This is a genomic window from Mycobacterium sp. NGS54 (genome assembly GCF_059812465.1).
On sequence record NZ_JCALCS010000006.1, the window covers coordinates 1 to 113,150 of the forward strand.

Annotated in this window: 101 protein-coding genes, 2 tRNA genes and 9 pseudogenes (1 of these 112 running past the window's edge); 52 read left to right on the forward strand and 60 right to left on the reverse strand. The window is 67.6% G+C overall.

The window, feature by feature from the left end; all coding sequences use genetic code 11:
* The 3 genes and pseudogenes from AC5Y5E_RS19160 to AC5Y5E_RS19170 form a co-directional block, all read right to left on the reverse strand.
* On the reverse strand, positions 1 to 1,163 hold a 1,163-nt coding region (locus AC5Y5E_RS19160; RefSeq protein ID WP_499904993.1), incomplete at its 3' end, for an acyl carrier protein.
* 120 nt (positions 1,164 to 1,283) lie between these two features.
* A pseudogene (locus AC5Y5E_RS19165) lies at positions 1,284 to 3,014 on the reverse strand (AMP-binding protein); the annotation flags it as partial.
* 107 nt (positions 3,015 to 3,121) lie between these two features.
* Positions 3,122 to 3,682 (reverse strand): TetR/AcrR family transcriptional regulator, encoded by a 561-nt coding sequence (locus tag AC5Y5E_RS19170; RefSeq protein WP_499904283.1) that lies wholly within the window; start codon positions 3,680 to 3,682, stop codon positions 3,122 to 3,124.
* A gap of 61 nt (positions 3,683 to 3,743) precedes the next feature.
* On the opposite strand from AC5Y5E_RS19170, the gene AC5Y5E_RS19175 reads away from it, so the two are divergent.
* Entirely contained in the window at positions 3,744 to 4,172 is a 429-nt protein-coding gene (locus tag AC5Y5E_RS19175; protein WP_499904284.1) for a nitroreductase family deazaflavin-dependent oxidoreductase, read from the forward strand.
* Here AC5Y5E_RS19175 and AC5Y5E_RS19180 read toward each other — a convergent pair whose 3' ends face one another.
* Positions 4,173 to 4,424 (reverse strand): hypothetical protein, encoded by a 252-nt coding sequence (locus AC5Y5E_RS19180; protein WP_499904285.1) that lies wholly within the window; start codon positions 4,422 to 4,424, stop codon positions 4,173 to 4,175.
* A 128-nt stretch (positions 4,425 to 4,552) separates the two neighbouring features.
* Here AC5Y5E_RS19180 and AC5Y5E_RS19185 point away from each other — a divergent pair, with 128 nt between their 5' ends.
* Complete coding sequence (locus tag AC5Y5E_RS19185; RefSeq protein ID WP_499904286.1) at positions 4,553 to 5,323, forward strand: enoyl-CoA hydratase; 771 nt, start codon at positions 4,553 to 4,555, stop codon at positions 5,321 to 5,323.
* An 81-nt stretch (positions 5,324 to 5,404) separates the two neighbouring features.
* Here AC5Y5E_RS19185 and AC5Y5E_RS19190 read toward each other — a convergent pair whose 3' ends face one another.
* From AC5Y5E_RS19190 to pdhA, 4 genes are all read right to left on the reverse strand, one after another.
* Positions 5,405 to 5,782: a DUF4189 domain-containing protein gene (locus AC5Y5E_RS19190; RefSeq protein WP_499904287.1), complete on the reverse strand. Its 378-nt coding sequence runs from the start codon at positions 5,780 to 5,782 to the stop codon at positions 5,405 to 5,407.
* A 177-nt stretch (positions 5,783 to 5,959) separates the two neighbouring features.
* The gene (locus AC5Y5E_RS19195) at positions 5,960 to 7,120 is read right to left on the reverse strand and encodes a dihydrolipoamide acetyltransferase family protein (protein ID WP_499904288.1); all 1,161 of its coding nucleotides are present in this window, start codon (positions 7,118 to 7,120) and stop codon (positions 5,960 to 5,962) included.
* Positions 7,117 to 8,151: a 3-methyl-2-oxobutanoate dehydrogenase subunit beta gene (bkdB, locus tag AC5Y5E_RS19200; protein ID WP_499904289.1), complete on the reverse strand. Its 1,035-nt coding sequence runs from the start codon at positions 8,149 to 8,151 to the stop codon at positions 7,117 to 7,119. The genes AC5Y5E_RS19195 and bkdB overlap by 4 nt, the downstream gene beginning before the upstream one ends.
* Entirely contained in the window at positions 8,148 to 9,239 is a 1,092-nt protein-coding gene (pdhA, locus tag AC5Y5E_RS19205) for a pyruvate dehydrogenase (acetyl-transferring) E1 component subunit alpha (protein WP_499904290.1), read from the reverse strand. Before pdhA ends, bkdB begins: the two co-directional genes overlap by 4 nt.
* A gap of 349 nt (positions 9,240 to 9,588) precedes the next feature.
* Between pdhA and AC5Y5E_RS19210 the strand changes: the two genes are divergently transcribed.
* The 3 genes and pseudogenes from AC5Y5E_RS19210 (at position 9,589) to AC5Y5E_RS19220 (ending at position 10,859) form a co-directional block, all read left to right on the forward strand.
* Positions 9,589 to 10,107: a DUF7711 family protein gene (locus AC5Y5E_RS19210; RefSeq protein ID WP_499904291.1), complete on the forward strand. Its 519-nt coding sequence runs from the start codon at positions 9,589 to 9,591 to the stop codon at positions 10,105 to 10,107.
* A gap of 168 nt (positions 10,108 to 10,275) precedes the next feature.
* Positions 10,276 to 10,533 (forward strand): annotated as a pseudogene (locus tag AC5Y5E_RS19215) (type II toxin-antitoxin system antitoxin MazE5); the annotation flags it as partial.
* Positions 10,530 to 10,859, forward strand: coding sequence for a type II toxin-antitoxin system PemK/MazF family toxin (locus AC5Y5E_RS19220; protein ID WP_499904292.1), 330 nt, complete (start codon positions 10,530 to 10,532; stop codon positions 10,857 to 10,859). The pseudogene AC5Y5E_RS19215 and the gene AC5Y5E_RS19220, both read left to right, overlap by 4 nt.
* 123 nt (positions 10,860 to 10,982) lie before the next feature.
* Here AC5Y5E_RS19220 and AC5Y5E_RS19225 read toward each other — a convergent pair whose 3' ends face one another.
* From AC5Y5E_RS19225 to AC5Y5E_RS19260, 8 genes are all read right to left on the reverse strand, one after another.
* The gene (locus AC5Y5E_RS19225; protein WP_499904293.1) at positions 10,983 to 11,804 is read right to left on the reverse strand and encodes an HpcH/HpaI aldolase/citrate lyase family protein; all 822 of its coding nucleotides are present in this window, start codon (positions 11,802 to 11,804) and stop codon (positions 10,983 to 10,985) included.
* Entirely contained in the window at positions 11,804 to 12,313 is a 510-nt protein-coding gene (locus tag AC5Y5E_RS19230; protein ID WP_499904994.1) for a MaoC family dehydratase, read from the reverse strand. The genes AC5Y5E_RS19225 and AC5Y5E_RS19230 overlap by 1 nt, the downstream gene beginning before the upstream one ends.
* Positions 12,295 to 13,461 (reverse strand): acyl-CoA dehydrogenase family protein, encoded by a 1,167-nt coding sequence (locus tag AC5Y5E_RS19235; RefSeq protein ID WP_499904294.1) that lies wholly within the window; start codon positions 13,459 to 13,461, stop codon positions 12,295 to 12,297. Before AC5Y5E_RS19235 ends, AC5Y5E_RS19230 begins: the two co-directional genes overlap by 19 nt.
* Complete coding sequence (locus tag AC5Y5E_RS19240) at positions 13,458 to 15,428, reverse strand: acetyl/propionyl/methylcrotonyl-CoA carboxylase subunit alpha (protein ID WP_499904295.1); 1,971 nt, start codon at positions 15,426 to 15,428, stop codon at positions 13,458 to 13,460. The genes AC5Y5E_RS19235 and AC5Y5E_RS19240 overlap by 4 nt, the downstream gene beginning before the upstream one ends.
* A 2-nt stretch (positions 15,429 to 15,430) precedes the next feature.
* Positions 15,431 to 17,017, reverse strand: a complete 1,587-nt coding sequence (locus AC5Y5E_RS19245; protein ID WP_499904296.1) for a carboxyl transferase domain-containing protein — start codon at positions 17,015 to 17,017, stop codon at positions 15,431 to 15,433.
* Complete coding sequence (locus tag AC5Y5E_RS19250; protein WP_499904297.1) at positions 17,014 to 17,664, reverse strand: CoA transferase subunit B; 651 nt, start codon at positions 17,662 to 17,664, stop codon at positions 17,014 to 17,016. Before AC5Y5E_RS19250 ends, AC5Y5E_RS19245 begins: the two co-directional genes overlap by 4 nt.
* A complete protein-coding gene (locus AC5Y5E_RS19255; protein WP_499904298.1) occupies positions 17,661 to 18,404 on the reverse strand; it encodes a CoA transferase subunit A in 744 nt (247 codons plus the stop codon). The genes AC5Y5E_RS19250 and AC5Y5E_RS19255 overlap by 4 nt, the downstream gene beginning before the upstream one ends.
* A 90-nt stretch (positions 18,405 to 18,494) precedes the next feature.
* Entirely contained in the window at positions 18,495 to 20,114 is a 1,620-nt protein-coding gene (locus AC5Y5E_RS19260) for an AMP-binding protein (RefSeq protein WP_499904299.1), read from the reverse strand.
* A 351-nt stretch (positions 20,115 to 20,465) separates the two neighbouring features.
* Here AC5Y5E_RS19260 and AC5Y5E_RS19265 point away from each other — a divergent pair, with 351 nt between their 5' ends.
* Both AC5Y5E_RS19265 and AC5Y5E_RS19270 read left to right on the forward strand, forming a co-directional pair.
* Positions 20,466 to 20,711 carry a hypothetical protein gene (locus AC5Y5E_RS19265; protein ID WP_499904300.1) on the forward strand — a complete coding sequence of 82 codons (246 nt, stop codon included), beginning with the start codon at positions 20,466 to 20,468 and terminating at the stop codon, positions 20,709 to 20,711.
* A 22-nt stretch (positions 20,712 to 20,733) separates the two neighbouring features.
* Positions 20,734 to 21,108, forward strand: a complete 375-nt coding sequence (locus AC5Y5E_RS19270; RefSeq protein WP_499904301.1) for a type II toxin-antitoxin system VapC family toxin — start codon at positions 20,734 to 20,736, stop codon at positions 21,106 to 21,108.
* Between the two features lie 91 nt (positions 21,109 to 21,199).
* On the opposite strand, the gene AC5Y5E_RS19275 is transcribed toward AC5Y5E_RS19270, so the two are convergent.
* Complete coding sequence (locus AC5Y5E_RS19275; RefSeq protein ID WP_499904302.1) at positions 21,200 to 21,397, reverse strand: hypothetical protein; 198 nt, start codon at positions 21,395 to 21,397, stop codon at positions 21,200 to 21,202.
* A gap of 390 nt (positions 21,398 to 21,787) precedes the next feature.
* Here AC5Y5E_RS19275 and AC5Y5E_RS19280 point away from each other — a divergent pair, with 390 nt between their 5' ends.
* From AC5Y5E_RS19280 to AC5Y5E_RS19290, 3 genes are all read left to right on the forward strand, one after another.
* Positions 21,788 to 23,047: a PE family protein gene (locus AC5Y5E_RS19280; RefSeq protein ID WP_499904303.1), complete on the forward strand. Its 1,260-nt coding sequence runs from the start codon at positions 21,788 to 21,790 to the stop codon at positions 23,045 to 23,047.
* 178 nt (positions 23,048 to 23,225) lie between these two features.
* Positions 23,226 to 23,879, forward strand: a complete 654-nt coding sequence (locus AC5Y5E_RS19285) for an SACE_7040 family transcriptional regulator (protein ID WP_499904304.1) — start codon at positions 23,226 to 23,228, stop codon at positions 23,877 to 23,879.
* A 69-nt stretch (positions 23,880 to 23,948) separates the two neighbouring features.
* Positions 23,949 to 24,734: an MmpS family transport accessory protein gene (locus tag AC5Y5E_RS19290; protein ID WP_499904305.1), complete on the forward strand. Its 786-nt coding sequence runs from the start codon at positions 23,949 to 23,951 to the stop codon at positions 24,732 to 24,734.
* A 150-nt stretch (positions 24,735 to 24,884) separates the two neighbouring features.
* On the opposite strand, the gene AC5Y5E_RS19295 is transcribed toward AC5Y5E_RS19290, so the two are convergent.
* Complete coding sequence (locus AC5Y5E_RS19295; protein ID WP_499904306.1) at positions 24,885 to 26,201, reverse strand: MFS transporter; 1,317 nt, start codon at positions 26,199 to 26,201, stop codon at positions 24,885 to 24,887.
* A 43-nt stretch (positions 26,202 to 26,244) separates the two neighbouring features.
* Here AC5Y5E_RS19295 and cmrA point away from each other — a divergent pair, with 43 nt between their 5' ends.
* A complete protein-coding gene (gene cmrA / locus AC5Y5E_RS19300) occupies positions 26,245 to 27,051 on the forward strand; it encodes a mycolate reductase (protein WP_499904307.1) in 807 nt (268 codons plus the stop codon).
* 3 nt (positions 27,052 to 27,054) lie between these two features.
* Here cmrA and AC5Y5E_RS19305 read toward each other — a convergent pair whose 3' ends face one another.
* Positions 27,055 to 28,614, reverse strand: coding sequence for a helicase HerA-like domain-containing protein (locus AC5Y5E_RS19305; protein WP_499904308.1), 1,560 nt, complete (start codon positions 28,612 to 28,614; stop codon positions 27,055 to 27,057).
* A gap of 100 nt (positions 28,615 to 28,714) precedes the next feature.
* Here AC5Y5E_RS19305 and orn point away from each other — a divergent pair, with 100 nt between their 5' ends.
* Both orn and AC5Y5E_RS19315 read left to right on the forward strand, forming a co-directional pair.
* The gene (gene orn / locus AC5Y5E_RS19310; protein ID WP_499904309.1) at positions 28,715 to 29,362 is read left to right on the forward strand and encodes an oligoribonuclease; all 648 of its coding nucleotides are present in this window, start codon (positions 28,715 to 28,717) and stop codon (positions 29,360 to 29,362) included.
* A 53-nt stretch (positions 29,363 to 29,415) separates the two neighbouring features.
* A tRNA-His gene (locus tag AC5Y5E_RS19315) sits at positions 29,416 to 29,491 on the forward strand.
* A 49-nt stretch (positions 29,492 to 29,540) separates the two neighbouring features.
* Here AC5Y5E_RS19315 and AC5Y5E_RS19320 read toward each other — a convergent pair.
* The 3 genes from AC5Y5E_RS19320 to AC5Y5E_RS19330 all read right to left on the reverse strand — a co-directional run bounded on the left by AC5Y5E_RS19320 (position 29,541) and on the right by AC5Y5E_RS19330 (position 32,130).
* On the reverse strand, positions 29,541 to 29,837 hold the full coding sequence (locus AC5Y5E_RS19320) for a hypothetical protein (RefSeq protein WP_499904310.1): 297 nt from the start codon (positions 29,835 to 29,837) through the stop codon (positions 29,541 to 29,543).
* An 87-nt stretch (positions 29,838 to 29,924) separates the two neighbouring features.
* A complete protein-coding gene (locus tag AC5Y5E_RS19325; RefSeq protein ID WP_499904311.1) occupies positions 29,925 to 31,148 on the reverse strand; it encodes a L,D-transpeptidase in 1,224 nt (407 codons plus the stop codon).
* An 88-nt stretch (positions 31,149 to 31,236) separates the two neighbouring features.
* A complete protein-coding gene (locus AC5Y5E_RS19330) occupies positions 31,237 to 32,130 on the reverse strand; it encodes a DMT family transporter (protein WP_499904312.1) in 894 nt (297 codons plus the stop codon).
* A gap of 261 nt (positions 32,131 to 32,391) precedes the next feature.
* On the opposite strand from AC5Y5E_RS19330, the gene AC5Y5E_RS19335 reads away from it, so the two are divergent.
* The gene (locus tag AC5Y5E_RS19335; RefSeq protein WP_499904313.1) at positions 32,392 to 33,639 is read left to right on the forward strand and encodes a GNAT family N-acetyltransferase; all 1,248 of its coding nucleotides are present in this window, start codon (positions 32,392 to 32,394) and stop codon (positions 33,637 to 33,639) included.
* Positions 33,640 to 33,786: 147 nt separating this feature from the next.
* Positions 33,787 to 33,859: transfer RNA gene (locus tag AC5Y5E_RS19340), tRNA-Lys, on the forward strand.
* Positions 33,860 to 33,886: 27 nt separating this feature from the next.
* Here AC5Y5E_RS19340 and AC5Y5E_RS19345 read toward each other — a convergent pair.
* On the reverse strand, positions 33,887 to 36,841 hold the full coding sequence (locus AC5Y5E_RS19345) for an MMPL/RND family transporter (RefSeq protein ID WP_499904314.1): 2,955 nt from the start codon (positions 36,839 to 36,841) through the stop codon (positions 33,887 to 33,889).
* Complete coding sequence (locus AC5Y5E_RS19350; protein WP_499904315.1) at positions 36,838 to 37,260, reverse strand: MmpS family transport accessory protein; 423 nt, start codon at positions 37,258 to 37,260, stop codon at positions 36,838 to 36,840. The genes AC5Y5E_RS19345 and AC5Y5E_RS19350 overlap by 4 nt, the downstream gene beginning before the upstream one ends.
* Before the next feature lie 281 nt (positions 37,261 to 37,541).
* Here AC5Y5E_RS19350 and AC5Y5E_RS19355 point away from each other — a divergent pair, with 281 nt between their 5' ends.
* Together AC5Y5E_RS19355 and AC5Y5E_RS19360 are read left to right on the forward strand one after the other, a co-directional pair.
* The gene (locus tag AC5Y5E_RS19355) at positions 37,542 to 37,748 is read left to right on the forward strand and encodes a ferric uptake regulation protein (protein WP_499904316.1); all 207 of its coding nucleotides are present in this window, start codon (positions 37,542 to 37,544) and stop codon (positions 37,746 to 37,748) included.
* Positions 37,749 to 37,870: 122 nt separating this feature from the next.
* On the forward strand, positions 37,871 to 39,628 hold the full coding sequence (locus tag AC5Y5E_RS19360) for a DUF3556 domain-containing protein (protein WP_499904317.1): 1,758 nt from the start codon (positions 37,871 to 37,873) through the stop codon (positions 39,626 to 39,628).
* Here AC5Y5E_RS19360 and AC5Y5E_RS19365 read toward each other — a convergent pair.
* On the reverse strand, positions 39,615 to 39,842 hold the full coding sequence (locus AC5Y5E_RS19365; RefSeq protein WP_066928475.1) for a DUF3618 domain-containing protein: 228 nt from the start codon (positions 39,840 to 39,842) through the stop codon (positions 39,615 to 39,617). The two genes, AC5Y5E_RS19360 and AC5Y5E_RS19365, sit on opposite strands and share 14 nt — an antisense overlap.
* 95 nt (positions 39,843 to 39,937) lie before the next feature.
* Between AC5Y5E_RS19365 and bcp the strand changes: the two genes are divergently transcribed.
* A complete protein-coding gene (bcp, locus tag AC5Y5E_RS19370) occupies positions 39,938 to 40,414 on the forward strand; it encodes a thioredoxin-dependent thiol peroxidase (RefSeq protein WP_499904318.1) in 477 nt (158 codons plus the stop codon).
* A gap of 74 nt (positions 40,415 to 40,488) precedes the next feature.
* Positions 40,489 to 41,040 (forward strand): DUF3060 domain-containing protein, encoded by a 552-nt coding sequence (locus tag AC5Y5E_RS19375; protein ID WP_499904319.1) that lies wholly within the window; start codon positions 40,489 to 40,491, stop codon positions 41,038 to 41,040.
* A 4-nt stretch (positions 41,041 to 41,044) separates the two neighbouring features.
* Here the strand turns inward: AC5Y5E_RS19375 and AC5Y5E_RS19380 are convergent, their stop codons facing one another.
* From AC5Y5E_RS19380 to AC5Y5E_RS19400, 5 genes are all read right to left on the reverse strand, one after another.
* Positions 41,045 to 42,439 carry a dipeptidase gene (locus AC5Y5E_RS19380; RefSeq protein ID WP_499904320.1) on the reverse strand — a complete coding sequence of 465 codons (1,395 nt, stop codon included), beginning with the start codon at positions 42,437 to 42,439 and terminating at the stop codon, positions 41,045 to 41,047.
* A complete protein-coding gene (gene acpS / locus AC5Y5E_RS19385; protein WP_066928483.1) occupies positions 42,436 to 42,828 on the reverse strand; it encodes a holo-ACP synthase AcpS in 393 nt (130 codons plus the stop codon). The genes AC5Y5E_RS19380 and acpS overlap by 4 nt, the downstream gene beginning before the upstream one ends.
* Before the next feature lie 28 nt (positions 42,829 to 42,856).
* On the reverse strand, positions 42,857 to 52,096 hold the full coding sequence (locus AC5Y5E_RS19390; RefSeq protein ID WP_499904321.1) for a fatty acid synthase subunit beta domain-containing protein: 9,240 nt from the start codon (positions 52,094 to 52,096) through the stop codon (positions 42,857 to 42,859).
* Positions 52,097 to 52,598: 502 nt separating this feature from the next.
* On the reverse strand, positions 52,599 to 53,318 hold the full coding sequence (locus tag AC5Y5E_RS19395; protein WP_499904322.1) for a DUF1906 domain-containing protein: 720 nt from the start codon (positions 53,316 to 53,318) through the stop codon (positions 52,599 to 52,601).
* 69 nt (positions 53,319 to 53,387) lie between these two features.
* On the reverse strand, positions 53,388 to 54,263 hold the full coding sequence (locus tag AC5Y5E_RS19400; protein ID WP_499904323.1) for a MerR family transcriptional regulator: 876 nt from the start codon (positions 54,261 to 54,263) through the stop codon (positions 53,388 to 53,390).
* Between the two features lie 40 nt (positions 54,264 to 54,303).
* On the opposite strand from AC5Y5E_RS19400, the pseudogene AC5Y5E_RS19405 reads away from it, so the two are divergent.
* A pseudogene (locus AC5Y5E_RS19405) lies at positions 54,304 to 54,735 on the forward strand (aromatic ring-hydroxylating oxygenase subunit alpha); the annotation flags it as partial.
* 114 nt (positions 54,736 to 54,849) lie between these two features.
* Positions 54,850 to 55,560, forward strand: a pseudogene (locus tag AC5Y5E_RS19410) (SRPBCC family protein); the annotation flags it as partial.
* A 58-nt stretch (positions 55,561 to 55,618) separates the two neighbouring features.
* On the opposite strand, the gene AC5Y5E_RS19415 reads toward AC5Y5E_RS19410, so the two are convergent.
* A complete protein-coding gene (locus AC5Y5E_RS19415; protein ID WP_499904324.1) occupies positions 55,619 to 56,965 on the reverse strand; it encodes a lipocalin-like domain-containing protein in 1,347 nt (448 codons plus the stop codon).
* Between the two features lie 94 nt (positions 56,966 to 57,059).
* Between AC5Y5E_RS19415 and AC5Y5E_RS19420 the strand changes: the two genes are divergently transcribed.
* Complete coding sequence (locus AC5Y5E_RS19420) at positions 57,060 to 58,526, forward strand: aldehyde dehydrogenase (protein ID WP_499904325.1); 1,467 nt, start codon at positions 57,060 to 57,062, stop codon at positions 58,524 to 58,526.
* On the opposite strand, the gene AC5Y5E_RS19425 is transcribed toward AC5Y5E_RS19420, so the two are convergent.
* The 6 genes from AC5Y5E_RS19425 to AC5Y5E_RS19450 all read right to left on the reverse strand — a co-directional run bounded on the left by AC5Y5E_RS19425 (position 58,521) and on the right by AC5Y5E_RS19450 (position 63,237).
* Positions 58,521 to 59,054, reverse strand: a complete 534-nt coding sequence (locus tag AC5Y5E_RS19425) for a maleylpyruvate isomerase family mycothiol-dependent enzyme (protein WP_499904326.1) — start codon at positions 59,052 to 59,054, stop codon at positions 58,521 to 58,523. The two genes, AC5Y5E_RS19420 and AC5Y5E_RS19425, sit on opposite strands and share 6 nt — an antisense overlap.
* The gene (locus tag AC5Y5E_RS19430; RefSeq protein WP_499904327.1) at positions 59,051 to 59,494 is read right to left on the reverse strand and encodes a MaoC family dehydratase; all 444 of its coding nucleotides are present in this window, start codon (positions 59,492 to 59,494) and stop codon (positions 59,051 to 59,053) included. Before AC5Y5E_RS19430 ends, AC5Y5E_RS19425 begins: the two co-directional genes overlap by 4 nt.
* Positions 59,491 to 59,964, reverse strand: a complete 474-nt coding sequence (locus AC5Y5E_RS19435; RefSeq protein ID WP_499904996.1) for an FAS1-like dehydratase domain-containing protein — start codon at positions 59,962 to 59,964, stop codon at positions 59,491 to 59,493. The genes AC5Y5E_RS19430 and AC5Y5E_RS19435 overlap by 4 nt, the downstream gene beginning before the upstream one ends.
* Before the next feature lie 59 nt (positions 59,965 to 60,023).
* Positions 60,024 to 60,449 carry a nuclear transport factor 2 family protein gene (locus AC5Y5E_RS19440; RefSeq protein ID WP_499904328.1) on the reverse strand — a complete coding sequence of 142 codons (426 nt, stop codon included), beginning with the start codon at positions 60,447 to 60,449 and terminating at the stop codon, positions 60,024 to 60,026.
* 95 nt (positions 60,450 to 60,544) lie between these two features.
* Positions 60,545 to 62,110 carry an AMP-binding protein gene (locus AC5Y5E_RS19445; protein WP_499904329.1) on the reverse strand — a complete coding sequence of 522 codons (1,566 nt, stop codon included), beginning with the start codon at positions 62,108 to 62,110 and terminating at the stop codon, positions 60,545 to 60,547.
* Entirely contained in the window at positions 62,110 to 63,237 is a 1,128-nt protein-coding gene (locus tag AC5Y5E_RS19450; protein WP_499904330.1) for an aromatic ring-hydroxylating oxygenase subunit alpha, read from the reverse strand. Before AC5Y5E_RS19450 ends, AC5Y5E_RS19445 begins: the two co-directional genes overlap by 1 nt.
* Before the next feature lie 109 nt (positions 63,238 to 63,346).
* Between AC5Y5E_RS19450 and AC5Y5E_RS19455 the strand changes: the two genes are divergently transcribed.
* Positions 63,347 to 64,585, forward strand: a complete 1,239-nt coding sequence (locus tag AC5Y5E_RS19455) for a cytochrome P450 (RefSeq protein WP_499904331.1) — start codon at positions 63,347 to 63,349, stop codon at positions 64,583 to 64,585.
* A 1-nt stretch (position 64,586) separates the two neighbouring features.
* On the opposite strand, the gene AC5Y5E_RS19460 is transcribed toward AC5Y5E_RS19455, so the two are convergent.
* From AC5Y5E_RS19460 to AC5Y5E_RS19470, 3 genes are read right to left on the reverse strand one after another with little or no spacing between them, the layout of a single operon-like run.
* Positions 64,587 to 65,027 carry a nuclear transport factor 2 family protein gene (locus AC5Y5E_RS19460; RefSeq protein ID WP_499904332.1) on the reverse strand — a complete coding sequence of 147 codons (441 nt, stop codon included), beginning with the start codon at positions 65,025 to 65,027 and terminating at the stop codon, positions 64,587 to 64,589.
* A 17-nt stretch (positions 65,028 to 65,044) separates the two neighbouring features.
* The gene (locus AC5Y5E_RS19465; RefSeq protein WP_499904333.1) at positions 65,045 to 65,236 is read right to left on the reverse strand and encodes a ferredoxin; all 192 of its coding nucleotides are present in this window, start codon (positions 65,234 to 65,236) and stop codon (positions 65,045 to 65,047) included.
* 19 nt (positions 65,237 to 65,255) lie between these two features.
* Positions 65,256 to 67,646, reverse strand: coding sequence for a CaiB/BaiF CoA-transferase family protein (locus AC5Y5E_RS19470; protein ID WP_499904334.1), 2,391 nt, complete (start codon positions 67,644 to 67,646; stop codon positions 65,256 to 65,258).
* 61 nt (positions 67,647 to 67,707) lie between these two features.
* On the opposite strand from AC5Y5E_RS19470, the gene AC5Y5E_RS19475 reads away from it, so the two are divergent.
* Positions 67,708 to 68,529: a FadR/GntR family transcriptional regulator gene (locus AC5Y5E_RS19475; RefSeq protein WP_499904335.1), complete on the forward strand. Its 822-nt coding sequence runs from the start codon at positions 67,708 to 67,710 to the stop codon at positions 68,527 to 68,529.
* Between the two features lie 5 nt (positions 68,530 to 68,534).
* Complete coding sequence (locus tag AC5Y5E_RS19480) at positions 68,535 to 69,254, forward strand: SDR family oxidoreductase (RefSeq protein ID WP_499904336.1); 720 nt, start codon at positions 68,535 to 68,537, stop codon at positions 69,252 to 69,254.
* Here AC5Y5E_RS19480 and AC5Y5E_RS19485 read toward each other — a convergent pair.
* Positions 69,217 to 70,083: an LLM class flavin-dependent oxidoreductase gene (locus tag AC5Y5E_RS19485; protein ID WP_499904337.1), complete on the reverse strand. Its 867-nt coding sequence runs from the start codon at positions 70,081 to 70,083 to the stop codon at positions 69,217 to 69,219. The two genes, AC5Y5E_RS19480 and AC5Y5E_RS19485, sit on opposite strands and share 38 nt — an antisense overlap.
* A 70-nt stretch (positions 70,084 to 70,153) precedes the next feature.
* On the opposite strand from AC5Y5E_RS19485, the gene AC5Y5E_RS19490 reads away from it, so the two are divergent.
* The 12 genes and pseudogenes from AC5Y5E_RS19490 to AC5Y5E_RS19545 all read left to right on the forward strand — a co-directional run bounded on the left by AC5Y5E_RS19490 (position 70,154) and on the right by AC5Y5E_RS19545 (position 83,180).
* Entirely contained in the window at positions 70,154 to 71,212 is a 1,059-nt protein-coding gene (locus AC5Y5E_RS19490; protein WP_499904338.1) for an acyl-CoA dehydrogenase family protein, read from the forward strand.
* A 5-nt stretch (positions 71,213 to 71,217) separates the two neighbouring features.
* Positions 71,218 to 71,841, forward strand: a pseudogene (locus AC5Y5E_RS19495) (acyl-CoA dehydrogenase family protein); the annotation flags it as partial.
* A gap of 57 nt (positions 71,842 to 71,898) precedes the next feature.
* Positions 71,899 to 72,315: pseudogene (locus AC5Y5E_RS19500) on the forward strand (acyl-CoA dehydrogenase family protein); the annotation flags it as partial.
* Positions 72,312 to 73,469, forward strand: a complete 1,158-nt coding sequence (locus tag AC5Y5E_RS19505; RefSeq protein WP_499904339.1) for an acyl-CoA dehydrogenase family protein — start codon at positions 72,312 to 72,314, stop codon at positions 73,467 to 73,469. The pseudogene AC5Y5E_RS19500 and the gene AC5Y5E_RS19505, both read left to right, overlap by 4 nt.
* Positions 73,466 to 74,401: an acyl-CoA dehydrogenase family protein gene (locus tag AC5Y5E_RS19510; protein ID WP_499904340.1), complete on the forward strand. Its 936-nt coding sequence runs from the start codon at positions 73,466 to 73,468 to the stop codon at positions 74,399 to 74,401. The genes AC5Y5E_RS19505 and AC5Y5E_RS19510 overlap by 4 nt, the downstream gene beginning before the upstream one ends.
* On the forward strand, positions 74,398 to 75,897 hold the full coding sequence (locus tag AC5Y5E_RS19515) for a class I adenylate-forming enzyme family protein (RefSeq protein WP_499904341.1): 1,500 nt from the start codon (positions 74,398 to 74,400) through the stop codon (positions 75,895 to 75,897). Before AC5Y5E_RS19510 ends, AC5Y5E_RS19515 begins: the two co-directional genes overlap by 4 nt.
* 175 nt (positions 75,898 to 76,072) lie before the next feature.
* Positions 76,073 to 76,501 (forward strand): putative copper homeostasis (lipo)protein LpqS, encoded by a 429-nt coding sequence (gene lpqS / locus AC5Y5E_RS19520; protein WP_499904342.1) that lies wholly within the window; start codon positions 76,073 to 76,075, stop codon positions 76,499 to 76,501.
* A 150-nt stretch (positions 76,502 to 76,651) separates the two neighbouring features.
* A complete protein-coding gene (locus tag AC5Y5E_RS19525; RefSeq protein ID WP_499904343.1) occupies positions 76,652 to 77,767 on the forward strand; it encodes an FAD-dependent oxidoreductase in 1,116 nt (371 codons plus the stop codon).
* Positions 77,768 to 77,897: 130 nt separating this feature from the next.
* Positions 77,898 to 78,623 (forward strand): DUF4396 domain-containing protein, encoded by a 726-nt coding sequence (locus tag AC5Y5E_RS19530; protein ID WP_499904344.1) that lies wholly within the window; start codon positions 77,898 to 77,900, stop codon positions 78,621 to 78,623.
* A gap of 92 nt (positions 78,624 to 78,715) precedes the next feature.
* A complete protein-coding gene (locus AC5Y5E_RS19535) occupies positions 78,716 to 79,759 on the forward strand; it encodes a hotdog fold thioesterase (RefSeq protein ID WP_499904345.1) in 1,044 nt (347 codons plus the stop codon).
* 82 nt (positions 79,760 to 79,841) lie between these two features.
* On the forward strand, positions 79,842 to 81,041 hold the full coding sequence (locus AC5Y5E_RS19540; RefSeq protein WP_499904346.1) for an amidohydrolase family protein: 1,200 nt from the start codon (positions 79,842 to 79,844) through the stop codon (positions 81,039 to 81,041).
* A 183-nt stretch (positions 81,042 to 81,224) separates the two neighbouring features.
* Complete coding sequence (locus tag AC5Y5E_RS19545) at positions 81,225 to 83,180, forward strand: SpoIIE family protein phosphatase (RefSeq protein ID WP_499904347.1); 1,956 nt, start codon at positions 81,225 to 81,227, stop codon at positions 83,178 to 83,180.
* 6 nt (positions 83,181 to 83,186) lie between these two features.
* Here AC5Y5E_RS19545 and AC5Y5E_RS19550 read toward each other — a convergent pair whose 3' ends face one another.
* Both AC5Y5E_RS19550 and AC5Y5E_RS19555 read right to left on the reverse strand, forming a co-directional pair.
* Positions 83,187 to 84,425, reverse strand: a complete 1,239-nt coding sequence (locus tag AC5Y5E_RS19550; protein WP_499904348.1) for an acyl-CoA dehydrogenase family protein — start codon at positions 84,423 to 84,425, stop codon at positions 83,187 to 83,189.
* Positions 84,422 to 85,573, reverse strand: coding sequence for an acyl-CoA dehydrogenase family protein (locus tag AC5Y5E_RS19555; protein WP_499904349.1), 1,152 nt, complete (start codon positions 85,571 to 85,573; stop codon positions 84,422 to 84,424). Before AC5Y5E_RS19555 ends, AC5Y5E_RS19550 begins: the two co-directional genes overlap by 4 nt.
* 154 nt (positions 85,574 to 85,727) lie before the next feature.
* Here AC5Y5E_RS19555 and AC5Y5E_RS19560 point away from each other — a divergent pair, with 154 nt between their 5' ends.
* Positions 85,728 to 86,522, forward strand: coding sequence for an Rv1363c family protein (locus AC5Y5E_RS19560; protein ID WP_499904350.1), 795 nt, complete (start codon positions 85,728 to 85,730; stop codon positions 86,520 to 86,522).
* Positions 86,519 to 87,178: a hypothetical protein gene (locus AC5Y5E_RS19565; RefSeq protein ID WP_499904351.1), complete on the forward strand. Its 660-nt coding sequence runs from the start codon at positions 86,519 to 86,521 to the stop codon at positions 87,176 to 87,178. The genes AC5Y5E_RS19560 and AC5Y5E_RS19565 overlap by 4 nt, the downstream gene beginning before the upstream one ends.
* Before the next feature lie 9 nt (positions 87,179 to 87,187).
* Here AC5Y5E_RS19565 and AC5Y5E_RS19570 read toward each other — a convergent pair whose 3' ends face one another.
* From AC5Y5E_RS19570 to AC5Y5E_RS19585, 4 genes are read right to left on the reverse strand one after another with little or no spacing between them, the layout of a single operon-like run.
* Positions 87,188 to 88,147 carry an alpha/beta hydrolase gene (locus tag AC5Y5E_RS19570; protein ID WP_499904998.1) on the reverse strand — a complete coding sequence of 320 codons (960 nt, stop codon included), beginning with the start codon at positions 88,145 to 88,147 and terminating at the stop codon, positions 87,188 to 87,190.
* A gap of 13 nt (positions 88,148 to 88,160) precedes the next feature.
* Positions 88,161 to 89,309 (reverse strand): amidohydrolase family protein, encoded by a 1,149-nt coding sequence (locus tag AC5Y5E_RS19575; RefSeq protein ID WP_499904352.1) that lies wholly within the window; start codon positions 89,307 to 89,309, stop codon positions 88,161 to 88,163.
* Positions 89,309 to 90,346 (reverse strand): amidohydrolase family protein, encoded by a 1,038-nt coding sequence (locus AC5Y5E_RS19580; RefSeq protein WP_499904353.1) that lies wholly within the window; start codon positions 90,344 to 90,346, stop codon positions 89,309 to 89,311. Before AC5Y5E_RS19580 ends, AC5Y5E_RS19575 begins: the two co-directional genes overlap by 1 nt.
* Positions 90,343 to 90,702: a Rieske (2Fe-2S) protein gene (locus AC5Y5E_RS19585; protein ID WP_499904354.1), complete on the reverse strand. Its 360-nt coding sequence runs from the start codon at positions 90,700 to 90,702 to the stop codon at positions 90,343 to 90,345. Before AC5Y5E_RS19585 ends, AC5Y5E_RS19580 begins: the two co-directional genes overlap by 4 nt.
* A 146-nt stretch (positions 90,703 to 90,848) precedes the next feature.
* Here AC5Y5E_RS19585 and AC5Y5E_RS19590 point away from each other — a divergent pair, with 146 nt between their 5' ends.
* On the forward strand, positions 90,849 to 92,075 hold the full coding sequence (locus tag AC5Y5E_RS19590; RefSeq protein WP_499904355.1) for a cytochrome P450: 1,227 nt from the start codon (positions 90,849 to 90,851) through the stop codon (positions 92,073 to 92,075).
* Positions 92,072 to 93,229 (forward strand): Zn-dependent alcohol dehydrogenase, encoded by a 1,158-nt coding sequence (locus AC5Y5E_RS19595; protein WP_499904356.1) that lies wholly within the window; start codon positions 92,072 to 92,074, stop codon positions 93,227 to 93,229. The genes AC5Y5E_RS19590 and AC5Y5E_RS19595 overlap by 4 nt, the downstream gene beginning before the upstream one ends.
* Here the strand turns inward: AC5Y5E_RS19595 and AC5Y5E_RS19600 are convergent.
* From AC5Y5E_RS19600 to AC5Y5E_RS19630, 7 genes and pseudogenes are all read right to left on the reverse strand, one after another.
* On the reverse strand, positions 93,226 to 93,957 hold the full coding sequence (locus tag AC5Y5E_RS19600) for an SDR family NAD(P)-dependent oxidoreductase (protein WP_499904357.1): 732 nt from the start codon (positions 93,955 to 93,957) through the stop codon (positions 93,226 to 93,228). The genes AC5Y5E_RS19595 and AC5Y5E_RS19600 overlap by 4 nt on opposite strands.
* On the reverse strand, positions 93,954 to 94,403 hold the full coding sequence (locus AC5Y5E_RS19605; protein ID WP_499904358.1) for a VOC family protein: 450 nt from the start codon (positions 94,401 to 94,403) through the stop codon (positions 93,954 to 93,956). The genes AC5Y5E_RS19600 and AC5Y5E_RS19605 overlap by 4 nt, the downstream gene beginning before the upstream one ends.
* Before the next feature lie 82 nt (positions 94,404 to 94,485).
* On the reverse strand, positions 94,486 to 95,034 hold the full coding sequence (locus AC5Y5E_RS19610) for a YceI family protein (RefSeq protein WP_499904359.1): 549 nt from the start codon (positions 95,032 to 95,034) through the stop codon (positions 94,486 to 94,488).
* A gap of 101 nt (positions 95,035 to 95,135) precedes the next feature.
* On the reverse strand, positions 95,136 to 95,384 hold the full coding sequence (locus AC5Y5E_RS19615; RefSeq protein WP_499904360.1) for a dsRBD fold-containing protein: 249 nt from the start codon (positions 95,382 to 95,384) through the stop codon (positions 95,136 to 95,138).
* Between the two features lie 107 nt (positions 95,385 to 95,491).
* A pseudogene (locus AC5Y5E_RS19620) lies at positions 95,492 to 96,317 on the reverse strand (SDR family NAD(P)-dependent oxidoreductase).
* Positions 96,318 to 96,335: 18 nt separating this feature from the next.
* Positions 96,336 to 97,556, reverse strand: coding sequence for a cytochrome P450 (locus tag AC5Y5E_RS19625; protein ID WP_499905000.1), 1,221 nt, complete (start codon positions 97,554 to 97,556; stop codon positions 96,336 to 96,338).
* Positions 97,557 to 97,567: 11 nt separating this feature from the next.
* Positions 97,568 to 98,590, reverse strand: coding sequence for an LLM class F420-dependent oxidoreductase (locus tag AC5Y5E_RS19630; protein ID WP_499904361.1), 1,023 nt, complete (start codon positions 98,588 to 98,590; stop codon positions 97,568 to 97,570).
* An 85-nt stretch (positions 98,591 to 98,675) separates the two neighbouring features.
* Here AC5Y5E_RS19630 and AC5Y5E_RS19635 point away from each other — a divergent pair, with 85 nt between their 5' ends.
* Positions 98,676 to 100,172 carry an acyl-CoA carboxylase subunit beta gene (locus tag AC5Y5E_RS19635; RefSeq protein WP_499904362.1) on the forward strand — a complete coding sequence of 499 codons (1,497 nt, stop codon included), beginning with the start codon at positions 98,676 to 98,678 and terminating at the stop codon, positions 100,170 to 100,172.
* A gap of 70 nt (positions 100,173 to 100,242) precedes the next feature.
* Here the strand turns inward: AC5Y5E_RS19635 and AC5Y5E_RS19640 are convergent, their stop codons facing one another.
* From AC5Y5E_RS19640 to AC5Y5E_RS19660, 5 genes and pseudogenes are all read right to left on the reverse strand, one after another.
* Positions 100,243 to 101,283, reverse strand: coding sequence for a TIGR03857 family LLM class F420-dependent oxidoreductase (locus AC5Y5E_RS19640; RefSeq protein WP_499904363.1), 1,041 nt, complete (start codon positions 101,281 to 101,283; stop codon positions 100,243 to 100,245).
* Positions 101,280 to 101,660 carry a nuclear transport factor 2 family protein gene (locus AC5Y5E_RS19645; protein ID WP_499904364.1) on the reverse strand — a complete coding sequence of 127 codons (381 nt, stop codon included), beginning with the start codon at positions 101,658 to 101,660 and terminating at the stop codon, positions 101,280 to 101,282. Before AC5Y5E_RS19645 ends, AC5Y5E_RS19640 begins: the two co-directional genes overlap by 4 nt.
* Positions 101,660 to 102,778, reverse strand: a complete 1,119-nt coding sequence (locus AC5Y5E_RS19650; protein WP_499904365.1) for an alpha/beta hydrolase family protein — start codon at positions 102,776 to 102,778, stop codon at positions 101,660 to 101,662. Before AC5Y5E_RS19650 ends, AC5Y5E_RS19645 begins: the two co-directional genes overlap by 1 nt.
* A 19-nt stretch (positions 102,779 to 102,797) precedes the next feature.
* A pseudogene (locus tag AC5Y5E_RS19655) lies at positions 102,798 to 103,012 on the reverse strand (cyclohexanone monooxygenase); the annotation flags it as partial.
* A pseudogene (locus tag AC5Y5E_RS19660) lies at positions 102,994 to 103,071 on the reverse strand (nuclear transport factor 2 family protein); the annotation flags it as partial. The pseudogenes AC5Y5E_RS19655 and AC5Y5E_RS19660, both read right to left, overlap by 19 nt.
* Positions 103,072 to 103,154: 83 nt before the next feature.
* Between AC5Y5E_RS19660 and AC5Y5E_RS19665 the strand changes: the two are divergent.
* Genes AC5Y5E_RS19665 through AC5Y5E_RS19680 form a run of 4 tightly spaced genes read left to right on the forward strand, consistent with a single transcriptional unit; the run spans position 103,155 to position 107,033 of the window.
* Positions 103,155 to 104,147 (forward strand): Rieske 2Fe-2S domain-containing protein, encoded by a 993-nt coding sequence (locus AC5Y5E_RS19665; protein ID WP_499905002.1) that lies wholly within the window; start codon positions 103,155 to 103,157, stop codon positions 104,145 to 104,147.
* The gene (locus tag AC5Y5E_RS19670; protein WP_499904366.1) at positions 104,144 to 104,761 is read left to right on the forward strand and encodes a cysteine hydrolase family protein; all 618 of its coding nucleotides are present in this window, start codon (positions 104,144 to 104,146) and stop codon (positions 104,759 to 104,761) included. The genes AC5Y5E_RS19665 and AC5Y5E_RS19670 overlap by 4 nt, the downstream gene beginning before the upstream one ends.
* A complete protein-coding gene (locus AC5Y5E_RS19675; RefSeq protein WP_499904367.1) occupies positions 104,758 to 105,372 on the forward strand; it encodes a PaaI family thioesterase in 615 nt (204 codons plus the stop codon). The genes AC5Y5E_RS19670 and AC5Y5E_RS19675 overlap by 4 nt, the downstream gene beginning before the upstream one ends.
* An 8-nt stretch (positions 105,373 to 105,380) precedes the next feature.
* Positions 105,381 to 107,033, forward strand: a complete 1,653-nt coding sequence (locus AC5Y5E_RS19680) for an acyl-CoA synthetase (protein WP_499904368.1) — start codon at positions 105,381 to 105,383, stop codon at positions 107,031 to 107,033.
* Here the strand turns inward: AC5Y5E_RS19680 and AC5Y5E_RS19685 are convergent.
* Positions 107,030 to 107,857, reverse strand: coding sequence for an SMP-30/gluconolactonase/LRE family protein (locus AC5Y5E_RS19685; RefSeq protein ID WP_499904369.1), 828 nt, complete (start codon positions 107,855 to 107,857; stop codon positions 107,030 to 107,032). The genes AC5Y5E_RS19680 and AC5Y5E_RS19685 overlap by 4 nt on opposite strands.
* 214 nt (positions 107,858 to 108,071) lie before the next feature.
* Here AC5Y5E_RS19685 and AC5Y5E_RS19690 point away from each other — a divergent pair, with 214 nt between their 5' ends.
* The 6 genes from AC5Y5E_RS19690 to AC5Y5E_RS19715 form a co-directional block, all read left to right on the forward strand.
* Positions 108,072 to 109,280 (forward strand): cytochrome P450, encoded by a 1,209-nt coding sequence (locus AC5Y5E_RS19690; protein WP_499904370.1) that lies wholly within the window; start codon positions 108,072 to 108,074, stop codon positions 109,278 to 109,280.
* Positions 109,281 to 109,302: 22 nt separating this feature from the next.
* Positions 109,303 to 110,517, forward strand: a complete 1,215-nt coding sequence (locus AC5Y5E_RS19695; RefSeq protein ID WP_499905004.1) for a CaiB/BaiF CoA transferase family protein — start codon at positions 109,303 to 109,305, stop codon at positions 110,515 to 110,517.
* 61 nt (positions 110,518 to 110,578) lie between these two features.
* Complete coding sequence (locus AC5Y5E_RS19700; RefSeq protein ID WP_499904371.1) at positions 110,579 to 111,727, forward strand: thiolase family protein; 1,149 nt, start codon at positions 110,579 to 110,581, stop codon at positions 111,725 to 111,727.
* Between the two features lie 65 nt (positions 111,728 to 111,792).
* Complete coding sequence (locus tag AC5Y5E_RS19705; protein ID WP_499904372.1) at positions 111,793 to 112,506, forward strand: NAD(P)-dependent oxidoreductase; 714 nt, start codon at positions 111,793 to 111,795, stop codon at positions 112,504 to 112,506.
* Positions 112,507 to 112,694: 188 nt separating this feature from the next.
* On the forward strand, positions 112,695 to 113,006 hold the full coding sequence (locus AC5Y5E_RS19710; RefSeq protein WP_499905006.1) for a DUF485 domain-containing protein: 312 nt from the start codon (positions 112,695 to 112,697) through the stop codon (positions 113,004 to 113,006).
* A protein-coding gene (locus tag AC5Y5E_RS19715; protein WP_499904373.1) for a monocarboxylic acid transporter crosses the window boundary here: on the forward strand, positions 113,003 to 113,150 show its beginning. Its footprint extends 1,487 nt past the window's final position; the window shows 148 of its 1,635 coding nt (coding positions 1–148); its start codon is at positions 113,003 to 113,005; its stop codon lies beyond the right edge, outside the window. The genes AC5Y5E_RS19710 and AC5Y5E_RS19715 overlap by 4 nt, the downstream gene beginning before the upstream one ends.

Genomic DNA, 113,150 nt, shown 5'->3' on the forward strand with positions numbered 1-113,150 from the left:
ACCTGATCCAGCCCCACCCCCGCATTGGCCGCGGCCTGAGCGATCACCCGTTGCTGAGAAGGCCCATTCGGCGCCGTCAACCCGTTCGACGCACCGTCCTGGTTAATCGCCGAACCCGCGATCACCGCCAACACCGGATGGTGGTTGCGGTGGGCATCGCCGAGCCGCTCCAACACCAACACCGCCGCACCCTCACCCCAGCCGGTGCCATCGGCATTGGCGGCAAACGCTTTACAGCGCCCATCAGCGGCCAGCCCGCGCTGGCGGGCGAACTCGGTGAACACCGACGGCGTGGTCATCACCGTCACGCCCCCGGCCAGAGCAAGAGACGACTCTCCATTGCGCAGCGACTGACACGCCAAATGCGTGGCCACCAACGACGACGAACACGCCGTGTCCACGGTGATCGCCGGGCCCTGCAACCCCAACGCATACGCCACCCGCCCCGAGGCCACGCTGGGCGACAGGCCGGTCAGCGCGTAGCCCTCGGCCCCGTCGGAACCGCCCCCGCCGTAGGACTGTGACCACGCGCCGACGAACACGCCGGTCTCGGTACGCACCAACCCGGCCGGGTCAATTCGGGCTGTCTCCAACGCTTCCCAGCACACCTCCAGCAGCTGCCGCTGCTGAGGATCCATGGTTTGGGCCTCGCGTCCCGAGATCCCGAAGAATTCCGCGTCGAACTCGGCGGCGTCCGCGAGGAACCCCCCGGCGCGGGCATACGTCTTGCCCACCGCATCCGGATCGGGATCGAACAACTCCCCCAAATTCCAACCCCGGTCGCCGGGAAACGCCCCGACGGCGTCGGTGCCGCTGGCCACCAAATCCCACAATGCCTCCGGCGAATCCACCCCACCGGGGAACCGACATGCCATGCCCACCACCGCAATCGGCTCGTCCACCGCGACCTGCGATTCCACCGCCGCGGGAGCCGCCGCGACCGGCCCGATCAGCAGCTGGGCCAGGCGGGCGGCCAACTCGTCGGGGGTCGGATAGTCGAACGCCAGCGTCGCCGGCAACGGCAACTCGGTCTCGGTCCTGAGCCGATCCAACAACTCCGTGGCTTTCACCGAGTCGAGGCCCAGGTCCCGAAACGCCGACCCGGGGTCGATGTCGTCCGGGCTCGGACGCCCCAACACCGCCGCCGCCTGCGCGCACACCATCCCCACCAGCAGGTCATGTTGCTGCTGGCTTAGCGTGCGAACACGTTGGGCCAATCCCGAGTCGGCCCCGGCGTCCACGGCGGTGTCCTCGACCGCGCGCGGCTTTGACGGGCCGATGTGCGCGTCCAAACGGGTGAAGGCGCCCTGCTGATAGAGCTTTGAGCAATCCCGTCGCCTCACCTTGCCGCTTGTGGTGAGGGGAATCGAATGTGGGGGCACCAGAACGAGATCCGCGACGCTCAGTTCGTGCGTCCTCGATATCGCTGCGATGATTTCACGCCGGGTGGCGATCAACCGTTGCGCGTCTTCGTCGGAATCGCCGCCGGGCTTGAGTTCGACGATTGTGACGAGCTTCTCGGGACCGTCATCGTCCGAAACCGCGATCGCCACGCAGCGGCCGCGGGTGATCTCCTGGATCGTCGCCTCGATATCGTCTGGAGAATGGTTGCGCCCGTAGACGATCAAGAGATCCTTGATCCGGCCGACGATGAACATCTCGCCTTCGGAGTAGAAGCCCAGGTCCCCCGTCCGCAGCCAGGGCCCTTCCGGTGTGCCGTCCGTCGCGCCGACGATCGTTCTGCCGAAGACACGTTCTGTCTCTTCGGGTTTCTGCCAATAGCCCGAGCAGACGTTGTCACCGATCGTCCAGATCTCGCCGACCGTTCCCTCCGGGCACTCCATGCTCGTCTCGGGGTCGACGATCCGCACGATCGGCCACTTGGGCATGCCGTAACTGACCAGCGGGATACCGGCACCGTCCGCGCACCGCTCGCCACGGCCGGCGGTCATCTGCTCCGAATCGAAAGACACGGTCACCGGCGGGTGGCCCGCTTCGCGCGTCGCCACCACGAGCGTGGCTTCCGCGAGTCCGTAGGAGGGACGCAACGCCTCGGGGCGGAAGTTGAAGCGCGCAAACCGGTCCGCGAAGCGCCACAGCGTCGGGGGGTTCACGCGTTCGGCGCCATTCAGGATCGTGTGCACGCCCCCGAGGTCCAGCCCGGCCAGGTCGTCGTCCGACGTCTTTCGCGTGGCCAATTCGAACGCGATGTTCGGTGCGGCCGAAAAGGCGTGCGGGTTGCCGGCAAGCATTTGCATCCACCGCGCCGGGCGCTGCAGGAACGACGGCGGGCTCGTGAGCACCGTGGGGAATCCCCACAGGACCGGGAAGGCGATGCCCAGGATCAAGCCCATGTCGTGGAACAACGGCAGCCACGACACCACGGTGGTGTCCGGTGGGGCCATCCCCCCGTCCGCCTCGTAGTACATGGCCATGATCTGCTCGCAGTTGACCTGAATGTTCTTGTGCGAGACCACCACTCCCGCAGGGGTGCGGGTCGACCCGGAAGTGTATTGCAGGTGCGCGATGCTCGTCTCGCCGTCGCTGTCCGCGGCGGCGGCAAGCCGAGAGTCAAGATCCAGCCGATCGACCTCGACGACCGATGGCGCACCGGGCTCCGACTTCGCGTACTCGGCGATGATGTCCACGGCAGCGGATGTGGTCAGAATCGTCGAAGGCGACGCGTCATGCAGGACGGCGCTGACCCGCTCGTCACTGGCGCCACCCACCGGCATCGACAGCGGAACCGCGATCTGACCGGCCTGCAGCGCGCCAAGAAAGCCGACGACGTACTCGAGCCCCTGCGGCGCCAGGATCACGGCGCGGTCCCCGGTCGACCCGCACGCCTTGAGTTCCCGCGCCAGGTTCAGCGTGCGCCGATACAGCTGCGACCACGTCAGAGTTTCCGCAACGCCCTCCCAATCGTTCTCGTAATCGACATACGTGAACGCCAGGTCGTCGGGCCGCGAACTGGAACGCTCCCGCAGGACCGCGGGAATGGAATGCTCAAGCACAGCTTGACGATACCGATGAACGCGCGGGGCGTCGGCGAAACCGCCCAGCCCAGGGCGAGCCGCCGGCGTGCGGTTGAGCACGCGCGTTTTCGCCGGGGCCGCCGCCGCTAGGCGGGCAGGTGCAGCTTGATGACCTCGACCAGGTGACGCCCGACATCGTCGAGCGGAGCCGTCGACCGCGTCGCGATCGCGAGGATTACGGCGCCCTCGATGGCGGCGACGGTCAAGGTCGCCAGCGAGCGCGCGTGGTCACGATCCGTGCCGGCCCGAACCAGCCGGTCGGCGAGGATCGTCTGCCAGTCACCAAAGGCCTCGGAGGCCGCCTGCGCGGCCGCCGGCGCTTCGGAGCGGCCGAGGACCGCCGCCACGATCGGACAGCCCGCTTCAATCTGCGTCGCGCTCAGCTGCGCCTTCCATTCGTCGATGAAGGTCTGGACCGCCCGGGCGGGATCGCCGTCGTCACCCGACCGGATCACCGCGGTCAACGCCTCCCCCGCGAGGCGGGTGGCTTCGGCGACGAGCTCGGCCTTGCCGCCGGGAAAGTTCAGGTAAACGGTCCTGCGGGCCACCCCGCTGTCCTCCAGCAGCGCGTTGAGGCCTGTTCCGGCGACGCCCCGCCGTCGCACCAGCCCCGTGACACTGGCGATGAGAGCATCCCGCGCCGACATATTTTCGCCTTCCGTTGCAGCTTGGGTTGAACTATACCAATCGGTCTACTAGCCTGAGGCCATGACGAGCACCAACGAGCAAAAGACGCTGCGAAAGTTCCGCAGGGAACGGGCGATCGGGCGCTATCTGCTCAACCCGGCGGTGAAGGGGCTGAGCGCGCTCGGGGTGCGCACCACCATGGCCACCGACCTGGAGACCATTGGCCGCAAGACCGGCCAGGCTCGCCGAGTTCCCGTGTCGGCCCAATTCGACGACGCCGGCGCGTGGGTGATCTGCCAGCACGGCACCCGCTCCGGCTGGGGCAGAAACATCACCGACAACCCGAATGTCCGTATGCGACAGGGCAATCGGTGGCGCGCCGGGGTCGCGACGTTCAGGCCGGACGACGACGTCGTCGCGCGCGCCCGCAAGTTCGGCCGGCTGGGGGCCAGGATGGTCAAGGCGCTGGAAACGACGCCGATGTCGGTACGGATCGACTTCACCGACTAGTCACGACGCGGCGGGCGCGTACTGCCAGACCACGTCGTGGTTCGCCTCCGCCGTCGGGTTGCACCACATCGTGCGCCCGGCGGCGTCCCGGGCGGTGGCGTTCCGCACCGAGCACGGGTGGCCCGCGGCCGGGAGATTGAAGTACGCGACTGCCATGCCGATCGCGATGATGATCGCGGTGGCGGACGAGACCATCGCCAACCGGAGGAATCCGAGTTTCCTGTTCGCCTTCTTCTCCGCCGTGGTGCGCATGGGGGCTCCTCCCGTCAAATGGATCCGTCGTGCTCGTGAACTGAGCATCGGCGCGAGGGCTTGGGGGATCCTCAATGGATTCTTGGCGGGCGTTTGGGCCGGTAGGCGCGGCAAGTACCGTTAGCCGGGTGAGCCAGCCCGACCCCGTCCTGTACAGCGTCGACGCGCGCGTCGCGCTCATCACCGTCAACGACCCCGATCGGCGCAATGCCTTCACCGACGAGATGTCGGCACGGCTGCGGGAGGCCGTGGAGCGGGCGGAAGCAGATCCCGACGTGCACGCCGTCGTGGTCACCGGCGCGGGCAAGGCGTTTTGTGCCGGCGCCGACCTGAGCGCTCTCGGCGCCGCCGGTGCCGGAGCGGCGGAGACGGGGCTGCGGCGCATCTACGACGGGTTCATGGCCGTCGGCAATTGCCGGTTGCCCACGATCGCCGCGGTCAACGGGGCGGCCGTCGGCGCGGGCCTCAACTTGGCGCTGGCGGCGGACGTGCGTATCGCGGGACCCGGCGCGTTGTTCGACGCCCGTTTCCAAAAGCTCGGCCTCCATCCCGGCGGCGGTGCGACCTGGATGCTGCAACGCGCGGTGGGTCCCCAGGTCGCGCGCGCGGCCCTGTTGTTCGGGATGCGCTTCGACGCCGAAGCCGCCGTGCGGCACGGGTTGGCCCTCAGCGTTGCCGACGACCCGGTCGCCGCGGCGCTGGAGCTGGCCGCCGGTCCCGCGGCGGCTCCCCGCGAGGTGGTGCTGGCGACCAAGGCGACCATGCGCGCCACGATCAACCCGGGATCGGTGGACACCGAAGCGCACGACCTTGCCATGCGCACGGAGCTCGGGCCGCAGGCGTCTTCCATCCAATCGCCGGAATTCGCAAGCAGATTGGCTGCGGCGCGGCAGCGCTAACCTAGCGCTTTACGCGCGACACTTTAATCCCGTACCCGACACGCCGACGCGCGTCGCCGTCTCTCAAGTTTGGGCGAGCCGTCAGCTCCCGGGATCCCCAGCGCAGTGGGTGTGGTCTGGCAGAACCGTTCCGCCGCCGGAGTTTGCCACGGCGGCCGTCTCCGCGTCAGCACGTGTGGGACCCCAGCCGCCGAAGTATCTGGTGTGCGCCGGAGGCATGGCAATCGCCACGCACCCGCCCTGCCCGCTGGCCAATAGACGACAGTCGCTGATCGTATTGCGACAGGCCGACATCACCGTCTTCTCTATATCGGATTGGCTTTTTCCTCCAACGCTGAAATTGATCTTCCCCGTGGAGTCCGAGATCGCCATGGCGATCCACGGGTCGTCGGCATGCGCGAGCGGCGTTGCTGCGAATGCCATGCCGATCGCGATCGCCGCCGCTGCTGGTGTCTTCATGGCGCTCCCCGCCCTTTTCCGTTGCGCTGCGCCGCAGTGGCGCAGGTAAACGCGAGGAGACGATTCTCCCCCGTCGCGGCGTCCGGCGCGAGAGCAGCGCGGCAGCCGCCCCGCTGACCTGTGCATTTGTCACGAGCAGCCGGGTTTCGAATCACGTGGCGAGGGCCCTACTGACGCCTATAGGTCCAGCAGGGCGGTCTCGGGCGACTCCATCAGATCCCTCAGCTCGCAGACGAACTGCGCCACCTGGGCACCGTCCGCCACACGGTGATCGAACACGCATGTCAGGCTCACCGTCGACCGGACGACAACCTCGTCGCCGATGGCCACCGGGCGTGGCCGGATCGCTCCCATGCCCAGGATCGCCGCCTCGGGGTGGTTGATCACCGGCACCCCGTCGTCCACGCCCAGCGCCCCGAAGTTCGACACGGTGAACGTCGAGCCCAGCAGTTCCGCGGGGGCCAGGGTGCCCTCGCGCGCGCCGGCGATCAATTCCGCCGTCCGGCCGGCCAATTCGCGGGTCGTCTTGTTCTGCGCATCGGCGATGACCGGGACCAGCAGCCCGCGCTCGGTGGCCACGCCGAACCCCAGATGCACGCCGCGATGGACCTGCACCTGGGGCCCTTCGGGCGAGTCGACCCAGGTCGAGTTGAGAATCATGTTGTGCCCCAAGGCGATAACGAGCAGCCGCAGCGTCAGCACGAACGGCGTGATCTCCTGGTGCGCGGGGCGGCAGTGGTCGCGCAGCCGCAGCAGCGCGCTGCAATCGACGTCGACGCTGACCTTGGCGGCCGGGATTTCCTTGTGGGACAACGCCATCTTCTCCGCCATCCGGGCCTGCACGCCGCGGACCGGCCGAACGTCTCGCCCGGTGCCGCGGGCGGCCGCCAGCACGTCCGCGCGGGTGATGATCTCACCCGCATCGCGCCGCACGGAGGCGAGGTCGACCGCGAGTTCCTTGGCAAGCTTGCGCACGGGTGGGGCGGCGAGCGGCCGGGCGGTCCGCCGGCTGGCGTCGATGCCCGCGTCGGCGCCGTAGCCGACCAAGGTGGGCACCACCGGGCCGGCGTTGGTGGCCGCGGCCGACGCGGTGTCGATGCGGACCAGCACCGCGCCGACGTTGAGCACGTCGCCTTCGGCACCGTTGGTTTCGACGATTCGCCCGGCGTACGGGCTCGGGATTTCCACCTCGGCCTTGGCGGTCTGAACCGAACACAGGACCTGGTTGAGCTCGACCTCGTCGCCTGCCGCGACGTACCAGCACGACACCGTCACTTCTTCCAGCCCCTCGCCGAGGTCGGGAACCCGGAACGGCTTGACGCGCTCGTCGGTGCTCACGGCATCTCCAGCGCGCGTTCGACACAGTCGAGCAGGCGGTCCGGGCCGGGCAGCCACAGCCTCTCCAACCGCGCCGGCGGATAGGGAGTATCGAAACCGCAGGCGCGCAACACCGGCGCCTCGAGCTCGTAGAACATCTCTTCCTGGATGCGTGCGGCCAGGCCGGCGCCATAGCCGAGGCTGCGCGGCCCTTCGTGCAACACCACGCAGCGCCCCGTCCGATGGATCGACGCGGCGATGGTGTCGAAATCCAACGGAACCAGCGACCGCAGATCGATGACTTCCAGGCTCCACCCGCGTTGGCGCTGAGCGTCTTCCGCGGTGGCCACGGCAGTACTGACCAGGCTGCCGTAGGTTACGACGGTCACGTCCCTGCCCGGCCTGCGCACCATGGCCTGTCCGATGGGAGGCTCCGGTCGGCTCACGTCGACCAGGCCGCGGCCCTGGTAGCGCCGCTTCGGCTCCAGGTACATCACCGGATCCGGGCAGGTGATCGCGTGGCGAAGCAGCCAGTAGGCGTCGGCCGGGCTGGACGGCACCACCACCTTCAGGCCGGCGGTGTGCGCCCAGTAAGCCTCGGTGGAGTCCGAATGATGCTCGGCCGCACCGATTCCGCCGAACGACGGGATCCGGACCGTGACCGGCATGTTGACCTCGCCGCGGGTGCGCGTGCGGTACTTGGCCAGGTGGCTGACCACCTGATCGAAGGCCGGGTAGGAGAACCCGTCGAACTGGATCTCCGGCACCGGGACAAAGCCACGCAGCGCGAGCCCGACCGCGATGCCGATAATGGCCGACTCTGCGAGCGGCGTGTCGAAACACCTTCCCTCGCCGAACGTTTCGGCCAACCCCTCGGTCACCCGAAACACCCCGCCCTCGACGGAGACGTCCTCGCCGAACACCAGGACGCGATCGTCGGCGTCCATCGCATCACGCAGTGCGCGGTTGAGCGCCTGCACCATGGTCAGCTGTTGCGCCCCGATTGCCGCATCAACAGCGGGCAGGCCCGGGGGCTCGGCGAGCTGGGTCATTCGAGCCTCCCCAGTTCGGCCCGCAGCTGTTGGCGCTGCGTCTCCAGCCCGGGTGTGATCTCGGCGTACACCGTGGTGAACACCTCGTCGACGTCGAAGTCGGGCGCGTCGAACACCGCGTGGCGCAGTTCGGAGCGCATCCGCTTCGCCCGCGCCGCAACCCGATCCTCCAGCCGTTGCGACCACAGGCCCCGGCCCTGCAAATAGTTGCGGTAGCGCGGGATCGGGTCCAGCGCCGCCCAGCGGTCGACCTCGTCCTGGGTGCGGTATCGGCTTGGATCGTCCGAGGTGGTGTGCGGGCCGAGCCGGTAGGTGACCGCCTCGATCAACGTCGGTCCGCCGCCGGCCCGGGCCCGGGCGGCGGCCTCGGCCATCACCGCATAGCACGCCAGGACGTCGTTGCCGTCCACCCGGATCCCGGGCATTCCGTAACCAATTGCCTTGTGCGCGATGGACGCTGCGGCCGTCTGTTTGGATACCGGCACCGAGATCGCCCACTGGTTGTTCTGCACGTAGAACACGCACGGCGTATCGAAGACGGCCGCGAAGTTCAACGCCTCGTGCGCGTCCCCCTCGCTGGTGGCGCCGTCGCCGAGGAACGCCACCGTGACCGAGTCCTCCCCCAGGCGTTGCGCCGCCATCGCCGCGCCGACGGCGTGCAGGGTCTGGGTGCCGATCGCGATCGACATTGGGGCGCAGCACTTCTTGGTGAAGTCGAGGCCGCCGTGCCACGTTCCCCGCCACGCCGCCCCGACGTGCCCGGGCGGGATACCGCGCACCAGGTAGACGCCGAGCTCACGGTATTGCGGAAACAGCCAGTCGGTCTTGCGCAGGCAGGCCGCGGCCCCCACCTGCGCGGCTTCCTGGCCCCGGCAGGACGCGAACAGCGCCAGTTGACCTTGGCGCTTCAGGTTGACGAACTCGGTGTCCAGCTCGCGGGTGACAACCATCATCTCGTAGAGCCAGCACAGCGTCTCGGGCGGAAGCTCTCTGTCGTAGCGCCGTTCGGCTGTTGGCGTGCCGTCCGCGGCAATGAGTTGCACCGGCTCGAGGTCGACGGTCATCGGCGTCCGAGACTTATCCGCCATACCGCCTCCTTGGCGACCGCCAGCTACCCGAAAGTCTCCACTCGCCGCGAGACTGGCGTATCCCCCATTATGCGCCCAAATACGAAGACGCCGCGTTGATCACGGCCGAAGCGAAAACGTGTCGCATAAGCCAGCCGCTAACACGTTGTCGGGGGTCGACGGAGACGACCCAGGGGTGCGCGGATGTCAACTAAACCTGGAGCGGACGGCGTCTGCCCACTCCGGACCATGGGCATGTTCGGCCCGGAATGCCTGTCGCGGTGCGATTTTCGATCAATCGGCACCCGAATCGAGATGCGCCCCCACGATGGATGCCGTGACACTCGGCCAACTTGACTACGCTAGCGCCGTGAAGCGTTCGACGGCCATCGGGCATCTCGTCGAGATGGCGACGGTCGCCGCGGAGCGGCTGGAACTCGGCGACCGACATCGGTGGCCCCTGAGGGAAATATGGGTGACCGGGGCGCTGCTGTCCTTCGCGGAGACCCTGGACGCAGGAGCGGTCGTGCTCGTTCTCGAACTTCCCGCCGAGGAGCTCCCCTGGCTACAGAAGCACCCCGCCGGAGAAGCGATCGGCTATCAACTGGCTCTCGGTAAGCGGCCGTTTCTCTGGTGCTACCGACCGCGAGCATGGCCGGCATGGAATCATCAGCATCGGCGGGTAGTGAAGATCTGGGCCGTTGACAGCGGTCCTGACTCGTCCGCGATCGATGCCCTCGGGTCGCGGCGGTTTGAACGCCTGGCGATCGTCGGGCCGTCCGACGACGAGCTGACGACACAGTTGCGGGCCGAGCTGGCTGTGTCGCGTGAGCACCTGCAGTCTGTCCTCGAGGGCTACTGGGACCGCGACTGGCGCCGACGCCACTAGGGCTATGACGAATCGCCCGAGGATCACCTGTGGCGCGCGGCTACCGCTGTAGCGGAAATGCTGGACGCCGTTTGCACTCTGAATCAGTGACCGGTGCGCGCTTCAAGCGGCCCAAATGAATTTCCAGCATTGGCGCCGCCTCGGCGATCCGGACCGGTCGGCGTGGCAGGAATGTGGCATAGTTGTGGCATGAATCGCGTACGATTAAGCACCACGGTGGACGCCGAGCTATTGAGCAGTGCACGCGACGTGCGGGCGGGCATCACTGACGCCGCCCTCATCGATGAGGCTCTCGGTGCCTTACTCGCTCGTCATCGATCGGCTGAGGTGAATGCGAGCTATGCCGCGTACGACGAGCACCCGGCCGATGAGCCTGACGAGTGGGGTGACCTGGCGTCCTGGCGGCGAGCGGCGGGGGCTTCGTGAGTGAACTGCCGGCACGCGGAGAGGTGTGGTGGTGCGAAATGCCCGAGATCGGGCGGCGCCCGGTTGTGGTGCTGTCGCGTGACGCGGCGATCCCCCGGCTTCGACGCGTACTCGTCGCTCCCTGCACCACGACCGTCCGAGGGCTGGCAAGCGAAGTCATCCTTGAACCCGGCGTCGATCCGATCCCCCGGCGTTCGGCGGTGAACCTGGACTCGGTCGAAAGTGTCTCGATCGCAGTATTGGTCCGTCGGCTTGGCCGGCTTGCCGATACCCGGATGCGCGCGATCTGCACTGCGCTTGAGGTCGCAGTCGACTGCTCCGGCTGACGGCATAACAAGCCGGCAGGTTCGGTGACCGAATTCCTAAGCCCTGCAGCGTACGAGTACGACGAAATCGAATACGGAACAGTCGCCGCCATAGAAGTCGGTGGGGCGGGTTAGGTCGATCCGTTAGCCCGACGCGGGCTCCCCCGCCCGCCGCAGCAACATCGCCGCGTGCTTGAGCACCGGCGAGTCGACCATCTTTCCCTCGAAGGCGAACACCCCGCGCTCGGAGCGCGCCGCTGCCGTCACCCGCCGCGCCCAGTCCAGCTTCTCCTCGCTGGGGCGATAGGCCTCCCGCACGACCGCGACCTGGCTGGGGTGGATGCAGACGGTCGCGTCGAAACCCACGGCGACGGCGTCGTCGGCCTCGGCGCGCAGGCCCTCGAGGTCACGGATGTTCACATAGACGGCGTCGAGCGCGATCCGGCCGAACGCGGACGCCGCGAGCAGGGTCGCCGACCGGACGTGCCGCGCGACGTCGCGGTAGGTGCCGTCGGCCAGCCGGTTAGAGCTGCCACCCAGGCTGGCGACCAGGTCCTCGGCACCCCACATGACGGCGACGGTGCCCTGGGCCGCGGCGATTTCGGCGACGAACACCGCGCCGCGCGGCGTCTCGATCAGCGCGACCACGTCGCGGGGCGCCAGCGCGGTCACCTGCGCGGCCGATTCGGTCTTGGAGAGCATCACCGTCGTGTAGGCGGTATCGGCCAGGGCCTCGAGGTCGCGGGCGTACTCGTCGGTGCCGGCGGCGTTGATGCGCACCACGGTGCGCTCGGGGTCCAGCGGGGTCTCGCGCAGCGCCTTGCGGGCGGCGGGCTTGTCGGCTTCGGCCACCCCGTCCTCGAGGTCGAGGATCACCACGTCGGCCGCCGCAGCGGCCTTGGCGAAACGCTCGGGACGGTCGGCCGGGCAGAACAACCAGGCCGGGCCGGCGGCGCGCAGGTCCATCACACCTCCTCTGTGTCTGGCCGCTTTTGTACCAGAGTGGTCCGCACCGCCCGCGCCACGACGTCGCCGTGCTGGTTGCGGCCGGTGTGCTCGAGGGTGACGATGCCCTCGCCGGGCCGGCTCTTCGACTCGCGCTTGCCGGTGCACACGGTCTCGGCGTACAGGGTGTCGCCGTGAAAGACGGGCTTGGGAAACGACACCTCGGAGAAGCCGAGGTTGGCGACGATGGTGCCAAGCGTCAGCTGCGCCACCGACAGCCCGACCAGCGTGGAGAGGGTGAACATGGAGTTGACCAGCCGCTCGCCCCGAAAGCCGGGCTGCTCGGCGGCCCACGCCGCGTCGAGGTGCAGCGACTGGGTGTTCATGGTCAGCGTGGTGAACAGTACGTTGTCGGCCTCGGTGACGGTGCGGCCGGGCCGGTGCAGGTAGGTCGTGCCGACCTCGAACTCCTCAAACCACAAGCCCCGCTGGATAATCGACTTGCCTTCCGTCACGACAGCCCCAGCGATCGCGCGATGAGCATCAACTGCACCTCCGTGGTCCCTTCGCCGATCTCGAGGATCTTGCTGTCGCGGTAGTGGCGCGCGACCGGATATTCGTTCATGAAGCCGTAGCCGCCGTGGATCTGGGTGGCGTCGCGGGCGTTGTCCATCGCGGCCTCGGAGGAAACCATCTTCGCGATCGCCGCCTCCTTCTTGAAGGGCTTGCCCGCCAGCATCTTCGCGGCGGCCTCGTAGTAGGCCGTGCGCGCGACGTGGGCGCGGGCCTCCATCCGCGCGATCTTGAAGCTGATCGCCTGATACGAGCCGATCGGCTGGCCGAACGACTGGCGTTCCTTGGCGTACTTGACGCTTTCGTCGACGCAGCCCTGCGCGACGCCGGTCGCCAGCGCGGCGATCGCGATGCGGCCCTCGTCCAGGATGGACAGAAAGTTCGCGTAGCCGGTGCCGCGGGCGCCTAACAGGTTTTCCTCCGGGACGCGGGCGTCGGCGAAGGTCAGCGGGTGGGTGTCCGATGCGTTCCAGCCGACCTTGTTGTAGACCGGTTCGACGGTGAAACCCGGTGTGCCGCTGGGCACGATGATCGTCGAGATCTCCTTCTTGTCGCCCGCGAGGGTTCCGGTGACCGCCGTGACGGTGACCAGCGAGGTGATGTCGGTGCCGGAGTTGGTGATGAATTGCTTGGTGCCGTTGATCACCCACTCGCCGTCGTCGAGCCGGGCGGTGGTGCGGGTGGCGCCCGCGTCGGAGCCGGCACCCGGCTCGGTGAGCCCGAAACCGGCCAGCGCCCGGCCGGCCGTCAGATCCGGTAGCCATTTGTGCTTCTGCTCCTCGGTACCGAAGCGGTAGATCGGCATCGCGCCCAGCCCGACGCCGGCCTCCAGCGTGATGGCCACCGACTGGTCGACCTTGCCGAGTTCCTCGAGGGCCAGGGCCAGCGCGAAGTAGTCGCCGCCCATGCCGCCGTACTCCTCCGGGAACGGCAGCCCGAACAGGCCCATCTCGGCCATCTTGGCGACGACCTCGTACGGGAAGCTGTGTTCCTCATCGTGTTTGGCCGACACCGGCGCGACCACAGTGCGCGCGAAGTCGGCCACCGTGTCGCGAAGGTCCTCGTATTCCTTGGGCAACGTGCCCGCGGTGATCGCTGTCGTCATGATCCATCCTTAATCCGCGCTAAAACCTGATCGACCTTCACCTGGTCGCCGACCGACACCAGCAGCTCCGCCCGACCCGAAACCGGTGCGGGCAGAGAATGTTCCATCTTCATCGCCTCGACGACGACTATCACGTCGCCCTCGGAGACCTCGTCGCCGGAGCTGACCTGCACGGCGATCACGTTCCCAGGCATGGGGCTGACGACCTCGGCCGGCCGCTCGCCCGCGGCGCGGTGAATCTTGTGCTCCTCGGCCTCGCGCAGGTGCCACGTCCCGCGCTCGTCGGCGATCCAGAGGTGCCGGTCGGCCTCGGCCCACCGGTATTCGCGGCGCCGCCCGCCCAGCGTCGCGCTCATCCGCGCGCCGTCGACTTGCACACTGGCGGAAAGGATCTCACCGTCGCCGACCTGCACCCGGGCGGCCTGCGGTGTTCCCCACACCGACACCGTCTCGCTGCGCAGGGGCGTCCGCATGTCGGTGCGCACCGGCGCGACGCCGCCGTCGACCCGCCACCCCGTCGGTACCGCCCACGGGTTGCCCCGGGCCTGTCGCGCCAGGGCCCACTGGCGGAAGAGGCCGGCCGCGGCGAGCACGTCGTCGGGCGCCGGGGCCGGCGCGAAGTCCGCCAGCCGCTCGTCGAGCAGCGCGGTGTCCAGATCACCGGCACGGACCCGGTCGTCGGCCAGCAGGAAGCGCAGGAATTCGACGTTCGTCTGCACGCCGAGGATCACGGTCTGCCCCAGCGCGCGATCGAGTTTCGCGAGCGCCTCCCCGCGGTCGTCGCCGTGGGCGATCACCTTGCTCAGCATCGGGTCGTAGTCGCTGCCGACCACCGTCCCGGCCAGCAGCGACGAGTCCACCCGCACGCCGGCACCCGACGGTTCGGACACCGCCAGCACCTCGCCACCCGTGGGCAAGAACCCGCGCGCGGGATGCTCGGCGTACACCCGGGCCTCGATCGCGTGCCCGCGCAATTCGATGTCGTCCTGGGCGAACCCCAGCTTCTCGCCGGCGGCCACCCGTAGTTGCCACTCCACCAGGTCGAGGCCGGTGACCGCCTCGGTGACCGGATGCTCCACCTGCAGGCGGGTGTTCATCTCCATGAAGAAGAACTCGTCGGGACGCTCCGCGGAGACGATGAACTCCACCGTCCCGGCGCCGACGTAATCCACGCTGCGGGCGGTGTTGCAGGCCGCGGCACCGATCCGGGCGCGTGTCCCGGGGTCGAGCAGCGGCGAGGGCGCCTCCTCGATGACCTTCTGGTGGCGTCGCTGCAGGCTGCACTCGCGCTCGCCCAGATGGACCACGTTGCCGTGCGTGTCGGCCAGCACCTGGACCTCGATATGCCTGGGCCGCAACACAAACCGCTCCAGGAACAGCGTGTCGTCGCCGAACGAGGACGCGGCCTCACGTCGGGCACCGACGAGCGCCTCGCGCAGCCGCGCGGCGTCCTCCACCAGCCGCATGCCCTTGCCACCGCCGCCGGCCGACGGCTTGATCAACACCGGATAGCCGATCTCGTCGGCGGCGGCGGCGAGCTCGTCGTCGGTCAGGCCCGGCTTGGCCACCCCGGGCACCACCGGGACGTCGAACGCGGCCACGGCGTTCTTCGCGGTGATCTTGTCGCCCATCACCTCGATCGCGCGCGGCGGCGGCCCCAGGAACACCACGCCGGCACGTTCGCAGGCCGCGGCGAAATGCGCGTTCTCCGACAGGAACCCGTAGCCCGGGTGGATCGCTTGGGATCCGGTGCGCACTGCGGCGTCGACGACCCTCTCGATGTCCAGGTAGCTTTCCCGCGCCGCGGCGGGGCCCAGGCGCACGGCCGTGTCGGCCTCGAGCACGTGCCGCGCGGTGGCGTCAGGGTCGCTGTAGACGGCGACCGATCGGATGCCCAGCCGGCGCAACGTGTGGATCACGCGGACCGCGATCTCGCCGCGGTTGGCCACTAATACGGTGTCGAACATCTTCACATCCGGAAGACGCCGTAGGAGACCGGTTCCAGCGGCGCGTGGGCGCACGCCGAAAGGGCAAGCCCGAGGACCGTTCTGGTGTCGGCCGGGTCGATGATGCCGTCGTCCCACAATCGCGCGGTTGAATAGTACGGGTTGCCCTGGTCCTCGTATTGCGCCCGGATGGGCGCCTTGAAGGCCTCCTCGTCGTCGGCCGACCACGGCCTGCCCGCCGCGCCGAGCTGCTCGCCGCGCACGGTCGCGAGCACCGATGCGGCCTGCTCGCCGCCCATCACCGAGATGCGGGCGTTGGGCCACATCCACAGGAAGCGGGGTGAATACGCTCGCCCGCACATCGAGTAGTTGCCCGCCCCATAGGAGCCGCCGATGACGACGGTGAGCTTGGGCACCCGGGCGCAGGCCACGGCGGTGACCATCTTCGCGCCGTGCTTGGCGATGCCGCCGGCCTCGTAGTCACGCCCGACCATGAACCCGGCGATGTTCTGCAAAAACAGCAGCGGAATCCGGCGCTTGTCGCACAGCTCGATGAAATGCGCACCCTTCAACGCCGATTCGCTGAACAGCACGCCGTTGTTGGCGACGATGCCGACGGGGTGGCCGTGGATGCGCGCGAACGCGGTCACCAGCGTCTTGCCGTAATTGGCCTTGAATTCGCTGAATTCGCTGCCGTCGACCAGCCGCACGATGACCTCATGCACGTCGTAGGGCACCCGGGGATCGGGTGGCACGACGTCGTAGAGCTCCGCCTGGGGGTGCTTGGGCTCGACGGAGGGCTGCATATCCCACTGCGCGGGCTCACGCGGACCGAACGTGGCCGCAATGGCGCGCACGATCCGCAGCGCGTGTTCGTCGTCGTCGGCGAGGTGGTCGGTGACGCCGGAGACCCGCGAGTGCAGGTCGCCGCCGCCGAGTTCCTCGGCCGAGACGATCTCGCCGGTGGCGGCTTTCACCAGCGGCGGACCGCCGAGAAAGATGGTGCCCTGCTCGCGGACGATGACGGCCTCGTCGCTCATCGCGGGGACGTAGGCGCCGCCGGCCGTGCACGACCCCAACACGGCGGCCACCTGCGGAATCCCCTTGGCGCTCATGGTCGCCTGGTTGTAGAAGATCCGGCCGAAATGCTCGCGGTCGGGAAAGACCTCGTCCTGGCGCGGCAGGAACGCGCCCCCGGAGTCCACCAGATAGATGCACGGCAGCCGATTCTGCAGCGCGACTTCCTGTGCGCGCAGGTGCTTCTTGACCGTCATCGGGTAGTAGGTGCCGCCCTTGACGGTGGCGTCGTTGGCGACGATCACGCACTCGCGCTCCGACACCCGGCCGATCCCGGTGATGATCCCGGCTCCCGGGGACTCGTCGTCATACATGCCGCCCGCCGCCAGCGGAGCCAGCTCCAAAAACGGGCTGCCCGGGTCGAGCAGGCGGTCCACCCGCTCGCGGGGCAGCAGTTTGCCGCGGCTGACGTGGCGTTCGCGCGCGCGTTCGTTGCCGCCCAGCGCCGCGGCCGCCAGCTTGGCGTTCAATTCGGTGACCAGCCGCCGGTGCTCGTCGGCGTAGGACGGCGCGGTCGTGACGGCGGTGCTCATGTATGCCTCCCGGTGGTCGCCAGCATAAGGGGCGGTTCGGTTTTGGCGATCACCTCGTCGACCGAGACCTCCGGGGCGGTCTCGACGAGGTGCAGGCCGTCGCCGCACACGTCGATGACGGCGAGGTCGGTGATGATGCGGTCGACGCAGCCCACGCCCGTCAGCGGAAGGGTGCACCGCTCAACGACTTTCGGGCTGCCGTCCCTGGCGGTGTGTTCCATCATCACGATCACCTTGCGGGCGCCGTGCACCAGGTCCATCGCACCGCCCATGCCCTTCACCATCTTCCCCGGGATCATCCAGTTGGCCAGGTCGCCGGTCGCCGAGACCTGCATGGCGCCCAGCACCGCGACGTCGAGGTGCCCACCGCGGATGACCCCGAACGAGGTCGAGGAGCCGAAGAACGCCGCGCCCGGCATCGTGGTGACCGTTTCCTTGCCCGCGTTGATCAGATCGGCGTCGACGTCCGCGGGTCGCGGATACGGCCCGACACCGAGTATCCCGTTCTCCGAGTGGAGGACGACGGTGACCCCGTCGGGAATGTGGTTGGGGATCAGCGTGGGCATGCCGATGCCGAGGTTGACGTATTGGCCGTCCTCGAATTCGGCGGCCACCCGCGCGGCGAGGCCTTCCCTGGTCCAGCTCACCGCACCGTCACCTTCTCGATCGGCTTGGCGGGATCGGGTACGTGCACGACCCGCTGCACGAAGACGCCCGGGGTGTGCACCGTGGCCGGGTCGATCTCGCCGGGTTCGACGAGATGCTCGACCTCGGCGATGGTGATCCTGCCGGCCGTCGCGCAGTCGGGATTGAAGTTGGCGGCGGACGCCCGGTAGACGAGGTTGCCGTGCCGGTCGCCCTTCCAGGCGTGCACCAGCGCGAAGTCGGTGCGGATCGCGCGCTCGAGAACGTAGGTGACGCCGTCGAACTCGCGGGTCTCCTTCGGGGGCGACGTCACCGCCACCCCACCGGACGCGTCGTAGCGCCACGGCAGCCCGCCGTCGGCGACCGGGGTGCCGACCCCCGCGGGCGTGTAGAACGCCGGGATTCCCGCGCCGCCGGCGCGCAGCCGCTCCGCCAGCGTGCCCTGCGGGGTGAGCTCCACCTCGAGTTCACCGGCGAGGAACTGACGGGCGAACTCCTTGTTGTCACCGACGTACGATGCGACGGCCCGGCGAATTCGCTTGTGGTGCAACAGCGCTTCCAGCCCGACGCCGTAGCCGCCGCAGTTGTTGGACACCGTCTCCAGGTCTCGGACGCCGGAGTCGACCAGCGCGGCGATCAGCGCCTCCGGGATGCCGCAGAAGCCGAATCCCCCGACCGCCAGGGACGACCCGTCGGTTATGTCGGCGACCGCTTCAGCGGCCGTCGCCACCACCTTGTCCATCGCCGCCGCAGCCTCCCATTTCAGTTAATCCTCATTAACTGGCGTGAGAATACCATCGCCCGCACCTCGCGTCCAGGAGGGCACGAGCGCTCAGCCCTGGTCACGGAGATACTCGATCGCCTGCTCGCGCATCTCGGTCTTGCGCACCTTGCCGGTGACGGTCTTTGGGAACTCGTCGACGATGCGGAGGAAGCGCGGGACCTTGAAGTGCGCGATCCGCCCGGCGCAGAACTCGCGCAGGCCCTCGATGGTCAGGGCCGGCGCGCCGACGCGCAGCATCACTACCGCCATGACCTCCTCGCCGTAGCGTTCGTCGGGCACCCCGATGACCTGGGCGTCGATGATGTCGGGGTGGGTGTGCAGGAACTCCTCGATCTCGCGCGGCGAGATGTTCTCGCCGCCGCGGACGATGAGGTCCTTGATGCGGCCGGTGATCTGGATATAGCCGCATTCGTCCATGACGGCCAGGTCCCCGGTGTGCATCCAGCCGTCCGCGTCGATGACCTCGGCGGTCCGCTCCGGATCGTTCCAATATCCCGCCATCACCGAATAGCCCCGCGTGCAGAACTCGCCCGCCACCCCGCGCGGCACGGTCCCGCCGCCGCCTGGATCCACCACCTTGACCTCGAGGTGCGGACCCACCCGGCCGACCGTCGCGACCCGCCGTTCCAGCGAATCGTCAGTGCGTGTCTGCGTTGATACCGGCGACGTTTCGGTCATGCCGTAGCAGATGGACACACCCGGCATGTGCATGCGCTCGATCACCTTGCGCATCACCTCGACCGGGCACGGCGAGCCGGCCATGATCCCGGTGCGCAGGCTGCCCAGTTCGTAGTCGTCGAAATCCGGCAGTCCGAGTTCGGCGATGAACATCGTCGGGACGCCGTAAAGGCTGGTGCAGCGCTCGGCCTGCACCGCACGCAGCGTGGCGGCGGGGTCGAAACCCGGCGCAGGAATCACCATGCACGCCCCGTGACTGGTGGCCGCCAGGTTGCCCATCACCATGCCGAAGCAGTGATAGAAGGGCACCGGGATGCAGATCCGATCCCGCGCGGTGTACTCGAGCAGCTCGCCCACCAGGTAGCCGTTGTTGAGGATGCTGCGGTGGGTCAGGGTCGCCGCCTTCGGGTATCCCGTTGTGCCGGAAGTGTATTGGATGTTGATCGGGTCGCGGCAACCCAGGGTGGCCGTGATTTCCGCCAGCCTCGTCGGGTCGGTTTCGGTGGCGGCCAGCTCGTCCCAGCGCTCGCCGTCCAGGAGCACCACGTCGTTCAGGTCCGGGCAGTGCGGCGCCACCTCGCGCAGCATGGCGGCGTAGTCGGTGGTCTTGAAATCGCGGGCGGCGATCACCATCGCGACCCCGGATTGCCTTAGCGCATAGTCCAATTCGCGCTCCTGGTACGCCGGGTTGATGGTGACCAGCGTCGCGCCGATCTCCGCGGTCGCGTACTGGACGAGGACCCACTCCCACCGGTTGGGCGCCCAGATCCCGACGCGATCGCCCGGGCGGATTCCGGCGCGTACCAGTCCCGTCGCCAACCTGCGCACGGAGGCCAGGAATTCGGCGTAGCTCCAGCGTCGTCCCGCGGCGACGTCGACGAGCGCGTCGCGTTGCGGATGCTCGGCGGCCGTGGTGGCCAGGTTGGCCCCGATCGTCGCTTCGAGCAGCGGCGGATCGCTCGGCCCCCGGTCGTATGAAAGCTGTGCCACGGCGCCTCCGGCTGGTTCGGTTACCAAGCTAAACCCTTCTCGGTCATCTCTGGCGACTGAAATCAAACCTCCTGACCATGGACTGAGGAGCCGCCGCCAGCACTGGGTCGAAGCAGTGGCGCTTCATGGGGCGGCTTCCGTTGCTGACTCCCGCCGCCGAGAAACGGGTAGTCACGGCTTTCCTGGGATGGCCGACGGGACGGCCAAATCGCAGTGAAATATGTTGTGCCGCGCTGGAATTCGGAATTTTCAGCGCACAGCGTGCATTTAGGGTAGCCCACATCGGCCACGCCATTAGCTACGTGCGCACTTGCATCGTATCATGCATTGATGCATGATACGATGCGTATTATGCCTAAGACAGTGCAGATTCGCGACCTTGACGACGACGTGTACGCCGGGCTGCTGCGCCGTGCGGGTGAGGAAGGAATTACTGTGCCCGAGTTGCTGCGTCGCGAAGCCGCCCGGTTGGCGGCCCGACCTTCGGTTGCGGAGTGGCTGTCACGGATTGGCCGGCGCCCGTCGGCGGTGTCGACAGCTGAGGTGTTGGCGACCTTGGATGAGTGGCGTGGCGAGTGGCCGGATGCTGGTCGTTGACGCATCGTGCCTTTTCGAGGTCGTGGCTGATACTCCCAGGGCGGCAGCCATCGCGGCCCGTCTCGCCGCCGACATCGATCAGATGGCACCACACGTGGTCGATGTCGAGGTGTTGGGAGTCATCCGCGCCCAGCATCTGCAGGGCCGGCTGGACGGCACCGCCGCGGGACAGGCTGTGGCCGATCTGCGGGATTGGCCGGGCGAACGCTTCGGACACCGCTCGCTAGTTCCACGGGTGTGGGAGCTGCGAGATTCAGTGCGCGGATGGGATGCGTTCTATGTCGCGTTGGCCGAAGCGTTCGACGCAATCCTGCTGACGCTGGATGAGCGGCTCGCTCGTGCCCATGGGCCGACATGCAGGATCGAGGTGCCAGCGGTGCGAACCGGCCATCACTGACCCTGCAAAAGTTGTTGTCTAGCAACCCTATGGGGCCGAGAAGTGGTTAATCGCCGGTATCCCGTACCCGCCGCGTTCGGCTTGACGCCCCTTAGCACTCTTCGCGCGCCAGGGCGATTAGGCGCTCGGCGGCGTCCGCGGCCCGTTCGACGACGGCCTTGTCGCGACGCGCGGCCCCGGTGGCCAGCGCGCCCTCCGTGATCGCCTCGGCCGTGAAGTCATCGTCGATGCCGTCGGCGCGGACGAGATCGGCGACTCGGTTGCGACGCGCGTCGGTGTGTGAGCGCACGACCGGGCGGACCGGGTGCTCTTCGGAACTCGGAGGATCTGCCCGCCGCGTACATCGAAGAACCACGCGAGCTCGTCGCGCTGCAAACTTCGAGTTAGTTACCGAGAAGTCATGCTAGTCAGTGAGTGACTGATTGACCGACCGGACAAGTTGTTGGCGGAGCCCGTCATGCCGTGCTGATGGTTTAACGAACCGATTATTGCTGAGGCCAAGCACTTTCGGGGTGCACGTGCAGATAGGTGAACTCGAGCCCCGCAAAGTGAGTCCCATTTGTTTGCGGCAGAACAAGATTAGAGTAGTCCACTACTCTAGTGGCCCACCGCGCCGCGTTTACATACTCGAACGGTTTATCCCTGGCGGCGACATATCGACGATCTGGTGGAGGTTGCGATGTCGTATGTAGTGGCGGTCCCGGAATATGTGGCTTCGGCGGCAGCGGATCTGTCCAACATTGGTTCTGGGTTGAGCGCCGCGCATGCGGCCGCGGCGGGCTCGACCACCGCGGTGGTGGCCGCCGCCGGTGATGAGGTGTCGGCGGCGATCGCGGCGCTGTTCTCCGAGGAGGGACAGGCTTTTCAGGCGTTGAGTGCGCAGGTCGCGCAGTGCTATGAGCAGTTTGTAACGGCCCTGAACGGTACGGGGGCCGCGTATGCGTTGACCGAGGCGGCCAACGCGGGTCCGTTGCAAGGCATCGAGGATGCGGTCAATGCGCCGTTCAATCTGTTGTTGGGGCGCCCGCTGATCGGCGACGGCGCCGACGGGCAGACCATCAACGGCGTGGGGCAGCCCGGTGGCCCGGGTGGGATTTTGTTCGGCAATGGCGGCAGGGGCGGTAACAGCACGACGCACGGGGTGGCCGGTGGTCGTGGCGGTGATGCGGGGCTGATCGGCAACGGCGGCAGGGGCGGCGCCGGGGCCGCTGGCGGCGCCGGAATAAACGGCGGCGCGGGCGGCGCAGGCGGCACCGGCGGGTGGTTGATTGGTAACGGCGGTGGCGGGGGTGGGGGCGGCCTCGGTGGCACTGCGGGGAGTGTGGGTGGCGCCGGAGGTGCGGGTGGGAACGCGGTGCTGTTCGGCGACGGCGGCAACGCTGGCGGGGGCGGGGGCTCGACCGAAGACCCCGGCGCCGCGGGCGGCCGGGGCGGGAACGCCGGGATCCTGGCCGGCAACGGGGGCGCTGGCGGCGGCGGCGGTGGCGGTGGCGGTTTCGCCGCCGCGGGCGGAGGTGGTGGCGGCGGCGCCGGCACCAACGGCGCCGATGGCATTGCCAGTGGGTCGGGTGGTGCCGGCGGCGACTTGGGCGGCGGCGCCGCCGGCGGCAAAGGCGCAGGCACGGGCGGCGGTGCGGGTGGTGGCGGCGGCGGCGCCGGCGGCGGGGGCTCGCAAGGGGGCGGGGCAGGCGGCAACGGCGGCTCCGCCGTCGGGCCAAACGGTGGTGCCGGCGGCACGGGCGGCGCCAGCACCATCGGCGCCGCCGGCGGCAGTGGCGGCGCCGGTGGGACCGGCGGGCTGCTGTTTGGCGTCGGTGGTGGTGGTGGTGGCGGCGGCGGCGGCATCGACGCCGTCCCCGGTGCTGGTGGCGGTGGCGCCGGCGGCGCCCAAGCCCCCGGCTTCTGGTTGCTCTACCCGTTAGGCATCACCTTGCCGTAACACGGATATTTGAGCATTCCGCTCGTCTGTCAAGGCTCTCAGATTCGGCGGTCGTCTGATCTTTCCAGTCTTGTGGGCGAAGATGCCGGCAACCCTTCTTGCTCATCTGTAACCGGTCACGCCTGTGCTAAGTTAGTGACGATTAACCGAAGGCACGAGCTGTGGACGGAGGCCATTCGTGACCGCATCCGCGGCGGAGGGCCGGCCCCCGCCGGCCGACACCCCAAATCGCCGGAGCCAGTTGAAATCCGACCGGCGCTTGCAGCTCCTGTCGGCCGCCGAACGGCTCTTCGCCGAGCGCGGCTTCCTCGCGGTGCGGCTCGAGGACATCGGCGCCGCCGCGGGCGTCAGCGGTCCGGCGATCTATCGTCACTTCCCCAACAAGGAGTCGATGCTGGTCGAGTTGCTGGTGGGGATCAGCACCCGGCTGCTTGCCGGCGCCCGCAGCGCGCGAGCCCGCAACGCCGACGCGACCGCCGCGTTGGACGAGCTCATCGACTTCCACCTCGACTTCGCCGTGGGCGAACCCGACCTGATCCGGATCCAGGACCGCGACCTTGCGCACCTGCCGGAGGCCGCCGAAAAGCAGGTCCGCAAGGCGCAGCGGCAATACGTCGAGGTCTGGGTGGGCGTGCTGCGCGAGCTCGATCCCAAGCTGGCCGAGGCCGACGCCCGGCTGATGGCACACGCGGTCTTCGGCCTGCTGAACTCGACGCCGCACAGCATGAAGTCGCCGGACGATTCGCGCAGACCTACTCGCGCGACGCGGTCGCGCGCGGTCATGCGCGCGATGACGGTCGCGGCGCTGAGCGCCGGCCAATCCTGCCGCTGAGTCACGGGGAATCCGGAGACTCACCGCCGAATCGCCCGTCCCAGGTACCCTGCAAGCCATGAGGTGGACATGAACGATCCACGTCGACCCGAGCGGTTTAGTCCCCCTCTACCGGGGTCACCGACCGGGCGGCAGGGGTACCCGTATCCGCCCGCCGATCCCGCATACGCCGACCAGGCGGGGCCCTACGCGCCCACCTACGGCGGATATGGCCCGCAATGGGCCGCCAGCCTGAACGACACCAAACAGTTGCCCGCCTACTGGCAGCAGGAGCTGCCGCAGTCGGGTGAAGCGCCGCCGGAGGGGGCGCCGCCCCGGCCGCCGGGACGCCGGAAGCCGCCGCGCTGGCTGTGGCTCGGCGCCGGTGTGGCCGTGCTGCTGGCGGTCGCGCTGGTGATAGCGCTGGTGCTGGTCAACGACGCGATCAAGAACCAGACCGTGGTCCCACCGCTGCCGGCCATGCCCGGATCAACCGAGGAAACGCCGACGCCGACCCCCTCGACGCGGACGACGCCGCCGTCGCGCACCTTCCGGCCCCTGCCGCCGCCGACGGCGTCGGGCACGCCGCCCGAGACGACCGGCCCGGTCCAGATGCAAGACGTCGTCTATAACGTCACCGGCGAGGGCCGCGCGCTCAGCATCGTCTACATCGGCACCGGCGACATGCTGCAGACCGAGTTCAACGTCGCGCTGCCGTGGAGCAAAGAGGTCAGCCTGTCCAAGTCGGCCGTCCACCCGCCGAACGTCACGGTCGTCAACTTCGGGCACAACGTCACCTGCTCGCTGACCATCGGCGGGGTTCAGGTGAGCCAGCGCGAAGGGGCGGGCCTGACGGTCTGCGACGCGCGAGGCTAGAACAGCTAGGCGTCGCGAGCCAGTCTTTCGGCGACCTTCCCCACCGGCAAATCGGGCTTCCTGGACACCGAGATCGACGCTAGCGTGCAGTTCACTCGCATTTCTTCGCGCCAACGTCGATCTCGATAACGACTCGCGTGACTAGAACAGCTAGGCCTGCGCGGGCTGTTCGGCGCGCGCCGGAACCCGAACCACCAGCATCGCCAGCAGGCCGGCGCCCAGCACAAGGCAGATCCCGGCGATGCCGGCACGCACGGCGCCGAAGACGTCGACGAAGACCGAGAACAGCCACGGCGCCACGAACGCGACGGCCCGTCCCGTCATCGTGTAGAGGCCGAACGCGACACCTTCCCCGCCGTCCTTCGCCAGCTGCAGCAGCAGCGCGCGCGACGACGCCAGGGAGGGACCGACGAACATGGCCAACAACAGTCCGCACGCCCAGAACGCGTGCGGACCGGACACCGCCATCATGGTGGCCGACACAGCGATGAGCGCGACCAGCGACCCGACGATGACCGGTTTGGATCCGATCCGGTGGTCGACGAAACCCCCGGTCATCGCGCCGATCGCGGCCACGACGCTGGCGGCCACGCCGAACACCAGCACATCGGCCTGGGACAGGCCGTACACGCTGACGCCGAGCACCGCGCCGAAGCCGAAAATGGCCGCCAGCCCGTCCCGGAACAGCGCGCTGGCCCCCAGGAAATAGACCAGGTTGCGGTTGCGGCGCCATTCCTTGCGCACCTCTGCCCACAGCTTGCGATAGCCGCCCAGCATGCTGGTCGGTTGCGACGCTTCGCCGGAGTCCGGCAGCCGGTGCGCGACGAACAGCAGCGGCAGCGCCAGCACCGCGAACCACGCCGCGGTCAGCAGCATCGCCGCCCGGACGTAGAGCCCGTCGTGGACGGGCACGTGCAACAGCCCGCGCACCGGACCGGTTCCGGCGATGAAACCGAAATAGACCAGCAACAGCAGGACCACACTGCCGGTGAACCCGGAGGCCGCGCCGAGACCGGAGATGCGCCCCGCCGTCTGCGGCGTCGACACCTGGCGCAGCATGGCGTTGTAGGGAACGCCGGCGAGATCACCGCACGCGGCCGTGGCCGACAGCAGCACCAGGCCCGCCCACAGATAGCTGGGATCGTCGCGGATCAGGAACATCGCGCTGGTCGACGCGACGGCGAGACCGCTCAAGACCGTCAGCACCACTCGCCGACGGTGCGGGGCTTCCACCCACACCCCCACGACCGGTGCCAACACCGCGATGGTCAACCCCGCGACCGCAAGCGAGCGACCGAGCCAACTCGCGGGGGACGTGCCGCCGGACATTCCCGCCCCCACGCTGCCGGTGAGGTAGACCGAGAAGACGAAGGTCGCCACGATCGCGTTCATGCCGAGGGAGCCGCAGTCCCACAGCGCCCACGCCACCACCTGCGATGGCACCGGTGTGGCCGGACGCTGACTCATGCCCGGCACTCTATTGGGTTCGAGGCTGTCTACCATTGGCCGCATGCCGGTCCCAGCTCCCAGTCCCGACGCACGCGCCGTTGTCACCGGAGCTTCGCAAAACATCGGCGCGGCGCTGGCCACCGAACTCGCCGCCCGCGGGCACAACCTGATCGTCACCGCGCGACGTGAGGACCTGCTCAACGCCCTCGCTGCCCGGCTGACCGACAAGTACGGCGTGGTCGTCGAAGTGCGCCCCGCCGACCTGGCCGACCCGACGGAACGGGCGAAACTGTGCGACGAGCTCGCCGCCCGTCCCATCTCGATCCTGTGCGCCAACGCGGGAACGGCGACGTTCGGTCCGGTCGCGGGCCTCGACCCGGCGGGCGAAAAGGCCCAGGTGCAGCTGAATGCCATTGCCGTGCATGACCTTACGTTGGCGGTGCTGCCGGGCATGGTCGAGCGCAAGGCTGGCGGCATCCTGATCTCCGGCTCGGCGGCGGGCAATTCGCCGATCCCTTACAACGCCACCTACGCGGCCACCAAGGCGTTCGCCAACACGTTCAGCGAATCGTTACGCGGCGAACTGCGCGGCTCGGGTGTGCACGTCACGCTGTTGGCGCCGGGACCGGTGCGCACCGACCTGCCCGACGAGGCCGAACGGTCCCTGGTCGAAAAGCTGGTGCCCGATTTCCTGTGGATCTCGACGGAGCACACCGCCCAGATCTCACTGGATGCGTTGGAGCGCAACAAGATGCGCGTCGTCCCGGGCCTGACGTCCAAGGCGATGTCGGTGGCCAGCGGGTACGCCCCGCGCGCGATCGTGGCGCCGATCGTTGGCAGCTTCTACAAGAAGCTCGGCGGCGGGTAGGCGTTACTTCCGACGGCCCCGGCCGGTGCCGAAGATCGCTTTCACCGCTTCGCGTATCGCCGTGTTGATGCCGCTTTTCACCGTCGGATTCTCCAGCACTTCCTCCCACATGGCCGGGCCCTTCGGTTCGAAGGGCGCCGGCATCGGCGGGATCCCGGAATCCGTTGGCACCGGCGGATAGCCGGGCTCGGCGGGTCGCCCCGCCGGTGGTGCCCGGCGGGCCGGGGGCGGTTCCGGCGCCGGTTGTTCCACCGTCTGCCCGTACTTCGCCTGCAGCGGACTGGCTTTCGCCGCGGCAGAGATCGCGTCGGTCCCGATCGAGGCCATCAGCGACCGGGGCACCCGCATGCGGGTCCACGCGACGGGTGTCGGCGCGCCCTTCTCGGACAGGACGGTGACGACGGCCTCGCCGATCCCCAGCGAGGTCAGCGCCGACTCCAGGTCGTACACATCGGTTTTCGGGTAGGTGCGCACGGTCTTGGACAGCGCCGCCTGGTCGTCGGGGGTGAACGCCCGCAACGCGTGCTGGACCCGCGCCCCCAATTGGGACAGCACGTCGTTCGGTATGTCCGTGGGCAGCTGGGTGCAGAAGAAGACCCCGACACCCTTGGAGCGGATCAGCTTGACGGTTTGTTCGACCTGTTCGAGGAAGGCCTTGGACGCGTCGGCGAACAACAGGTGTGCCTCGTCGAAAAAGAACACCAGCTTGGGCCTGTCGACGTCACCGACCTCGGGCAGTTTGGCGTACAGGTCGGCGAGCAGCCACATCAGGAAGGTGGAGAAGATAACGGGACGCACGGATTGACCGCTGAACTCGAGCAGCGAGATGATGCCGTGCCCGTCCTCCACCCGCAAGAGGTCCTGGGGGTCGAGCTTCGGCTCGCCGAAGAACGTGTCACCGCCCTCGCCGGCGAGATTCACCAGCGCGCGCAGGATGACCCCCGCTGTCGTCGACGACACTCCGCCCAGGTCCTTCAGATCGGCCTTGCCCTCGTCGCTCGCCAAATGGCTGATCACGCCGCGCAAGTCGGCCAGGGTGGTCAGCGGGCGCCCGGCCTGCTGGGCCCAATGGAAGATCAGCCCCAGCGTTGATTCCTGAGTGGCGTTGAGCCCCAACACCTTCGACAGCAGAACCGGGCCGAAGCTGGCCACGGTCGCGCGCACCGGCACACCCACTCCCCCGGTGCCCAGCGAGAAGAACTCCACCGGGAACCCCGTCGGCTGCCAGTTGTCGCCCGTGTCTTTCGCCCGCGCGGCGGTCTTGTCGGTGGGCTCCCCGGGCCGGGCCAGTCCGGAAAGGTCGCCCTTCACGTCGGCCATCAACACCGCAACGCCCGCGGCGCTGAGCTGTTCGGCGATCAGTTGCAGCGTCTTGGTTTTGCCGGTTCCCGTGGCGCCGGCCACCAAGCCGTGCCGGTTGATGGTCGCCAGCGGGATGCGGATTTGTGCGGTCGGGTCCGCCGCGCCGTCGACGACGACCGTGCCCAATTCCAGCGCCTGGCCTTCGACGGCATAGCCGTTCGCGATTCGCTGCGCGGGTGTGGCCGCTGATTCGGTGGTCATCGTGCTCGCCCCTCTTCCCAGTCGCACCGCTCACCCTACTTCTCCAGGCCTGGTGGGGGCAGGGCTCGCGCAGGGCCGACACCCGCATACGCTGAGCGCTGTGCGCGACGAATTGGTGTGGATCGACTGCGAGATGACCGGGCTCGACCTGGCCTCGGACAAGCTGATCGAGATCGCGGTGCTGGTCACCGACGCCGAGCTGAACGTCCTGGGCGATGGCGTCGACGTGGTGATCCACGCCGACGACGCCGCGCTGTCGTCGATGATCGACGTGGTCACCGAAATGCATTCGCGCTCGGGGCTCATCGACGAGGTGAGGGCGTCCACCGTCGACCTGGCGACCGCCGAGGCGATGGTGCTGGACTACATCACCACACACGTCAAGCAACCCAAGACGGCGCCGCTGGCGGGCAACTCGATCGCCACGGACCGCTCGTTCATCGCCCGCGACATGCCGAAGCTGGACTCCTACCTGCACTACCGGATGATCGACGTCAGCTCCATCAAGGAACTGTGCCGGCGCTGGTATCCGCGCATCTACTACGGTCAGCCCGCCAAGGGGCTCGCACACCGGGCGCTGGCCGACATCCACGAATCCATCCGCGAACTGCGGTACTACCGGCGTACCGCGTTCGTGCCCCCGCCCGGCCCGTCCACCAGCGAAATCGAGATGGTGGTCGCCGATCTTCAGGACGGAGAGAACGCCACTCGAACAATCGATTCGGACACCGAGGCACCCAACGGCTAGTATCGGTGGTCGCCGCTCGTTGGCCCAGGTATGGACGCCGGCTCGCGGCCATGGTGGCTGTAGTTCAGTTGGTAGAGCACCAGGTTGTGATCCTGGATGTCGCGGGTTCGAGCCCCGTCAGCCACCCCATATAGGCCGGAGGGCTTTTCGCCCTTCGGCCTTTTGTCTGGAGGGATGCCTAGGCGCTTCCCGGCGCCAGCGGCCGCTTCAGCGTGCAGACGATGCTCCACTCGAAATAGTGATCCCCGCCTTTGTCGTAGTCGCTGAAGTGGCGGGCGACCTGGACCCGTTGCACTGATGAGCCCACGATCTCCCAGCCCTGCTCGCCATAGGCCTTTGACTGGCGGGCCGCCTCTTCGATCACGGCGTCCAGGGACTCGTTCGTGTAATGCACGAAGGTGGTCTCCCAGCGCTGCGGGTACCAATTGCCGTCCGACGCCAGCCACCAACCGGGCCCGGGGGAAGGGGTGCTCATGGCCCGGCACCCTACAACGTTCAGGTCGCGGACGAATGAATGAAACGTGAAAGACGCATTGCCGAGCCGCCGTAAACCGGCGCCGGGCTAAGTGTTGGCGTTGCCGGCCTTCCACACCGGCCAGGGCACGTTCCAGTCGCCCAGCCCCTCGGTGCCCGGCAGCGTCGACCCCACGGTGTGGACTACCTCGACGATGTCGCCGCTCTTGCTGTGGTCGTAGAACCACTCGGCGTTGCTCGGGCTCACGTTCAGACACCCGTGGCTGGTGTTCGAGTGGCCCTGCGCGCCGACCGACCACGGCGCCGAATGCACGAACACGCCGCTGTACGAAATCTGCGTGGCCCACTCGACATCGGTGCGATATCCGTTGGGCGAGTTGACCGGCACCCCGTAGGTCGAGGAGTCCATGATGATGTGCTTGTACCGGCCGCCGACGATGTAGAAGCCGTTCGCCGTGGGGGTGCTGTCCTTGCCCATCGAAGTCGGCATCGTCTTGACGACTTCACCGTTGACACGCACGGTGACCATTTTGGTGCTGTCGTCCGCGGTCGAGATGACCTCGTCGCCGATGGTGAAGTGCGTCTTGACGTTGTCCTCGCCGAACATCCCGTCGCCCAGATCGGCTCCGTAGGTGTTGACCGCCACATCCACGGCCGTGCCGGGCTTCCAGAAATGCTCTGGGCGCCAACGGACTTCGCGGTTGTTCAGCCAGTAGAACGCGCCCTCGACGGGAGGGTTGGTGGTGATGACGATCGCCTTCTGCGCCGCGGCGCGGTTGGCGATGTTCTCGTCGAAGCGGATCGCCACCGGCTCACCGATGCCGACCACCTCGCCGTCGCCGGGGGCGACGTAGGGCATCGTCAGGTGGGCCGGCGAACTCGTCTGGAAGGTCATCTGCCGGGTCGCGGCCCCGCCGAGTCCGAGCGCCTTCACGTTCAGTGTGTAGCGCCGGTTGTAGCCCAGCTGGTCGGAAGTCGACCAGCGCAGCCCGTCGGGGCTCAGTTGACCGTTGACCGTCTTGCCGTTCTCGTTGACCATCGTGACCGACCCGATGACACCGTCGGCAACGCTGACCGTCACCGGCGCGTCCACCGTGACCCCGACGGCGCCGTCGGTCACCGAGGTGGTGAGCTTGGGGACCAGCAGGTCGGCGAACGGCGTGCCCTTGTCGAAGATGACCTTCGCCGGCGCGGCGGTGGGGCTGCTGCTGCAGGCAGCGGCGACGACAGCAAACACGATCATGGCGGCAACCAGCCACGACCGACGTCTGCGCAAAGGCGTCATCGAGCGACCTTCCAATTCGATCGGCATATTCGGTCACCGCTGACCAGAGTGGAAGCATTGTAAAGGGTTTTTTGCCGCCCACAACGCGTCATCCGAACGATTCGCCGTCCGGTATCTACGCCGATTGGCCAACCGGGTCTGGGTGCCGCGCCTCGACCCCGTCGCGGGTGGTGACGGCCTCGACGCGCGCGAGTTTGACGATCGCCACCGTCGCCACCAGCCCGGCCGTCGCCAGAGCCATCAAACCGGCGCGCCCGGTGTTCAGCGTCTCGCCAAGAACGACGACGCCCAGCACCGCCGCCACGACCGGCTGCGACATCTGCAGGGTCGGCATCGAGGCGGTCAAGGGCCCGGCCCGAAACGCCGCCTGACTCCAGACCAGGCCGCCAGTCGCGGCAAGGACGCACGCATACAACTCGGGGGTTCGAACCACCGCCCAGCCGCCGTCGCCGAGCCGGGCGACGACCTCCTTGGTCAGCACCCCGAAGACGCCCCACAACGACCCCGACACGAAGGCGAACAGCGCGGCGGCCGGGGCGCCACCCTGGATCCGGCCGGCCACGACACACGCCACCAGCAGCGGCGCAAGTACGGCGGCCACGGCTGCCCAGGTTCCCAGCGAGGCACTCGCGCGACCGACCTGCGGATTGCCGACGACCACGATCACGACCACTGCGGCGGTCAGCAAGCCGCCCCAGATCCACTCGCGGCCGGTGACCCTGCGGTGCCACGCCCTGGCATTGATGGGCAGCGCGAACAACAGCGAAAGCATGAGCAGCGCCTGCACCAGCAGCACCGAACCCTTGCCCAGGGCGGCCGCCTGCAACGCGATGCTCGCGACGAGCAACAGCGCGCCCCACCACCACCGCCGGTTGCGCAGCAGGGTGGCGACCAATTCGACGTGCCCGATCGATCTGTCATCGATGCAGTGCGCCGCTCGCTGCTGCAGCACGTCGCCGGCGGCGATGCACAGCGCGGCGGTCAGTGCGAGGCTGGCGGCGCTAACCATGTTCCGTCGCGGCCGCCGTCGGCGACCTCCTGACCAAGGGCTGCCGTCGCGGGGCGGCGACGGCAAGCCGCGTGATTTCTTGCAACATTGGGTATCGCTATACCCAAATGACCCCTGCTGACCCGCCCCTGCAGCGCCGAGCTCGCGTCGAGTGACGTTTGACGGTCCGGCGCCCGGGTATCGGACGAGAGCGGGCCCCCGGTACTGGATACGGCGTGTACAGCGCCGATTGCGCTGGGCTAGAAGCGGATTGGACGAACGATGAACACGACCGACGACGGCATCACAATCAGGCACCCGACCGAAAATGAGTGGCAGGCCGTCTACGAGAATCAGGCTCGCACTTTCGGGGATCCGGTGGACCCGCGCGCCGTGGAAGCCTGGAAACGCCGCGTCGAACTCGAGGACATCCTGGTGGCCGAGGACGTCTCCGATCCGCAGCACCCAGCCCTGGTAGGGACGTCGATCATCTATCGCGCCCGGCTCACCGTGCCCGGTGGCGGCAGCCTGCGAGCCGCGTGGCTGACCATGATCGCGGTCGCCTCAACGCACCAGGGAACCGGAATATGGGCGCAGCTCAGCGCGCAGGGGCTGGGAAAACTTCTCGAGCGCGGTTACCCGATCGTGTGCGGTGTTCCCACCCAGACCGCGATGTACGACGGTTTTGGCGCCGGCGTGGCGAGCTACAGCCACTCCTACTCCATCGATCGCCGCTTCGCGAAGCTGCGCAACGCGCCGGACGGGACCCGGGCACGGGAGGTCAACGCCGCCGAGGCGAAGGACCTGTTGCCCGAAATCTACGAACGGTGGTGCGCCGCAACGAATGGGGCGATGGAGCGCGACAGCGCGTGGTGGGCCGACTTCTTGGAGGACCGGCCCACCCAGCGGGGCAACGGATCCGCGCTCAACTACACAGTCCATCCGGACGGATTTCTGGCGTATCGCGTCGTCGGCGCGGGGAAACATGCCTTTCGGCCGCCGTTCGGCTCCGTGCTCGTCGAGGACTTCTGCCCGATCACCGACGAAGCCCACACCGAGCTGCTGCAGACGTTGTTGGCGTTGGAGATGTTCGACAACATCGAGATCGACGTGCCGGTCGACGATCCGCTCCAGCTGAAACTGCGCGACCAGCGCACCGCGCAGACCACCGGGATGAGCGATTTCCTGTGGGTGCGCATCAACGACGTGCCCGAGGTGCTTGGTGCCCGCGTGTACTCCGCCGACGCCGACGTGGTGCTGGAAGTCACAGACCCGCTCAACCTCGCCGGAGGACGATTCCTGCTGCAGACGCGCGATGGAACCGGCAAATGCGCGCCGCACCCACCTCATCAAGGGCCGGCGGACGTCGAGATCGGCCTGGCCGAATTGTCGACCATCTTCATGGGGGCGCATCGCGCCTCCGAACTGGTGCGAGCGGACCGCGTAACCGAAGTGCGTCCGGGTGCCATCCGCGAACTGGATGCCGCTTTTCACACCGAGCGGGCGCCCTATTGCGGAACGCTTTTTTGACAGCCCTTGCCCGGCAGGACCTTTCCGGTGCCAGCCTGGAAAGGGGACGGCCGCCCGGCGCGGAGACAGGTATCCTGGCGGACATCGGGATTTCGCTTCGCGGCAGGACGCCTGTTATTGTCGCGTACGCGGTCTCGGCCGTACACGGCGCCGTTAGCTCAGTTGGTAGAGCAGCTGACTCTTAATCAGCGGGTCCGGGGTTCGAAACCCTGACGGCGCACTTTGACTGGACGCGTCTGACGGCGCCTCAACCTGCAACCGGCGCGCTGTCCCGGGCGCTGCTCTCCACATCCGCGTGCCGCGGCTGGTACAGCAGCGCACGAACCAGCGGGCGCGGCCCGACGGACCGGAGCATCTGGCTGGCCGGGCGGACCCGCACCCGCTTCGGCCACCAGAACCAACGGCCCATCACCGTCATGATCGACGGCGTGATGAGCGATCGCACGACGAAGGTGTCGAACATCAGGCCGAGCCCGATCGTCGTGCCGAACTGGCCGATCGCCCGCAGATCACTCGTGATCATCGTGGCCATGGTGACGGCAAACACGAGACCAGCGGCGGTCACCACCGGGCCGGTGAGCCCCATGCCGCGGATGAGACCCGTTTTCAGGCCCGCCCCGATCTCCTCCTCGATTCGCGACACCAGCATCAGGTTGTAATCCGACCCCACCGCCAAGAGCACGATCAACGCGAATTCGGTTGCCACCCAGTGCAGCTGAAAGTTGAGCAGGTGCTGCCAGATCAGTGTAGAGAACCCGAAGGCGGCTCCCAGCGACATCACAATCGTGCCGACGATGACGCCCGCAGCGACCAATGCGCGGGTGACGATCACCATGATGATGAAGATCAGGACGATCGAGGCCACCCCGGCGATCATCAGGTCGTATTTGGCGCCGTTGGCGATGTCGTAAAACGTTGCGGCCGTGCCGCCGAGGTAGATGTCGGCGTTCTGCAGCGAGGTGAGTTTGATCGCCTCCTTGGCCGCTTGGCGCTCCTTGTCGACCGACGAGATGCCTTCCGTCGTCGCCGGATCCACGGAGTGGGTGATGATGAAGCGAGCGGCTTTGCCGTCCGGCGACACCATCAACCGCAACCCCAACTGGAAGTCGGGGTTGTCGAAGATCTCGGGTGGCAGGTAGAACAGGCTCTCCACCTGAGAGTTGTTGAAGGACTTGCCCATCACGGCGCTCGTGTCGGTCAGCTTGTCGAACTGATCGATCAGGCTGTCGAACGAGCTGTAAATGGTTAGCGTCGTATCCCGGATCGCCTTCGAGACGGCGATGTTCTCGGGAATGATCGCCAGCAGTTCGCGCGTCGCAGTGGCCGTGTTGGTGAGATCGCCGGTGAGGGCGTGGAACTTTTCGGCGAGCTGATCGAATCCGTCCAGGGCGTCGAACAGGCTTCGCAGCGACCAGCAGATCGGGATGTCGAAGCAGTGCTTCTCCCAATAGAAGTAACTGCGAATCGGTCGCCAGAAATCGTCGAAATCCGCTATGTGGTCCCGGATTTCGTCGGTGATGGCCGCTGTCTCAGCAGTGGTTTTCGAGCTGTCCTCCGCGGCGTTGGCGAGCTTCTGGGTCACCGCGTACTGGCGCTCCAAGAGGGCGATCTGAGTGTCGAGAAAACCGGTGATCTTTTTGATGTCGCCGGTCCGGTCCTTCAGGTAGCTGAGATTGTCCCGGATCGGGGCGCTCTGCACACTGAGCTGGAACGGGACGGATCCGTCTTGAATCGGCGGGCCCAGCGGCCTGGTGATGCTCTGCACCCGTTCGATTCCTGGCACATGAAAGATGGCTCCGGCGATCTTGTCGAGCACCAGCATGTCGGTCGGATTGCGCAGATCGTGGTCCGATTCGATCATGAGCAGGTCCGGATTCAACCGGGCCTGGGTGAAGTGCTGATCCGCCGCGTCGTACGCGCGGATCGAGGAAGCGCTGTGTGGCAGGTAGTACAGGTCGTTGTAGCGGGGGTTGAAGCCCGCCAAGCCGATGGCGCCGACGATCGCCAGGATGACCGAAGTAGCCAGAATGGGCGCCGGCCAACGCACGATGGCCGTCGCCAGACGGCGCCACCGGGTGTAGTTGAACTTTCGCTTCGGGTCGAAAAGACCGAAGCGGCTTGCGACCACGATCAGCGCGGGCGTCAGGGTCACCCCCGCGGCCACCACCACCAGCAGACCGATTGCGCACGGGAACGCCAACGAACTGAAGTACGGCAGCCGAGTGAATTTCAGGCAGGCAAGCGCCCCGACGATCGTCAGACCCGAGCCCAGCACCACCTTGGTGACCCCGGCGAAGGTGTCGTAGTAGGCGGCTTCGCGGTCCAGGCCACGTTCCCGGGCCTCCTGGTAGCGGCCGACCATGAATATCGCGTAGTCGGTGCCGGCCGCGATGGCCAGTGCCGTCAGCAGGTTGACGGCAAAGGTCGACAGCCCCATGATGCCGGTGTCGCCCAGCAGCGCCACCACGCCTCGCCCGGTGGCGAGTCCGACGAACAGGATCACCATCGTCAGCAGCACAGTGCCGATGGACCGATAGACGAACATCAGCATGATCGCGATGATGATGACGGTGATGATCGTCATCTTGAACAGGCTTGCGTTACCCACGACGATCGTGTCGTCGGTCAGGGCCCCCTGACCCGCGACATAGGCTTTCACCCCCGCCGGCGGCTTCGAGTCCGCGACGATCTTGCGAACCGCGTCAACCGACTTGTCGCCGACGGCGCCGCCTTGGTCACCGCGCAGGTTGACCTGGACGTAGGCGGCCTTGTGGTCGTAGCTTTCGACACCCGAGGCCGTGAATCGCTGCCCCCAGAAATTCAGCGCATGCTCGACGTGCTCGGTGTCCTGCTGCAGCTTCTTGACCAGATCGTCGTAATACCGGTGAGCGTCCTCGCCCAGCGGCTTGTCACCGACCAGGGTCACCAGGACGAGGTTGTCGGAGTCGTACTCCTTGAATTTCTCCCCGATGTGCTTCATCCCCGTCACCGACGGCGCATCAGATGGCGACAGCGGCACCGAGACCTCCTCGGCGACCTTTTCCAACTGGGGGACAAAGACGTTGACGCCAACGGCGATCAGCAGCCAGACCACCACGATCGGCAGCGCCAGGATCCGGATGGTGCGGGCCAGCCGCGGCTTGTGCTCGACCTCGGCACGTTGCGCGACCGGGATCTCGTCCGTGTCGGCGGTGTCGGTCATGCGGATTTGTCCAAGCAGGAGACCTGCGCATCACGCGTGTTGACCTGTTGTTGATCGACCAATTTGCCGTCGACGGTGATCCGGCACCCGATCGAGGGGCTGTCACCTTGAGCGACAACGTAGGCGAAGATGCCGGGCATCTCGGCGACTATCGTCTGCGACCACGGCAACGTGGTGAAGTTGGCCTTCTGCGGCAGTGAGTCCGCATCCATCCAGTTGACGACGCCGGTCGTCCCGGGCGGTCCAAAGATTTCATAGATGGCCGTCTTGGCCGCGTACGGCGGGGTCGCATCCCGGGGATCGGGCTTGGGGATGCCGGGCCCCGGGAAGACGCCGTTGAGCCGGCCCACCGCCACGCCGCCGATGATCAGTGCCACCACGACCACCAGCGGAACCCATGCCCGCTTGAGAAGCGTCAACACCGTCCCCCCGATTAGGAATGTGCGACGGACTCAGGCTAAGGCACCTGGTGTCGTCGCGCGCGTCGTCGCTAGCCAACGCGTTGACTGCCGAGTTAATTCCGATCGGGGTGCGCGGTCGCCTCGGGGCCGCGCCGTACGCCTCAGGTTGCTGGGCCACGTGACGCCAGGGGAGGCATGAAAGCGTCTGAATTTGTTTCAGAAACTTTGCAAGACACCGATTGTTGTCACGGTGTGAAAACCATCACAGATTAACGGCGATGGCGAGTACGCTGATCGACATGGCTACCAAGGTCAAGGTCAGGACCTGCGTACATTGCGGCCATACGTTCGATCCGAACGATCGACGGCATGACCTGTCCGATCCGGATTGGCTTCCGGCCGCCTCAGTTTATTGTTCGCATGAATGCAGTGACCGCTTCCATTGCGATATGGGACATTGCTGCTCGACCCGCGTGAAAGAGAAGGCTCGGCGCAAAGCCACCTAGGCCGCACGATAATCCGCGCTCCGCAAGATCAACGAACTCGGTTCGCGCACGCGCACCAAACTCATATGTCCCCGCGATAGCGGCCCGTGCAGGTAGTTTCTTGTGCGTCGAAGGAGCTGCACATGGGGTTCATCCGTCCCAACCTGCCCGTCGTCGACGTGATCGAGTGGAGCAAACGGCCGCGCGCCCAGCGGATCGTGCCGATGACGCGCCACATCGCCGAGAACGGGTTCGGCACCCCGTTGGTGATGCACCTGATGTACGGCGTCAAGATCGCGCTGTACGTCCTCGGCGGCTGGCTGTTCGCGTGGTCGACGAAGGGCATCGGCGGCTTCACCGAAGTGGGCGCGTGGTGGTCGGAGCCGATCGTTTTCCAGAAGGCCGTCCTCTACACCATGCTGTTCGAGGTCGTCGGCCTCGGTTGCTGCTTCGGGCCGCTGGCCGGACGCTACTTCCCGCCGATGGGCTCGATCCTGTACTGGCTGCGGCCCGGCACCATCCGCTTGCCGCCCTGGCCCGACCGGGTTCCGCTGACCAAAGGCAACGACCGGACCCCGTTCGACGTGTTGCTCTACGGCGCGCTGCTGGCGTTGCTCGTGATCGCGCTCGGCTCGGACGGCACCGGCCCAATTCCCGTGCTGGACACCGTGATCGGCGTGCTGCCGCGGTGGCAGACCGTCGCCATCCTTGCGGTCCTGGCCGCGATCAGCCTGCGCGACAAGGTGATCTTCCTGGCCGCCCGCGGCGAGGTGTACGGGCCGCTGGCGCTGGTGTTCCTATTCTCCGGGACCGACCTCATTGTCGGCGCCAAGGTGGTCTTCATGGTGATCTGGCTGGGCGCCGCCACCTCCAAGCTGACCCGGCACTTCCCGTTCGTCATCTCCACCATGCTGGCGAACAACCCGTTCATCCCCAGCGGAATTCTCAAGCGATCGCTGTTCAAGCACTATCCGGATGACTTGCGGCCCAGCGCATTGGCGGGCGTCATCGCCCACTTCTCGACCGCGGTGGAGGGGCTGGTGCCGCTGGTGCTTTTCTTCTGCCACGGCGGCTGGCCGACGGCGATCGCCGCGTTCGTGATGATCGTGTTTCACCTCAACATCCTGCTGGCCTTCCCGATGGGTGTGCCGCTGGAGTGGAACGTGTTCATGATCTTCGGGGTGTTGTCGCTGTTCGTTGCGCATGCGCAGCTGGGGCTGTCCAGCCTCACCAATCCATGGCCGGTGGCCATCCTGTTCGCGGTGCTTGCCGGCACCGTCGTCGTCGGAAACCTGTACCCGCGCAAGGTTTCCTTCCTGCCGGGCATGCGGTACTACGCCGGCAACTGGGACACCACGCTGTGGTGCGTCAAGCCCTCCGTCGACGACAAATTCCGCACCGGATCCCGCGCGCTCGGGCCAATGCAGCACCTGCAACTCGAGCGCCTCTACGGGTCCAAAGAGGAAACCCTGGTCCCGCTTCACCTCGCGATGGCGTTCCGCGGGATGAACACCCACGGGCGCGCGCTGTTCACGCTCGTACACCGCGCGCTGGCCGGCTACGACGAGGACGACTACAACATCTGCGAGGGCGAAGTCCTCTGCTCGATGGTGCTGGGATGGAACTTCGGCGACGGGCACATGCACAACGAGTGCCTCGTGGGTGCGCTACAGCAGCGGTGCGGCTTCGAGCCCGGCGAGGTGCGGGTGGTGATCCTCGACGCGCAGCCCATCCACCGCCAGAGGCAGGAGTACCGGCTCGTCGACGCGGCGACCGGCGAGTTCGAGCGCGGCTACATCGACGTCGACGACATGGTCACCACTCAGCCCTGGGCCGACGACCTTCCTGTGCACGTCGGAAGCGCGGCGGGCGAAAGGGCCCCAGAGGTCAGCGGTCCCTGACCCTGCGCACCACCACGATCACCACGACCGAGGAGATCCCCACCAGCGAGGCGATCACCACGGGCTTCTTGACGAATTCGACCGCGCGGGCCTTGAGGTCGTCGGCGAGACGGCGGGGGTTGGCGCGCTCGGCGAGTGAGTCGACGGTGGCCGCCAGCTGGTCGCGGGCGACGTCAATGTCCCGCTTGATCGCCTCGGGGTCCCGGTCCGCCACGTGTCTGTCCTCCAAGTCCGCCTAGTGCACCTGAGGCACTACCCTAGATCAGCCGGCGATAACCGCATCGCGCCGGTGAAGAGAGAGGACCCACGTTGACCGAGACCACGCGGCTCGCCCCCGGCGACAAGGCGCCCGCCTTCAGCCTGCCCGACGCCGACGGCAACAAGGTGTCGCTGGCGGACTACAAGGGCCGCCGCGTCGTCGTGTACTTCTACCCGGCCGCGTCCACACCGGGGTGCACCAAGCAGGCCTGCGCGTTCCGTGACAACCTGCGCGATCTCAACGACGCTGGCGTCGACGTCGTGGGCATCTCGCCCGACAAGCCGGAAAAGCTCGCCAAATTCCGGGATGCCGAGCAGCTGACGTTCCCGCTGCTGTCCGATCCCGATCGCAAGGTGCTGACGGCCTGGGGGGCTTACGGCGAGAAGAAGTTGTACGGCAAGACGGTCACGGGCGTGATTCGGTCGACCTTCGTGGTGGACGAGAAGGGCAAAATCGAGGCCGCGCAGTACAACGTCAAGGCCGCGAACACGGCCGGTTACATCACCAAGTTGCTGGACGCGTCCTGATCGATCGCTGACACAAGGATCTCGCAAGGGGCTCGCGGCACACTGACGGCACGGTTCTAGGAAAGGGACCCGCCATGAACTCTGACGACGACCCCGAGCGGTACATCCGCGACTTGGAGCGCGGCGTCGGCCAGACGCCGGGGGCCACGCCCCAGCCGTTCAACACAGACCCGATCTCACGACCCGGCGCGTGGAACCGTGGGGTGTTACCCGGGCAGAGCTTGCCGCGGTTTCGCGGCGTCGCGAGGCTTGCCAAAACCCCGCAAGGACGGGTGCTGCTGGGGATTGCGATCGTATCCGTGCTCGCGATCGGGTGCTACGTGGCGACTCACTACAACAAGGACACCGTGCACGGACACCTCATCATGATCAACGCCGGCACGACGGGCACGATCGACTGCAACAACGGAAACCTCGAGCTGGACGGGGGCAACAACACATACACCGTCACCGGCCACTGCCTGCGGCTCGACATCCGGGGTAGCGCAAACAAAGTCACCGTCGACAGCGCGGACACCATCGGCATCATCGGCGACGACAACGCGGTGATCTACCACTCCGGCGCACCGACAATCAACAGGACGGGAAGCAACAACATCGTCTCGGAGCGTCTGAGCAACCGTTGAGAAGCTAGCCCAGGTTGGCCAGCAGCAGCGCCTCGGCGATCGCCGCGCGTTCCAGCACGCCCAGGTGCAGGCTCTCGTTGACGCTATGCGCTTGCGTGCCCGGGTCTTCGACGCCGGTGACGAGGATCTTCGCCTGTGGGAACGCGGCGGCGAACTCGGCGATGAACGGGATCGAGCCGCCCATGCCCATGTCGATCGGCTCGGCGCCCCAGGCCTGTCGAAAGGCCGCTCGGGCGGCGTCGTAAACCGGGCCGCTAGCGTCGATGGCGTAGGGCTCGCCTTTGTCGCCGCGCGTGACGCTGACCCGCGCCCCCCACGGGGCGTGCCGCTGCAGGTGCGAGGTCAACGCGGCCAGGTGCGCCTCGGCGTCACCGCCGGGCGCTATCCGCATGCTGATCTTGGCCCGGGCCCGCGGGATGAGCGTATTCGACGCTGCCGCAACGGGAGTCGTGTCGATGCCGATCACCGTGATCGCCGGTTTGGCCCAGAGGCGCTGGGGCACTGAACCCGAACCGATCTCCGACACCCCCTCCAGCACGCCGGAATCGGCGCGGACCCGTTCGGGCGGGTAGTCGGGGTAATTCAGTGAGCTGATGTCGGTTTCGTGCAGGCCGGCCACGGCGACGTTGCCGTCGTCGTCGTGCAAACTGGCCAGCAGCCGCACCAGGGCGCTGAGCGCATCGGGAACCACACCGCCCCACAGGCCCGAGTGCAACCCGTGGTCGAGCGTGGCAACCTCGACCACGCAGTCGACCAGCCCGCGCAGCGAAACCGTGAGCGCCGGGGTGTCGGTGCTCCAGTTGTCCGAGTCCGCGATGACGATCACGTCGGCGGCCAGCGCGTCGCGGTGGGCGGCGAGCAAGCGGCCCAGCGACGGCGAGCCGGATTCCTCCTCGCCCTCGACGAAGACCGTCACGCCGACCGGCGGCCGGCCCCCATGCGCCCGAAACGCCGCCAAATGCGTTGCGACACCGGCCTTGTCGTCGGCGCTGCCGCGGGCGTACAGCCGCCCATCGCGTTCGGTGGGCTCGAACGGCGGCGACGCCCACTGGCTGTGGTCGCCTTCGGGCTGCACGTCGTGGTGGGCATAAAGCAATACGGTGGGCGCGCCGGGCGGCGCCGGATGCCGCGCGATGACGGCCGGTGCCCCGCCCTCGCTGACGATCCGCACGTCGCCAAAACCGGCCTGCGACAACAGGTCCGCCACCGCCCGCGAGCTGCGGTGCACCTCGTCGCGCCGGGCGGGGTCGGCCCACACCGATTCGATGCGCACCAGGTCCTCGAGATCGCGGCGCACCGACGGCAACACCTCGCGGACGCGCTCCTCTATCTCGCGAGCAGACGCAGAATCGCGTAGATCGGCCGGAATTCGTGCGATTTTGTGTCTGCTCGCGCTCAAGGAGTCTCCAAGATCGCGACCGCGGCGGCGGTGTCCCCCTCGTGCGTCAGCGACACGTGGATCGTCACATCGGCCAGGTGCTTGGCGATGTCCCCGGTCAGCCGGACGCGGGGCCGGCCCCACATGTCGGTGACCACCTCGATGTCGCGGTGGATGTCCTCCGGCAACACGGGCCGCTGCGCGAACCGCGACACCGACCAGGCCTTGATCACCGCTTCCTTCGCCGCCCAACGGGCCGCCAGGTGACGCGCCGCCGACGAGCTCTTGTCCGAGGCGTCGCGCCGCTCACCCGGGGTGAACGTCTCGGAGAACGCCGTTCCCGGTTGGTCGACTTGCTCGGCGAAATCAGGGATGGAGACGAGATCGATCCCCACACCGACAATGCCCATGGCTGGCCAGGTTAACCGATGGACGACGTCACCCGGCAGGGACCTCGTACGCGTCGTCATCACCCAGCCGGGCGGCCGGATTCAGCAGCATCGCCGCCTCCTGCCGCTTCTCCGGCGCGTCATGGTCGAAGCGACGGTCCGGGGGCCGCTGGTACATCGGCGGCCCGCCGGCGATGGCCGACACGAGTCGGCGCTGGCCGGCCAGCAGGCGAGCGTCCGCGCGCCGCTGGTAGTCGGCGCGCTGATCCGCGTCCAGCGCGGCGATGAACGCCTGCGGGTGCACCAGCGCGACGAGCCCCGACACGTGGCCGAACCCGAGGCTGGTCAGCATCCCCGCCTTGAGCGGGAACTTCTCCCCGAGCCGCAGCGTGTCTCGCACCCAGACGAAGTGCGCGGAACCCGCCAGTTCGTCGTCGACGCAGTCCAGGCTGCGGTTGGGCGGGATGACCCCGTCGCGCAGCATCTGGCACAGGCCCATCGTCTGGAAGACCGCGGCGCCGCCCTTGGCGTGGCCGGTGAGGCTCTTCTGCGACACCACGAACAACGGGGCGCCCGGCGAGCGGCCCAGCGAGTCGGCCAGCCGCTCGTGCAGCTCGGTCTCGTTGGGATCGTTGGCCAGTGTCGACGTGTCGTGCTTGGAGATCACGGCGACGTCGTCGGCGCCGACGCCGAGCTTGGCCAGGGCCCGCGCCAGCGGCGAGTCCTTGCCGCCGCGGCCCGCGCCCAGCGCACCCAGGCCCGGGGCCGGGATCGAGGTGTGCACGCCGTCGCCGAACGACTGCGCGAACGCGACCACCGCGAGCACCGGCAGGCCCATCTTGAGCGCCAGGTCACCGCGCGCCAGCAGGATGGTGCCGCCACCCTGCGCCTCGACGAAGCCCAGCCGGCGCCGGTCGTTGGGCCGGGAGAACTTCGAGTCGTGGATCCCCCGGCCGCGCATCATGCCGGTGTCCGCGGTGGCCGCCATGTCGCCGAAGCCGATGATGCCCTCGAGCGTCAGGTCGTCGATGCCGCCGGCCACCACCATCTCGGCCTTGCCCAGCCGGATCTTGTCGAGGCCCTCCTCCATCGAGACGGCGGCGGTCGCGCAGGCGGCGACGGGGTGGATCATCGCGCCGTAGCTGCCGATGTAGGACTGAACCACGTGTGCGGCAACGATGTTCGGCAGCACTTCCTGGAAGATGTCGTTCGGCTTGTTACGGCCCAACAGGTTTCCGTGGTACATCGTCTGCATCGAGTGGCCGCCGCCCATGCCGGTGCCCATGGTGTTGGCCACCAGGCTCGGGTGCACGTAGCGCATCACCTCGGCCGGGCTGAAGCCGGCGGACAGGAAGGCGTCGACGGTGGCCACGATGTTCCAGACCGCCAGGCGGTCAATGGAACTGGCCATGTCGGGGCTCAGTCCCCACACCGTCGGGTCGAACCCGGTCGGGATCTGGCCGCCAACGACGCGCGACAGCTTGGTCTTTCGCGGCACCCGGATCTCGGTGCCGGCCTTGCGGATGACCTGCCAGTCGCTGGAGTCGGGCACCGGCCGGATGATCGTGTGCTCCGGGTCGAACTCGACGAAGGCGCGGGCGTCGGCCTCCGAGGACACCACGAACGCGAAGTCCTTGTCCAGGAACACCGACACCAGCAGTGGCGACGCGTGGTCGGGGTCGATGGCGCCGTCGTCGACGAACTCACGGATGCCGCATCGCTCCACCACGATGTCGTGGTAGCGCTCGACGAGCTCGGATTCGTCGACCAGGTCGCCGGATTCGGTGTCGTACCAACCGGGTTGGGGGTCGTCTTCCCAGCGGATCAGCCCGGTGGTCCAGGCCAGCTCGAGGACGCCGGCGGCCGACAGCTCGTTGTCGACCTCCATCTCGAACCGGGTGCGCGACGAGCCGTACGGTCCGAGCTCGGCGCCGCCGACGATCACCACCAGGTCGGCGGGGTCGACGTCGAGGTCGGCCCATTCCGGCGGCGGTGCCGGGCGGCAGCCGCGCGGCGGGGACGGCAGCGCGCGAATGGTGCCCGCGGCCGCGTCATCGTCTTCGCCGGTCGCCGCGGCCGACATCTCCTCGCGCGCCTTGGCGGCCAGTTCGGCCATGTCGAGGTCGGCGTCGGCGAGCCCGCCGGTCAGGTCGGCCTCGATCGGCTTGCTGGCGGCGGCCACCTTGGACTCCACGTCGCACAGGCTCAACAGCAGCGCGGCCATTTCGTCGGTGGAGTAGGTGGTGACACCGGCCTCCTCGACGGCGGACACGATCGCGTCGTTGTGGCCCATCAGGCCGGTGCCGCGAGTCCAGCCAATCAGCGCGTGCGCCAAGCTGACTCGGGCCGCCCACGACGACGACTCGGCGTGCCAGCGGCTCACCAGCGCGTCCAGCGCCGACTTGGCCTCGCCGTAGGCGCCGTCGCCGCCGAACATTCCGCGGTTGGGCGAGCCCGGCAGGACCACGTGCAGGCGCGACGCGATGTCGCGCTCGGCGCCGATCTTCGACAGGCCGCCGATCAACCGCTGCACGGCCCACAACAGGACCTTCATCTCCATCTCGGAGCGCGAACCGGCGTCGGACAGGTCGCCGGCGACGCGCGGCGCCGCGAACGGGAACAACAGCGTCGGGGTCTGGGCGTCCTTGATGTGAATCGATTGCGGCCCAAGGCTTTCGGTCTGCTCGGTGCCGACCCACTCGACCAGGGCGTCGATGTCGGAGTAGGACGCCATGTTGGCCGCCACCACCCACAACGCGGCGCCGTAGCGGGCATGGTCGCGGTAGAGCCCGCGGTAGAACGCCAGCCGTTCGTCGTCGAGCTTGGATGTCGTCGCGATGACCGTGGCGCCACCGTCGAGCAGTCGTGCGACCACCGACGCCGCGATCGACCCCTTGGACGCACCAGTCACGACGGCGACCTCGCTGCTGGACGGACCCGGCAGCGGGTTCTCGGCGCCCGCGGCGATGCGGCCGTACAGCGACGCGTGGATCTGACGGCCGGCGGCCAGCGACTTGCCCTGCCACCAGGTGGCCTGGGTGGCGACGACGTGGCCGGCGCCCTCGAACCGCTCGGACAGCCGCATCCAGTCGGCGTCGATGTCGCCCTCGTCGGCCAGCCAAAGCTTGACCAGGTCCTCGCGGGCGCTGGCCCAGCGGTCGTCGAACACGACGGCCTTCTTGGCGTCGAACACCGGAGCCACCAAACGCGGCCAGTCCGCACCCAATTCGGCGGTGACGAGGTCGATGAGCTCGGCATCGCTGGCCGCCGGCGACACGCTGACCGGATCGTCGAGGCCCAGCTGGCCCAGCACCAGGCGGGCCGCCGAGGCCAGCACGCCGTCGCGCCCGGTAATCTGGTCGGTGAATTCGGAGAGGGCGGCCGCGTCGACGGTCGCGCCGCCGCCACCACCGGCCGACGGCAGCGTTACCGAGACCCCGTGCCGTGCGGCGACCGCCGTGACCGCCGCGTCGATGACCTTGTCGACCGAGGCGGCATCGGCCAGTGCGCCCTCATGCAGGTGGCCCATCGCGCCGCCGCGAACGCTGGTGCCCTCGCGGGTGCCCAGCGCAACCTCCACGGTGACGTGCTTGACCCAGCCGTCCCCGAGCTCCCAGGTCTTCTTGACCCGATCGGCGATCGCGGCCGGCCGCTTGCCCGACGGTCCCAGGACCGTGCGCAGCTGATCGTTGATCGCGTCGGAAAGCACTGGGCCGTAAGGCTTGTAGGTGCGCGCCAGCTTGGTCACCTGCGCGCGCAGGCCGGCCAGATCGGCCTCCGCGGCGCCGTCGATCGCGCCGAGGTTCAGCTCCGAGCCGAGGTCCACCAGCAGCTGGTTGCGCCGCGACGACGCCCCGTCGGTGATGGACTCGATGGAGTCCAGCTGTTCGATCTGGTCGATGCGCATCTTGGCCGACAGCGCGATCAGCGCCAGGGTGGCGTCGGCGGCGTCGAACGTGAGGTCGTCCGGTCGGGCCGCCCCCGACGGAGCGGCGGGCGCCGAAACCGGTGCGGCCGCGGCCGTTTCCGGCACGTCCGCGGTGGCCGTGGCGGCGTCGTCGACCTCGTCCTCCGGTTCCGGCTCCGGGTCGGTGTCGGTGGCGAACAGCACGGCGGCGTCGCGCTCGGCGTTGAGCACTTCCACTGTGCTGTGCGCGTATTCGGGCAGCTTGAGGGTGTTGGTGGCGAGGCCGGCGACGGTCGGCGCCGACTTCACACCGATCTCGACGAACCGCTCAACACCGAGACCGCCCGCGGCCTCCTCGGTGAAGAGCAGGTCCTGGGTCTCGATCCAGCGCACCGGGCTGGCGAACTGCCAGGCCAGCAGCTCGATCAACGTCTTGCGGGCCAGCTCGGCCGGCCGCTCGCGACGCCAGGTGTCGTAGTCGGCGAGGATTTCGTCGAGCGGCTCGGCGGGCACCAAATCGCGGATCTCCTGGACGAAGTCGCGGTCCAGTGTGAACGGTCTCGGCACCAGGTTCGGGATGTAGCGGCCGATGATGATGTCGGGGTCCTTGTCGCGCGGCATGACCCGCTCCAGCGCCCGCCGGAAGTCGGCCACGCCCACCCGCAGCACCCGCGAGTGGAACGGCACGTCGATGCCCGGCACCAGGATGAACGAGCGCCGTCCGCCGGTGAGCTCGCGCCGGCGCTCGACCTCGGCCTCCAGGGCCTCCAGGCCGCGGACCGTGCCGGCGATCGCGTACTGCGAGCCGCGCAGGTTGAAGTTCACGATCTCGAGGAATTCACCGGTGCTCTCGGCGATTCCGGCGACGAACGCGGGAACTTCCTCGTCGGGCAGGTCGATCTGCGAGGGCCGGATCGCGGCCAGCCGGTAGTTGGAGCGGCCCAATTCGTCGCGGGGCACGATGTCGTGCATCTTCGACCCGCGGTGAAACACCATCTCCAGCAGGGCTTCCAGCTCGTAGATGCCCGTCACGCAGGCCAGGGCGGTGTACTCACCGACCGAGTGACCGCACGCGACGGCGCCTTCGACGAAGGCGCCCTGCTCGCGCATCTCGGCGACCTGCGCGGCGGCCACGGTCGCCATCGCGACCTGGGTGAACTGGGTCAGGTACAGCACGCCCTCGGGGTGGTTGTAGTGCACGCCGCTGGCGATGATGCTGGTCGGGTTGTCGCGCACCACGTGCAGCACCGAGAAGCCCAGCGTCTCGCGGGTGAACTTGTCGGCGGCGTCCCACACCTTGCGCGCCGCCTTGGACCGGCCGCGCACCTCCATGCCCATGCCCTTGTGCTGGATGCCCTGGCCGGGGAACGCGTAGACGGTCCTCGGCGAGCCCAGCCGCGCGGTGGCCGACATCACCAGGTCCGAACCGACCCGTGCGGACACCTCCAAAACCTCGGCGCCCTGGTCGATTCCGACGCGATCCACCCGGAAATCGACCTCGTCGCCGGGGCGGACCATGCCCAGGAACCGCGCGGTCCAGCCGACCAGGCGAGCGGGCGGGCGGGCCTTGCCGTCGGTGGCGGTCGCCGCGTGCTGCGCCGCGGCCGACAGCCACATACCGTGCACGATCGGCGATTCCAGGCCCGCCAGCAGCGCGGCCGCCCGATCGGTGTGGATGGGGTTGTGGTCACCGGACACCACCGCGAACGGGCGCATGTCGACCGGTGCGGCCAGCGTCACGTCGCGGCGGCGACGGCGCGGGGTGTCGGTCGCGTTCTCCGAGACCGCGCCACCGGCCCGGACCGGATCGGTGAGCTCGGCCGCACCGGTGCGCCCGAGGATCGCGAAACGCTCGGCCAGCGTGGCGATTACCGCGCCGCCCGCATCCGAAATAGTCACCGACACCGGGACCACCCGGCCCATGTCAGTGTCGACGGCGCCCGAAGCCGTTGCGGTTACCGTCAATTGGGCCCGCTCCGTCGGCAGAGTGCCGACCACGTGGGCGGCGTGGTCCAGATGCACCAGGCTCAGCAGGCCCTCCACCACCGGGACGCCAGAATCGGTGACCGCCGAGCCGATCGCCGCGAAAACGGCGGGCCAGCAAGGGCCGACGAGCGCGTCGGGAACGGTGGTGAGGCTCGGCGCCAGCGGCTCGCCGAAGATGGCTGTGACCCCGGTGTGATCCGCGACCCGCTCGGGGTCCCAGTCCACCGTCAGGGTGGCCGTCCCGTCGGTGACGGCGGGCAGGAAATCCGGCCCGTCCACACCCGCGGCGATCGCCAGGACCGCGCGCATGGCTGTGGTGGCATCCTCGGTGGACACCACCGGGGTGCCGCCGTCAACGGTGTTGGCGGGCAACCGGAACGGGATGTCGACCCACGCGCCCGACACGGGCACGCTCAGCACGACGGCGTCGCCGTTGACCTCGAGCCGCGCACCGGTCGAGGAGTGGGTGGCGCGCTGGCTTTCGGGTCCGTCGTGCACCAGCCAGTCGCTCGGCTGGGCGATTCGATGAACAGGGTTGGTCGTGGTCCGGCCGGCCCACTGCACGTCCGGGGCGTCGAGCACGACGGCCAAGGGTCCGGTCACGTCGGTGCGACCGCGCCGGCGCGATGTGACGACTCGAGGCTCCGCACCCGCGGCCAAGGCCTCTTCGATGGCGGCCTGTTCGAAACGGTCCAGCAACTCGCCGACGGGTTCGTCCATCCGGGTGATGCCGGCCACCGCGGCGGTGCCCGGGATGATGCACACCTGGTCGGCGTCGTAACGGGCGTCGTGGGCCTGCCACAGCGAGTCACTGCGCCACCAGCGCCGCACGTCCTTGTCGATGACCGGCACGAAGTTGACCGGCTTGCCCAGCGTCTTGCACAGCGTGACGAAGAACGGCACATCGGCCGGGTGCAGCTGCACGGTTTCGGCGTCCGGGTGGTGCGCGAGCAGCGTCGCGATCGCCTCGTCGGGGGTCTCCAGCAGGGCCGCGTCGTCGAAGGCCGTCTCGATCGGCCCGAAATCCATTGGGTGCAAACGCGCCTCGGCGCGTTGCAGCATCTGCTGGAAACGGTCACGCCACGTGTCGGCCAGCCAGGGGCTGCCGGGCCCCAACTTCCCAGCCGTGTCGGCGGTCGAATCGCCCTCGCCGATGGTCAATTCGACGTACCGGCGCAACCACTGCAGGTAGGTCATCTCCCCCACGTCGCCGAAGTACGGCTTGGCGGTGTTGGCCATCGCCGCGATGATCTCGTCGCGACGCTCGGCGACCGCGTCGGCGTCACCGGCGACCTCGTCGAGCAGCCGGCCGCACCGCGAGGCGCTGTTGTCGATCTCGTGAATGTCCGCGCCGAGCTGGCTACGGCTGGAAGCCATGCCGCCCTGAGCTTTTCCGGCGCTGATCCACTGGTCGGTGCCGGTGGTTTCCACGAGCATCCGCTTGACCGACGGCGAGGTGGTGGACTCGAGCGTCGCCATCGCCGCGGTGCCGACCAGGATGCCGTCGATCGGCATCAACGGGAAGCCGTAGGCCTCGGCCCAGCGCCCCGACAGGTATTCGGCCGCCCGCTCGGGGGTGCCGATGCCGCCGCCGACGCAGACCGTGATGTTGGGCCGCGACCGCAACTCCGAATAGGTCGCCAGCAGCAGGTCGTCCAGGTCCTCCCAGGAGTGGTGCCCGCCGGCGCGCCCGCCTTCGACGTGCATGATCACCGGCTTGGTGGGCACCTCGGTCGCGATGCGGATGACCGAGCGGATCTGCTCGACCGTGCCGGGCTTGAACACCACGTGGCTGATGCCGATGTCGTTGAGCTCGTCGATCAACTCGACGGCTTCCTCGAGATCCGGGATGCCGGCGCTGATCACCAGGCCGTCGATCGCCGCGCCGGACTGGCGGGCCTTCTGCACCAGCCGCTTGCCACCGACCTGCAGCTTCCACAGGTAGGGGTCGAGGAACAGGGCGTTGAACTGATAGGTGCGGCCGGGCTCGAGCAGGCCGGAGAGCTCCTCGACGCGGTCGGCGAAGACTTCCTCGGTGACCTGCCCGCCGCCGGCCAGCTCGGCCCAGTGCCCGGCATTGGCCGCGGCCGCCACGATCTTGGCGTCGACGGTGGTCGGGGTCATGCCCGCGAGCAGGATCGGCGAGCGCCCGGTCAGCCGGGTGAACTTCGTCGAGAGCTTGACCCGGCCGTCGGGAAGGCGGACCACGCCCGGGGCGTAGGTCGACCACGCGCGCGCGACCTCGGGGGTGGCGCCGACGGTGAAGAGGTTGCGCTGACCACCGCGGGTCGCGGCGGGCACGATGCCGACACCGAGGCCGCGGATCACCGGCGCGGTCAGCCGGGTCAGGATGTCCCCGGGGCCCAGGTCGAGAATCCAGCGTGCGCCGGCCTGGTGAACGCTCGTGATCTCGTCCACCCAGTCGACGCCGTTCACCAGGATGGCCTCGGTCAGCTTGCGGGCCAGTGCCACGTCGATGCCGACCTTCTCGGCCCAGCCGCCGACGATGTCGATGCCGTCGGCCAGCCGCGGCGTGTGGAAGCCCACCTCGACCCGGACCGGGTCGAAGACCGGTGCGAAGACGTCGCCGCCGCGGACCTTGTTCTTGCGGTCGGCCTCTTCCTTTTCCGAGATCTGCTGGCAATACAGTTCGAAGCGCGAGAGCTGTTCGGGGGTGCCGGTGATGACGACCGACCGCCGGCCGTTGCGGATGGACAGCACCGGAGGCAGCACGGTCCGGACATCCTGCGCGAACTCGTCGAGCAGCCGGCGAATGCGGTCGGGGTCGGCGTTGGTCACCGACACCATCGGCGGGCGGTTGCCCAGCACGGAGATTCCGCGCCGACGGGCGACCAGGGTGCCGGCCGCGCCGATCAGCTGCGCCAGCGCCAGCAGTTCGATGTCACGAGCGCCCGCGGCGTTGAACGCCTCGACGGCGAGCACGCCCTGCGAATGCCCCACGACGGCCACCGGCGGCGTCGCGGTCCAATCCATGCCCTGCCGGGCCAGTGCGCGCGCCGCCGCGATCTGCGTGAGCAGCACGCCCGGGATGGACACCGCGGCCGACGTCAGGTGCTTGTCCGACGGGATGGGATCCTCGGCCGCCAGCGCGCGCACCCACCGCAGCGGCTCGAAACCGATCGGACGCACCACGACCAGCTCTTTGGCCACCGGCTCGAGCAGCAGTTCCACCTCACCGACCAGCGTTGCCAGTTCGGTCTCGATCCCGGCAGAGGACACCAGCTCCTCGAGGGTTTCCAGCCAGGCGCTGCCCTGGCCGCCGAAGGCGATGGCGTACGGCTCGCCGGCGGTCAGACGGTCGACCAGAGCATGGGCGCTGTGCGGGCTGTTTCCGTCGCGGTCGGCGGACACCCGGTCGTGCTCGTGGATCGTCACGTTCTGTATCTCCCCTGCATGCGTCTTTACGTCTCGGTTTCGTTCGGCCGGTCGGCCCCGGAGGCCGGGGCCTGCTCGGTCTCAGTCGATTCCCCGTCGAATCACAGCCGGAGGACGGCTGGCCGGTGTGCTGTCGGCGGGCCGCCCCGATCGATCGAGCGACGCGGCGGACAGCATCGGCTCTACTAAGAGTGTCATAAGGATCAGTGCCCTTTTTGCATGTTGATCGGTTACTGGTGAGTTCTACGCGCGGGTAACCGTGTCGTGGGTAACACCGGGTTTAACCGCCCGCGCGGGCGCGGCGAACAAACCTGCTGCATGCAGGTGGTTACGGTCGAGTAGCCATAACTGCGCTGATCAAGGCACGATTGTTATGTAATCGTTATGTTAAAAAAACCGACTCGCTTGACGGCCGCTGACACCGCGTCAGTCCGGTCCGGCGAACCCACCTTGCCCGAAAATGAGCGAACGAGTGTTTGCTGGAAGTTGGACCGTCCGGCCGCTAGGCCCACTGACCGAACTGGGGTTTGAGGATTTCGTTGATGTCGACCCCGACGCCTCCGACGCTTCGTTTGTCGATCTCGACCTGATGCAGGCTCGCGGCGGGATGGGCGAAGCCCTTCGGCGAGCCCCAGTTGTGCTGCCAGAAGTACGAGCCGAGGCCGTCGTGCAGGGCCCAGTCGATGGTTTTGGAATTGGCGTACACGCCGGTGCGCTCGTGCCCGATCACCGACTCCCAAGAGCGCAGATACGGAACTATCTGCTGCTTGTACTGCTCGTAAGACGGGTCGTCGTCGATCGACGCATAGATCGGGGCGTTCGCCGGCCCGCCGGCGGCGGCGTGCAACTGCACCCCGCGCTGCGCGTGTTGCAGGCCCGCACCCGCGCCGCCCAGCCAGTCGGCGCTGGATCCCTTGCCGTACTGGTAGCACGAGACGATCTTGAGCCCGTTGCTGCTCAGGTCACGGGCCTCGCCGACCTGAATCGGCTTGCCCAGCATCCAGTTGCCGCCCGGCCGACGGTCCGAGACGTAGCGAATGGAACCGACCGCCCCGGCGGCCCTGATCTGGCTGGCCGGGATGACCCCCGCCGCGTAGTCCAGCAGGGTGCCGAGCGACGCCGACGCCGGCGCGGCGCGCAACGACGCCGCCGCGACGCCGAGCCCTACCAGACCCGGGGTCGCGGCCGCGAATTTGAGCACGTCACGCCGCGAGACCGACACATGCCACAGGGTACGACAGGAACATCACATGCCCCATGAACCACTTATGTCACAGCGGTCACATATGCGTCACGGCGGCGCATCGCCGGGCAGCACGATGACGATGATGGCCTCCAGGCCGCGGCGGGCGGTCTGCCGCGATATCTCCTCGAGGAAACGGGCCGCCGCCGGACTGATGGATCCGGCCCAGGCGCGGAATCCCTGCACCATCACCGGGTCGTTGGCCAGCAACGGTTGCACCCGCCGCAGCACGCTGACCACGTCGTCGGGCAACGGGTCGGCCACTTGCGCGTCGATCCAGGCGCACGCGAGTTCTGTTGCCGCGGAATCGCTTTCGTCCAACGAAACAACGTCGTTGGCGAGTTTACGCAGTCGGTCGAAGAGCACCTGATGTCCAGGCGTCTCGGCCAGTTGCTCGAGCAGCGTGCTGGCCGCCGGCGGTAACGCCATCTGCCCGAACAAGGCGGGAACCGGCAGCTCCCACTCATCGAACAGGCTGGCGTACATCGCGGTGACGGGCGCGGAGAGCGGTTCGGTGAGCCTGCCGATGACGCCGATGCTGTCGCGATGCCTCGTCGCCAGCCTGCGCAGGAGGTTCTCGTCAAGGTCGGTCGCGTCGGCGATCCCGGTGGCGGTGTCGATCGCCGCGATCAGCTGATCCAGCCGGTCGCGTTCGCGCACGAGTAAGGTGCGGTGCTCGTCCAGGAGCGCCGCCAGGGTGGTCTGAGCGCCGTCGAGCAACCGCTGGATGTCGTTGATGCCGACGCCGAGGCTTCTCATCAGGTCGATGCGCAGCAGCTCGAGCACCTGGTCGACGTCGAACACGCGGTAGCCGTTGCTCAGGTACTCGGCGTGCAGCAAACCGATTTTCTCGTAGTGGCGGATGCGGCCCGAGGCGATTCCGGTCAGGGCCGCGACGTCGCCGATCAGCAACTGCTCAGCCACGGCTTGACCTTACAACTGTCACAAGGTCTGTACTGGGCATATGGAGCGTGACCAGCTCATCGACCTGACCAGGCGGGCGTGCAAGCTGGCGCGCGACAAGACGACCGACCTCGCCGCGTCACAACATCGGGTCGACGCACGGGACTACACGTCGGTCGAGCGACACGAGCTGGACCGGGCCATGCTCCTGGCCAGCCCGCAATTGGTCGGCTACGTCTCGGAGCTGCCAGGTCCGGGCGCGTACTGCACCAAGGAGGTGATGGGCCGATCGATCCTGCTGACCCGCACGTCCGAGGGTTCGGTCAAGGCGTTCGACAACGTCTGCCTGCACCGCCAATCGCCGGTCGCGACGGGGTGCGGCACGGCGAAGCGGTTCACGTGTCCCTACCACGCGTGGACCTACGACAACACGGGGCGCTTGGTGGCGCTTCCGGGACATGAGGGGTTCCCGGAGGCGTCGATCGCAAGCGCGGCGAAGCCGGGCGCAGCGGGTCGGCGCCCATCGGGAGAGGCGTCGACCGCAAGCGCGGCGAAGCCGGGCGCAGCGGGTCGGCGCCCATCAGCGGAGGCGGCCGTCAAGTCCGACGGTTTGACCGAACTACCGGCGGCCGAGTACGCCGGATTCCTTTGGATCGCGCTGGATCCCGGCGCGACCCTGGACGTCGCGGCGCACCTGGGGCCGCTGGCCGACGAGCTCGATTCGTGGGGCATCGGCCGGTGGTCCCCACTGGGCGAGAAGGTGCTCGACTTTCCGATCAATTGGAAGCTGGCGGCCGACACCTTCGCGGAGAACTATCATTTCGCCACCGTGCACCGGCAAACCTTCGCCACCATCGCCCGGAGCAACTGCACGGTGTTCGACTCGTACGGGCCCCATCACCGGTTGATCTTCCCGCTCAACACGATCCTGCATCTCGACGATGTTCCCGAAGAGCAGTGGGACCCGTTCCACAACATGGTCGTGATCTACGCGCTGTTCCCCAACATCGTGCTGTCGGTGACCATCGCCAACGGCGAGCTCTTCCGCATCTACCCGGGCGACCGACCCGGCCGGTCGACTACCGTGCACCAGAACTCGACACCGCTGGACCTGTGCGACGAATCCGTGGCCGCCGGCGCTCGAGCCGTCTTCGAGTATGCGCACGCCACGGTCCGCGACGAGGATTACCGGCTGGTCGAGGGCCTACAGGCCAACCTCGAGTCGGGCGCTCGGGATCATCTGGTGTTCGGCCGCAACGAACCTGGGCTGCAGCACCGGCACATCACCTGGGCCGAAGCGCTCGCGCCGAGACGGTAAATTTGCAGCGAAAGTGCGAGTGAACACCTGCGAATTTACAGGCTCGGCGCGGAGTCCCTCAATTCTCCTCGGACAGGACGGCGATCAGATCCTCGAGAATCGTTGCCAACAAATCGTTTTCGGCCGGTGCCGCGCCGGTCAACAACTCGACCGCCTCGCCGCGACGGCCGGCGGCAACCAGCGGCACCACCTGATCGACGATCGTCTGCAGCTCCGGGGCGGGTGGTTCGACGTTCGCGACGGTGGTGGCCAGCACCTCGACCAGCTCCCAGTCGCGGTACAGCGCGAGCGAGCGCTCGTTGAAGGCAAACCCGGTCACGGGTTTGCCCCACAGCGTTCCGTGGTAGCGGTAGGGACCTTCCATGTACTCGATCGGCAGCCCATGCGCCGGGGCCGCCACCAGCGGCTCCCCGATGATGTCCAGTTGCAGTGTGGCGCAGCTGATCCGGTGGCGGTCCGGCATGTATCGAGCGGGGGCGACCGGCCGCACCAGCGGCCGGACCGCGTTCGGCCAGCGCACGTAGCTACTGATCGTGACCTCGACGTCTTCGGCGCAGTCGGGCGGCAAGGCCGGGTCGGGATAGCTGGTCGTGACGCCGGTAAACGGCTGTAGCGCATTGCCGTTCGTGCGGTCGAATTGCCGCCAGATGCTCAAGTCCACGCCGTTGTCGAAGTTGATGGTGCGCCATTCGTGCGACCTGGCCCGTGGGTCTCCCCCGCTTCCCCCGCCGCCGGCGTACTTCGGGAACCACTGCCGGTCGACGTGCCCGCCACTGCCGGAGACCTGCTCGACGACGTCTCCCCAGCGCAGCGTGCCCGTCATCGCCATTCCCGTCTGGAAATACGAGTAAGTGTCGCTTTGGCCGAAGCAGACGATCTTCCCTTTGTAGGTCGACGCACCCACCGGAGTCGGTGCGCGCGTTGGGGTTACGGCCAGATCGAGCCGCATCGGCCGGCCTGAGTGGTCCTGGCCCACCAGGCTGACGCGATACGTGAACGGCAGCAATTCCCCGTCGCCGCTGCGGCAGGCGCTCCAGGACGCGGTTCCCGCGCCGCTGTGGTAGCTGAGGTCGAGGTGGCCCGACGCCATGGCCAGCTTGCGCTGGGCTCCCGGCTCCATGTTGGCCGGCGGCATGTCGTAATCCGTATAGGTGCCGTAGTCACCGGTGTCGAGGTCGAACAGCGCCATCGTGTAGAAATCCGCGACGATCGTTCCCCCGGGCCGGTTCTTGTTGAAGATGGTCAGGAAGGCAAACGAGCGGCCGCTTTCGGTGGCATCGAGCTGGCCGGCAATGAACCAGGTGTCCGATTCCTGGTCGGCGTGTTCGCCTTCGGCGGCCGGGAAGTCCAGCTGCGGATCGCCCGGGACCAACCGAAACGGGTAAGTGCGCCAGTCGCTATCCATGTCGCTTCCTTGCCACGGCGCCATCTTGCTTTTTTCACTATGTTAGCGTCAATAGCGAATTGCGGTCGCGGTCCGATCCCCGAGGAAGTGCCCGATGACAGAAAATCCCGGCCAGCGTTCCTACAACGAACTCTTCATCGGAGGGCAGTGGCGCAAGCCCGCCAACCCGCAACAGCTCGCCGTGATCTCGCCGCACTCCGAAGAGCCGGTCGGCCACGTCCAGGTGGCCGGGCCCGAGGACGTCGACGCCGCCGTCGTCGCCGCGCGAAACGCCTTCGACCACGGCCCCTGGCCCCGCATGACCCATGCCGACCGAATGGCGAAGGTCGAACAGCTCGCCGGGATCTACGCCGGGCACATCGAGGAGATGGCCGACCTGATCACCGACGAGATGGGTTCTCCCCGCAGTTTCAGCCGGCTGGGCCAAGCGGCCGCCGCGGCCTCACTGATCCACCTCGCGCTGGCCGCCGCGCGCGACTTCCCCTGGGTGGAACGCCGCCAGGGGGTGCTCGGCGAAGTGCACCTGCGCCGGGCCCCGGTCGGGGTGGTCGGGGCCATCGTGCCGTGGAACGTGCCGCAGTTCCTGATCATGCCCAAGCTGATCCCGGCCCTGATCGCCGGCTGCACGGTGATCATCAAGCCCGCACCCGAAACGCCCTTGGACGCTTTATGGTTGGCGGAAATGATCGAGCAGCTGGACCTGCCCGACGGGGTGGTCTCGGTGCTGCCGGGCGGACCCGACATCGGGGAGGCGCTGGTGCGCCATCCCGGTGTCGACAAGATCGCGTTCACCGGCTCCAGCGCCATCGGGCGCCGCATCGCCGCGCTCTGCGGCGAGCAACTGAAGCGCTACAGCCTCGAGCTGGGCGGTAAGTCGGCGGCGATCATTCTCGACGACGCCGACATCGGCAAGACGGTGGCCGGGCTGAAAACCGCCGGCCTGATGAACAACGGTCAGGCGTGCGTCGCGCAGACCCGCATCCTGGTGAGCGATCGTCGTCACGACGAGGTGGTCGACGCGCTGGCCGAGATGATGTCGGCGCTCAACGTCGGCGACCCGGCCGACGAGGCCACCGATATCGGACCCCTCGTCGCGCAACGGCAACAACGTCGGGTGCAGGAGTACATCAAGTCGGGCAAATCGGAAGGGGCCCGCGTCGTGCTCGGCGGCGAAGACAGTCCGTCCGGCCACGGCTGGTACGTGCGGCCGACGCTGTTCACCGACGCCACCAACGACATGCGCATCGCCCGCGAGGAGATCTTCGGTCCCGTGTTGACCGTGCTGCGCTACCGCGACGAAGACGACGCGATCCGCATCGCCAACGAGAGCGACTACGGTCTGGCCGGTTCGGTGTGGACCTCTGACATCGCCCACGGCCTGGAGGTCGCGGCCGGTGTCCGCACCGGCACCTACGGCATCAACATGTACACGCTCGACATCGGCGCCCCGTTCGGCGGCTTCAAGCAGTCGGGCATCGGGCGCGAGTTCGGCCCGGAGGGCCTGCACGAGTACGTCGAGCTTCAGACGCTGGTGTGCAAGGGCAAGCTGCCGCCGCTATAGTTCGCGCGGCCACCACGCGGGATCGCGGCCGAGGCGCGCGAGAAGCCTTGCCTGGACATCGGTTTCGTTGTCGACCGCGACGGGCGCGGAGAACATTCCCGACGCGGTCAAGGCCTGGGGGTCCGTCGGCAAGGCGGAGTAAAACCGTTCGCACCAGCCGGGATCCAGCCGATCGTCGGAGCCCACGGCGCGGGCGAGGTCCCAGGTGTGCACCACGACATCGCGGGTCAGGTTCGGCATCAGCCGGTAGGCGTCCAGCTGCGCCGCGGCGCCCGATTCAAGCGCCTCCGTCAGCGCGTCATAGGTCAATTGCCAACGCGCCCGCGGATCGTCCCGGGGCCGGTCGGGTTTCAGCCCGAGGGGCCGCAGGATGAGTACGTCATGGAAGCCGATCACGTGCTCGACGACCCCTCGGGCGTCCCAGGCGTCGCACGGTGAGCGACGGTCCCACCGGCCGTCCGCCGCGGCGACCGCCTCGCCGAACCGCCGGCATACGGCGAGGTGCAGTTCAACTACCTCATCCGTCACCACGGGTCTTCGGGCATCTGCAGCGTGAGCTCGACCGGACAGCACAGGGCGCCATGCTGATTGGTCACCTGGATTTCGATGTCGACAAGGCAGCGCGGCGGATCCACCGAGGTGTCCCGCCGCTTGGCCAGGGCCCGCCCGCGCCCGATCATCGTGTCCCCCGCGTACACCGACCCGACCAGCCGCATCGATCGGCGCACCACGCGGCTGCTCGGACCCGCCCACTCGGTGGCGACCCGATCGGCAAACCCGGCAAGGTGCATGGTGTTGACGTAAATCGTTGGGTTGCCCTGGCTTTGGGCATAGCTGGGATCGAAATGGCCGGGGAAATAGTCCCATGTCGCCCCGGCGTTCTCCACCACCCGCTGATAGCTGATGTGGTCGACCACCTCCGGCAAGTCGAGGGGGACGTCGATCGTGTTCCAGTCCAGATCGCTCACGAGGCGGCACCAGGAGTGAACCGGAACAACGTATTCCGGCAGGTGGCCACCACGGCGCCGTCCTGACGGGTGTAGGTCTCGAGCGTCTCGACGAAATGACCGACGCCCAAACGGGTCCGCTTCTCCGGTGAGACCGACACCAGCTCCTCGACGGCGGTGAGCACATCGCCCTCAACGATGGGCCGCAGGAACTCAACGTCGTTGGCCGCGTTGATGAACGTGGTGCCGGGCAGCGGCACCCGCAGCACGACCGAGGCAGCGGGCGGTCGGCCCGTCGGCTCCCACGGCGGGGGGATCAGCCAACCCATCAGGAGGGCCGGCGGGGCGAGCAGGCCGCCCCACCTCTGCCGGGAGAACTCGGCATCCCAATACGATCGATTGCCGTCGCGGACCATCGCGGCGAACAACTGGATGCGCGCGCCGCTGACGGGCGTCGCCGCGGTGCGGGGTTCGCTCTTCGCGCCGACCATGCGCAGTGCGTCTTCGTAACTGCCAAAGGCGAGCTGGTAGCTGAGGTCCCGATCCTCGCTCACATGACGAGCGGGTGGCGGCTCGGCACCGAATCCCATTCGAGCGCACGGGAAGTGAAGTACCAGGCGCCGCGCTCGTAGATCAGCGTGTCCCGGTACGTCCCGGTGGCCCGCAGGGTGGTGTCGCCGTACATCGCGGCGAACAGCACCGCGACGCAACGCATGCTCGCGTTGATGCCGTCGACGCGGATCTCGTGGTCCAGGGTGACCAGCCGCTGTCCGTCGCCGCCGTCGAAGGCCGCGCGCAGGTCGGTGAACAGGTCGCCGTCGCGGGAGTAGCTCGCGCCGGCGTGGCGGAAGGTGGCGATCCAACGATCGCGATCACCGTCGGAGTAGGCCCTGTTGTGGCGGGCGGTCAAATCCAGGATCGCAGCGCGGGCCGTCGCGGCCTGGAGCATCTGCTGTTCCTGATAGGTCATGGTCATCTTGCTCTGCAGCCTCTCTGCGAAATGGCGCCCAACCAGGGGTGGTGACGTAACACCAAATTAATTTACCGGCGATTCCGTAACATCAAGGTAACTTACCGACGAACGATATACCCCTCTTTCTCGCGATCCCACGCCGTCGGACCCAGGCCGCGGCCCCGCAACACGTCTTTACGAACTCGCCCGATGACGTTCTTGGGGAGTTCATCGACGGTCTCCACGAATCGCGGCACACAGAAGTAGGGCATCCGGGCGGCGCAGAAGTCCAGCAACTCCGCGCAGTCCAGGGCGGCCCCGGGGCGCAGCGTCACGACCAACAGGATGTCGTCTTCGCCCAACTCGCTCGGGACCGCGACCGCCGCGGCCTCGGCAACCGAGGGATGGCTCACGACGACGGCCTCCACCTCGACCGAGGAAACGTTTTCGCCGCGCCGGCGCAACGAGTCTTTGATGCGGTCGACGTAGGTCAGGTTCCGATCGGTGTCGAGACGGCCCAAGTCGCCGGTGCGAAACCACTCCGGGTGCGGCTCCACCCGTGAGCCCTGAATCACATAGCCTTCGCTCATCACGTGCGGGTGCCGTGGGCGGCAGGCGATTTCCCCGACCGCCCCGGGTGGCAGCGGGTCGCCGCGCTCGTCGAGGATGCGGACGTCGAAATCGGGATTCGGCCGGCCCGACGTCCCGGGCACGCCCTCGTCGGACACGCCCTTGACGGCGATCGGAAAGGCCTCGGTCATGCCGTACATCGTGACGATGCGGCAGCCATAACGCTTTTCGATCTCGCGGTAGGAGCCCGCGTCGATGGGCGCGGCGGAGATGAACCGCAGCGGCAGCTGCGCGTCACGCGGATCCGCGGGCAGGTTCTGCAGCATCGACACCATCGCACCGGCCCCGACGAAACCGATGGCGCCGTGGGCGCGGATGTCATCCCAGACCTCGCCGGGGTGAAACCCCTTGGCCAACACGGTCGTTCCGCCGACCAGCATCGGGGCCAGCACGCTGGGCGCCGCACTCAGGTGGAAGAGCGGCATGGCCGTCCACAACGCCTCCCCCGGGCCGAATTCCCAGGCGGATGCGGCGGTTGCGGCGACGGAGAACAGGTAATGCCACGTCGTGGCAACCGCTTTCGACGGGCCGGTCGTCCCGGAGGTGAAGAACAGCACCCCGACGTCGGCGGGCCCCGTGGGGTTTTCGGCCAGCGGAACGTCGAGGTCGAGGTGCAACGTGGCGGTGAGCGCATCGTCCTGCACCACAACGCCGGTCACCGCATCCAGCTGCCCGGCGACCTCGTCGACCCGGGATCGGCGTTCGGCGTCGGTGAGAACCACCTTGGCCCGCGACAACCGCAGCGTGTGCAGCAGGAAATCGCCCTTGTTCGCGGCATTCACCGCCGCGCTGACCGCGCCGATGCGCGCCGCACCCAGCCAGAAGTAGACCCATTCCGGGCAGGTGGCGGTGAACAGCGCCACGCAGTCGCCGGGACCGACGCCCAGGCCGGTCAGCATGTGCGCCGCCGCGCGGGACCGCTGGCGCATCTGCTCGAAGGTCACGTCGACGCCGGCGATCGACATCATCACCCGGTCGGGGTGCTGCTCGGCCCGCGCGTCCAGCACGGCCGGCACGGTGAAGCTGTCGACACCGAAATCCGACGGCCCCGGCATCAGGCTTTCGCGGCCGCCGGGTCGGGCTCACCGTCGGCGGTGTAGCCGAAGTCGGACGGCGAGGGCTGCGGACCCGGGTAGAAGCGGTGCGCCCAGCGGCGAAGGGCGGCGTAGTCGTGCGCCTCTTCGGGAGCCAGGTTGGGCTTTTCGAGGTACTTCATGTTCTCCCACGTGAAGAAGTCCTGCTTGATGACCTCTTGCTGCAGCGCCAGGAACCTGGCGGCGCGGCCGGTGGGCGCGTCGCCGCTGTCGCCGGGCTCACGGACGGACGCCTGCGTGTAGAAGTAGTCGGTGTAGTCCTCGTCGACCGGCGTCTGCCCGGTGACCTGCAGGGTGGCCACCAACTCACTGGGGAAACGAACCAGGCCCAAGCCCAACGAGTAGTTGTCGTAGATGATCTTGGCGTCGACCGGCCCGTTCGGGGTCAGCCAGGTCGAGGCGCGGCCGCCGCCGAAATGGGCGTTGACCGTGGCGTGCAGGTGGTACCCGGATACCTCGAATGACGAGGTGGTCGCGGGGTTGGCGGCCTTGTGCACGTACTGAACGTGGTATGGGTCGGCGGCGTTCTCGATGATCATTTGCGGATGCACCTTGACCCGGTTGAGCATCTGGGTGTGCGGGTGCAGCGGGTAGTACTCGTCGGTTTCCAGTTCGGGCAGCACCGGCGGTTGCCAGTACGGCGCCCGGCCGTGCCGCTCGTGCCACGCGAGGATAAACCCGTACCACTCCATGCTCGGGTAGGTGCGGATGCGGACGTTGTTCTTGCAGCCGATCTTGCTGTACGGGATCAGGGCGTTGGTGCCGTCGCCGCGCCACCGCCAGCCATGCCAGGGGCAAACGATGTTCTCGCCCTCGACGGTGCCGCCGACGCCGAGGTTGGCGCCGAGATGCTGGCAGTAGGCGTCCATGACGTGCACCTGGCCGGACTCGGTGCGGAAAAGCACCAGCTCTTCGCCGAAGTAGTGCGCGCGCTTGACCTGGCCGGGGGGCAGGTCGGAGCCGAAGGCGACGATGAACCAGCCCGTCGGGAACCGGTAGGTGGACAGCGCGATGCCCGCCTGTCCGAACTCACGCTCCGAAGGATCTGCGGCCAAATCTGATGCCGAGTCCGAAACTGTATCCGTCACGACCACTCCCAGCGGGTTCGACGCTAAGCTCTATTTTTACTATCTTAAGCATTGAACGTCAACGCGGCGCCCGCAAGGTGCCTGTTGTCACGACGAAGCGGGGTTCCGGATGACGGCTGCGGCAGTGGACCTATCCGATTTCGCCTTGTGGCGCAACGGTTTTCCCGACGAATTGTTCGCCGAGTTGCGACACACCCGGCCGCTGTTCCGGCACGAGATGACGCCCGGCGTCGCCGAGACCGTGCGCCGCGAATTCTGGGTGGCCACCAAGCACCGGCACGCGGTCCGGCTGCATCGGGATACGGAGTCCTTCACCGCCGTCGACGGCCCGCTCATCCAACCGGTCGGGATGTTCTCGTCGTACCCGACGATCATCAACATGGACCCGCCGGAACTGAACAAGCGCCGCAAGCTCATCTCCAGCGCGTTCAACCCGCGCGCGATCGCCAAACTCGAGAACGGAATCCGGGCGCGCGCCGCCGGGATGATCGACCACCTGCTGGCCGAGGGCGGCGGCGACTGGATCGAGGACGTCGCCGACGCGCTGCCCATGACGGTCATCGGCGACATCATCGGCATCCCGGACGAAGACCGCCCGCGCATCTTCGAAAGCCTGGACCGCATCCTCAAAGCCAACGCGCCCGGGCCGCGGCCGAGGCAGCAGGACTATACCGATCTGTACGCCACCATCTTTGGGTACGCGATGGAGCTCACCGCGGAAAAGCGGCGCAACCCCACCGACGACATCTGGAGCACCCTGGCGTCCGCGGTGATCACCGGCGAGGACGGCGAGGAATTCAGCCTGCCCGCCAACGAACTCGAGTTCTTTTTCTTCGTGCTGACATTCGCCGGCAGCGACACCACCAAGAACGCGTTGGCCATCGGGCTGCAGGCGTTCGTCGAGAACCCGGAGCAAATCGAGCGGTACCGCGCGCGGGAGGAGGTGCGCCCGAGCGCCGTCGAGGAGGTGTTGCGCTGGGCGTCACCGGTGGCGTACTGGACGCGCACCACCAAGGTCGACGTCGAGATGGACGGCCAGCACATCGCGAAGGGCGAGCGGGTGGTGTCCATGCTGCGGTCGGCGAACCGCGACGAGGAGGTGTTCCCCTCCCCGTTCACCTTCGACATCGGGCGACAGCCCAACCCGCAGGTGGCTTTCGGGGGCGGCGGACCCCACCACTGCCTGGGCGCCATGCTGGCGCGCGCCGAACTGCGCGCGGTCTTCGACGAACTGCTGTTGCGCTGCGACGACATCGCCCTCGGCCCGGCCACCGTGGCTTATCCGAACCTGCTGACCAACATGTCGATCTATGACGGGATGGCGATCTCGCTAGGCGAGCGGCGTTAGGTCAATACGGCGCCGGCGCGTCGCCGAAAGCGGCGAACACCGCCAACGGGTCCAGGTAGTCGCGCCAGTGCACGATCTTGCGCTCTTTGACCGCGATCACCGAGATGAATCGGTTGACGTAGGGCGCACCCGTGCGCACCACAGTGCCGTGCATGGTGTACTCGAGAATCACCACCGACTTGTCGGGGTCGTAATAGCGGTACACGTCGCTGCTGCCGCTCTGGACGATCGACTCCCCGTAATCGGAATACAGCTCGGCCAGCGCCTCGCGGCCGACGACGCGGCGAGGATAGTCCGGGACGGTGATGACGAACTCGACCACCACGTCCTCGGCGTGCATATCGAAAAAATCGGTCCCGTCGACCAACCCGGTCAGGGCCTCGGCGACGACCTCGAAGTAGGGCCGCATCGCGGCGTACTTGGACATATCCCTCAATGACATGCCCGCACTTTAAGGAATTAATCGATCAGGCGCAGCGCGGCCTTGGGGCACTGGTCCACCGCGGCGCGCACGTCGATTTCCAGCCGCGCCGGCACGGGGCCGTCGGCGATCTGCACGACGTCGGCCTCGCCCAGTTCGAATACCTCAGGGGCGAGCGATTCGCAGAAGCCGTTGGCCTCACACAAGTTTTCGTCGACTGTCACGCGCATCAGGCGTCCTCCTCAACCATTATTTTTTGAGGCCCGCCGGACGGGTCCCGATCACTTTGTCGTTGGCCAGGTTGTCCAGTTCTTCGTCGGTCGCTCCACACCGATCGCGCAATACCTCCCCATTGTGCTCGCCCAGCCGCGGTGGCGGGCGAAGCAGCCACCTGTCCTGGCCGGCCAGCTTCGCGAACGGCGGGCACGGATAGAGGCCCGCCCCGGTGCTCGGATGGTCGAGGGTCTCCAGGAATCCTCGGTCGCGCAGTTGGGGGTTCTCGGTCACCAACGAAGGCGACACCACGGGCGCGGCGGGAACGGCCGCCCCGGCTAGGCGCTCGACCGCCGATTCCAGTGATTGCGCGGCGAACCAATCCGCCAGCCGGCGATCGATGTCGTCGGCCCGCTGCCGCCGCCCGCTCACGGTCGCCAGACCCTCGTCGCACCAGGCGGGTCGCTCCATGAGATCGACCAGAGCCTGCCACTGCCGGTCGTCGCGCACCGTGACCGCGATCCAGTCGTCGTCGCCGGTGCACCGGTAGATGTTCTGGATCGCCTCGCCGTGACCGCGGTTGCCGCGCCGGCCCAGCGTCACCCCGAAGACCTCGGCCTCGATCGCCTGTATCGCGGTGGCGTTGAGCACCGTTTCCAGCATCGGCAGCTCGAGCAGCTGGCCTGTTCCGGTGCGCTCGGCGAAGTGCAGCGCCGCCAGCACGGCGAACGCGGCGTGCACGCCGGCCAGCGGATCACACGCTCCGCGCGGCGTCACCGGCGGGGCCTCGGGCAGCCCGGTGACCCAGGCCAGGCCGGCGATCTGCTCCATGGTCGGGGCGAATCCGACGCGTTCGCGCCACGGACCGCCCAGCCCGAACGCGGGCATCCGGGCGACCACGAGTTTCGGGTTGACCTCCAGCAGGACGTCGCCGGTGAGGCCGAACTGATCCATCACCCGCGGCGAGAAGTTCTCGATCACCACATCGGCGCCGGCCGCCAACTTCTTGAACAGGCGACGACCCTCGTCGGATCCCAAATCCAGTGTGACGGAACGCTTATTGGTGTTCATCGCGTGGAACACCCAGCCGTATTCCCACCAGTCGTCCACGTCGGTGCGCATCCCGCCGGAGTAGCGAATGCCGTCGGGCCGCTGGATGGACTCCACCTTGATCACGTCGGCGCCAAACGCGGCCAGCAGGTGGGTCGCGGCCGGCCCCGCCCAGAACGCGGTCAGGTCGACGATGCGCAGGCCCTCCAGCGGCAGACCCCCTGAGCCGGGAGAGAGGCCGGATTCGCCTCTCTGCCAAACCGGTTCGTCGTTGGCCTCACCCGGCGCGGGAGTAGCGCGCAGGCGCGCCGGCGCGCACGCGGCCATCAGCCACGGCGCGCGCGGCTGGTGAAAGCCGGCGGGGTTGGGCGTAAACACCTCGCGCTCCCGCACGTACTCCATGTCGCGGATCGTGGAACCGTTGCCCAGCGCCGCGATCGGAAGCCGGAATAGCTGACCGAGTTCGACGATCTCCGCCACGGTCCGTTCTGCCAGCCACGGGCCGATCTGTTCGCGGATCAGATCGCGGTAGGCCCACCGGCCGATCTGAAACCGCAGCTGTTCGATCTCCTCGAGCTGCGGGCACTCGACCATCGCGCAGAAGTCCAGCCATTGCTGCCCGGTCACCATGGTGATGCCGACGTAGCCGTCCTTCGCCGGTTCGATCGAGGGCACCTCCAACGTGCGCCGGACGGGCGGAACGCGTAGCAGCTGCGAGTGCAACCATTCGCTGCTCTGCATCGCGGTCATCGCCTCGAGCATCGACAGGTCGAGATGCTCGCCGGGGCCGCCGCGCTCGACGCGACGCCGCACGGCCAGCGCGCCGAACGCGGCGTAGACGCCGCCCATGTACTCCCCCAGATCACCGCCGATCGCGATGGGAGGCCCGGCGGGATCGCCACGAAAGCCGGGCGAGCCGGCCCACGCCTGCAGGGTGAACTCGCTCGCGGCGCGATCGGCATACGGTCCGGCCCAGCCGAAGTCGGAGATCGTGACGACGATCGCCCGCGGGGAGTCGGCCAGCAGCCGCTGCGGATCGACGCCCAGCGTCGCCGCCTGCGACCGGCCGGCGGTGACCACCACGACGTCGGCGGCGGCGAGTTCCGCCCGGTACCGTTCGGAGTCCGGAGTGACGGTGAGGCTGCGCTTGCCGGCGTTGAGGTAGCTGAAGAACGGGGACGCCTGGCCATCCGGCACGGGCGAACAGCTGGCGGTGTACCGCCGCAGCCAATCCCCCTGTGGCGGTTCAATTTTGCGCACCTGCGCCCCGGCATCGACGAGCAGCTTGCCGCAGTAGTCGCCGGCAATCCGGTCGCTGATCTCGACGACACGCAATTCGTCAAGCGGTGTCGGCCGGCTGTCGGGCTCGCGCCTCACGCGGCTATTTATACCATTACTGCTAAAATAGCTAAGCCAGTCGAGCACGCGCGAGGAACGGATGACCGCCCTGGGAATTGGCCAAGACGCCCGTCGCCGGCTGTCGGCGCCGAGGATCGCCGAAATCGTAGCCGACGAGTTGCGCCGTCAGATCATCGACGGCGAGCTCGCCGACGGCGACCTTTTGCCGCGCCAGGAGGTGCTCGTCGAGCAGTTCAACGTCAGCCTGGTCTCCCTGCGCGAGGCGCTGCGGATCCTGGAAACCGAGGGGCTGGTCTCGGTGCGGCGGGGAAACCGCGGCGGCGCCGTGGTGCACGCGCCCGCGAAGACCAGCGCGGCCTACATGCTCGGCCTACTGCTGCAGAGCGAATCCGTCCCGGTGGCCGACCTGGGCTTCGCGCTGCGGGAACTCGAACCCGCCTGCGCCGCACTGGCCGCCCAGCGGCCCGACAGGGCGGACACACTGGTGCCGGAACTCAAGCGGGTGAACGACTCGATGGCCGAAAATCTCGACGACGGCCGGCTCTTCACCGAAATCGGCCGTGAGTTCCACGATCTCGTGGTCCGCGGCTGCGGAAACCACACCATCATCGCGGTGGTCGGCAGCCTGGAGACGCTGTGGACCAGTCACGAGCAGCAGTGGGCCGACGAGAGCTCGGCGCGCGGCACCTACCCGTCGCTGACCCAGCGCCGTGCCGTGCTCGCCACCCATGTCAAGCTCACCGAGACCATCGCCGAGGGTGACGTCGACCGCGCCCGCCGCATCGCGGGCCGCCACCTGGCCGACGCGCAGACCTACGTGCTGTCGGGGCGGCCGGATCAACGCATCCACGCGCTGTCGCCGCAGGCGTTGGCACGCCCGCGGGACGTCCGGCGCCCCTGACGCCGATGCGAACCGCATTAGTCACCGGCGGCAGCGGCGGGATCGGGAAGGGATGCGCCCGCAAGCTCGGCGAGCTCGGCTACGACGTGGTGCTCTCGGCGCGGCGCGAGGCCCCGCTCCGGGCGGCCGCCGAGGAGATCGGGGCGCGCCACATCGTCGCCGACGCGTCCGATCCGGACGGGTTCGCTTCTGCCATCAGCGCTTTGGAGCGCATCGACCTCGTCGTGCACGCGGCCGGCACGCTCGGCGGAACCTACGCGCGCAAGCAGACATTCGACCAGTGGCGGACCATCATTGCGGCCAACCTGGATTCCTGCTTCGTGGTGACGGCCGCCGCCCTGCCCCGGATGCAGGCGGGCTCACGGTTCGTGTTCATCTCGTCATCGGCGGCGCACGAACCGATGATGGCCCGCACCGCCTACTCCGCGTCGAAGGCCGGCATGAACGCGTTCGCCCGCGCGCTGGCGCTCGAGGTGGACCGTGACGGCATCGCCGTGCACATCGTGACGCCGGGCCCGGTGGAAACCGAGATGCTGCAGGACGTTCCCTTCGAGATGTACGCGATCCAGGTGTCCGACGTCGCCGAGGCGGTCGCCTGGCTGGACACCGTCGACCCATCGGTCGACCTGCCGGAGATCCGGCTGTCGGCCGTGCAGCGCGGTCCGTTCGCGCGGCCGCCGGTCGTGCCTACGGAAGCCCGCCGCCGGCGCCAGCGAACCCCTTGATCACCGACTCACCGAACTCGTGCAGGGACTCGGGGGCTGCGAAATCGGCGAACCACACGTAGAACCGCTCGACGCGCTGAGCGGCCAGACCGCCGAAGTGCGCGATCAGCTCGTCGGCGTCGCCGCAGACCAGCCCGGAGCCCAGATTGCCGAATCGCCGGGTGCTCATCTCGCGCACCTTGTCCGGGTCGCCGCCTGTCCGGACAAATCCCACCATCTGCTGCATCGACACGCGCGCCGTGCCCGCGGCGGGGGCCAGCTTTGGCAATTTGTCGAGGTGGTTGGCGGGTAGATTCCACCAATCCGCGTATTTGCGAACGAGTTCCATCATCCGGGGTCCGGTGCCGCCCAGGAGCAGCGGTATCGGATGGGACCGGCGCGGGAGCTGCGCGGCCTCCCCCGGTTGGTCGCCCCAGTACTGCCGCATCAGCTCGATGTGACGCCCGAGTTGTTCGACCCTGGCCTTCGGATCCTGCTGCCCCACATCAAATCTGGTGAATTCGGCGGGCCAGGAGCCCGCGCCGAGGCCGAGGTCGAACCTGCCGTTCGACGCGTCCGAGAGGGTGACGGCCTGTTTGGCCAGCACGGCCGGGTGGCGGAACGCGTCGCAAAGCACCAAATGGCCGATCCGCAGGCGCTCGGTCTTGGCCGCCACCCAGGCGGCGATGCCCATTGCCTCCCAGATGATTTCGTCGGGCAGCCCCGGCGCCTCGAGGTGATCGATGAACGCCACCCCGTCGAAACCGCTGGCCTCGGCATGACGCGCCCGCTCCGTAAGGTCGGCGGCCGGCAGCCGCACCTGCGGCAGGAACAGATACCACTCGACCATGCGCCCACCTATGCTCGCGCCGATTGCAACAGCGGCGCTAGTTTACTATTTTTATTATGTTAGGGGTCTTATGGATGTCGGACTGACTTCGGAGCAGCTGTCGCTTCGGGACACCGTGCGCGGCATTCTGCGCAACGAGTGTCCGCCCGATGTCGCCCGCCAGGCGATGGTTGACCCCGAGCGCTGGCGCGCCCCGTGGAAAACGGTCGTCGACCTCGGCTGGACGGAACTCGCGTCTCCGGAAGCAACCGACTACGGACCCGTCGAGCTGGCCGTCGTCCTCGAGGAATGCGGCGCCGCCATCGCGCCGATCCCGTTCCTCAGCAGCGTCGGGCTGGCGGCGGGCGCCGTGCGGGCCGCCGGCCTCGACTCGGTGCTCGCCGAGATCGCCGGCGGCGCCGTCGCCACCCTGGCGGTCCACTCGAAAGGGTCCCGGCTGCCCGGCGCACCGATGACGTTGCGCGGCGGGCGGCTGCGCGGGCGGGCGGTCGCGGTCCCCAACCTGTCGCGCGCCGAGCTCATCGTCACGCTGGCCCATGCCGATGGCGGCGCCATGGCGGCGGTCGCGCGCTGCGGTGACGGGGTGACCGTCCTCGCGGGCGAGTCGACCGACCCCGCGCAGCCGGTGGCCGATGTGGAGATCGACGCCGAGCCGGTGGCCGCCGCGCCGGTCGAACTCGAATCCGCGCTGGCCGCGCCGCTGGTGGCCGTCGCCGCCGACCTGGTCGGCGTTGCGAGCACTGCCCTGCACCGCGCGGTCGAACACGCGAAGGCGCGGCGGCAGTTCGGCACTCCGATCGGCGCCTTCCAGGGCATCAAACACGCGCTGGCCGACAACCACGTCGGCCTGGAACGGGCGCGCAGCCTCACTTATGCGGCCGCGGCCCGGCTCTCCGATCCGGACACGGGCGATGCCTGGACCGTCGCCGCGCTGGCCAAGGCGGCGGCCGGCGACGCGGCGGTCAATTGCGCGCGAACCGCGGTTCAGGTGCACGGCGCGCTCGGGCAGACCTGGGAGCACGACATTCACCTCTACGTCCGGCACGCCTGGCAAGGCGCGGCGATGCTGGGCGACAGCCGCGCGCTCTACCACGAGGTAGGCCGCCGGTTCGCCGGAGGCAACGGGTGACCGCCGTGGAATCCACAGTCGAGGAATTCGGCGCGTGGCTCACGGAATTCCTGCCGAAGGACTACTACGAGAACTACCGCGAATACCGCTGGGACCTGCCCCTGCGGCGTGACTACCAGCGTGCGGCCTTCGAGGCCGGCTGGATACAGCCGACGTGGCCGCGCGAACACGGCGGCCGCTCGCTCGGCTTGCGCGACGCGATGGAGGTCCGGATCGAGGCCGCGCTGCGGTCCGCGCCCAAGCTGCCCAACATCGCCGGCCCCAACGTCGCGGCGCCCGGCATCCGCCAGTTCGGCACGCCCGCCCAGATCGAGCGGCTCCTCGTTCCCCTGCTGCGCGGCGACGAGTGGTGGGCGCTGGGGATGTCCGAGCCGGAAGCGGGTTCCGATTTCGCGGGCCTGCGCACGCGGGCTGAGCGTGAGGGCGACGCATTCCGGGTCAACGGCCACAAGATCTGGACCACCCAGGCCCACCTGTCGAAGTGGTGCACGCTCTACGTCCGCACCGACCCCGAAGCGCCCAAACATCGCGGAATCTCCTGCCTGATCCTCGACCTGCAAGCGCCCGGCGTGCGGATCGAGCCGGTCCGCATGGCATCCATCTCCGACGAGACGTTCTGCGAGGTCTTCCTCGACGACGTCGAGGTGCCTGCGGAAAACCTGCTCGGGCCGCTCAATGGCGGCTGGAATGTCGCGTTGTCGTCGCTGCACCATGAACGCCAGATGATCTGGATCATGAATTGGGTCGAGATCAAGCGCGGCCTCGACGCGGTGCGCGAGGCGCGTCCGACCGACGACATCTGCGCCGAGCTGGGCTCGCTGCTGGCCGATGTCGAGGCGCTGCGCGCCACCGGATACCGGGCGCTGGGCAATGAACTCGCGGGTCGGCCGAGCCCCGAGGCCGACATCATGAAGCTACTCGGATCGGTGACGTTGCAACGGGTTTGGGAATTGGCCGCCATCGCGAAGGGACAAGATTGGGTCAGCGATCCGGATCTGTTGTTCGAACGTCAGGACGCGCTGGCCGCCACCATCTACGGCGGAACGTCGGAGGTGCAGCGAAACATCATCGCCGAGCGCCTGCTCGGGCTTCCGAAGGGATGAATCGGATGGATTACGAGCTGGGCGAGGACGCCGGTCAACTCCGGAATCACCTGCGAGAGTTGATCGCCAATCACATTCCGGCCGGCTTTCTTGGCGCCTGCACCGACGACCCGCGCGACCTGGCCACCACCGAGACGTTCTGCAAGCTGCTCGCCACCGAGGGCCTGCTGGCGCTGGCGTGGCCGAAAGAGCATGGCGGGGGCGGTGGTTCGGTTTGGCAGCAAACGGTGCTGCGCGAGGAGATGTGGGCCCAGCATGAGCCGCGCGGTCCGCAGTACATGGGAATCAACTGGGTCGGCCCGGCGCTGATGCGGTACGGCACCGACGAGCAAAAGGCCAAGCACCTGTCCGCCATCGCGTCCGGCGATGTGATCTGGTGCCAGGGCTTTTCCGAGCCGGAGGCCGGAACCGACCTCGTCTCGCTGCGCACCCGCGCAGTGCCGGACGGGGACGGGTGGCGCATCACCGGCCAGAAGGTGTGGACGTCGTACGCCCAGATGGCATCCTGGTGCGTGCTGGCGGCGTGCACCGATCCCGACGCCCCGAAGGCCAAGCGGCTCACCCTTTTTCTGATACCCATGGACCGGCCCGGGTTCACCGTGCGACCGATCCCGTCGATGCTGGGGCCGCATCATCTCAACGAGATGTTCCTCGACGGCGTGCAGGCGTTCCCCGGCGACGTCCTCGGCGAGGTCGGCGACGGCTGGCGGGTGATGCGGGAGGCTCTGGCGTTCGAGCGGGTCGGCATCGCGCGCTACGCGCGCTGCGAGTCCCTGCTCGACCGGCTGCAAAGGCAACTCGGCGACGATTGGGACGAGTTGCCCGAATCGATTCGCTCCCGGTGGGCCCGGGCGCTGGTCGACCTGCGGGTGGCCCGGCTGCTCGCGTACCGGGCCGTCTCGCTGCAGGACGACCCGTCGGCGGGTGCGGCCGCCAGCGCGGCCCGCATCGCCACCACCACGTGCGATCAGCAGGTCGCCGAGCTGCTGTTCGACGTGCTGGGGCCGTCCGCGCTGGACAGCGGCGCGTCCGCGCCCCTGCATGGGGCGATCGAAGACCATTGGCGCTACGCACAGGCCGCCACCGTCGCATCGGGCACCATCGAGGTGCAGCGAATGCTGGTGGCACGCGACGTTCTGGGAGGAAATCGGTGAAAACCGAACTGCCACAAGACATCAGCGACTTCGCAGCCGTCGCCGCCAAGCGGCTCGCCCGGCTGGGCGGCCCACCGGCGGCGCTGCGCGCCGAGACGGACGAGGGCGTACGCGACGCCGCGCGCACCGCCCTCAGCGACGTCGGCGCATTCGAGCTCGACGTGCGGTCGGAGTCGGACGACTTGCTTGCCGCCGCCGTGCTCTGCCAGGCCGCCGGCGCGAACGCGCTCCCCTACCCCGTCGTGGAAGAGCTGCTAGCGATCGACGGCGCCCGACTGAGCCTGGTCAATCCCGAGGCGCCGCGCATCGACCACGGCGACCTGCCCGGTGACTGGATCGCCGCCGACCTGGACGGCGTGCGGTACCACCCACAACCGGGGGTACGGACGAACGCCAAGCTGGGGCCATTTCTGGTGCCCGCCACCTTAAGCGCACCCGACGGAACCGTCCCGGCCGGCGACGTTAACCTTCATCTCGTGCTGGGATCATGGCGGATTCTGGGAGCCCTCCAGCAATCGCTGCACGTCGTCACCGAACACGTGCGCGCGCGGGTCCAGTTCGGCCAGCCGCTGGCCGACTTCCAGGCCGTCAGGTTCGCGGTCGCCGACGCCGCCGTCGGGGTGCGCGGCCTGCACGAACTCGCGAAGTACACCATCTGCCGGCCGGAATCCCTTCCAGTGCAGGTTCATTCGGCCGACGCGCTCGTCCTGCGGTATAAGGCCGCCGACACCGCACGGCAGGTGCTGCGGACCTCGCACCAACTGCTCGGCGCCCTGGGCTTCTGCGACGAGTCCGACGTCAGCGTGCTCGACCGGCACACCCAACCGCTGATCCGGTTGCCACTGAGCGCCGAGGCGCTCGCGCTGCGCCTGATACCCGACGTCCGGGACGGTCACCTGGAGACGTTGTTCAGCGGGTCGGTATCGGCGTGACGACCGAACGGATCGCGTCCGAGGCGGGCCCCAATCCGCTGGAGGAAGGGATCCCGTTCGGGATCAAACTCCAGCAGCTCGCGGAGGAACGCCCCGACGCGAAGGCGGTGACGGTTGTCGCGCTCGACGGCACCGCAAGCACGCTGACGTTCGGTGAACTCGACGCCCGTGCCAACCAGTGGGGCCGTGCGCTGGCGGCCGACGGGGCCGGGGTGGGATCCCTTGTGGCGCTGGCGATCCCGAATTCGCAGCACCTGATGCTCGCGGCGCTGGGCTGCTGGAAGATCGGTGCGGTTCCTGTCCCCATGCACTGGGACCTGCCCGAGTGGGAACGAGACCGGGTGCGCGAGGTCATCAAACCCGCGGTGGTCGTCGACGAAAGAACCCGGCGGGAGTTGGAGGCCCGCGCGGCCGCCGAGTCCGAAAGCCCGCTGCCCGCGGTCGTTTCCCCCAATGCCAACGGCATCTGCAGCAGCGGCTCGACCGGCGTGCCGAAGGTGATCCTTAGCCTCGCGCCGTCGCTGTGGACCTCGCAGCACGGGGAGCCATTCCTGTCGAACTGGACGCCGGTTGCCCAGCCGCAGACGATCATGGTGCCCGCGCCGATGTATCACACCAACGGCTTCGCCACATTCTTCTTCCTGTTGACCGGTGACCATCTGGTGGTGCTCGAAAAGTTCGACGCGGCCCTCGTTTTGGATGTGATCGAACGCTTCCGGATCACCAACTTCACGGCCACACCCACGATGCTGGCGCGGATCGCCGCGCGGCCCGACGTGCGGCGGCGCGACCTGTCCAGCGTCGTCTTCGTCCTGCAGGGCGCCGCGGTGATGCCGCCGTCGCTCATGCACACCTGGTTCGAGTTGCTGAGCCCGGAGCAGATCGTGTCGGCGTACGGCATGACCGAGAACCTGGGACTCACCGCGTTGCGCGGCGACGAGTGGCTCGCCCATCCGGGCAGTGTCGGCCGCGGCTTTCGGGACACCGAGATCCGGATTCTCGATGCCGGAAAGATACCGCTTGGCCCCGGTGAGCACGGCGAGATCTATCTGCGGTCACCGATGGCCGCGGGATCGCGATACCTGGGCGGGGCGGCGCCGCTGCCGTCGACCGACGACGGCTTCCGCTCTGCCGGCGACATCGGCTACCTCGACGAGGACGGCTACCTGTACATCGTCGATCGCCGAGTGGACATGATCATCACTGGCGGCGCCAATGTCTTTCCGGCGGAGGTGGAGTCGGCGCTGGCGGGCCATCCGGGCATCGCGGACGTCGTCGTCATCGGGCTTTCCGATGCGCAGTGGGGGCGCCGCGTGCATGCGGTGGTCCAGCTCGCCGACGGGGTGCACCTCACGGAAGAAGATGTGATCGAGTACGCGAAGAGCCGGCTCGCCCACTACAAGGCGCCCAAGACCGTCGAGTTCGTCGACGCGATCCCGCGCACCGCGGCGACCAAGGTCAATCGCTCGGCGATGATCGCCTCCCGGGGCGGCTGAGCGTTCATCGGTACCCCGTACCCGTACCTACAACCTCGCCGGTTTTGGATGCCGCGGCCGATCTCTCAGTAAGACCCTGGGGTAGAGCCTTTTTCGAAGTGCCATGGATGCGAAGTGCTCGCCGAGGCGTCGTTTGTGGCATATACCCCCGGGGGGTGCTAGCCTCTCCCTTGTTATGCGCCGTGATGCTGTCCGTGTCGATCAGTGGCCGCGCTATGCCGCGGCGGTCGCTGCGTTGTTCTGGGCACTGGGCATGGCCGCCGGCTGCCACCTTCCGCACGCGGCCACGCCACCCACGCACACCGCCACGAGCTCGGCGGCGTCCACAAGCGCCATCGGTCACGAAGCCACCGCCCTCGCCGAACGTGGCCACCTGGGCGCCGGCTCGTGCGCGCCGATGGGCCACGAGTGCAAATACCTGGCGCAGGCTTGGGCGGCAGCTGATCTGGTTGCACTCACGGTCTTCGTCGCCGTCGTGGCCATGGCCGGCTCGGCGGTCTGGTGGGTGGTGTCGGTATCCCGCGGACCGCCTCGGCGTTCCGGCCTCATTTACCACCGCCCGGGCCGGGTGATTCTCACCCGGCACTGCATCGCTCTTATCTGATCGGTCAGCGCCAAGCCGTCGCGCGTCGTCGCCCCGGCTTGTGGTCGCCTGGCCCTATCCCTTGCCGCGCGGACGCGCGGAGATCAGAAACGAGAAATCGATGAGCTTTGTCCTGTCCATATGTCGTAACGCATTGCGAGAGGTTCGGTCATGACGGCCCGGACCGAGCAGCCGGGCGCTCTGGTGGTCGGGGCCGGTGTCAGCGGATTGACCACGGCGCTGATGCTGGCCCGACGCGGTTGGCGGGTCGTGGTGGCGGCCGACGGGTTCGACGCCGACACGGTGTCGACGGTCGCCGGTGCGGTGTGGGAGTGGCCACCGTCGGTGTGCGGTCGCCACCACGATCAGGCGGTACTGGCCCGCTCCGCCGATTGGGCGCGCTTCTCCTACACCCGCTTCGCCCGCCTCGCGGCCGACCCCCGCACCGGTGTGAGCCTGCGCCCGGCGGTGTTCTACTTCTCCCGCCCCATCGAGGAGGATCCGGCCGAACGAGCGAAAATGCTTGCGGTCGAACGGTTCGTGCCAGGCTTCGTCCACAATCCCGAACTCATCGACGCCCACGAGATCAATCCCGCCGCCGGGATGGTCGACGCCTATTCCTATCTGGCGCCCACCATCGACACCGACTGGTACCTGGCGTGGCTGGGCCATCAGGCGGGGACGGCCGGCGTCACCATGGCCAGGCGCAGCATCCGCGGGCCGCTCGCCGAGCAGGAACGAGAGCTGATGTCGGAGTACAACGCTCAGCTGATCGTCAACTGCTCTGGACTGGGAGCACGCGAGCTGGCGTGCGACCCGACCATGGAGCCGCACCGGGGGGCTCTACTGCGCGTGGTGAACGACGGCACCACGATGTCACGCGTGACCGCGGTGCACGCCGTTGCGAACGACACCGGCACCGAGCACCAGGACATGGTGTTCATCGTTCCGCGCGGAGCCAATCGGCTGCTGCTCGGCGGGCTCGTCGAGCCGGGCGAATACGGCACGGACCTGGAGCTGGACGGCTATCCGCCGCTGCGGGAGATGTTCGACCGCTGCCGCGAATTCCTGCCCAGCCTGCGGGGCGCGCAGCTCGACGTGGTCGACCCGGTGCGAGTCGGTCTGCGGCCCTTCCGCGAAGGCGGCGTACGACTGCAGATCGAGCCCGGCACCCGCATCGTGCACAACTACGGTCACGGCGGCGGCGGCGTCACCTTGTCCTGGGGCTGCGCCCAGGAGGTTACCGAGCTGGCCGACATCCTCCTCGCCGGCCGGGGGGTCGCCTGAACGAACACGGCCGGCCCGGCGCCACGACCGGTGGCGTCGGGTTCGGCCGCTGACCGGCTACACAGCGAGAAACCCACAAATTCAACGGGATTCAACATCCCAACCAGGAAGGACCAAAATCTTGATGGCAATGCCCGCCCCCCAGTGGGTCACACTCGTGGCCTGGATAGTGACCATCCTCGGAGTCGTGGTTGCCGGCGTGATGCTGGCGGACACATTTCTGCGCGGCTATCGGCAGCCGCTGCGCGCGATGGAAGCTGTCTGGCCGATCACCGCCGTCTACGCCGGCCCGCTGGCGTGGTGGGCGTATCACCGCTGGGGCCGGCCGGCCTCCGCACGGTGGCAGGAACGACACGGCCAGCCTCCCCGAATGGGACCGGCCGCCGTGGCGGCCGTCCAGACCATCCCTGGCGGTGCCGTCTCGTTCGTCGGTCACATGATCGCCATGCCCTTGGTGATGCGGACCGGAATGAAGATCGCCGGGCAGGGCGTCTGGCCCATGATGCTGATCATCGCCGCGATCGCCCTGCCGCTGCTCATCGCGTTCGAGTACCGCGCGATGTCAGTGGCCGACGGCACTACGTCGGTGGGCCAACGCCTTTGGGCGGCGTCGCGCATCTCCGCGTTGGCCATCATCGCGTTCGACATCGGCATGGGAGCCTCTATGCTGCTCGTGGCGTTCGTGTTGCGCTACTCCCCCATGTCGATGGCGTTCTGGCTGATCATGTGGGCCGGGATGTGGCTTGGGTTTGCCACCGCCTACCCGATGGTGTGGTGGCTGGTTTCGAAGGAGGCGCGCCGCCCGACCAACCTCGAATCGACGACCGGTGCCGTGCAGATGGAAGGAGTGCGGTAGTTCGGCTCCTCGACCGCGCACCTGCGCCGGCGCGCGGGGCCGTGCGGTAACCTCGTTCTCAAAGGTGACCGGTCCGCAACCGAGGAGGCCCGATGTCCACGGCCGGCCGTAGCGTCGAAGCCGACGACAACCCCGAGGTGACGCGCGGCGACCGCTTTATCAAGACGGCCGTCGCGATATTGGGCGAAACCGGACGCACCGACTTCACCGTGCAGGAGGTCGTCGCGCGCTCCAAAACCTCGCTTCGGGCCTTCTACCAGCACTTCAGCAGCAAGGACGAGCTTCTGCTCGCGTTGTTCGACAGGACCATCGCGCAATCGGTGCAGGGCTGGCGCGCCGAAATCAATGGGCTGGACAGCACGGCCGCGCTGAAGCTGGTGATCGACCGCGTGAGCCAAAAACCGGAGTCGAGCACCCAGGACAGCCTCAACAGGGCGTTGAGCCTGTACAACCAGCATCTGGCCGAAACCCGCCCCCGCGAATACACCCGCATCCTCTCCTCGATGCATCAATTGATTCACGACATCGTGGGGCAGGGCATCACGGAAGGGGTGTTCAACCCCGGACTCGATGTCGGGGCCGCGGCGGCGATCGTCATGCAGACGATCATGGGCGCCCAGCGGTTGCACTGGCTCGGCACCGAATTGATCGGCAAACCGATCGACGCCGGCCAGCTGTACGACTACTGCAGCCGCGCGCTCGGCATCCGAGAGACCGACGAGGAGTCGGCCACCCCCTCGCTGGCCGAGCTGTTCGCGCAAATCGGACTGCGGCCGGGTACCCACAATGGCGAGTTCGCGATGACGATGCCGGTCAGCCCCAACGTGGTCAACACCTCCGGGGCGCTGCAGGGCGGCTTGATCGCCACGCTGGTTGACGTGGCGGGCGGGCAATACGGCCTGGACTATCTGCAGCAGGGCACCACCATGACCACCGCCGACCTCTTCGTCCGCTACCTGCGCCCGATTCGGCAGGGCATGGCGCGCGCGGTCCCCCGGATGCTGCGGTCCGGTCGTAGGGCAATGGTCATGCAGGTCGACATATACGGCGACGGCGACGAGCTCGCCGCCACCGCGACCGTGAATTTCGCGATCATCAACGGGGCGACGCCGACCGGCCTCCAGCCGGACATTTAGGTCCCGGTACTCCTCGCGGCGCGGAAGTGGTAACGTCATTACCACATACCGAGAATCCCAGACTTCTGCCAAGGAGATCGCAATGCCGTCTCGCGAACTTCCCTTCCCCGTGTTCGACGCGGACAACCACATGTACGAGCCGCAGGAGGCGCTGACCAAGTTCCTCCCGGACAAGCGCAAGAACGTCATCGACTATGTGCAGGTGCGGGGTCGCACCAAGATCGTGGTGCGCGGCCACATCAGCGAGTACATCCCCAACCCGACGTTCGAGGTGGTCGCCCGCCCCGGCGCCCAGGAGGACTACTTTCGCCACGGCGCGCAGGGCAAGAGCTACCGCGAGATCCTCGGCGAGCCGATGAAGGCCATCCCCGCCTTCCGTGAGCCGGGCGCGCGGCTGGAGGTCATGGACGAGCTCGGCATCGACTACGCACTGATGTTCCCGACTTTGGCCAGCCTGGTCGAGGAGCGCATGAAGGACGACCCCGAGATGACCCACGACGTCATCCACGCGCTCAACGAGTGGATGCACGAGCAGTGGACGTTCAACTACGAGGGGCGCATCTTCGCCACCCCGGTGATCACCCTGCCGATCGTGGACCGCGCGCTGGAAGAGCTGCAGTGGTGCCTGGAGCGCGGCGCCCGCACCGTGCTGGTGCGACCGGCGCCGGTGCCCGGCTACAAGGGCAGCCGCTCGTTCGGCCTCGAGGAGTTCGACCCGTTCTGGCAGGCCTGCATCAAGGCCGAGATCCCGGTCTCGATGCACGCCTCCGACAGCGGTTACTCCGAGTTCGCCAACGTGTGGGAGCCGGGCGACGAGTTCCTGCCGTTCAAGCCGACCGCGTTCCGCAGCTTCGCGATGGGCCATCGGCCCATCCTGGACGCGATGGGCGCGCTGGTGTGCCACGGTGCGCTGTCGCGCAACCCGGAGTTGCGGATCCTTTCCATCGAAAACGGCGCAGATTGGGTGCCGGACCTGTTCAAGGGCCTCAAGGGCGTCTACAAGAAGATGCCGCAGTCGTTCAGCGAGGACCCGATCGAGGCGTTCAAGCGCTGCGTCTACATCACCCCGTTCTGGGAGGACCGCTTCACCGAGATCGTCAAGATGGTGGGCACCGACCGGGTGCTGTTCGGGTCGGACTGGCCGCATCCCGAGGGCCTGAAAGACCCCATCAGCTTCGTCGACGAGCTGACCGACTTCGACGAGGAAGACGTCGCCAAGATCATGGGGGGCAACCTGATGAAGCTGATGAAGGTCTCCTCGAAGAAGCCCGTTTCAGCCTGAGCGTGGCCGGTTCCCTGCCTGAGGCGTGACGCCGCCCGCGGCAGCTGTTAGCAAACTGTTGCCGTCGACACCTACCGCGCGTTGATAATCTGGGTATAGAACTGTGCGGACGTCATGTATTTCGACGGGTTATGTGACTCTGGTTATGGCTCCGTAAAAGGGTTCCCGAGAAGGGACGGCCGGGTGGTCGCCGAAAAGGACTGGGACAAAACCGTTGGGGCGGCCGACGAGGTTCGCCGCATTTTCGAGAATGTCCCCGCGATGCTGGTCGGGCTGAAGGGGCCAGATCACCGGTTTGTCGCGGTCAACGCGGCCTACCGGAGCTTCAACCCGACCGGCAATCCCGTGGGAAAGCTTGCGCGCGAGGTCTTCCCCGAGCTCGAGAGCCAGCAGATCTACCAGATGTTCGACCGGGTCTACGTAACCGGCGAATCGCAAACCGGCACGGAGTGGCGGCTACAGGCCGACTATGACGGATCGGGAATCGAGGAGCGGTATTTCGACTTCGTCGTCACGCCTCGCCGTGGGGACGACGGATCGGTCGACGGTGTGCAGATCGTCTTCGACGATGTCACCGACCGGGTGCGGGCGCGGCTGGCCGCCGAGGAGCGCATCGAGGAGCTGTCCCAGCGCTACCGCAACGCCCGCGATTCGGCCACCGTGATGCAGCAGGCGTTACTGGCCCCGTCGGTGCCCATCGTTCCCGGTGCCGACATCGCCGCGGAGTACCTCGTCGCCGCGGAGGACACCGCGGCCGGCGGCGACTGGTTCGACGCAATGGCCCTCGGTGATCGACTGGTGCTTGTCGTGGGCGACGTCGTCGGCCACGGCGTCGAAGCCGCCGCGGTGATGTCGCAATTGCGCACCGCGCTGCGGATGCAGATTTTGTTGGGCCACAGCATCGTCGAAGCGCTCGATGCGGTCGACCGCTTTCACGAACAGGTTCCGGGGTCGAAGTCGGCCACCGTGTGCGTCGGTTCGCTTGATTTCGCCACCGGCGAATTCCAGTACTGCACAGCGGGACACCCACCGCCGCTGCTGGTGCGCGCCGGCGCGAGCTCGCGGTATGCGGAGCCGACTGGTGCGGGTCCGCTCGGCAGCGGCACCGGATTCCCGGTGCGCACCGAGGTCCTCGAGGTGGGCGACTCGGTCCTGCTGTATTCCGACGGCCTGATCGAGCGTCCCGGCCGGCGGCTGGGCGCCAGCACCGCGGAATTCGCCGAGCTCACCGCGACCATCGCGGGCGGCACCGGCGGCTTCGTCATCGATGCGCCGGGCCGGCCGATCGACCGCATCTGTTCGGAGACATTGGAACTGCTGCTCCGGTCGACGGGCTACAAGGACGACGTCACCCTGCTTGCGGCGCAACGACGCACGCCGCCGCCACCGCTGCGGATCACTGTGGACGCGACGATTCACGCCGCGCGCACCGTTCGCGTCCAGCTTCGTGAGTGGCTCTCGCAAATCGGCGCCGACGCCGACGACATCTGTGACGTGGTCCACGCGGTTTCGGAGTTCGTCGAGAACGCGGTCGAGCACGGCTACGGGACAAAGGTTTCCGACGGGCTCTCAAATCGGATCGTGGTGGAGGCCGCGCTGTCCGGCGACGGTGACTTGCACGCCTCGGTGATCGACCAAGGGCGCTGGAAGGACTACCGGGACGGCGCCCAGGGTCGCGGGCGCGGGCTGGCGATGGCCGAGGCGTTGGTGAACCAGGCGCGGATCACGCACGGCAACGGTGGGACGACGGCCAGCCTGACGCACCGACTGTCGCGGCCGGCGAACTTCATCACCGAGACGACCGTCAGCCGGTCAACTCGCCAACGCCCCGTCAATTCCGAATTCGTCTCGATGGTCGGCGAGGCCGGCCGCATCGTGGTCAGCGGGGACGTCGACTCGACCACCGCATCCACCCTGGACCGCCAGATCGCGGTCGAAAGCCGTTCCGGCATAGCGTCGTTGACGGTCAACCTCAGCGGGGTAACCCATCTCGGGTCGGCGGGCGTCAGCGCCCTGGCGGCCGCCCGCGACCGGGCCCAAACGCAAGGTGGTGGCCTCGTACTGGTCGCCGCGCCCGGAACCCCGGCGCACCACGTCTTGTCACTGGTCCAAATGCCGGTGGCCAACAGCGATCCTTAAGGCTGGTCAGCGGCCCTGGCCGTGCCGAACCTGGCTGAACGGCACCCCGCGGTCGGCGGCGTACTCGCGGGGGAAGCCCAGCACCCGTTCCCCGATCACGTTGCGGGCCATCTCGGTGGTGCCACCGCCGATGGCGACATTCTGCCGGGACAGGTACCGCAGTCCGGCCTCCAGGCCTTCGCCGACTTCTCCCACCACACCGGCGCTTCCCGTGATCGCCAACGCGGTGTCCATGTCCATGGTCACCGTCTCGGAGTGAAAGAGCCTGATGAGGGTTCCCGCGGCCGCGGGCAGCACGCCATCTCGGACATTGCGGTACACGTGATCGATCAGTTGCTCGCCCACCGCGCGCTGCACGAGCACCCGGCCGGCCATCTCGTGGACTCGTTCGTTGTCGGCCTGCCCCATCTTCTCGGCAAGGGCGACGTAGTCGACCGGCGTCGTGTGGCCGCCTTCGTGGCCGGCGCCGCTGGCGAACTCCGAGCCCTGCCCAACCGCCCGGCGCTCGTGGTACAGCTGGCGCGAGGCGACGGCCCAGCCGCCGTTGACCTCGCCGACGACGGCGTCGTCGCCGACGTCCACCCCGTCCAGGAACTCCTCGCAAAACTCGGTGGACCCACTCAGCATGGTGATGCGCCGCAACGTGATTCCCGGGTGGCCGATTGGCACCAGGAACATGGTCAGGCCTTCGTGCTTGGGTGCGTCCCAGTCGGTGCGCGCCAGACACAATCCATAGTCGGCGGCGAAAGCGCTTGTGCTCCAAGTCTTTGCGCCGTTGATGATCCAACGCTCACCCTGGCGCTCGGCCCGGGTGATGACACCGGCCAGGTCCGACCCGCCGCTGGGCTCGGACAGCAGTTGCACCAGGACTTCATCGCCGCGCAGGGCTGCGGCGATGTGGCGCTTCTTCTGCTCCTCGGTTCCGGTGTCGAGCAGGGTGGCGCAGCAGATGGTGAACGTCGGGGTGTTGAGGATCAGCGGCATCTCGTAGCCGAGGGATTCGGCGTCGAATGCCTTCTGGTATTCGTAGTCCAGGCCCAGGCCACCGTACTCACGGGGAAAGCAGATACCGGCGAATCCCCCTTCGTGGAGCCGTTTTTGCAGTTCGCGGGCCCGGTTCCAGGATCTCGCGTCGTCGCGCGGCGCGGGGGGCGGGGACTCGGGGTCGATGGCGGGCAGATTGTCCGCCAACCACACTCGGGCCCGGGCGGCGAATTCGGCAATCGACTCAGAGGGCGTCGTCATCGGGCGTTCGTCACCGATCGGGCCGCTCTCTCCGCCTCGTATACCCTCAGGTTGTGCTCCTCGGGCGTGCCAAACATGGAGCGGTACAACGTGACCCGTCTCAGGTACAGGTGCAGGTCGTGTTCCCAGGTGACGCCGATGCCGCCGTGCATCTGTACGCAGGCCTGAACGATCCGGCCCGCCATCTCGCCGACGTACGACTTGGCGATGCTCGCCGACAAGCCCGCTTTCGGTGAGCGCGCGGCAACCTCGGCGACGGCCGCCGACGTGGTGGCACGGCAGGCTTCCAGCCACAACTTCATGTCGGCGAAGCCATGTTTGAGGACCTGGTAGGACGCCAGCGGGCGGCCGAATGTATGCCTGTCCAGCGCCCATTGGACCGTGAGGTCGAAGACCGTTTGCAGGATGCCGACCACCTCGGCGCACTGCAGCACCTGGGCGAGCTGACTCTGCCGACCGATCATGGCAGCGGCCTCGGTTGGGCCGGCGACCGCGGCGGACCGTTCCACGACCACCCCGTCGAAATCCACCCTCGCGTATTGCTTGACCAGGTCGACCGACTGCTGCGCCGCGATCCGAACACCCGGCGCGTCCGTTGGCACCAGGAACTGACGAATTCCCTCGTCGCATCGAGCCACGACCAACAGCACCCCGCTTTGGGCGCCGGCCTCGACGCGGTCCTTTGCGCCGTCGATGCGAAAGCCGGCCTCGGTCCGAATGGCCCTCACCGACGGATCGAGCGGCGCCCAGCCCCTGCCCGGCTCGCAAACCGCCCACGAGGCCACGGTTTCACCGGACATCAGCGATTCGATGGTCTCGGCGTGCGCCCGCGGATCCGGGCACTCGGCGAGCGCCGCGAGCACGACGCTGACCGGATACAGCGGTCCGGGCGCCACCGTCTTGCCGAGCTGCTCGGCGACCATGGCCAGATCCACCACGCCGCTGTCAGAGACGCTGCCGCCGCCCAATTCCTCCGGAACGAGCAGGGCGGTCCACCCGAGTTCGGCGGCGCGCCGCCACCACGCCGGGTCGAAGGCCAGTCCCGCGGCGTGCAGTTCGCGGACGCGGCTCAGCGGCGCTTCTTTTTGCAGAAAGGCCTGGGTTGTGGAAGCAAAGAGTATCTTTTCGGGAGAGTCGACAGCGGTCATGATGCCGGAGGATTCGGGAGGAAGTGTGGGAGGTTGGTCATCCGCCTGGTCGGTTCTCGTCGGAGTTCACTGGGGATTCTGATGTTAGCAATGAGCAGTACGGTAAGAGATACCGGAGCCCAATCGATAATGACCATGACGAGCGGTAATCGCGGTGGCTGAGGCCAACGAAACGCCCGATCATTCGGCCCCATCGGAAGCCGACGCGCAGGCGTTGCTCGAAGAGGCCGAGGCGGAGGCCGCCGCGGCCGCGGCGCTTGCCGCCGCGGCCCAAGCCCGCGCCCGCGCCGCCCGGCTGCGACGCGAGGCCCTCGGCCTGCCGGACCCCGACGTGTACGACGACGCGGATGAGGATTACGCCGAGGACGAGGACGAGGACGACTACGAGGACGACGAAGAATACGGCGAGGATTGGGACGAGGACGAGTACGACGAGTCCGTAACCGAGCAAGCCGGATGGCGACGACGGATGCCGTTGCTCGCCGCGATCGCCGCCGTCATCGGCATCATCGCTTTCGCCGGCTCCAGCGCGTACATGGTCCTTCAACATCGCGATACCACCGAGCACCAGCAGCGGGAAGCGGCGTTCGTCGCCGGGGCCAAGCAGGGTGTCCTCAACATGATCTCGCTGGACTTCAACAAGGCCAAAGCCGATGTCCAGCGCGTGATCGACGGGTCCACCGGCGAATTCCAAGCCGATTTCCAGCAGCGGGCCAACGACTTCATATCGGTGGTCATCGCATCGAAGGCGGTCACGGAAGGAACGGTGCACGCCGCCGCCCTCGAGTCCCTCAACGGCAACTCGGCGGTGGTATTGGTTTCGGCCACATCGCAAGTCACCAATTCCCCGCCCGGAAAGGACGAACCACCGCGAATGTGGCGCCTCAGGGTGACGGTCGCCGACGTCGGCGGGAAGTACAAGATGTCGAAAGTTGAGTACGTGCCGTGACCGAAGACGTGCGCGACATCGATTCGGCCGGAACGGAACCCAGCACCGAACCAGCCGAAGAAGACTCCGTGGCCGAGGAGCCCATCGACGACGGCGCCGACGCCGAGGCCGATGACGCCGAGGCCGACGAAGCCGCGCCGACCGAGCGCCGGCGCCGTGCCCTATCGCCCAGGGCACGCAAGGTCATTGCGGCGGTGCTGGTTGTGCTCCTGCTGGTCTCGGGGGTCGTGGCGACCTGGCTGTACTTCGAGTGGTACCGACCCGATCAACAGACCGATGCGACCGTCGCCCGCTCGGTCGCCACCGCCGCCTCGGATGCAACGACCGCGGTGCTGTCCTATTCGGCCGACTCGCTCGACCAGGACTTCGCCACCGCCAAGTCACACCTCGCCGGGGAATTCCTTTCGTACTTCGACCAATTCAGCCAGCAGACGGTTGCACCGATGGCCAGGCAGAAGTCGATGAAGACCAAGGCCAAGGTGACCGGCGCCGCGGTATCCGAACTGCAGCCCGATTCGGCCGCCGTTCTGGTCTTCGTCGACCAGGTCACCACGACCAAGGACAGCGCCCAACCGTCCGTGGCCGTCAGCAGCATCCTGGTGCGGATGTCCCGGATCAACGGCAAATGGCTGATCACCAAGTTCACCCCGGTCTAGACGCGGCCGCTACATGGCGAACACGCGGCGCAACGACTGGGCGTGCAGCGCCCGGTTCTCCTCGGAGACGACCCAATCGGGTACCAGTGAATCGAAGCCATTGAATGTCGCTGCGATAACGTGCAATTCGGTGTGGACGTAGGCGTGCAGTAGCCGGTTGGCATAGTCGATGGCTTCGTCGCGGCACGGGTCGATCTCTGAGCAACTGACGAACGTGGGCGGCAGCCCCTCGAGGTTGGCCCGGTGCGCGGGGACGTGTTGACCGCTCGCGGTCGCGTGGCCGAGGTAGTGGCCCCAGGCCCGGCTCACTGCCGGACCGTTGAGACCGGGCGTGCGCTGGAACTCTCGTCGCGACGGGGTGGCATCGGAATCGAGCATCGGCTGATGCAGGATCTGCACCAGCACCGGCGGCCCTTCCTCGTCGAACATGCGCTGGGTGAGGCTCGCGACCAGCGCCGCACCCGCGTCCCGGCCCATCACCGCGATGCGGCTGGGGTCGACGTCCAGGTCGGCGCAGTTGTCGACGGCGTAGCGGAAGGCCGCTTCCACGTCGTCAAGCGCGGCCGCACATGGATTTTCGGGTGCGAGCCGGTAGTCGACAGAGACCAGGAGGCAGTCGGCGGCGCGGGCCAGCTCCACGCAGTGCGCGTGATCGGTGTCCAGGTTTCCCGTCACGAAGCCACCGCCGTGGGCGTAGACCACCAGGGGCGCCCGGGATCCCGTGCCCCCGCGATACAACCGAATGCCCAGCGGTTGGCCGTCCGGGCCGGCGATGGCTCGCGATTCCACGGTGACACCGTCGGTTTCGGCGGCCGCGGCCCGCTGGGCGGCGCGGGCATTGGCCTCTTTCCGCTCGACGGCCAGCGTCTCGGCGCGGAACTCGACGACGCCCAGCTCGATCGCTGCCTCCCGCAGCACCGGGTCGATCCGGTTAAGACCTTGCGGCCGCGTCATGTTGGTCTGCGTCAGATCGGCCACCGCGTCACCGTTCGCCGGGAAGCGCCTTCACGGTCGCCGGTAGCCCGTACAGAGCCGTCGCGTTGCCGCGCATGATCCGCTCCCGTTGGTCGGCGGGGAACCGGTTGATCGCGTAGGTCGGCGAGTCATAGCTCCAGTGCGGGTAGTCCGTCGAGAACATCAGGTTGTCGCCGAGGTCCATCATCTCCAGGTACTCGCGGAATTCGACGGTGTCGGTGTCTTCCAGCGGCTGAGTGGTGAACCGGACGTGTTCGCGCACATATTCCGACGGGAGGCGACGCACGTGGGGCAGGTCGCCGCGGCGCGCCTTCCAGATCCGATCCATCCGCGACATCACCGGCATCGCCCAGGTGAAGCCGCCTTCGACGAAGACCACCCGCAAGTCCGGGTGGCGATCGAACGCGCCGTCGAACACCAGGCTCATCAGGTGCGAGACGTACAGCAGCGGCCAGGATGCGAAGAAGTCGTGCCAGTGCGCGGGGTTGCCGACCGGGTACAGGGGTATCAGTTCGAAAGGAGTCTGGCCCATCAAATGGGTGGCGATGGGAAACCCGTTCCGCGCGGCCGCCTCGTAGAGCGGGTCGAAATGCGGGTTACCGAAAGGGATTCCACGCGTTTGGGGTGTCATCAGCACCTGGGCCATGTACGGATGTCCCGCCCATCGTTCCACTTCGCGGGCGGCCCGCTCCGGGGTCTGGGCGCTGACGCTGATCGATCCGCGCCAGCGGCCGTGCCAGTTGTACCTGTCCAGCCAGACGTCGGCGAGCCAGTCGTTGTAGGTCGACTTGAGCACGTGTTCGGCCTGCGGCAGTTGCGCGTCGCACATCGGCTCCAGCGTCGCGATGCTGACACCGGCATCGAGCAGCAACTGCTTGGCGGCGAAATCCGGGTCGCTGCCGGCGACTCCGCCATTGGGCGGCCACGCGTCCATGCGTAGCGACGACGTCTTGTACGAATCCGGGGTGTCGTAGAAATGCGGGATGGGGCTGACGGCGTTGCCCGTCGGCCAGATCTGGTCCACCCATTCGGCGGGCGCGTAGGACTTGAGCACGTCGCTCGAGACCGGCAACGGGTGCACATCGGTGTCGACGATGGTGACCGCTATCTCGTCTTCTTGACCGGTTGGCGAGTCGAGTCGCTCGATCGTTGTCATCAGACACGCTCCTTCAGCCCGTAGAGCTCACTGGCGTTGCGCCACAACACCTTGTCACGCTGGGCGGCATCCAGCCCCTCGGCGATCGCGTCCGGCGCCGAGGTGGACCAGTGCGGATAGCTCGATCCGTACATCAGCAGGTCGGACTTGCCGGTGAAGTCCATCCAGCGCTGCACCGCGTCCGCCTCCGTCGGCCCGTCGAAAGCCGACGAGCAGAACCGGACGTGGCCGGGCAGGTATTCGCTGGGATAGCGGTCCACCCAGGGCGTCTGGTCGCGCATCGACAGCCAGAACGTGTCCAGCCGCCACATCAGCGGGGTGAGGATGTCGTAGCCGCCGTCGGCGAACACGAATTTCAGATCAGGGTGCCGGCCGAACACGCCCTCGATGATGAGCGTGGCCAGGTGCACGAAGTAGTTCAGCGGCATGAACGCCGCGTATCCCGGGTAGGTGTGCGCGTGGCCGGCGAAGGTGGGCGGGTGGTCGACGCCGTTGCCGCCGTTGATGTGCACCGCGACCGGGAGCCCGTGCGCGGCGGCGGCCTCCCAGATGGGCTCGAACATCGGTTTGCCGTACGGCTCGCGGGACTGCATGGGCACGCCGACCTGCACCAGCTTCGGGTGGCCGGCGAGGCGCTCGATCTCGGCGACCGCGCCCCGGGCGTCCTCGGGGTTGACGCGGATGGTGCCGCGGAACCGGTCGGTGGTGTCGGGCTCCAGCCAACGGTCGAGCAACCAGTCGTTGACCGCGGCGCAGATTCGGCTGTTGAGCAGGTAATCGGCGATGTTGCCCCGGGTCAGCGGGTTGAGGATGGCGTAATTGACGCCCATGTCATCGAACAGGTGCCGGCTCACGGTCTCCGGATCCGAACCCGGGTACTGCTCGCCGTAGAGGTCCTCCCGGTAGTCGCCGCCGGGCGCCTGATACCACTGCTGCTCTACGTCGGGGATCGACCGCAATTGGTGCGCGGCCGGGAGATAGCGGCGTATCTCGGCGTTGGACCGGAAGTGCGGTTGCACGCATGCGTCGATAATCATGCCGTCAGATACACCTCGCCGTCGGTGACGTCGACCCGGTAGGTGCGGACCCGACGCCGAGGATCGGCGACGTTCTGACCGGTGGTGACGTCGAATTCCCAATTGTGCCAAGGGCATCGAACGATCTGGCCGTCACGAACCCGGCGCATCCCGTCCGGCGATTCGGGGGCCGGTTCGTTGGTGCCGCCGATCAGGCCGAGGCACAACGGGGCGCCCTCGTGTGAGCAGTAGTTGACGATCGCGTAGAGCTCACCGCGCACGTTGTAGACGCCCACGCCGAACTTTCCGACGTCGACCAGTTTCATCCCGCCGGGCGGCAGCTCGTCGAGCGAGCACACGAATCGCCGGTTGGGCACTTGAGAATCACCGCCTCCTCGGGTCAATACTGTGCGCATTACGGTAAAGACCACAAGCCGTTGGGCTTCGTTGCTATTTATATTATGATAGCGATATTCCCTCGGCACACGTATCCGCCCTTACCGGTGGCTCAGGAGGAGCGCGAATGACGCTCGGCACGGACCCGGACGGCCAGCCCGTCACCCTCGACCTCACCGGGGAAACCAGCCCCTACCCGTTCTTCGAATACATGAGGCGCACGGATCCGGTCTGGCATGGTTCCCTGGCGGACCACTCGCAGATGCCGGAGGAGCTGCGGCCGAACGACGAATGGGTCCTGTTCGGCTACGACGGCCTGTTCCAGGCGTTTCGCGACGACCGCGTCTTCACCTCGGCGAGCTACGACAAGACCATTGGATTGGTGATGGGCCACACCATCCTGGCGATGGGCGGCAAGGAACACCACGACCATCGCAGCCTGGTGGCCAAGGCCTTTCGGGCCACCGCGCTGGAGCGGTGGGAGCCGTCGGTCATCGGGCCGGTGTGCGATCGGCTGATCGACGAGATCAAGAATGAAGGCCACGCCGACCTGGTCAAGGCGCTGACGTTCGAATTTCCCACCCGGATCATCTCCGTGCTGCTCGGGCTGCCCCCTGAGGATCTCGACATGTTCCGGCGTTTGTCGCTCGACCTGATCTCGATTCCGACCGACATCGTGGCCGGGCTCAACGCGGCGGCAGAGCTGCACGGCTACTTCCTCGATCAGGTGGAGCAGCGGCGCCGCAAGATCACCGACGACATCATCGGCGACCTGGTCGCCGCGGAGATCGACGGCGAGAAGCTCAGCGACGAGGCGATCATCGCGTTCCTACGCCTGCTGCTGCCGGCCGGCCTGGAAACCACGTATCGCTCGTCGGGCAACCTGCTGTACCTGCTGCTGACCCACCCCGAGCAGCTGGCGATGGTCCAGCAGGACCGGTCGCTGATTCCGGCCGCGATCGAGGAGGGCCTGCGGGTGGAAACTCCGCTGACGATGGTCATGCGGACCACCACCCGGGAAATCGAAATAGGTGGCAAGACAATCCCGGCCGACGCACAGGTGGACATGTGTATGGGCTCGGCCAACCGGGACGAAAGCCGTTGGTCCGACCCCAACACGTTCGACATCCACCGCCCGCGCCACGCCCACATCGCCTTCGCGGCCGGCATTCACATGTGCCTCGGCATGCACCTGGCGCGGCTGGAAACGAGGGTCATGCTGAACAGCCTGTTCGACCGGGTCAAGAGTCTGGCGTTGCTGCCCGACGACGGAAGCGGCGAGGAGTCCAGGATCGTAGGGCTCACCTTCCGCTCGCCCAACAAGCTTCCAGTCACCTTCGCCCCGGCCGCATGAAAAGCCGGGCGGCGATCCTGCACGACGTCGGCGGCCCGTGGTCGGTCGAGGAATTCGAGTTGGACCCGCCGCGCGCCGGTGAAGTCCTGGTTCAGCTGGCCGCCGCCGGGTTGTGCCACTCCGACGACCACATCCTCAAGGGCGACATGTCGGCACCCAACGAGGTGATGAAATCCATGGGTCTGCCGACGATGTTCCCGATGATCGGCGGCCATGAGGGCTCGGGAATCGTGCGTGAAGTCGGCGAGGGCGTAACCGATTTCGAGCCGGGCGACCACGTGGTGATGTCGTTCGTCGCGGTGTGCGGGCAATGCCGCTGGTGCGCGACCGGCGTCGAGTACCTCTGCGACGTCGGCATCGGCACCATGATCCCGGGGATGCCCACCGACGGCACCTTTCGCCACCACACCGCCGACGGTCGAAACCTGGGCCACATCGCCAAGGTCGGTGCGTTCGCGCAACACACTGTGGTGTCGACGAATTCGCTCGTGAAGATCGAACCGCACCTGCCGCTGGCGCCCAGCGCGCTGCTGTCGTGCGCCATCCCGACCGGCTACGGTTCCGTCGCGAACCGCTCCAACATGCGCGCGGGCGACACCGTCGTCGTGATCGGCGTCGGCGGCATCGGCACCGGCGCGATCCAAGGCGCCCGAATCAACGGCGCCGCACAGATCGTCGCCGTGGATCCCGTTGAGTTCAAACAGAAATCGGCATTGCAATTCGGCGCGACGCACAGCGCGTCGACGGTCGCCGAAGCGCTTGACCTGGTGCGCGGCCTCACCTACGGGGTGATGGCCGACGCCGTCGTGGTGTCGCCGTCACTGATCACGCCGGAGGACGTGCGCGACGCGGTTCAGCTCACCCGCAAGGGTGGGACCTGCGTGCTCACCGGCATGACCTCGCAGTTGACCCGATCGGTCAAGATCGACCTGCAGGATTTCATCCTGATGAACAAGACGCTGGCCGGCACTATATTCGGATCCTGCAATCCCAAGGCGGACGTCGCCAGGCTGGCCCGGCTCTACGAGACCGGCCAGCTGCAGCTCGACGAGATGATCACCAGGCGCTACCGCCTCGACGACATCAACGACGCCTACGACGACCTCCTCAACGGCAAGATCGTCCGCGGCATCATCGACTACGGGATCAGTTAGTCCTTGCGGCCCACCACCCGCTGCATCTGACCGTACGCGTCGATCGGGCTGTGCAGCGCCAAGCCGCCGTCGGCGTGCACGACTTGACCCGTCACCCAAGGCAATTCCAGGACTCCGACGATCGCCCCGGCCACGTCGGCGGCCTCGCCCAGGCGGCCGAACGCCGTCCGCTCGGACAGGCCTTCGACCCAGCCCGGGAGTTGCTCCGGCTTCGCCAGCATCGGTGTCCGCGTGACGCCCGGCCCCACGGCGTTCACCCGGACGCCGTGCACGCCCCATTCCACCGCGGCGACCTTCACCAGCATGTCCACGCCGGCCTTGGAAACGCAGTAGGCGCCCATGTCGCGGTCGGCGAGGGTGCCGCTGATGCTCGAGACCGCGACGATGGAGCCGCCCACGCCGGCGTCGATCATGGCCCGGGCCCCGGCGCGGATGGTCAGCCAGGTGCCGGTCAGGTTGACGGCCAACACCCGTTCCCAGGCCGCGGGTTGCTGTTCGAGCAGCATGCCCGACGCTCCGACTCCGGCGCAGGTGACTATGCGGGTGGGCACACCGTGGTCGCGCACGGTTTGTTCCATCGCCGCCGATACCGCGTCGGGATCGCTGACGTCGCAGGCGATGTCGCCGCCGGACAGGTCCCACACCACGACGGCGCGACCCGCCTCGCGCAGCCGTGCCGCGACCGCACGTCCGATCCCCGACGCGCCGCCGGTCACCAGCGCCGTCATTGCGGGGGCCCGATCAACTCGACGAGCACACCGTCCGGCGCCGTGATCACCGCCATCGGGACGGTCTTGCCGCCCGGGGCCGGCACGCTGATGCGACGCACGCCGTCGGCGAAACCCAATGCCGCCAAGGCCGTAAGAGTCTCGTCGACCTCGCGCTGCAGGGAGAGCAGGAAGAAGCCGTGCCGCGGGCGTTGGGGGGCGGCAGGGGCGTCGTCGGCGTCCGGGCCGCCCTCGAAGACGACCAGTTCGACGATCCCGGTGTCGGGGGTCCGCGGATCCCCGAGGAATATCGAGCGCAGACGATCGGTCTTGGCGCCGAACAGTTCCGGCCAGTCCCCGGCGAAGGTGTGGTCGAACAGCTCGGCCAAGCCCAGGCCGTCTCGCCAGAACTTCGTCGAGCGTTCGACGTCCGCGGTGCAGATCGCGGTGTGGTGAATACCCGGCATGCGCCCACATTAGGCGCTTCTGGAGCCGCCGGGCCGATCATTCGACGTGAATTCCCGGCCCGGCGTCCTCACCAGCGCGGTGTCAGGCCTGCCTGAGCGCCTCGATCTCGAGTGTGACGGTGACCTTGTCGCCGACGACCGCGCCTCCGGTTTCCAGCGGCAGGTCGATGTCAATGCCGAAGTCCTTGCGGTTCAATACGACCGAGGCCTCGAAGCCGGCGACTTCGCCGTGGCCCATGCCCGGATTCACACCGTAGAAATCGAGGTCCAAGGCGACCGGTTTGGTCACGCCCTTGATGGTGAGGTCGCCGCGGAGCACGTAGCTGTCGCCGTTCGACTCCACCGAGCTGGAAGTAAATGTCGCGACGGGAAACTTGTCGACGTCGAAGAAGTCGGACGACTTGAGGTGGGCGTCGCGTTGGCCGTTGCCGGTGTTGACGGAATCCACCGCGATCTCCGCCCGGACCGACGGCGTGCCGTCGTCGGCGATCACGATCGCGCCGCTGAAGTTGTCGAAGCTGCCTCGTACCTTGCTGACCATCAGGTGACGTACCGAGAAGTTGATCGACGAGTGCACCGGGTCGATCGCCCACGTGCCGGAAGTGACCTGAGTCGTTGCGGTTGCAGTCATGTTTTCCGTCTTTCCTGTTCGGGGCGACGGCCTGCCCGACGCCCTTCGCAGGACTAAGCGGACTATAGTCCGTATTTATTCCATCGGGGGCTTGGCTGCGCTCAGTTGGTGGCGCGGGCTAACGCGGCAACCTGGTCCGCCAGGTCCGACAGCGCCCGGGCGGTCGCCAGTTCGTGGCGGGCTTCACGCGCCAGTCGGTCGGCCGGATGACGATACGCGACGCCCACCCCGGCCAGATGGGAACTGCCCCATTCCAGCTCGACCTTGGCGCACGTCCGTCCGTGGTGCTCGTCGATCGCCAGCGTGATCATTTGCTGCGTAGCAGATTGAGTGCGATTGGCGTGGTACATATGCGAATCATGGTGCGGGACAGAGTCATTTTCACGTTCATCGACCGGCGCGCCGCGTACTGGTGACTTTGGTCCCACCCGCAACTGCCAATGGCACTTCGCAGTGCCTAGGCGATCTTCGCCGCCGTGCGATCCCACAACTCGCGGGCGAGGTCGGCGTCGTAGGCAACGCGGCTGGCTTTCCCGATTTTGCCCTTCGAGTAGTACTCGCCGGACGTCCAATCGACTCCGGGGGTACTCGACGCCAACCAGACCAGCTGGTCGGCCGCCTCGTCGGCGGTGGCGGTGAGCCGGACCATCAACGGCACGTGATACTTCATGAAGACGAGGAACCGTGAACCCGATGCCTCGCCGAAGTTCGAGTTGACAAATCCCGGGTGAAACGTCGCGGCCGACAGCCCACGGTCGTGATATCGGCGATAATTCCCTGGTGAACAAGACGATTGCTAGCTTGGTGAGGGCATAGGCGGTGCTGGGCCTGCGTCGGGCCGTGTCCTCCAGGTCGGTGACGGTCACGCGGCGAAGCAGCTTATGTGACGAACTGGTCGTGTTGATGACGGCGGCGCGGGACTCGACAAGCACGTCCATCAGCCGCGTGGTCAGCAGGAACGGCGCGAGGTAGTTGACCTGGAAGGTCGTCTCGTAACCGTCGCCGGTCGTCTCGATCGTGGTGAACATGCCGCCGGCGTTGTTGGCCAGCACGTCGATGCGCGAATACGCGGAGCGAATTTTGTCCGCCAACGCCCGCACCTGCGACAGGTCGGCGAAATCGGCGACGAAATGATCCGCGCCCAACTCGTCGGCCACCGCAGCGGTCTTGCGCGGCGACCGGCCGACCACGACGACGTTGTCGCCGCCCTGCCGCAACCGGCGGGCCGCCGCGGCCCCAACGCCGTCGCTGGCACCGGTGATGACGATCGTCCTGCGCGCCATAGCCTCGAGGCTAGGGAATCACGTCAGCGAGTAGCGCACCGGCAGGTGTTTCAGGCCCCCGACGAAGGTGGTGGCGGTCAATTCCGGATCGCCGGTCAGCTCAATGGACTTCAGCCGGGGCAGCAGCTCGGAGAAGAAACTGTTGACCTCCATGCGGGCCAGCGCCGCGCCCATGCAGAAGTGCACGCCGTAGCCGAAGGCCAGGTGCTTGTTGGGATCGCGCCCGACGTCGAAGCGGAACGCGTCGTCGAAGACTTCCTCGTCGCGATTGGCCGATACGTAGGACAGCAGCAGCGAATCCCCTGCGGCGATGGGGATTCCACGCACGGTCGTGTCGCTGGCGGCGGTCCGCATGAACTCCTTGACCGGGGTGACCCAGCGGATCATCTCCTCGGTGGCCAACGGCATCAAGTCGAGGTTGTCGCACAGGCGCTGACGCTGGTCGGGGTTGTCGATGAGCGCCTGCATGCCGCCGGAGATCGTCGCGCTGGTGGTGTCGTGACCCGCGGTGGCGACGATCAGGTAGTACGACACGGTGTCGATGTCAGACAGCGATTCGCCGTCGACGCGGGCGTTCGCGATCGCCGACGCGAGGTCCTCCGTGGGGTGCTCGCGGCGCGCCGCGGTCACCGCGTTGAAGTACTCGAACATGTCGAACAGTGCGGGCAGCTGCTCCGCGTTGGTGGTGCCGCGTTTGAATTCGGAGTCTTCGCTTCCGAACAGCTCCTGGGTCAGTTTGAGCATGCGCGGAAAGTCGTGCTCCGGGAGCCCCAGCAGCGACATGATGACGTAGAGCGGGTAATTGACCGCGACGTGCTGAACGAAGTCGCATTCGGGGCCGGCGGCCATCATCTTGTCGACGTAGATCTTGGCCAGCTCGTCGACGCGTACCTTCAAGGCCCGCATCGCCTTTGGCCGAAACCAGTCGGAACCGATCGCACGGACGACCCGGTGCTGCGGATCGTCGAGGTGGATCAGGGTGCGCACGCCGGCGGCGATCGCCTGCTCGTCGCCCTCCAGCGTGGTCAGGACCGGGCGCGGCCAGTTGGTGAACAGCATGTTCTCGCGCTCGATGTCCATGATGTCGGCGTGCTTGGTGATCGCCCAGAACGGCTTGTAGTTCGGCACGTCGACCCACGACACCGGGGCGTTGGCCCGCAGGTGGGTCAGTGCCGCGTGCAATCGCGGCTCGTCGGTGTAGGCCAATGGATCCGTCAACAGCTTGGCGGCGTCGTCCATCGTCGGCGTGCTCACTGGCGGAACTCCTTCATTGCGGCGCTGACACAGTCTTGCGATGCGGTCATGAAGATCGGCAGGACGCGATCGACCACGTCCGTGCAGCGGCTTTTCAGGGCGGCACCGACTTCGGCCACCGGGCCGACGACGGCGAAGGTCGCCAGCATCTCGTCGTCGATCAACGAACCCATGACGTCCCACTCCCCCCGCTTGGACAGCCGGTTGAGCTCCTCGTGTAGCTCGCCCCAGCCATTCAGCTCCAGCACCTTGCGATAGGCCGGAGTCGATCCGTAGAAGGCGATCTGCTTGCGCACGGCGGCGGTGGCCGTCCGTAGTTCGGCGTCGGTCTCCCCGGTGGCCACCAGCACTTCGGCCGACAGCTCAACGTCCTTGCGGGCGCGGCCCGCTCGCTGCAGGCCGCGTAGCAGCGCCGGGGTGGTGACCTCGGTGATGTACCGCTTCGACACCATCGGGTGGCCCAGGTGGCCGTCCGCGACCTCGCCGCACATCTCGGTCATCGCTTCACCGACCGCGGCGAGGAACACCTTCGGCGGCGCGTAGGGCTGCGGCTCGGGGGTGAACATCGGGGTCATGATCTTGTGCGTGTAGAAGTCGCCCTCGAACGCAAGCTTGGTGCCGTCGCGCCACGCGGACCAGATCGCGTGCAGCGCCGAGACGAATTCCCGCATCCGGCGCGCCGGATGGCTCCAGGGCATGCTGAACCGCTTCTCGATGTGGGGCTGGATCTGGGTGCCCAGACCGAGGATGAACCGGCCCCGCGAGTACGCCTGCAGGTCCCAGCCGATGTTCGCGACGACCATCGGATTGCGGGCGAACGCCACGGCGATGTTGGTGCCCAGCTCGAGTCGCGACGTGTGTTCGGCGGCCAGTAGCAGCGGCAGAAAAGGGTCGTGACTGGTTTCGGCGGTCCAGCCGCCGTCGTACCCCTGCTCTTCCAGGGCTCGGGCGGCGCCAGCGGCCCGCGCCAGCTGATTGGGGATGCCCCCGTCGATCTTGAGGCGAGGGCCGTCAGCCATGCGGGCAACTTTACAGTAAGCGATCCAGTATGTGACCCTGCACGTGTAACGGCGATCGCAAGTTTCCATGAGGTAGGACATAGGCATGACAAAACCCCCGGACTGGCAGGAGACGCTCGAGGACCTCGACCGTCGCCGGCAGAGCGCACGGGGCATGGGTGGGCCCGAACGCCTCGACAAGCACCGCGGCAAGGGCAAGCTCGACGCCCGCTCGCGCATCGAGCGGCTCACCGACCCGGGGACGTTCCGCGAAATCGGCACGTTGGTCGGCGGCGAGATCGCCGCCGACGGGCTGGTCGTCGGCTCGGGTTTGATCAACGGTTCGCCGGTGATGTTGGGCGCGGAGGACTTCACCACCCTGGCCGGCAGCATCGGACCCGGCGGCAACGCGAAGCGCTACCGCATCGCCGAACTCGCGCTGCGCGACAAGGTTCCGCTGGTGATGCTGCTCGAAGGCGCCGGCTTTCGTCCCGGCGGCGGACATTACGGTCGCACCCCGACGGACCTGCTGTCCCAGGCGCAGTGCTCGGGCCGGGTGCCAACCGTCGCCGCCGTACTCGGGCCCTCGGCCGGACACGGCGCCCTCGTCGCCCCGGTCTGCGATTTCCGGATCATGAGCCGACAGGGCGCGATCTTCACCGCCGGCCCGCCGGTCGTCAAAGAGTCAACCGGAGAAGAGATCTCGAAGGAGGACCTCGGCGGGCCCGCCACCGCCCTACCGAGCGGGGTCATCCACAACGTCGCCGAGGACGACGAGGCCGTGATCGCCGAGATCCGCCGCTACCTGTCCTATTTCCCGCCGAGCGCGTGGTCGTACCCGGCGCCGCTGCCGCGCGACGAGGACAGCGAGCCACGCGCGACGCCCGAACTGCTCGACATCGTCTCCCGCGACAACCGCCGCGTCTACGACATGCGCGCCGTGCTGGACGTGGTCTTCGACCGGCCCGACTGGTTCGAAGTGCAGCCGCAGTACGGCCGGGCGATCATCTGCGCGCTGGCCCACCTCGGGGGCCACCCGGTCGCGGTGGTGGCGAATCAGCCGAACGTGCTCGCGGGCTCCATCGACGCGGCCGCCGCGGACAAGGCGGCGCATTTCATCCTGGTGGCCGACTCGTTCCATTTGCCCATCCTGTTCCTCGCCGACAACCCCGGCATGCTGCCCGGCAGCCGGTCCGAGCGCAGCGGCGTGCTGCGCGCCGGTGCGCGGATGTTCGCCGCGCAGACGGCGGCCACCACGATCAAGCTGCACGTCACGCTGCGCAAGGCCTACGGATTCGGCTCAATGGTGATGTCGCTGCTGGGTTTCGATTCCCAGAGCGCGACCTTCGCCTATCCGGGCGCGACCATGGGCGCCATGAGCGCGGCGGCGCTGGGCCGGGCGACGCACGCCGACGAGGACATCACCGCCAAGCTGCGCGACGCCGAGTTGCAGGCGTCCTATCGTTCGGCCGAGCACCTGGGATTCGACGAGCTCATCGATCCCCGCGAAACCCGTGACGCCCTGTTGGGTTCGCTGCGTCGTGCGCTGTCCAGCCGTCAGGCCACGGCCGAGCCCGTCAGCCGGACCGTCATCCTGCCGTAGCGCTCGTCGCGAGCGAGCGTGTTTGTCCGCGACACGCCGCTCTGACGTGACATTGTGCGCACGCTCGCGGTCAGCCGGCCCGGTAAGCCGTGACCACCGGCTCAAGTTCGTCCGGCGTCGCGCCGTGCATGATCACCGCGTCGGCCCCATAGTCGAACTCCTTGCGGATGCGGTCCACGCACTGCCGGGCCGAACCGGTGGCCGACGGTTCCAGCCACTCGTCGGGGATCAGCGTCGCGATGTGTTCGATCTGCTCGGGCGTGGCCTTGTGATCGATCCCGCCGGCGATCGACGTCACCACGGAATCCTCCCGAAAACGCTGCAGCACAGCGGGATCCCACTTGTTGGTCTGCACCAGCAGATCGCCGTACCCCTGCAGATACGTGGCCAGGCGCGCCACGGTCTTCTTCAGCCGCAGCTGCTCGGGAAGGTGGTCGCCGACCGTGGCGAAGCACGACCACACCCGCACGCTGTCCGGGTCGCGGCCCGCCCTCTCCGCGGCGGACTTCACCGTCGCCACGCAGCGCTGCAGCGTCTCCGGGGTAAAGTAGGTGTGCAGGATGACGTCGTCGAACACCCGGCCGCCGAGTGCCAGCGTGTTCGGCCCGAATGCCACCAGCGCCAGGCGAATGTCCTCGTTGAAGTCCGGGTCGAGAAACAGGATCGGATACTTTCCCATCGGGCCGTCGTGGTTGAAGATCAACTCGCCGTGCCACAGCCTGCGCATGACCTGGGCCCAGTCCTCCATCTGGGCGGTCGTCACGGCCGGGATGCCGAACGCCCCGTAGATGGCGGCGATACCGCGGCCGATGCCCAGGGTGAATCGCCCGCCGGAGAGCCGATGCATGGTGGTCGCCCACGATCCGGTTATCAGCGGATGGCGGGTGTTGTGATTGGTTGCGGCGGTGGCGATTTGCATCCGGCTGGTCACCGCGCACGCCGCGCCGACGAGCGACGACGCCTCCTTGACGTTCCAGCGCTCGGAGATGAAGGCAGTGCCGAAGCCCAACTCCTCGCCGCGGCGGGCCTCGTCCACCAGGGTTGCCGGCCCCTCGCCGCCGGCCCCGGCGAGCAGGTAGTACCCCAATTCGTCAAGCGTGCGCTCGGTCAATTCCAAACCCCTTGCTGGTAGCCGCAATTCCAGACCTCGGTGATCCTGCCGCCGACGACGCGGAACACCTCGATGCTGCCGACGTTGGTCTCGATGCCGTCCTTGGTGGTCATCGACGAGTCGTAGACGATCGCCACGTGCTCGCCGTCGTCTCCCTCGACGACGATCCTGAGGTCGAAGCGCAACGAGTCGAACAGCGCCAACATGTCTGCCACTCGCTGCACCGCCTGAGCGTGGGTCAGTGTGTGCGCCTCATTGACCTCGTGCCGAATGACGTTGTCGCCCAGCAGCTCCTCGGCCAGGTCGAGATTGCGCTCGTTCCACACCACCAGGTTGTAGAGCTCAACAACTTCGCGGGCAGTCCGGGTGCCCGCCATCAACCGGCCACCTCTCGCAGGAAGCGTTCGGTCACCGCGAGCACGCGCCGGGAGAAGACGTGTCCGACGTGTCCGCCGTCGTACCAGTACAACTGGCCGCCCCAGCGTTCCTGCAGCGCGACCGCGGGGTCGCGCATCGCCATCCGGTCGTGCCAGGCCCCGACGATGAGCCGACGGTGTGGTGGCGGCGCGGGATCGGCCCGCAGTGGGTCGATCACCGAGGTCAGCATCGAGACCTCCGGCGAGCCCAGCACCTCGCGGAAACCCGCGCGGGACTGCCCCCAGCGTCCGAGGTGCCGCGCGATCATCGCGTTGAGCCCGAGGATCGGGGTGTACAGCGCCACCGCGTCGATCTGCCTCTCCAGGTGGGAAACCAGCGCGGCCACCGGGGTACCCATCGAAATGCCCGACACCACAACGGCGGTGGCCTGCGGTTGCACCCAGCGCACCACGGCGCGGACCTCCGAGACCGCGCGCATCATGCCCGCGACGTTGCCCAGGGGATCGACGTCCGGGTAGGCCGGCCATTCGCGGCGCCGGCAGCCATGGCCGGGCTGCACCGGCATCGCGACGTTGAAACCCAGCGTGTGATGTATCCGGCCGATCCGCGACAGCAACAGGTCCTCCGTGCCGCCCTGACCGGCGCCGTGCACCCACACCAGCCACGGCCGCGGGCCGTCGGGATGCCGGCACAGGTGCACCACCGCGCGGGCCGGCCCGCCGAAGCCTTCGGCCTCCAGCGTCGGCGGCAGCCCGGGATCGTGTTCGAACATCATCCGCTCGTATTCCAGGCCGGCGATCCTGCGCCGCCGTATCGACGTGGCCCGCAACGGCTTCGGCGCGACGTGCGCCCCCTCGATGCCCAGTGCCGACAGTTCCTCGGCCGCCGCGCTGCACGCGTCCACCGGCCGCATCTCCGCCGGGCCGCCGGCCAGCAGCGAAAAGCCGCTCAGCACAAGCTCGTCCAGCATGACCTCACCGAACTGACGCAGGCCCCGCGGGGACGCCGGCGCCCACCCGGTGGATTCATGCAGGCCGGTGACCGTGCGGGGCAGCAGCATGCTCATCTCGCGGGCCAGCCCCTTGGAGAGGCCGAGTCCGCGCGTCGCCCATGACATACCGATCACCTCGCCACGGCTAGGTCAGCTCGAAACCGGTGTATCCGCCCGCCGCGATCTCGCCGCAGCGGCGCCGGTATTCCGCAATTCCGCCGGTATAACCCCACCGTCTTACCAAGTATTGCACGACGGGTGCCCCAAAACCCTCGGGGCCACCAGCGCGGTGGTGTGCTCGATCCACTCCTGGTCGGGGTGAATACGGCGCGCGACTCCACGTCCGTGGTGTCCAGAAATCGGCAGTAGCGGGCCTTGAGCTGCCGAATCGATTCCAGCTCGTCAGCCGCTTGGTTCATCTGTCTCCTTGTGGCTTACCGGCCGAACTGCTGAAATCTATACTGTAACGACCTTAGTATCAACGATCATGGGAGACGCCGGCGTGAAAGTGCCTTTCACCTGGAAAGTAACCGGCTGGTTCATGGTCGGCTGGTCACCCGAATTCCCGGTCGGCGAGGTGCGGCCGCTGCACTACTTCGGCGAGGATCTGGTCGCCTACCGCGACGAGCAGGGCGAGTTGCACGTCCTCGAAGCGCACTGCAAGCATCTCGGCGCCCACATCGGCCACGGCGGCAAGGTGGTCGGCGACTGCGTCGAGTGCCCGTTCCACGGTTGGCGCTGGGGTCCGGACGGCACCAACCGTCACATCCCCTACCAGCCGGACCGGCCCAACCGTGCGCTGCGGCTTCGGGTGTTTCCGGTCCGCGAGCAGTACGACTGCGTGTTCATCTGGCATCAGCCGGACGGCAAGGAGCCGCAGTGGGAGATGCCCGACATTTTCGAAAAGTTCCCGCAGTTCGAGACCGACCCGGCGGCCTATTACCGGGCGTATCCGGAGTTCTCCCGGCGCGCCGAGCGCGAACCGGTGCACCCGCAGATCGTGGCCGAGAACGCCCCCGACAGCGCACACTTCGAATACGTCCACCACGCCACGGTGACGCCCCGGGTGCTGGACTGGAAGATCGTCGAGCACGAGTGGCAATTCATCGCCGGTTGGCCGGACGCCGGCACCGACGACCCCGACGATCTCGCGCTGCGCTTCCACAGCCATCTGTTCGGCCTGGGCGGCGCGATCAGCGTCTTCGAGGGCGCCCAGAATCATCGGCTGATCTTCGCCTGCACGCCGGTCGACGACGAGTGCTCGGACCTGTTCTACTCGATCTGGTGGCCGCGCGTCCCGGGCGACGACTCCGACGTGCCGGAGGGCAAGCTGCGCGAGGTGATCGAAAGGCAGTTCCTGTCAACCGTTTTCGACGACCTGCAAATCTGGCGCTACCAGCGATACGTGGAGCACCCGGCGCTGTCCAAGGTGGACGCGAAAGGCTATATGGCGCTGCGCAAGTGGGCCACGCAGTTCTACGAAGTGCCGGCATGACGGCACTCGACGACCTGGTGGCGCCCGGGCACACCGCGATCGTCACCCAGGAATGCCAGGGCGCGGTCATCGGCCCGAACGCCGGGCTGGCGGTCCTGGCCAAGGAGGCGCGCCGCGTCGCCCTGCCGAACATCGTGCGGCTCTTGCCGGGCGCGCGGGCGGCCGGGGTGCGCGTGGTGCACTGCCTGGTGCAGCGCCGGCCCGACGGGCTCGGCTCCAACCACAACGCCAGGATCTTCGCCATCGGCGGCGGAGACGTCGGCATCACCCCCGGCACCCCCGGGGCGGCCCTGCTGCCCGAATTGGGTCCCGAGCCAACCGATCTGGTGCTGAGCCGCTGGCACGGCGTCGGGCCGATGGGTGGCACCGACCTCGACGCGGTGCTGCGCAACCTCGGGGTGTCCACCATCGTCGTGGTGGGCGTCTCGCTGAACATCGCGATCCCCAACGTCGTGATGGACGCGGTCAACGCCGCCTACCGCGTCGTCGTGCCGAAGGACGCCGTGGCGGGCGTGCCCGCCGAGTACGGCGAGGCCGTCATCGCCAACACCCTGTCGCTGCTCGCGACCATCACCACGACCGACGACCTGCTGCAGGCATGGAACAGGCCATGACCGAAACCACGCCCGGGGTACAAGGCGGATTCCCCGAGATCAAACCGGCCGAGCACGCGCCGCCCGGGCTGGGGCGGTTCGTCGCCGCGATGCGCCGCCTGCAGGACCTGACCGTGTCCACCAACAGTTCGATGTGGAGCACCGCGGCCGAGCACGTGGAAAGCGCCTGCGCGCTCCTGGACGGGCACCAGGTGCCCGAGGGCGTGTCGCCGGGCGGGCGCGTCATCGAACTGCCCGGGCTGGGACACCCGCTGCTGCCGCCATGGCTGGTCACCGAATCCGGGCCGGACGGCGTCACCATGCACGGCCACTTCACCCGCTCGCACGTGGGCGGGAACAACGCCGTCCACGGCGGCATGATCCCTCTCCTCTACGACTGGCTGTTCGGGATGATCGTTTCCACCGCCGGCGTCCCCCCTACCCGAACGGCCTACCTGCACGTCGACTACCGCAGCATCACGCCGATCGACGAGCCGCTGAGCGCCCAGGGCCGCATCTCGAACGTCGACGGCAGGAAATTCTTCGTAGCCGCTAGCATGACGGCTGCCGACGGCACATTGCTCAGCGAAGCAAACGGCCTGATGGTTCGCCTGCTACCCCACCAGCCGTGAGAGGCAAGATGTCAGACACCGCAACACAATTCACCGTTCCCGCAGTGGCGACGGCCGTCGCCGCGGCCATCCCCGACCGAGACCTGGTGATCCGGGGTGAACGGCACTCCAGCTACGCACAGCTCCTCGAAAGGGCGAACCGGCTCGCGGCATACCTGCGTTCACGAGGCCTGGGGTGCCACACTGAGCGCTCCGCGCTCGCCGGCCACGAGGTGGGTCAGGACCTGCTGGGCCTGTACGCCTACAACGGGAGTGAGTTCGTCGAGGCGTTGCTGGGCAGCTTCCAGGCGCGGGTGGCCCCCTTCAACGTCAACTACCGCTACGTCAAGAGCGAGCTGCAGTACTTGCTGAAGGACGCCGGCGCGACCGCCCTGATCTACCATGCCGCGTTCGCGCCGCGCGTGGCCGAAATCCTGCCGGATCTGCCGCAGCTGCGGGTGCTGATCCAGATCGCCGACGACTCGGGCAACGACTTGATCTACGGTGCGGTGGATTACGAGACGATCCTGGCGTCCAGTTCGCCGGAGCCTCCGCCCGTGCAGCACTCCCCCGATGACCTGTACGTCTTGTACACGGGCGGGACGACGGGCATGCCGAAGGGTGTGCTGTGGCGCCAGCACGACATCTTCATGACGTCCTTCGGTGGCCGAAACCTGGTGACGGGCGAGCCGTTCGGCTCCGTCGACGAGATCGTCGCCGGGGCCGCGGCCGGCCCCGGCACCAAGTTGCTGATCTTGCCGCCGCTGATCCACGGCGCGGCCCAGTGGAGCGTGATGACGGCGATCACCACCGGCCAGACCGTCGTCTTCCCTTCCGTCGTCGACCATTTCGACGCCGAAGACGTCGTCCGCACCATCGAGCGTGAACGGGTGATGACGGTGACGGTGGTCGGTGACGCGATGGCGCGACCCTTGGTCGCCGCCATCGAGCAGGGGATCGCCGACGTCTCGTCGTTGGCTGTGGTGGCCAACGGCGGCGCCCTGCTCACCCCGTACGTCAAGCAGCAACTCATCGAAGCGCTGCCCAACGCCCTGGTCATCGACGGCGTCGGGTCGTCGGAGACCGGCGCGCAGATGCACCACATGTCGATGTCGGGCGCGGTGTCGACCGGCACCTTCAACGCGGGGCCCGACACCTTCGTCGCGGCCGAAGACCTCACCTCGATCCTGCCGCCCGGCCATGAGAGCATGGGCTGGCTCGCGCAGCGGGGCTACGTTCCGCTGGGCTACAAGGGCGATGCGGCCAAGACCGCCAAGACATTTCCGGTCATCGACGGGGTGCGGTACGCGGTTCCCGGCGACCGTGCGCGGCACCGCGCCGACGGCGCGATCGAACTGCTGGGCCGCGATTCGGTGACCATCAACTCCGGCGGCGAGAAGATCTTCGTCGAAGAGGTCGAAACTGCGCTCGCGTCGCACCCTGCGGTGGCCGACGTGGTGGTCGCCGGGCGGCCGAGCGAGCGGTGGGGACAGGAGGTCGTTGCCGTCGTCGCCCTGGCCGAAGGCGCGAGCGCCGACGCCGACGAGCTGATCAAGCACGCCAGCGAGTCCCTGGCCCGGTACAAGCTTCCCAAGACGATCGTCTTCCGCCCGGTGATCGAGCGCAGCCCGTCGGGCAAGGCGGACTACCGGTGGGCACGCGAGCAGGCGGAGAACGGCTAAGCCGGCAGCCGGATCCGTAACAGCGCCTGCTGATACGACGCGGTGACGAGCAATGCGTCCGCCGACTCCGGGCCCAGGCAGACATTGGTCGGCAGCGTGCCCTCGGGCAACACCACCGCATCCAACGTCTCGCCCGTCTCGCCGACGAGGTCGAGGCGGTCCGCGCCCGTCAGCGCCACCCAGGACGCGCCGTCGGGCCGCACCGCCATTCCCGCCGGCCATGCCCGATCGAACGTGCAGACCAGCTCGCCGGCGTGACAATCGAGCGAGCCCGCGTAGATCGGATAACGCACGAGCTGCGCGGGGGACGTCGCGGTCACCAGCAGCCGCGTCGAATCCGGGCTGAAACCAAGGCCGTTGATCCACACCGGCCCGGATTCAAGGATCAAATCCTTCGCGCCGGTGGTGGGATCGACGGTCCACAGCCATCCGCGCTTGCTTTCGTCGGGGTGGAAAATTTCCATTTCGGCGCGGGTGTCGGTGACCCAAAGTTTTCCGTCGGGCCCGAACATGAGATCGTTCGGCGCGTCCATGCCCTGGGCGAGGTAGTCGACCCGGCCGTCGCTGATGACCTGCACTCCGGGCTCGGCCGCCCTGTCAGAACCGAAATTGCCGCCGTTCTGGGCGACATAGATGCACCCGTCGGGTCCGCAGCACAGACCGTTGGGCCCGCCGCCGGTGTCGATCCTTTCCCGTGCGCCCCCGTCCGGGTCCATGATGTACACGCAGCCGTGGCTGACCGAGGCCACCGCGACCCTGCCGTCGGGCAGGCAGACGGGCCCTTCCGTGAATCCCAAACCGTCGGCGATCATTTCGATCGTCATCAGGTCACCTTCTTCGGCGGTGAACAGTGTGGGCGGCCGAGACCCAAGAAGCCGTGGGGATCATGCTACGGAAGACGTCGACGATGCCGCCACAGATTCCGATGGTCGCGTATTGGGGCGGAACGAGAAACCGCGCCCATATTGTCTACTGTAATAATTACAGTAGGATCTTACGCAACGACAGCCTGTTCCTGCCGAAGATGCGGAGATCTAGGTGACGACCAACGTTCAGACGGGTTCCCAAACCGGCCCAGAGACCGTCAGCCTGCGTGACCCCTACCCGTTCTTCGCTCATCAGCGGCGGCAGGCCGGCGTGTTCCGCGGGAGCGTCATGGACTACTCCAAGACACCCGAGTCGCTGCGGCCCAGGCGCGAATATTCCGCCGTGTCGTTCGACGCGGTGAACACGGTTTTTCGCGACGGCCGGGTGTTCAGCTCGGCACCGTACGACAGGACCATCGGCCTCTTCATGGGCCCGACCATTCTGGCGATGGAGGGAAAGAAGCATCGCGACCACCGCAACCTGGTGTCCGCCGCGTTCAAGTCCAAAGCCCTTGCCCGGTGGGAACCCAGCATCGTGCGGCCGATCTGCAACGCGCTGATCGACGAGTTCATCGACACCGGCGAAGCCGACCTGGTCCGGCAATTCACGTTCGAATTCCCCACCCGCGTCATCGCCCAACTGCTGGGCTTGCCGGCCGAGGACCTGCCGATGTTTCGCAGGCACGCCGTCGCGCTGATCAGCTACCACGTCAACTACGAGCGCGCGTTCGAGGCGTCGGCGGCGCTGAAGGATTACTTCGTCGACCAGATCGAGCAGCGCAAGTCCAAGCCCACCGAGGACATCATCGGTGATCTGGTCACCGCCGAGATCGACGGCGAAAAGCTCAGCGACGAGGCGATTTACTCGTTCCTGCGCCTGCTGCTACCCGCCGGGCTGGAGACCACGTACCGGTCATCGGGAAACCTCTTGTATCTGTTGCTCACCCATCCGGATCAGTTCACGGCCGTGCAGGCCGACCGCGAGCTGCTGCCCCAGGCGATCGAGGAGGGACTGCGCTACGAGACGCCGCTGACCACGGTCCAGCGGTTCGCGACGGAGGACACCGAACTCGAGGGCGTCGAGATTCCGGCGCGCGCGGTGATCGGCGTGTGCATGGGTTCGGCGAACCGCGACGAGCGGCGCTGGGAACGGTCGGAGGAATTCGACATCTTCCGCAAGCACGTGCCGCACATCTCCTTCGCCGCGGGCGAGCACACCTGCCTGGGTCTGCACCTGGCGCGGCTGGAAACCCGGGTCGCGGTCGGCTGCCTGCTGGATCGGTTGACCAACTTCACCCTGCTGACCGACGGCGACCCGCACATCCACGGCCAGCCCTTCCGTTCCCCGATTGCCCTTCCTGTGACGTTCGATGCGAAGTAGGGTCCCGAAAATGATCAAGGTGATGGAGGGCTTTCGGGTCCTGGAGCTTGCGCAGTTCACGTTCGTTCCGGCGGCGGGGGCGATCCTCGCCGACTGGGGCGCGGACGTCATCAAGGTCGAGCACCCGGCGCGCGGCGACACCCAGCGGGGCTTCCTCAACATGGGCGGCATCCAGGTCGACCCGAATCGACACCCGCTGATGGAGCATCCCAACCGGGGCAAGCGCAGCGTCGGGATCGATGTTTCGACGCCGGGCGGCCAGGAAGTGATCTACGAACTGGCCAAGACGTCCGATGTGTTCCTGACCAATTACATGCCGGCGCAGCGGCAGAAGCACAAGTTCGACGTGGAGCACATCCGCGCGGCGAACCCGAACATCGTCTACGCCCGCGGTTCGGCCTACGGCGACAAGGGACCCGAGCGCGACGTCGGCGGCTACGACGGGACGGCCTTCTGGACGCGCAGCGGCGTCGGGTACGCGCTGACGCCCGAGGAGCTGGGTGGCGCTCTGGGACAGGGCATTCCGGCGTTTGGCGACTCGATCGGCGGCATGTTCATCGCCGGCGGCATCTCGGCCGCGTTGCTGCATCGCGAACGGACGGGCGAGGCCGTAGAAATGGATGTGTCGTTGCTCAGCACGGCCTGGTGGGCGGCGGGCGCCAGCGTGACGCAGGGCATGGAGACCGGCGAGGTCATGCGGACGTCCATGCCAGGTTCCCTTGCACCGTCGGTGAATCCGTTCATGGGCAACTACGAAACCTCCGACGGCGGCACGATCAACTTGTGCATCATCAGCCCGACGGGCATTATCCGGGACACCTTCGAGCACCTCGGCATCCCTGAGGCCGCCGACGATCCCCGTTTCTCCGACGTGCTCCCGCTGATCCAAAACGCCGACGCGGCGGCCGAGCTGATCGCGAAGGCCATCGCCGCCAAGCCTTTTGCCTACTGGCGCCAGCACCTGAAGACGATGAAAGGTCAGTGGGCACCGTTCCAGAGCCTCCTCGACCTCGCCGACGACGAGCAGGCAATCGCCAACGACATGATCGCCGAGGTCGAACTGGCAAGCGGCGGAAAGCCGTTCCGCGTCGTGCGCGGCCCGGTCCAGTTCAATCACGAGCCGCTGGTGACGACGCGCGCGCCGCAAGCCTCCGAGCACACCGAGATCGTCCTGATGGAACTTGGGATGGACTGGGACCGCATCGAACAACTCAAGGACGCGGGGGCCATCGCTTGACGGACGCCTACTACGAGCTGACCGATCCACACGATCCACTGGGCGAGAGGTGCAGATACGGATGACGAACGAGGTGGCCATCATCGGAGTGGGTCTGCACCCCTTCGGCCGCTTCGAGGGCAAGTCGGCCATGCAGATGGGCGTCGACGCGATCTTCGCCGCGGTCGCCGATGCGGGCATCGAATGGAAGGACGTCCAGTTCGCCACGGGCGGCAGCTGGACGGTGGCCAACCCGGACGCCATCGTCGGCATGGTCGGCCTCACCGGCATCCCGTTCACCAACGTGTTCAACGCCTGCGCGACGGCGGCCAGCGCGGTCAAGGCGTGTGCCGACGGAATCCGGTTGGGCGACTACGACATCGGCATCGCCATCGGCCTGGACAAGCATCCGCGCGGGGCGTTCACCGAAGATCCGGCGCTGGTAGGGATGCCGAGGTGGTACGCCGAGAACGGACAGTACCTGACCACCCAGTTTTTCGGCATGAAGGCGAACCGGTATCTGCACGACCACAACATCTCTGCGCAGACGCTGGCCAAGGTCGCCGCCAAGAATTTCCGCAACGGGGCGTTGAACCCCAACGCATTTCGGCGCAAGCCGATCTCCGAAGAGCGCATCCTCGAATCGCCGGTCCTGAACTACCCGCTGACCCAATACATGTTCTGCGCCCCGGACGAGGGTGCCGCAGCCGCGGTGATGTGCCGGGCCGACATCGCCCATCGCTACGCCTCCAAGCCCGTCTACCTACGGGCGGTGGACGTCCGCACCCGCCGCTACGGGGCCTATGAGGTCAACACCACGTTCGCGCCGGTCGACGAGGATGTGGCACCTACCGTCTACGCCGCGCGCACCGCGTTCGAAAAGGCCGGCGTGGCCCCCGCCGACGTCGACGTGATCCAGCTGCAGGACACCGACGCGGGCGCTGAAATCATCCACATGGCCGAGTGCGGGTTCTGTGCGCACGGCGATCAGGAGAAGCTGCTGGCCGACGGCGCCACCGAGATCGGCGGCCCCATGCCCGTCAACACCGATGGTGGGCTGATCGCCAACGGCGAGCCGATCGGCGCCTCCGGGTTGCGCCAGATCCACGAAATCGTCCGCCAACTCCGCGGCGAGGCCGGCGAACGGCAGGTCCCCGGTGATCCGAAGGTCGGGTTCACCCAGTTATACGGCGCCCCCGGCACCGCGGCGGCGACCATCCTGACGACCTGAGCTTCGGAGCCGCTGTAACTTTCGGCCCGCCCGCTTCGTCGTAGTGGCGAACGGGAGGAGTTCTCATGCGAATCGTAATCTTCGGCGCCAATGGATCGACCGGACGACTTGTGACGCGTCGGGTGCTGGATGCCGGCCACTCGGCCGTGGCGGTGACCCGGCGACCCGACGAGTTCCCCATCGCCGATGCGGGGCTGACGGTCGCGCGTGCGGACGTGCGGCGCGACGGCCTCGCCGGAGTGGTCGCGGGCGCCGACGCAGTCCTGTCGACGCTCGGGGTGCCGTTCACGCGCCGGCCCGTCGACACGTATTCCGTCGGCACCCGCAACGTCGCGAACGCGATGCGCGAGTCCGGCGTCGCCCGGCTCGTCGTGGTGAGCTCCACCGGCGCCCACCCTGCGCGCGGCCGGCACCACACACCCCTGGCGCTACGGCTGTTCGAGCCGATCATCGCCCGCACCATCGGCAAGACCGTCTACGACGACATCCGGCGGATGGAGACGGTGGTCCGGGAGAGCGGCCTGGACTGGACGATCGTGCGGCCGTCGGGCTTGTTCGATCTGCCGCGGATCACGAATTACCTTGCGGGAGAGGTTGAACCGGTGGGAGCTTTCACGGCTCGCATGGACCTGGCGGACTACCTCGTCAAGCTCGCCCAAGACGGGACGACAATCCGGAGGACCGTCGTCGTCTCGACGACCGCGCACACGCCGACGGTGTGGGAAATGGTTCGGCGGGAGGCGTTCAAGAGCACCACGCCGCACGAGGTGTCGGCTTAACAAACGCCCTTGATCGGGTTGCCGCCAGATGCCCGCGCGGCGACGCCAGGGTTAATTTAAATTCCCAGGGACAAATCGCACTGCTGTTGTCATCGGGTTTGCTCGTAGGCTAACGCCGAAATGCCTGCTCGAACCCGAGGTCAGGAGTCGCGTTGTCCACTACCGAATTTCCATCCGAGGACGTCCCCCTGGCCGCCGGTGAGCGGTTCCTGGGCATTCAGGCGAGCCCCGAATTCGCCGAGCTTCGGCGCAGACTACGCCGTTTCGTGTTCCCGATGACGGCGCTCTTCCTCGCCTGGTACGCCGCCTACGTGCTGTTGGGCGCCTTCGCGCACGACTTCATGGCGACCAAGGTATTCGGAAACGTCAACGTCGGACTGCTGATCGGGCTGGGCCAATTCCTGACGACGTTCCTCATCACCGGGCTCTACGTACGGTTCGCCGATCGGGAGCTCGATCCGAGAGCCGCCGCCATTCGCGCCGAAAGCCGGGCGTCATGACGCCGTTGGCCGCGGGTCAGCAGACGATCGGGAACCCCGTCGCCAACATCGCCATCTTCGCCGTCTTCGTCCTGATCACCCTGTACGTGGTGATCCGGGCCAGCCAGCGGAACGCCACCGCGACCGAGTTTTTCACCGCCGACC

Excerpts from the sequence above, each read along its gene's own strand:
- AC5Y5E_RS19170 (WP_499904283.1), bottom strand. The coding sequence starts at position 3,682 with ATGTCGGCGCGGGATGCTCTCATCGCCAGTGTCACGGGGCTGGTGCGA.
- AC5Y5E_RS19175 (WP_499904284.1), top strand. The coding sequence starts at position 3,744 with ATGACGAGCACCAACGAGCAAAAGACGCTGCGAAAGTTCCGCAGGGAA.
- AC5Y5E_RS19180 (WP_499904285.1), bottom strand. The coding sequence starts at position 4,424 with ATGCGCACCACGGCGGAGAAGAAGGCGAACAGGAAACTCGGATTCCTC.
- AC5Y5E_RS19190 (WP_499904287.1), bottom strand. The coding sequence starts at position 5,782 with ATGAAGACACCAGCAGCGGCGGCGATCGCGATCGGCATGGCATTCGCA.
- bkdB (WP_499904289.1), bottom strand. The coding sequence starts at position 8,151 with ATGACCCAGCTCGCCGAGCCCCCGGGCCTGCCCGCTGTTGATGCGGCA.
- pdhA (WP_499904290.1), bottom strand. The coding sequence starts at position 9,239 with ATGGCGGATAAGTCTCGGACGCCGATGACCGTCGACCTCGAGCCGGTG.
- AC5Y5E_RS19225 (WP_499904293.1), bottom strand. The coding sequence starts at position 11,804 with ATGGACCTGCGCGCCGCCGGCCCGGCCTGGTTGTTCTGCCCGGCCGAC.
- AC5Y5E_RS19235 (WP_499904294.1), bottom strand. The coding sequence starts at position 13,461 with ATGACGACAGCGATCACCGCGGGCACGTTGCCCAAGGAATACGAGGAC.
- AC5Y5E_RS19240 (WP_499904295.1), bottom strand. The coding sequence starts at position 15,428 with ATGTTCGACACCGTATTAGTGGCCAACCGCGGCGAGATCGCGGTCCGC.
- AC5Y5E_RS19245 (WP_499904296.1), bottom strand. The coding sequence starts at position 17,017 with ATGAGCACCGCCGTCACGACCGCGCCGTCCTACGCCGACGAGCACCGG.
- AC5Y5E_RS19255 (WP_499904298.1), bottom strand. The coding sequence starts at position 18,404 with ATGGACAAGGTGGTGGCGACGGCCGCTGAAGCGGTCGCCGACATAACC.
- AC5Y5E_RS19265 (WP_499904300.1), top strand. The coding sequence starts at position 20,466 with ATGCCTAAGACAGTGCAGATTCGCGACCTTGACGACGACGTGTACGCC.
- AC5Y5E_RS19280 (WP_499904303.1), top strand. The coding sequence starts at position 21,788 with ATGTCGTATGTAGTGGCGGTCCCGGAATATGTGGCTTCGGCGGCAGCG.
- AC5Y5E_RS19290 (WP_499904305.1), top strand. The coding sequence starts at position 23,949 with ATGAACGATCCACGTCGACCCGAGCGGTTTAGTCCCCCTCTACCGGGG.
- AC5Y5E_RS19295 (WP_499904306.1), bottom strand. The coding sequence starts at position 26,201 with ATGAGTCAGCGTCCGGCCACACCGGTGCCATCGCAGGTGGTGGCGTGG.
- cmrA (WP_499904307.1), top strand. The coding sequence starts at position 26,245 with ATGCCGGTCCCAGCTCCCAGTCCCGACGCACGCGCCGTTGTCACCGGA.
- AC5Y5E_RS19305 (WP_499904308.1), bottom strand. The coding sequence starts at position 28,614 with ATGACCACCGAATCAGCGGCCACACCCGCGCAGCGAATCGCGAACGGC.
- AC5Y5E_RS19320 (WP_499904310.1), bottom strand. The coding sequence starts at position 29,837 with ATGAGCACCCCTTCCCCCGGGCCCGGTTGGTGGCTGGCGTCGGACGGC.
- AC5Y5E_RS19325 (WP_499904311.1), bottom strand. The coding sequence starts at position 31,148 with ATGCCGATCGAATTGGAAGGTCGCTCGATGACGCCTTTGCGCAGACGT.
- AC5Y5E_RS19330 (WP_499904312.1), bottom strand. The coding sequence starts at position 32,130 with ATGGTTAGCGCCGCCAGCCTCGCACTGACCGCCGCGCTGTGCATCGCC.
- AC5Y5E_RS19335 (WP_499904313.1), top strand. The coding sequence starts at position 32,392 with ATGAACACGACCGACGACGGCATCACAATCAGGCACCCGACCGAAAAT.
- AC5Y5E_RS19345 (WP_499904314.1), bottom strand. The coding sequence starts at position 36,841 with ATGACCGACACCGCCGACACGGACGAGATCCCGGTCGCGCAACGTGCC.
- AC5Y5E_RS19355 (WP_499904316.1), top strand. The coding sequence starts at position 37,542 with ATGGCTACCAAGGTCAAGGTCAGGACCTGCGTACATTGCGGCCATACG.
- AC5Y5E_RS19360 (WP_499904317.1), top strand. The coding sequence starts at position 37,871 with ATGGGGTTCATCCGTCCCAACCTGCCCGTCGTCGACGTGATCGAGTGG.
- AC5Y5E_RS19375 (WP_499904319.1), top strand. The coding sequence starts at position 40,489 with ATGAACTCTGACGACGACCCCGAGCGGTACATCCGCGACTTGGAGCGC.
- acpS (WP_066928483.1), bottom strand. The coding sequence starts at position 42,828 with ATGGGCATTGTCGGTGTGGGGATCGATCTCGTCTCCATCCCTGATTTC.
- AC5Y5E_RS19415 (WP_499904324.1), bottom strand. The coding sequence starts at position 56,965 with ATGGATAGCGACTGGCGCACTTACCCGTTTCGGTTGGTCCCGGGCGAT.
- AC5Y5E_RS19420 (WP_499904325.1), top strand. The coding sequence starts at position 57,060 with ATGACAGAAAATCCCGGCCAGCGTTCCTACAACGAACTCTTCATCGGA.
- AC5Y5E_RS19435 (WP_499904996.1), bottom strand. The coding sequence starts at position 59,964 with ATGGTCGGCGCGAAGAGCGAACCCCGCACCGCGGCGACGCCCGTCAGC.
- AC5Y5E_RS19440 (WP_499904328.1), bottom strand. The coding sequence starts at position 60,449 with ATGACCATGACCTATCAGGAACAGCAGATGCTCCAGGCCGCGACGGCC.
- AC5Y5E_RS19445 (WP_499904329.1), bottom strand. The coding sequence starts at position 62,110 with ATGCCGGGGCCGTCGGATTTCGGTGTCGACAGCTTCACCGTGCCGGCC.
- AC5Y5E_RS19455 (WP_499904331.1), top strand. The coding sequence starts at position 63,347 with ATGACGGCTGCGGCAGTGGACCTATCCGATTTCGCCTTGTGGCGCAAC.
- AC5Y5E_RS19460 (WP_499904332.1), bottom strand. The coding sequence starts at position 65,027 with ATGTCATTGAGGGATATGTCCAAGTACGCCGCGATGCGGCCCTACTTC.
- AC5Y5E_RS19465 (WP_499904333.1), bottom strand. The coding sequence starts at position 65,236 with ATGCGCGTGACAGTCGACGAAAACTTGTGTGAGGCCAACGGCTTCTGC.
- AC5Y5E_RS19475 (WP_499904335.1), top strand. The coding sequence starts at position 67,708 with ATGACCGCCCTGGGAATTGGCCAAGACGCCCGTCGCCGGCTGTCGGCG.
- AC5Y5E_RS19480 (WP_499904336.1), top strand. The coding sequence starts at position 68,535 with ATGCGAACCGCATTAGTCACCGGCGGCAGCGGCGGGATCGGGAAGGGA.
- AC5Y5E_RS19485 (WP_499904337.1), bottom strand. The coding sequence starts at position 70,083 with ATGGTCGAGTGGTATCTGTTCCTGCCGCAGGTGCGGCTGCCGGCCGCC.
- AC5Y5E_RS19490 (WP_499904338.1), top strand. The coding sequence starts at position 70,154 with ATGGATGTCGGACTGACTTCGGAGCAGCTGTCGCTTCGGGACACCGTG.
- AC5Y5E_RS19505 (WP_499904339.1), top strand. The coding sequence starts at position 72,312 with ATGAATCGGATGGATTACGAGCTGGGCGAGGACGCCGGTCAACTCCGG.
- lpqS (WP_499904342.1), top strand. The coding sequence starts at position 76,073 with ATGCGCCGTGATGCTGTCCGTGTCGATCAGTGGCCGCGCTATGCCGCG.
- AC5Y5E_RS19525 (WP_499904343.1), top strand. The coding sequence starts at position 76,652 with ATGACGGCCCGGACCGAGCAGCCGGGCGCTCTGGTGGTCGGGGCCGGT.
- AC5Y5E_RS19530 (WP_499904344.1), top strand. The coding sequence starts at position 77,898 with ATGCCCGCCCCCCAGTGGGTCACACTCGTGGCCTGGATAGTGACCATC.
- AC5Y5E_RS19535 (WP_499904345.1), top strand. The coding sequence starts at position 78,716 with ATGTCCACGGCCGGCCGTAGCGTCGAAGCCGACGACAACCCCGAGGTG.
- AC5Y5E_RS19540 (WP_499904346.1), top strand. The coding sequence starts at position 79,842 with ATGCCGTCTCGCGAACTTCCCTTCCCCGTGTTCGACGCGGACAACCAC.
- AC5Y5E_RS19550 (WP_499904348.1), bottom strand. The coding sequence starts at position 84,425 with ATGACGACGCCCTCTGAGTCGATTGCCGAATTCGCCGCCCGGGCCCGA.
- AC5Y5E_RS19555 (WP_499904349.1), bottom strand. The coding sequence starts at position 85,573 with ATGACCGCTGTCGACTCTCCCGAAAAGATACTCTTTGCTTCCACAACC.
- AC5Y5E_RS19575 (WP_499904352.1), bottom strand. The coding sequence starts at position 89,309 with ATGACAACGATCGAGCGACTCGACTCGCCAACCGGTCAAGAAGACGAG.
- AC5Y5E_RS19580 (WP_499904353.1), bottom strand. The coding sequence starts at position 90,346 with ATGATTATCGACGCATGCGTGCAACCGCACTTCCGGTCCAACGCCGAG.
- AC5Y5E_RS19590 (WP_499904355.1), top strand. The coding sequence starts at position 90,849 with ATGACGCTCGGCACGGACCCGGACGGCCAGCCCGTCACCCTCGACCTC.
- AC5Y5E_RS19595 (WP_499904356.1), top strand. The coding sequence starts at position 92,072 with ATGAAAAGCCGGGCGGCGATCCTGCACGACGTCGGCGGCCCGTGGTCG.
- AC5Y5E_RS19600 (WP_499904357.1), bottom strand. The coding sequence starts at position 93,957 with ATGACGGCGCTGGTGACCGGCGGCGCGTCGGGGATCGGACGTGCGGTC.
- AC5Y5E_RS19605 (WP_499904358.1), bottom strand. The coding sequence starts at position 94,403 with ATGCCGGGTATTCACCACACCGCGATCTGCACCGCGGACGTCGAACGC.
- AC5Y5E_RS19610 (WP_499904359.1), bottom strand. The coding sequence starts at position 95,034 with ATGACTGCAACCGCAACGACTCAGGTCACTTCCGGCACGTGGGCGATC.
- AC5Y5E_RS19615 (WP_499904360.1), bottom strand. The coding sequence starts at position 95,384 with ATGTACCACGCCAATCGCACTCAATCTGCTACGCAGCAAATGATCACG.
- AC5Y5E_RS19625 (WP_499905000.1), bottom strand. The coding sequence starts at position 97,556 with ATGGACGACGCCGCCAAGCTGTTGACGGATCCATTGGCCTACACCGAC.
- AC5Y5E_RS19630 (WP_499904361.1), bottom strand. The coding sequence starts at position 98,590 with ATGGCTGACGGCCCTCGCCTCAAGATCGACGGGGGCATCCCCAATCAG.
- AC5Y5E_RS19635 (WP_499904362.1), top strand. The coding sequence starts at position 98,676 with ATGACAAAACCCCCGGACTGGCAGGAGACGCTCGAGGACCTCGACCGT.
- AC5Y5E_RS19645 (WP_499904364.1), bottom strand. The coding sequence starts at position 101,660 with ATGGCGGGCACCCGGACTGCCCGCGAAGTTGTTGAGCTCTACAACCTG.
- AC5Y5E_RS19650 (WP_499904365.1), bottom strand. The coding sequence starts at position 102,778 with ATGTCATGGGCGACGCGCGGACTCGGCCTCTCCAAGGGGCTGGCCCGC.
- AC5Y5E_RS19670 (WP_499904366.1), top strand. The coding sequence starts at position 104,144 with ATGACGGCACTCGACGACCTGGTGGCGCCCGGGCACACCGCGATCGTC.
- AC5Y5E_RS19675 (WP_499904367.1), top strand. The coding sequence starts at position 104,758 with ATGACCGAAACCACGCCCGGGGTACAAGGCGGATTCCCCGAGATCAAA.
- AC5Y5E_RS19680 (WP_499904368.1), top strand. The coding sequence starts at position 105,381 with ATGTCAGACACCGCAACACAATTCACCGTTCCCGCAGTGGCGACGGCC.
- AC5Y5E_RS19685 (WP_499904369.1), bottom strand. The coding sequence starts at position 107,857 with ATGACGATCGAAATGATCGCCGACGGTTTGGGATTCACGGAAGGGCCC.
- AC5Y5E_RS19695 (WP_499905004.1), top strand. The coding sequence starts at position 109,303 with ATGGAGGGCTTTCGGGTCCTGGAGCTTGCGCAGTTCACGTTCGTTCCG.
- AC5Y5E_RS19700 (WP_499904371.1), top strand. The coding sequence starts at position 110,579 with ATGACGAACGAGGTGGCCATCATCGGAGTGGGTCTGCACCCCTTCGGC.
- AC5Y5E_RS19705 (WP_499904372.1), top strand. The coding sequence starts at position 111,793 with ATGCGAATCGTAATCTTCGGCGCCAATGGATCGACCGGACGACTTGTG.